The sequence below is a fragment of the Streptococcus timonensis genome, assembly GCF_047460355.1.
GTDB lineage: Bacteria > Bacillota > Bacilli > Lactobacillales > Streptococcaceae > Streptococcus > Streptococcus timonensis_A.
The window spans coordinates 115,344-230,686 of sequence record NZ_JASHGL010000001.1; the positions used below are offsets into that span (position 1 = coordinate 115,344).

The following is a 115,343-nucleotide window of genomic DNA, read 5'->3' on the forward strand; positions in this document are numbered from 1 at the left end:
TTCCCAACAAGTGCAAGTTATCCAGAACTAGAAAAAGAGTTCAAAGATAATATCGTCTATACTCAACAAGACTCTGCAACTTTCCTAGTTGGTACTAACATTGATCGCCAGTCTTATAAATATACTTCTAAGACTACTGATGAACAAAAGACATCTACTAAGAAAGCACTTCTTAACAAAGATTTCCGTCAAGCAATCGCCTTTGGTTTTGACAGAACAGCTTATGCTTCGCAAGTTAATGGTCAAAGCGGAGCTACAAAACTTCTTCGTAACTTGTTTGTGCCACCAGCTTTTGTTCAAGCAGATGGTAAAAACTTTGGTGATTTAGTTAAAGATAAATTGGTAACTTATGGAGATGAGTGGAAAGATGTTAACCTAAATGATGCTCAAGATGGCTTGTACAATCCAGAAAAGGCTAAAGCTGAGTTAGCTAAAGCGAAAGAAGCACTTCAAGCAGAAGGTGTTCAATTCCCAATCCATTTGGATATGCCTGTAGACCAAACGAATACAACCAAAGTTCAACGTGTTCAATCTTTGAAACAATCGCTTGAAGCTACTTTGGGAGCAGAAAATGTTGTCGTTGATATTCAACAACTTCAAAAAGATGAAGTTCTTAATATCACCTACTTTGCGGAAACAGCTGCGGGAGAAGACTGGGATCTTTCAGATAACGTAGGTTGGTCACCTGACTTTGCTGACCCATCGACTTACCTTGATATCATCAAACCATCTGTAGGTGAAAATACAAAAACTTACCTAGGATTTGATTCAGGAACAAACAACGCTGCAGCTAAGCAAGTTGGTTTGGAAGACTACGAGAAAATGGTAGTTGAAGCTGGAAATGAAACTTCAGATATCAGTAAACGTTACGAGACTTATGCGGCTGCTCAAGCTTGGTTAACAGATAGCGCCTTATTGATTCCAACAACATCTCAAACAGGCCGTCCAATGTTGTCTAAGATGGTTCCATTTACTCTTCCATTTGCCTACTCAGGTAATAAAGGTACGAGTGAAGCCCTCTTGTACAAATATTTAGATCTTCAAGATAAGCCAGTGACAGCTGAAGAATATCAAAAAGCTCAAGAAAAATGGACTAAAGAAAAAGAAGAATCTAATAAAAAAGCGCAAGAAGATCTTGCTAAACATGTGAAATAATAAATGGTGGAGTTGGTTATCTAACTCCACTGTTTTTCTGTAAAAGGAAAGACCTAAGAATTCATTCTTAGGTCTTTTATCATTATTGTTGTCCTTGAGGAGCAGGATTCTGTTGAGGATTTTGGTTTAGGTTAGGATTAGTAGGATTCTGACCTGTGGAAGGATTAGTAATCTCAGGGAGAGAAGTCGTATTTTCAGATGTAGTACTTGAAGTTTCTGTGGTAGTTGTCGTTTGCGTTGTTTGGGTAACCCAGTTACTACGAGCACCGTTTTTAAAGACATACTCCCCTCTTCGGTAAAGTCCCTCAGGCATCGTCCAATCTCCCGGATGGTCATCTTCAGAGAGATATTCCATCATTGAGCGGTAAATATTGGCTGCTACTCTAAATCCATCCCCTATAACTGGAGTAAGGCGATTAGAGTATCCTGTCCAAACAGCCATTGAATACTTACGGGTATATCCAACAAACAATTCATCTGGAGCGACTAATTGACTCGTTTTAATATAATTTTCAATCTCCTCATCCGTGTAGTTTGATGTACCAGTTTTCCCTGCTTGTGGTAACCAAGACATATAGGCTCCACGTCCTGTACCACTTGTAAGTACAGTTTTCATCATTTCTGTCATCATGTAGGCAGTTGTTTCCTTCATTGCACGGGTACCAGGATTGGAGAATTCTTTAGAACTTCCATCGCTGAAAATGATTTTGTTAATATACATTGGTTTGTGGTAAATACCACCATTAGCAAAGGCAGCGTAGGCAGCAGCCATTTTTTCGCTGCTTGCACCGTATTTTCTATTTGATTCAGTTGTATTACTTGAAATAGCATTAGCATAGACCAGCGTTGGATAATCGATTCCAAGACCGCTTAAGAAAGATTTTGCTTTATCTAATCCAACTTTGTCAAGAGTTTCAACTGCTGGTACGTTCCGTGATTGTTGGATAGCTGTTTGTAGGGTGATGTTCCCAAAATAGCCTCTATCCCAGTTGTAAACAGGAGTGTTAGTGCCAGGATAGTTGTAGGGAACATCTTTAAGCATATAAGCAGTTGAATCATAGATATCATACTCTAGTGCGGGAGCGTAGTCCGTGATTGGTTTCATGGTAGAACCCCAGTCGCGGTTTGTCTCAACAGCTTGGTTGATTCCAAAGGATACATTACTCGATTGATGACGAGAGCCAAGTTGGGCAATGACTTTGCCGTTAGATACATCTACGATGGTAGAAGCTGCTTGTAGGTCAGCATCTGGGTAGTCTACGTATTCATCAGTATTGTATACATCCCAAAGGCGTTTTTGAACATCTTGATCTACGTTTGTATAGACTTCCATTCCAGTTGTCAGAAGATTGTAGCCGGTTTCTTGTTCGACTTGGTCAATCACCTCTTTAAGATAGTTATCCAAGTATGGGGGGTAAGTATTACTTGCTTTAAGGCTTTGTAAACCATCAGTAATTGGAGTATTTATGGCAGTTTCATATTGCTCAGCTGTCAAATAGCCCTGTTTTTGCATCTCTGATAAGACAAGATTACGACGTGATTCAGCTTCCTCTGGATGAGAGTATGGATCGTATTGGTTTGGTGCCTGAGGCATTCCAGCAAGGAGAGCTAGTTGCGGAATAGATAAATCCTTTAAATCTTTACCATAGTAATTTTTAGCAGCTGTCTGCATACCATAGTTACCATTTGACATGTAAACTTTGTTGATGTAATAAGTTAAGATTTCTTGTTTAGTAGCAGTTCTTTCCAATTGAAGAGCCAACCATGCCTCTTGTGCCTTACGTGCAATTGTTTGGTCAGCAGTTGATGTTGAAAAGTAGGTCAATTTAATTAATTGTTGGGTTAAAGTTGAACCACCTTGCAGACCATTGCTACGAAGATTCCGTAAGAAAGCACCCAGGATTCGAATGCTATCAATTCCTCTATGATTGAAAAAACGATGGTCTTCAATAGATACGATTGCATTAACGAGTTCAATTGGAATTTCGTTACTTTGAATATTTTCGCGACGCTCTGCTCCCAAATCTGCGATTAATTCATTTTTACTATCATAAATTTTACTTGAAGTCGTTGCGACTAGTTTACTTTCGGAAAGTTCTGGAGCCTTAGATACATAGTAGAAGAAAACACTCCCACCAATCAGTATCGACACGATGAAGGCTGATAAGAAAGCGATACCTAGATATTTGGCAATACGCCAGATAAGTTGTTTATTCATATTGTTTTACCACCTAGTAAATGTTGTTTGACGATATCGAGATAGGGAATTTGTGGAAAGGCATTTTGTTCAATCACATAACCATACTCTCGGATATAATCAAGCGGCATCGATTTTTTCCCCATATCCTGTTGGTAAAAACGGATGAGATCAATGGCCGGTAATAAATACGTTTCTTGATAAGAAGAAAAATGAAGTAGTACAAAGCAAATACCCTTTTGCTCAAGGACTTGTTCCATGTGTTGGATCTGGTGAGAGTGAAAGTTCTTCATCGGAAGAGCTGTTTTTTGCCGAGTTTCCTTAGCTTCAAAGTCGATGTAAAAACCTTTATAAACTCCAGAATAGTCAGTTGTAGATGCTTGCCTAAAGTAAGCTTCAACAATCTTAGCCCGACTCCTTTGTGGGTAGTCAACTCGAACAATCTGGATTGGGGTTGGTTTTTTATGTATAACCGCCATTCCATGGGCTAAATAATAGTCGTTCGTAGCGTTAATCATCTTTTCAAAGGACATTCCCCGATTTGCGAAATTTTTAGTTTTAGGTTTCTGGGGAAGTTTTTTAGATGAAAGCTTATGTGGATAGTTGACCATAGTTCTCCTTATTGGTACAATAACATCACTCAATTATATCATAAAAGTGTAGAGAAAGGATAAAAAAATGCATACAGCCTTGGTTTTAGGCTATTCTGCCTTCGATTTAGGAATATTTAATGACAAGGATATTCGATTAAAAATAATCAAAAAAGCTATACGAAAAGATTTAGAAAAACTTGCTGAGGAAGGTCTAAAATGGCTGATTTTTACTGGAAGTCTAGGTTTTGAATATTGGGTCTTAGAAGTAACTAAGGAAATTAAGGAAGATTATGGATTTCAGCTCGCAACTATCTTTGATTTTGAAACACATGGCACAAATTGGAATGAGGCTAATCAGATCAAACTTACTGCATTTAAACAGGTAGATTTTGTTAAATATGCATATCCTAATTATGAGCATAAGGGTCAACTACGAGACTATCAATTGTTTCTACTTGAAAACACAGATGGTTCTTATATTTTTTATGATGAAGAAAATGAAACACAGCTCAAGTATTTTTACGAAATGATTAAAAAGAGAGACGGCTATGTTACAAAAAAATTAACATTTGAGGAATTGAATGAAATAGCGGAAAATTTTTCTGAAAAATGAGCCTTTGACCTTGCTTTTTACTTGCCTTTTTTTATATAATAATAGTAGTAACCAAGAATGGAGAGAGACATGGCAAGTATTATTTTTACAGCAAAGGATATTTTTGAACAGGAATTCGGAAGAGAAGTACGAGGTTATAGTAAGGCTGAAGTTGATGAGTTCTTGGATGATGTTATCAAGGATTATGAAACTTATGCTGCACTAGTTAAATCACTACGCTTGGAAGCCGCAGAATTGAAAGAAGAATTGGCGAAAAAACCTCAAGCAGCACCTGTATCTGTAACTTCTGAACCTGCCGAGCTTGGAAGTACAACTTCTATGACTAACTTTGATATTTTAAAACGTCTAAATCGTCTTGAAAAAGAGGTCTTTGGCAAACAAATTTTGGATAATTCTGAAATGTAAGAATTATCCATCGTGCAATTTTTGGATAATCGCGTGGAGAATTTATTTTCCATGAGGAAAGTCCATGCTAGCACAGGCTGTGATGCCTGTAGTGTTTGTGCTAGGCGAAACCATAAGCCTAGGGACGAGTGATCGTTACGGCGAGTGAATAGACTAAGTTTTCGGATATGTCTGAGTAGCTCTGAAAGTGCCACAGTGACGGAGTCTTTCTGGAAACGGAGAGAGTGGAACGCGGTAAACCCCTCAAGCTAGCAACCCAAATTTTGGTCGGGGCATGGAGTGCGCGGAAACGAACGTAGTACTCTGACGGCTATCTGTTCGCAGGTAGTGGTAGACAGATGATTATCGAAGGAAGTGATCCTAGTCACTTCTGGAACAAAACATGGCTTATAGAAAATTGCATATAGGTTGGGGCTGAGAATTGTTTCTCAACCTCATTTTTTAAAGCTAACAAGAGAAAGGTCTATAAAGACTCTAGTATGAAAGAAACATTTAATTTAATCGCGACTGCAGCAGCAGGTCTCGAAGCTGTGGTTGGTCGTGAAGTACGTGAACTTGGATACGACTGTCAAGTTGAAAATGGCCGAGTTCGCTTTCAAGGAGATGTTAAGGCTATCATTCAAACAAATTTGTGGTTAAGAGCTGCAGATAGAATTAAAATTGTAGTCGGTACATTTCCTGCAAAAACATTTGAAGAATTATTTCAAGGAGTTTTTGCACTAGATTGGGAAAACTATCTTCCGCTAGGAGCCCGATTCCCTATTTCTAAGGCCAAATGTGTCAAATCAAAACTTCACAATGAGCCTAGTGTACAGGCTATTTCAAAAAAAGCTGTTGTTAAGAAATTGCAAAAACATTATGCTCGTCCAGAAGGTGTTCCACTAATGGAAAATGGGCCAGAGTTCAAAATAGAGGTATCCATTCTAAAGGATGTAGCAACTGTTTTGATTGATACGACAGGTTCTAGCCTTTTTAAACGGGGTTATCGTACGGAAAAGGGTGGAGCTCCTATTAAAGAAAATATGGCGGCGGCTATTTTGCTCTTGTCAAACTGGTATCCAGACAAACCCTTGATTGATCCGACCTGTGGGTCTGGGACTTTCTGTATTGAGGCGGGAATGATAGCTCGTAAAATGGCACCTGGTTTACGCCGTTCATTTGCATTTGAAGAATGGAACTGGATCAGCGATCGTTTGATTCAAGAAGTTCGTACGGAAGCTGCCAAAAAAATTGATCGAGACCTTAAACTAGATATCATGGGTACAGATATTGATGCTCGCATGGTAGAAATTGCTAAAGCAAATGCACAAGCGGCAGGACTTGGCGGCGATATCGTCTTTAAACAGATGCAGGTTAAGGATTTACGTTCGGATAAGGTGAATGGAGTTATTATTTCTAACCCCCCATATGGTGAACGCTTATCAGATGATGTTGGAATAACCAAACTCTACAGAGAAATGGGACAGGTTTTTGAACCTCTGAAAACATGGAGCAAGTTCATTTTGACGAGCGATGAAGCTTTTGAGAGCAAATTTGGTAGTCTGGCAGATAAAAAGCGTAAACTTTATAATGGAACTTTGAAGGTTGATTTGTATCAATATTTTGGTCAGCGTGTAAAACGTCAAGAGTTAAAATAGAAAGGCAAGCAAATGAGCAAGAAAAGACATAAGCGTCATAAAAAAGGAAACCAAGAACCTCAATTTGACTTTGATGAAGTAAAAGACTTAACTGTCGGTCAAGTCATTCGTAAGAATGAAGAAGTGGAGGCTGGGGTATTACCCGAAGATAATATTTTAGACAAATACATTAAACAGCACCGCGACGAGATTGAAGCAGATAAGTTTGAAAACTTGCAAGCAAAAAAAGAAGAAGTTACTCAAAGTCTGGATGATTTGATCAGGGAACTTAGAGAAACAGAAGAGCAAGAAAATACGTTACTTGCAGAAGAAGGTACAGAATCTGCTGAACCAACTAATCGAGAACCTCTAGAAGAAGTAACAGAAGCTACTGAACCAACTAACCAAGAACTTTTTGAAGAAGTAGAAGAGTTGGAACACCCCTTTGATGATATTGAGGGAACTATTCAGATGCCTGTAGTAGAAGCCCTTCAAGATCCAGTCATTGAGGATGAGAAAGTGGAAGAAGAACTTGAAACTCTGTCTCGTTCTACTCAAGCAGATGCTGAACCACATAATAAAAAAACCTGGTTTATTTTGATCCTCCTTGCTTCTTTATTCCTATTGATTTTGGGTGGTGGTTACTATGTTTATAAGCAAATCAACCGCTCTTCACAAGAAATACAGTCTCAGTCATCTGATGCTGGGTTAATAAGCAATCAAGCACTCTTAGACCAATTTAATGCTCTCTATGATACTTTCTATACAGACGAAAATAAAACTGCTCTGAAAAATAGCCAGTTTAGTCAATTGAGTCAGCTGAAGGACCTCTTAGGGAAACTTGAAGGAGCAAGAGAGTATACTCTTGTAAAATCAAAATATGACAATCTAGAAACTCAAATCAAGGCTATTGAGGAAGTTAATGCTAAGTTCGAAACACCAGTTATTACAGATGGTGTCTTTGATCCAAATGCTAAAGCTAAGGCCGATGCTCAATTTAAAGAAGTCAAAACAGGTAATACTGAAATTGATAAATTGCTAGACAAGGCAATTAGTCTTGGTAAGAGCCAACAAGCAAGTACTGAAACAACAACTGTTACTCAAACGACTACAGCTAGTCAGACTGAGTCGAGTCCAACTACGCAGAGCAGTCCATCAACTTCTTCAAGTCAAGTTTCCTCAAGTGGCAACAGTGGTCTTTCTAGTGATGGAGTTAATCTGCAAAGAAGTGTGAGTCGTGTTCCATTTAATCAATCTGCTATCAGTGATAGTGGTAATCCAGCTTGGGAGTTTAACGATGGTGTCCTTGAACAAATTCTTGCTACTTCACGGGCTCGTGGCTATATTACTGGAAATCAATATATCTTAGAACGTGTTAATATTGTTAATGGTAATGGCTATTACAACCTCTATAGACCAGATGGAACCTATCTCTTTACTCTTAACTGTAAGACAGGATACTTTGTTGGGAATGGTTCTGGCCATGCGGATGACTTAGACTACTAATTGTGCCGTTACAAAATTCTTTCTTTTCACTAGTAAACATGATAAAATAAAAGATATTAAACAAGAGGAGTGTCACATGACAAAAGCTAATTTTGGTGTTGTTGGTATGGCCGTTATGGGTCGTAACCTTGCCCTAAATATTGAATCTCGTGGCTATACAGTTGCCATTTATAACCGTAGTAAAGAAAAAACAGAAGATGTTGTTGCTTGCCATCCAGAAAAGAACTTTGTTCCAAGCTATGATATTGAAAGCTTCGTAAACTCAATCGAAAAACCACGTCGTATCATGCTTATGGTTCAAGCAGGACCTGGTACAGACGCTACTATCCAAGCCCTTCTTCCACACTTGGATAAAGGAGATATTTTGATTGACGGAGGAAATACTTTCTACAAAGATACTATCCGTCGTAATGAAGAGTTGGCCAACTCAGGTATCAACTTTATCGGTACAGGTGTTTCTGGTGGTGAAAAAGGTGCCCTTGAAGGTCCTTCTATCATGCCTGGTGGACAAAAAGAAGCTTATGAATTGGTAGCAGATGTTCTTGAAGAAATTTCTGCAAAAGCACCAGAAGATGGTAAACCATGTGTGACTTACATCGGTCCTGATGGAGCTGGTCACTATGTGAAAATGGTCCACAATGGTATCGAGTACGGTGATATGCAGTTGATTGCAGAAAGCTATGACTTGATGCAACACTTGCTTGGCCTTTCGGCTCAAGATATGGCTGAAATCTTTACTGAGTGGAACAAAGGCGAATTAGACAGCTACTTGATCGAAATCACTGCGGATATCCTTGGACGCAAAGACGACGAAGGTCAAGATGGTCCAATCGTAGACTACATCTTGGATGCTGCAGGAAACAAGGGAACAGGTAAATGGACTAGCCAATCAGCTCTTGACCTTGGTGTGCCATTGTCACTGATTACTGAGTCAGTATTTGCGCGCTACATTTCAACTTATAAAGAAGAACGTGTACACGCTAGCAAAGTGCTTCCAAAACCAGCTGCCTTCAAATTTGAAGGAGACAAGGCTGAGTTGATTGAAAAAATCCGCCAAGCCCTTTACTTCTCAAAAATCATCTCATACGCACAAGGTTTCGCTCAATTGCGTGTCGCTTCTAAAGAAAATAACTGGAACTTACCATTTGCAGATATCGCTTCTATCTGGCGCGATGGCTGTATCATCCGTTCTCGTTTCTTGCAAAAGATCACTGATGCATACAACCGTGATGCAGACCTTGCTAACCTTCTTTTGGATGAGTACTTCTTGGATGTAACAGCTAAGTACCAACAATCTGTTCGTGATATCGTAGCTCTTGCTGTTCAAGCTGGTGTACCAGTCCCAACCTTCTCAGCAGCCATTACATACTTCGATAGCTACCGTTCAGCGGATCTTCCAGCAAACTTGATCCAAGCACAACGTGACTACTTTGGTGCCCACACTTACCAACGTAAAGACAAAGAAGGAACCTTCCACTATTCTTGGTACGATGAAAAATAAGTAGGTCAGCTATGGGGAAACGGATTTTATTGCTTGAAAAAGAAAGAAGTCTAGCTCATTTTTTAAGTTTGGAACTCCAGAAAGAGCAATACCGAGTTGACTTGATAGAGGAGGGGAAAAAGGCCCTTTCTCTGGCTCAACAAAATGATTATGATTTGATATTATTGAATGTCAATCTAGGAGATATGACAGCCCAAGATTTTGTAGATAAGTTGAGTCAGACCAAACCAGCTTCTGTGATTATGATTTTGGACCATTGGGAAGACTTACAAGCAGAGCTTGAAGTTATTCAACGTTTTGCAGTTTCTTATATCTATAAACCAATCATTATTGAAGATTTGGTAGCGAGGATTTCAGCGATTTTCCGTGGCAGAGATTTTATTGATCAACATTGTAACCAAATGAAGGTTCCAACCAGCTATCGAAATTTGAGGATAGATGTTGCCAACCACACGGTTTATCGTGGAGATGAGATGATAGCTCTCACTCGTCGTGAATATGATCTTTTAGCGACGCTGATGGGAAGCAAGAAAGTCTTGACCCGAGAGCAGTTGCTCGAAAGTGTCTGGAAGTACGAAAGTGCTACAGAGACAAATATTGTTGATGTCTATATTCGCTATCTACGTAGCAAGATAGATGTAAAAGGTCAAAAGAGTTATATTAAAACGGTGCGTGGTGTAGGATATACCATGCAGGAGTAGAAAGCAGTTACCTTGTGTAACTGCTTTTTTTTGAGTATCTTTTTAGACCAAATGAAGCAATTTGTAAATCACTATTCAATATATTGACCCAACCAAGTATCTTTGCTATAATCATTTTGGAGGATATAAAAATGAAAGTATTAAAAAAAATGATGCAAGTTGTTCTAGCAATCTTTTTCCTTGCTTTGCTAGCAACAAGTGTAGTATTTGCAGATGATACTGATTCAGAAGGCTGGCAATTTGTCCAAGAAAATGGTAGAACCTACTACAAGAAGGGGGAACTCAAAGAAACCTACTGGCGAGTGATTGATGGTAAGTACTATTATTTTGATCCTTTATCTGGAGAGATGGTTGTCGGCTGGCAATATATACCTGCTCCACACGAAGGGGTTACGATTGGTTCTTCTATAAGGCAAGATGTTGCTTTTAGACCAGATTGGTTTTACTTTGGTCAAGATGGGGTACTACAAGAATTTGTTGGTAAGCAAGTTTTAGAAGCAAAAACTGCTACAAATACCAACAAACATCATGGGGAACAATATGATAGTCCAGCAGAGAAACGAGTTTATTATTTTGAAGACAAACGAAGTTATCACACCTTAAAAACTGGTTGGGTTCATGATGAGGGGCACTGGTATTATTTACAGAAGGATGGTGGCTTTGATTCTCGCATCAACAGATTGACTGTTGGGGAGCTAGCACGTGGTTGGGTTAAGGATTTTCCTCTTACATATGATGAAGATAAGCTAAAAGCTGCTCCATGGTATTATCTAGATCCAACAACTGCTACAATGCAAACGGGTTGGCAATATCTTGGTAACAAGTGGTACTATCTCCGTTCATCAGGTGCTATGGCAACTGGCTGGTATCAAGACGGCTCAACTTGGTATTATCTTGATGCTCAAAACGGTGATATGAAGACAGGTTGGGCTTCTATCAATGGCTATTGGTATTACCTCCGTTCATCAGGAGCTATGGCTACAGGCTGGCTTCAAGACGGCTCAACTTGGTACTACCTCAATTCAAGTAATGGCGATATGAAGACTGGCTGGTTCAAAGTCAATGGTAAATGGTACTATGCCTATAGTTCAGGTGCTTTGGCAGTTAGTACAACTGTAGATGGATATTCTCTTAACTATAATGGAGAATGGGTCAAGTAATGAAAAGAGGCGATTGTGAAAGGAAACAATCGCTTTTTTTATGAAAATATAATAAAATAGAATAGAATATAACTATAATTTTTGCTAAGATATGAGACATATTTCGTCGAACAGAAGGATTAAATGATAAAAAAAATAGGTGTCGGAAAGGCACATAGTAAAATTATTTTAATAGGAGAGCATGCAGTTGTTTACGGCTATCCAGCCATATCTTTGCCTCTTTTAGAGGTGGAGGTCACTTGTCGCGTGCTTCCTGCAGAGACACCTTGGCGCCTTTTTGAAGAGGATACTCTATCAATGGCAGTCTATGCCTCCTTAGAATATCTAACGATTAAAGATGCTTGCATTCGGTGTCAAATTGAATCAGCTATCCCGGAAAAACGGGGGATGGGTTCATCAGCAGCCATCAGTATTGCGGCTATTCGTGCAGTCTTTGATTACTATGATGCGCAACTCTCCCAAGAAACTCTAGAGATTTTAGTCAATCGTGCGGAGATGATTGCCCATATGAATCCTAGTGGTTTGGATGCTAAGACCTGTCTCAGTGACCATCCTATTCGTTTTATCAAGAATCTTGGCTTTACAGAGCTTGAGATGGACTTGTCGACTTATCTAGTGATTGCAGATACGGGTGTTTATGGTCATACGAGAGAGGCTATTCAGGTAGTTCAAAGTAAAGGCAAAGATGCTCTTCCTTATTTACAGACTCTGGGAGATTTAACCCAAGAAGCGGAAGATGCCATCAATCATAAAGATGCTGAAAAACTGGGAGAAATTCTCAGCCAAGCCCATGAAAATCTAAAAGAGATCGGTGTTAGCTCTCAAGAGGCTGATAGCCTGGTAGAAACTGCTATCCATCATGGTGCACTAGGTGCCAAAATGAGTGGTGGAGGTCTAGGAGGTTGCATTATAGCCTTGGCAGCCAATCTTGAGCAAGCACAAGAACTAGCACAAAGATTAGAAGAGAAAGGAGCTGTTCAGACATGGATAGAGAGCCTGTAACAGTGCGTTCTTATGCCAATATTGCCATTATCAAGTATTGGGGAAAGAAAAAAGAGAAGGAGATGGTTCCAGCAACTAGTAGCATCTCTTTAACTTTAGAAAATATGTATACTGAAACCACCCTGTCAGCCCTACCCATTGATGCGATAGCTGATGCCTTCTACATCAATGGTCAGTTACAAAATGAAGCTGAACATGCCAAAATGAGTAAAATCATTGATCGCTACCGCCCTGAAGGAGCAGGTTTTGTTCGTATCGATACCAAGAACAATATGCCAACAGCAGCGGGTTTGTCATCGAGTTCTAGTGGTTTATCAGCCTTGGTCAAGGCCTGCAATGCTTATTTTAAACTTGGGTTAGACCGTAAACAATTGGCCCAAGAAGCTAAATTTGCTTCGGGTTCATCATCTCGTAGTTTTTATGGCCCACTTGGTGCTTGGGATAAGGATAGTGGAGATATTTACCCGGTAGAAACAGACTTAAAATTAGCCATGATTATGTTAGTCTTGGAAGACAAGAAAAAACCAATCTCTAGTCGAGATGGCATGAAACTCTGTGTGGAGACTTCAACTACCTTTGATGACTGGGTGCGTCAGTCTGAGCAAGATTACAAGGACATGCTAGTCTATCTAAAGACTAATGACTTTAAAAAGGTTGGGGAATTAACGGAGAAGAATGCCCTTGCCATGCACGCTACGACTCAGACTGCAACTCCATCCTTCTCTTATCTGACAGATGCTAGTTATGAGGCTATGGACTTTGTTCGCCAATTGCGTGAGCAAGGAGAAGCTTGTTACTTTACCATGGATGCTGGTCCCAACGTCAAGGTCCTCTGCCAAGAAAAGGATTTGGACCATTTATCGGAAATCTTGGGTCAGCGTTATCGCCTAATCGTATCGAAAACAAAGGATTTGAGCCAAGATGATTGCTGTTAAGACATTCGGGAAACTCTATTGGGCTGGTGAATATGCTATCTTAGAGCCAGGTCAATTAGCCCTGATTAAGGCAATCCCTATCTACATGACGGCTGAGATTGATGTTGCTGCCAACTATCGTCTCTATTCAGATATGTTTGATTATGCAGTGGATTTGACACCTGACCCTGCATATAGTCTGATTCAGGATACAATCACTTTGATGGAAGAATTTCTCACTGCTAAAGGCCAGCAATTGCAAGCTTTTTCCATAGACATTCGTGGGAAAATGGAGCGTGAGGGCAAGAAGTTTGGACTGGGTTCCAGTGGGAGTGTCGTAGTCTTAGTCATCAAAGCTATGTTGGCTCTCTATGGTTTCTCAGTTGACCGAAATCTCATGTTTAAGCTAGCTAGTGCTGTTCTACTCAAACGAGGGGACAATGGTTCTATGGGGGACATTGCCTGTATCGTCGCAGAGGACTTGGTTGTCTACCAGTCATTTAACCGTCAAACTGTGGCTACTTGGTTAGATGAAGAGACCTTAGAGAAAGTCTTAAAGAAAGATTGGGGCTTTTCTATTAGGAGTGTTGAACCAGCGTTGAAATTTGATTTTCTGGTTGGTTGGACCAAGGAAGTGGCTGTATCAAGTCATATGGTCAAGCAAATCAAGGATAATATGAACTCTAGCTTTTTACAGGCTTCAAAAGAAACAGTAGCTAACTTGGTAAAGGCTTTGGAGGTAGGTCAAGAAGAAAACATTATTGACTTGCTGGAACAAGCCAGCCAACTTTTAGAAGGCTTGAGTTCAGAAATTTACACACCTTCGCTCAGACAACTAAAAAATGCCAGCCGAGATTTGAAAGCTGTTGCTAAGAGCAGTGGTGCTGGTGGTGGCGACTGTGGAATTGCTCTCAGTTTTGACCAAGATTCGACCAATTTACTGAAAAAACGCTGGGCTGATTTAGGAATTGAGCTCTTGTATCAAGAAAGGATAGGACATGACGACAAATCGGAAGGATGAACACATCCGCTATGCCCTTGAACAAAAAAGTACTTATAATAGTTTTGATGAAGTTGAACTGATTCATTCTTCGCTACCCTTATATGACTTAGATGAAATTGATCTTTCGACAGAATTTGCAGGGCGCAAATGGGACTTTCCTTTTTATATCAATGCTATGACAGGTGGGAGTGAAAAGGGTAAAGAAATCAATCAAAAATTGGCTCAGGTGGCTGAAGCCTGTGGGATTTTATTTGTAACAGGTTCTTACAGTGCTGCCCTTAAGGATCCTTCAGATGTCTCTTTTTCAGTCAAAACTAGTTACCCTGACCTCCTTATTGGAACCAATATTGGCTTAGACAAACCTGTAGAACTAGGATTACAAACAGTGAAAGAGATGAATCCCCTTCTTTTGCAAGTTCATGTTAATGTCATGCAGGAATTGCTCATGCCAGAGGGTGAACGTCAATTTAGATTATGGCAGCATAATCTTTCAGATTATGCTGAGCAAATCTCTGTACCTCTTGTTTTAAAAGAAGTTGGCTTTGGCATGGATGTGAAGACTATTGCTAAGGCTTATGAGATGGGAATACGAACCGTTGATTTGTCTGGTCGTGGGGGAACGAGCTTTGCCTATATCGAAAACCGTCGTGGTGAACAGCGTGATTACCTAAATGACTGGGGTCAATCGACCATGCAGGCTCTTCTGAATACCCAAGACTGGAAAGACAAGATGGAACTTTTGGTGAGTGGAGGAGTTCGCAATCCACTAGATATCATCAAATGCTTGGTGTTTGGAGCAAAGGCAGTTGGTCTATCACGCACCATGTTAGAGCTGGTAGAGAATTACTCTGTTGATGTCGTTATTTCCATTGTTGAAGGGTGGAAGGAAGATCTACGCTTGATCATGTGTGCCCTTAATTGTGCGAGGATTGAAGATTTGCAAGAAGTCGAATATCTTCTATATGGAAAATTAAAAGAAGCAAAAGACCAAATGTAAGAAGATCGGGATTTTAGTCCCGGTCTCTTTTTCGTTCCTCAGACTGATGTGACTTTTGGGATTTGTGATACAATTAAGTAGAGAGGACGGTTACATGAGAAAATTTCAAATTTTTCTATTTATTGAAGCTTGTTTATTGACAGGAGCTCTGATTATGATGGTATCAGAGCATTTTTCCCGTTTTCTACTCATTTTACTCTTGTTTTTACTCCTGATTCGCTATTATACAGGTAGACAAGGCAATAACTTCTTTTTAGTGGCGGTGAGCATCCTATTTTTCTTCATCATTATGCTCAATCCTTTTGTTATCTTAGCTATTTTTGTAGCTTTGATATACAGTCTCTTCCTCCTTTACCCTATGATGAATGAGGAAAGGGAGCCTACCAATCTGGTATATGAAGATGTTGTGACTGTAAAGAGGGACAAAAATCGCTGGTTTGGGAATCTTCACCATTTCTCAAGCTACCAGACTTGTCGTTTTGATGATATCAATCTTTTTCGTCTCATGGGTAAGGATACTATCCATCTGGAGAAAGTTATCTTAACTAATCACGATAATGTCATTATCTTGAGAAAGATTGTTGGTACCACAAAAATCATTGTCCCAGTTGATGTGGAAATTAGTCTCAGTATCAACTCCTTGTATGGAGATTTGACTTTTCTAGACCAACCTAAACGAGCACTTCGGAATGAGCACTATCATCAAGAAACGAGAGATTATCTCAAGAGCCATAAGAGTGTTAAGCTTGTCTTGACGACCATGGTTGGAGATGTTGAGGTAGTGAGAGGATGAAAAAGCAAACCTATATTTTAATTAGCATTACTTCACTTTTATTTGTTGTCTTCCTTTTTCGAAGTCTCTTCAATGTCTTAGAAATAGACTGGCAATATTTACTCCAAGATTTAGAAAAGACACAAAAATTGGTTTTTCTAGCCTTGATTTTCAGTATTTCCTTGACCTTTTTTTTCATTCTTTTTTGGAGATTGATTGACGAAGTGTCACGTAAAACTATTCAAATCAATCTGAAACGCTTATTAGCTGGTAAGGAAGTAGCCTCTGTAGGAGATGCAGACTTGGATGCGAGTTTTAAGAGTCTGTCTGGGAAACTAAGTCTCCTGACAGAAGCCATTCAAAAAGCGGATAATCAAGCCTTGGTCAAAGAAGAAGAGATTATTGAAAAGGAGCGCAAGCGAATCGCGCGTGACTTGCATGATACGGTTAGCCAAGAAATTTTTGCTGCCCATATGATTTTATCGGGACTCAGTCAACAAGCTTCCAGATTAGAGAAAGAGAAGATGCAGACACAACTCCAGAGTGTGACAGCTATTTTGGAGACAGCCCAGAGAGATTTGCGTATTCTACTCTTACATTTGCGACCGATAGAACTGGAACAAAAGAGTCTGGTTGACGGGATTCAGTTGATTCTTAAAGAATTGGAAGAAAAAAGTGAACTCAAAGTCAGTTTTAAATATCAGGTAGACGAATTGCCTAAAAAGATTGAGGAGCATGTCTTTCGTATCGTCCAAGAATTGATTAGTAATACTCTCCGTCATGCCCAAGCTTCTTGTCTAGATGTTTATCTTTATCAGACTGAAACAGAATTACAGTTGAAAGTAGTGGACAATGGTAGAGGTTTTCAGTTAGATGATGTTGATGAACTGAGCTATGGACTACGCAATATCAAAGAACGAGTGGAAGATATGGCAGGGACCGTACAACTATTAACAGCACCCAAGCAGGGTTTGGCAGTGGATATTCGGATCCCCTTGCTTGATTGACTAACAAAAGGAAATAAAATGAAACTATTATTAGTAGATGACCACCAAATGGTACGTCTTGGATTAAGAAGTTATTTTGAACTACAAGATGATGTAGAGGTTGTTGGAGAAGCAACTAATGGAGCCGAAGGGATTTCCATGGCCTTGGCTCTTCGCCCAGATGTGATTGTGATGGATATTGTCATGCCTGAAATGAATGGAATTGACGCAACTCTAGCTATTCTCAAAGAATGGCCGGAGGCTAAAATCCTGATTGTGTCTTCTTATTTAGACAATGAAAAAATCATGCCAGTTTTGAATGCTGGGGCTAGGGGCTACATGCTCAAAACTTCCAGTGCTGATGAACTCTTACATGCAGTTCGTAAAGTAGCAGCTGGAGAACTTGCAATTGAACAAGAGGTTAGCAAGAAAGTAGAATATCACCGCAATCATGTGGAACTTCACGAAGAATTAACTGCGCGTGAACGCGATGTCCTTCAACTGATTGCTAAGGGCTATGAAAATCAGCGCATTGCTGATGAGCTCTTTATCTCCCTAAAGACAGTCAAGACCCATGTCTCTAATATACTTGCAAAACTGGAAGTTAGTGACAGAACACAAGCAGCAGTATATGCCTTTCAGCATCACTTGGTGGGACATGATGAATTTTAGGGGTCATAGGATGTACCTTTAGTATCATTGAAAAGCGCATTCATTACTTGAAAAATATGCTTGAAATGTGGTATAATGGACTGTATTAAAAATTTTAAGGAGAAATGACAGAATGTCTGTATCATTTGAAAACAAAGAAACAAACCGTGGTGTCTTGACTTTCACTATCTCTCAAGACCAAATCAAGCCAGAATTGGACCGTGTCTTTAACTCAGTAAAGAAATCTCTTAATGTTCCAGGTTTCCGTAAAGGCCACCTTCCACGTCCTATCTTTGACCAAAAATTTGGTGAAGAGTCACTTTACCAAGACGTTATGAATGCTCTCTTACCAAACGCTTATGAAGCAGCTGTAAAAGAAGCTGGTCTTGAAGTTGTTGCTCAACCAAAAATTGATGTAACTTCAATGGAAAAAGGTCAAGATTGGGTAATCACTGCTGAAGTCGTTACAAAACCCGAAGTTAAATTAGGTGACTACAAAAACCTTGAAGTATCAGTAGATGTAGAAAAAGAAGTAACAGACGCTGACGTTGATGCTCGCATCGAACGCGAACGCAACAACTTGGCTGAATTGGTTATTAAAGAAGGTGAAGCTGAAGATGGTGACACTGTCGTTATCGACTTCGTTGGTTCTATCGACGGTGTAGAATTCCCTGGCGGAAAAGGTGAAAACTTCTCACTTGGACTAGGTTCAGGTCAATTCATCCCTGGGTTTGAAGACCAATTGGTAGGTCATTCAGCTGGTGAAACTGTTGATGTAGTTGTAACATTCCCAGAAGACTACCAAGCAGAAGACCTTGCAGGTAAAGAAGCTAAATTCGTAACAACTATCCACGAAGTAAAAGCAAAAGAAGTTCCAGCTCTTGACGATGAACTTGCAAAAGACATCGATGAAGAAGTAGAAACTCTTGCTGAATTGAAAGAAAAATACCGCAATGAATTGGCAGCTGCTAAAGAAGAAGCATACAATGATGCAGTTGAAGGTGCAGCAATTGATCTTGCAGTAGCTAACGCTGAAATCGTAGAACTTCCAGAAGAAATGATTCACGAAGAAGTTCACCGTTCAGTAAATGAATTCCTTGGAAACTTGCAACGTCAAGGTATCAACCCTGATATGTACTTCCAAATCACTGGTACTACTCAAGAAGACCTTCACAAACAATACGAAGCAGAAGCTGAGTCACGTACGAAGACTAACCTTGTTATCGAAGCAGTTGCTAAAGCTGAAGGATTTGACGCTACAGAAGAAGAAATCCAAAAAGAAATCGAGCAACTGGCTGCAGACTACAATATGGAAGTTGCTCAAGTACAAAACTTGCTTTCAGCTGATATGTTGAAACATGATATCGCTGTTAAGAAAGCTGTTGAATTGATTACAAGTACAGCAACAGTAAAATAATCTTTTAAAGATATAGAAAAACCACCGGAATTGGTGGTTTTTTTGTCTTCTATTTACCAAAAAACTCTTGAAGATCATCTTCTGTAATACCAATCATGGCTGGAATGGTTGACCAATTGTCCTCGGTGAGGACATAGGATTGTCCAGAAGTAGTTTTTTCTGTATGAGGAGTATTAGTTTGTTCAATGGTTTCCATGAGCTCACTGAATCGTTCAATCAGATAAGTCTTGCGAGCAGTTCCCATATGTTTGGTTGCATAGTCAAAGGCTCTTAATTCACCTAGGAGAATTAGCTTACTTTTAGCTCGTGTGATTGCTGTGTAGATGAGGTTTCGCTCCAACATTCGCTTGCTAGAGCTGGTGATAGGGAGAATGACAACCGGAAATTCACTACCTTGCGATTTATGGATACTCATGGCGTAGGCCAGACGGATTTTATACCATTCGTTGCGTGGATAGATGGCTTCATTGCCGTCAAAATCAATGGCAATCTCATCTTGCTTGGACTCGGTGTATTTACCTGGGATTAGGTCTGTGATATAGCCCAAATCTCCATTAAAGACATTGACTTCAGCATCGTTGACTAGGTGAATGACCTTATCCCCAGTTCGGTAGAGGCACTGGGGAGCTTCAAAGCTAAGCTGGTCTTTTTGTGGAGGATTGAGGAGGGTCTGCATGAGATGGTTGATGGCGTCAATACCAGCAGTTCCTCGGTACATGGGAGCAAGGACTTGAATGTCACGAGCAGGGATTCCGCTTCTGAGGGCTGCATCCAAGATCTTTTCAATAGTAGCTGGGATGTGACTATTGACGATTTCAAAGTAGGAGCGATCTGCCTTTTTCTGGGTAAAATCTTCTGGCAAAATCCCTTGTCTGATTTGACTGGCCAGAGTTACGATGGTAGATTCTTGACTCTGACGGTAAATCCGTTCCAAGCGAGTCTGGGGAAGCATCGGAATCTGGAGGAGGTCAGCTAAGACCTGACCAGGACTAACCGAAGGCAATTGGTCACTATCTCCAACAATGAGGATTTTACTATTAGAGGAGATGTTAGAGAAGAGCTGGTTGGCTAGCCATGTGTCCACCATAGAAAACTCATCCACGATGATAAAGTCAGCATCTAAATAATCCTCTAGATGACTAGTGTCGTCATCTCCCGTCATTCCTAAATGACGATGAATGGTTGCACTTGGCAAACCTGTCAGTTCATTTATGCGACGAGCCGCACGGCCTGTTGGAGCTGCTAATAGAATAGGGATATCACTTTTTTTCCTGAGGTCTAGTCCTTCTAAAAGTGCATAAACTGCGATGATACCATTGATAACAGTAGTTTTTCCTGTTCCTGGACCACCTGTTAGGATAAAGACCTTGTTTTGGATAGCGTCACAAATGGCTTGTTTCTGGATGTCGTCGTAATGAATGCCCAATTCTTTTTCAACACTTGTGATATGTTTTTGTATGACTGTTAAATCTTGATGCTTAAGATCTGCCTCTTCAAGAATTCGCAAGAGGTGGTTATGAATGCCCTCCTCTGCGAAAAAGAGGCTATTGTCAAAGATTTTGGTATCTACCTGTTGGACCTTATCTTCTTCGATAAGATAGGCTAATTCCTGAGCTACTTGGTTAGGGTTGATTTCAACGGGTCTAGAGGATTCCAGGAGACTAATAGTTTTTTCTAGCAAGTCCCTGGCTTCAACATAAGTATCCCCACTTTCCATACAAGCATTTAAAAGGCTATGAACAAGGCCAGCTCGAAAGCGTTCAGGTGCCTGACTTTCGATGCCCAATTCATGCGCCAATTTGTCAGCGATAGTAAAACCCAAACCTTTGATATCTTCTACCAACTGGTAAGGATAATTCTCAACGATATCGATGGTTTCCTCTTTATAGGTATCCTGAATTTGAATAGCTAATTTATTAGGAATCCCGTAGTTGGCTAGTTTGGCTAAAACCATCTCAGTCCCATAATTGAGACGAAGAGCAAAAACAAAGGCTTCGCGGCTCTTAGAAGATAGTCCTGAGATAGTCTCAAGTTTTTCAGGATGTTCCAAGATTTCATCGATAGTATTTTCCCCATAGAGTTCCACAATCTTTTGGGCAGTTTTAAGACCAATCCCTTTGAAATGGCTGCTAGAGAAATATTTGACCAATCCCTTACTAGTTGGTTTTGCTCTTTCGTAACGGGAGATCTGCAGTTGTTCTCCGTATTTGGAGTGTTGGACAATCTGCCCCCAGAAAGTGTATTCTTCTCCCTCGATAACATCAGCCATGGTCCCTGTAACAATGATTTCGAAATCATCAAAGTCCTCAGCATTGGTATCCTCTATATCTAAAAGGAGAATACGGTAAAAGTTGCTGATATTTTCAAAAATAATACGTTCAATCGTACCTGTAAAATAGACTTCCATATAATTCCTTTACATTCCTGAATGAAATCTATCATTCAGAATAGAATGAGAAGAGGCTGAGATTTATATTTCTCGGCCTCTTAGTGTTCTTAAAATGTTCCAATTCGTTTCAGTGGCCAGAAACGGAACTTGGCTTCACCAATGATATCTTTTGCCTTAAAGGTACCAACATGGCGACTATCGCTAGACACCAGACGGTCATCTCCGAGTAGTAGATATTGACCTTCTGGGATTGTGTAGGTAAAGCTAGTGTTAAAGTTTACATCGAGAGTAAATGCTGATGCTTTTTGAGCAAGATTTCTAAAATATTCACCTTTAGTACCCTCCCATCCTGTTCCAGCATAAGTACTTTGTAGCTTGTCCTCATTGAAACGTTTGAGGTATTCTGCCAAATAAGGCTCATCAGTTTCTTGACCATTGATATAAAGCTTGTCGTTCTCATAACGGATGGTGTCACCTGGTAAGCCAATAACCCGCTTGACAATATCTTTATTTCCATCTTCTTCATGGGCTACCACGATGTCAAAGCGATCGATTGGTAGGTGTTTGACAACGAAGAGAATTTCTCCATCAGCTAGAGTAGGGTCCATAGAGTGTCCTTCTACACGAACATTGCTCCAGAGAAAGAGACGGCTGAGACCTACTAATGCAATAATCAGGAAGGAAATTCCCCACTCTTTTAAAAATATTTTAAAATACTTCATATTTTACCTTTCTAGAAGCTGTTTAGCTTTCTCAGTATTTTTAAAGTGTACTTTGGCACTAAAATGAAGACCATTCATTCCATAGGATTGTAAAATTTGGCTAGCTGCCTTATCAGAAGCAGTTCCAGCCCCACTTGGAAGTTGGTAACCTAGCTCTTTACCTAGGTTTTCAAGATTTTCTAGGAAGAGATCACGCGCAATGATGGAGCTAACGGCAACAGCCAAGTACTTGCCCTCAGCTTTTTCCTCTAGCGTGACTGGATTAGGAAAATGATTGGCTTCATTTTTTAGATACTTTTCATAATTTTGTGAGCTGGTAAAGGCGTCAATAACAATTTTTTCAGGCTCAACTCCCTTTTGAAGGAGGAGAAAGATTGCTTGATTGTGAAGAGCTACCTTGACAGACACAGCATTGTAGCGCTCACCAATCACCTCATTATACTTGGTAGGTGACAGGAGGAGTGCTTGATGCTGAATTTTTTCTTTGAGAATAGGCGCAATCTGACGAATTTTCTGGTCGGTCAGGGTCTTCGAATCTCCGACACCAAGTTTTCGTAAGAAGTCATGCTGGTCAGGAGTAACAAAGGATGCCACTACAGCTAGACCACCAAAGTAGGAACCATTTCCTACTTCATCAGTTCCAATCATCGGAAAGTTTTGTCCACTAACTACTGGGCTGACCTGATAACCAAAAAGGCTAGCATAGCTTTCAGCAGTTTCTCCTTGCAAGAGGACTTTTCCTGATGTGTAGATGGAAACACTTGCCTGCGGAAGTTTCAAAAAATAGCGAATATAAGGATTTTTACTAGGAGTCAGTGCTTGTTCATATTTCTGAACAAAGGCTTGGATTTCCTTTTCGCTCGGAGTTAATGTAATACTTGCCATAATTCTTATTGTACCATAAAAGCGGTAGAATTGGTAAAAACTGACAAACTTAGTGAAATTTGGTATAATATCGTGAGGTGAATTTTATGGCAAATTTAAATCGATATAAGTTTTCATTCGGAAAAAAGACATTAACCCTAACAACCGAGCATGATAACCTTTTTATGGAGGAGATTGCAAAGGTTGCAACAGAAAAATATGAAGCTCTCAAGGAGCAAATGCCTGGGACGGATGATGAGACTCTGGCTATTTTGTTAGCCATTAATTGCTTATCAACCCAGCTCAGTCGTGAAATCGAATTTGATGAGAAGGAGCAGCAGCTAGAGGCTCTTCGTTATCAAGTGGTTGCGGCAAAACAAGAGCAGAGCAAGATTGAGGATCCTTTATGATTTCCATTATTCTTTTATTGATTCTTGCTTGGAGCTTTTACATCGGTTATCGCAGAGGCTTGCTTCTACAAGTTTATTATCTTGTGGCTACAGTAATCTCAGCATATCTTGCTGGAACCTTTTACCAGTCCTTAGGTGAACAGTTTCATTTACTTTTGCCTTATGCCAATCCTCAAGAAGGACAGGGAACCTTCTTCTTTCCTTCTGACCAGCTTTTCCAACTGGACAAGGTCTTTTACGCAGGTATTGGTTATCTCTTAGCTTTTGGTATTTTCTATAGTTTCGGTCGTTTTATCGGTCTATTTTTAAACCTTGTGTCAAGTAAAAAACTAGGAGGAAAATACTTCCGAATCGGGGCGGGTGTCCTATCTATTGGAGCGACCTTATTTGTCCTCCAGATGATCTTGACCATTCTTGCAACGGTTCCACTGGGAGTTGTTCAAAATTCACTTGAAAATAGTATAGTAGCCAAACATATGATCCAGAGTATACCATTCACTACTGATTTGATTAAACAGCTCTGGGTAACAAAATTAATCGGATAAAAAGGGCGGGAATTATTCCTAGCCTTTTGTTTACAATTCTATGAGCTTATGAGAGAATGCAAATTTCTTTTGAAAAGTTCTATTAGCTCATGAATTAGGGAAAGAACATGAATACAAAAATATTAGAAACCTTAGAATTTAATAAGGTCAAGGCTTTATTTGAGCCACATTTATTGACCGAACAGGGACTAGAACAGTTGAAAGAGCTAGTTCCAACAGATAGAGAAGATAAGATTAAGCAGGCTTTTGCAGAGATGGAAGAGATGCAGCAACTCTTTGTTGAGCATCCTCACTTCAGTATCTCGGGAACAAAAGCCATCGCAGCCACATGCAAACGTCTGGAGATGGGTGCTGACCTCAACATTGAGGAATTTCTCCTTCTCAAACGTGTCATATTTGCCAGCCGTGAACTGAAAAATTTCTATGATAATCTTGAAAATGTACGCTTGGACCACTTGGCAAATTGGTTTGAGAAACTTCATGATTTTCCGCATCTGCAGGGTAATCTCCAAGCTATCAATGATGCTGGATTTATTGAGAATTTTGCTAGTGAAGACTTGGCACGAATCCGTCGTAAAATCCATGATAGCGAGAGCCAAGTTCGTGACGTCTTGCAAGAACTTCTCAAACAAAAGGCTCAGATGTTGACTGAAGGTATCATCGCTAGTAGAAATGGTCGCCAGGTTCTCCCTGTCAAAAACACCTATCGTAATAAGATTGCCGGTGTGGTTCATGATATTTCTGCCAGCGGGAACACTGTCTATATTGAACCGCGTGAAGTGGTCAAGCTGAGTGAGGAAATTGCTAGTCTTCGTGCAGATGAACGCTATGAGATGATGCGTATCCTGCAAGAACTCTCTGAACGAGTAAGACCGCATGCAGCTGAAATCGCAAATGATGCATGGATTATTGGGCATTTGGACTTGATTCGGGCTAAGGTCCGCTTTATCCAAGAGACAGGAGCAGTAGTGCCACAAGTCTCTGAGGACCAGGAGATTCAACTCCTCCATGTTCGTCATCCCTTGGTGCAAAATGCTGTTGCTAATGATGTACACTTTGGTAAAGATCTAACAGCCATCGTCATCACTGGTCCCAATACGGGTGGTAAGACCATTATGCTCAAAACCTTAGGTTTGACACAATTGATGGCTCAGTCAGGTTTGCCGATTTTGGCCGATAAGGGAAGTCGTGTGGGGATTTTCGAGGAGGTCTTTGCGGATATCGGAGACGAACAATCCATCGAACAAAGTCTTTCAACCTTCTCTAGTCACATGACCAATATCGTTGATATTCTTGGTAAGATCAATCAAAACTCGCTCTTGTTACTAGATGAGCTTGGAGCAGGAACAGATCCCCAAGAAGGTGCAGCCCTTGCCATGTCTATCCTAGAGGACTTGCGCTTGCGTCAGGTCAAGACTATGGCAACCACTCATTATCCTGAACTCAAGGCCTACGGAATTGAAACTGCCTATGTTCAGAATGCCAGCATGGAGTTTGATACAGCTAGCCTGCGCCCGACCTATCGCTTTATGCAAGGCGTACCTGGTCGAAGCAACGCCTTTGAGATTGCTAAACGTCTCGGCTTGTCAGATGTCATCGTAGGTGACGCTAGCAAGCAGATTAATCAAGACAATGATGTCAATCGCATTATTGAACAGTTGGAAGAGCAAACACTTGAAAGCCGTAAACGCCTTGAGAATATTCGTCAAGTCGAGCAAGAAAATCTCAAGATGAACCGTGCGCTAAAAAAACTTTACAATGAGCTCAACCGTGAGAAGGAAACAGAGCTCAATAAGGCGCGTGAACAAGCTGCTGAGATTGTTGGCTTGGCTCTGGCAGAAAGTGATGATATTCTTAAAAATCTTCACAGTAAATCTCAACTAAAACCACATGAGATTATCGAAGCCAAGGCCAAACTCAAGAAATTAGCACCTGAAAAAGTTGATCTTTCTAAAAATAAGGTTCTCCAAAAGGCTAAGAAAAAACGAGCTCCAAAAGTTGGGGATGATATCATCGTTTTAAGCTATGGTCAACGAGGTACCTTGACCAATCAACTCAAGGATGGTCGCTGGGAAGCTCAAGTTGGCTTGATTAAGATGACCCTTGAAGAAAAAGAGTTTGACTTGGTTCAGGCTCAGCAAGAAGTACCAGTCAAGAAAAAACAAGTCAACGTTGTCAAACGGGCAGGTGGTAAAGGACCACAGGCTCGATTAGACCTTCGTGGCAAACGCTACGAGGAAGCTATGGAAGCCTTGGATGCCTTTATCGACCAAGCCCTACTCAACAACATGGCTCAAGTGGACATTATCCACGGTATTGGTACAGGAGTCATCCGCGAAGGGGTAACCAAATACTTACAGAGAAACAAACAAGTCAAGAGTTTTGGCTATGCACCTCAAAATGCTGGTGGAAGTGGTGCAACAATCGTAACCTTTAAAGGCTAACCAAGCTATAGAATGAAATGTCAAAAGAGTACCTATCAAGTGATAGGTACTCTTTTAATGAATTTATTTCAATCATTATTGTTAGTGAGTATTTTAAAAGGGGACAATCGTTTTATAGCCAAAAAAAATTATGAAGGCTTGTCTAGCTGAGCTTTATTTATGCTATACTGTTAGTAACGTCATTTTCGGAGGTTGGTATGAAAAAACTCCCCTTAGCCTTTTCAGGTTGCTTATTGGGATTGGCTGGAGCAGGAAATCTCATCTTGGATATTTTTCCGCTTTTATCACACATCTTTAGTTTGTCAGGCTTGATTTTGTGGTTTTATTTTTTGGTAAGCCACCTCAATAACTGGCATGAAAGTAAGCAAGAATTAAAGAAATCCCCTGTTTTGTCAGGAATGGCAACCTTTCCCATGGCAGGGATGATTTTATCAACGTATTTATTACGAATCTTACCCCCGAACATGAGCATTGTCGCACAGATTCTCTGGTGGTTTGCTTTTCTTCTAGATGTTTACCTTATCTTATACTTTACAAAGAACTATGTCTTGGTTAAACAAAGGGCCAGTGCAACACCAACTTGGACGGTTCTTTATGTAGGAATAGCAGTAGCAAGTTTGACCTACCCCGTGGTGGGCATTGTTGGGATTGCCTATGGAGCTTGGATTTTTGGTTTTATCTTAACCCTTATCCTTTACCCTCTAATTTATCAAGATTTGAGGAAAAATCCATTACCGCTGGCTTTACTAGGGCAAGAAGGAATTTATTGTGCTCCATTTTCTCTCCTTTTGGCAGCATTAGTGAGAGTTGGAGGTCCTAGTCTGCCTAGTTGGATTTTACTAGTTGTGATCCTTGCATCACAGACCTTCTTTTTCTTTGTCCTTAGTCGCTTGCCAAGGATTTTAAAACAAGGTTTTCAACCAGCCTTTTCAGCCCTGACCTTTCCTACTATCATTACAGCAACTTCATTGAAAATGTCCCAAGGCATTCTGCAGTTTCCGGCCCTTAACCTCCTCGTTTGGTTAGAGATTATCATTTGTTTAACAATCCTTATCTACGTATTAGTAGAATATGTGAGATATTTAAGTAACTAAAAGAACCCCTAGCACGGAGAAGTGTTAGGGGTTTATTCTATATTTAGTTTTAGAAGTATTTTGGAACCATTCGAAACAAGGCAGTTCTAAAACTAGGAAACATTGATACTATCAACCTACACATCACATTTAGACAGCTTCCCTTATCTTTTTTTGTATTCTTCAAAACTATATCTTATACAAATTATTTAATCTTTCTAACTCTAATACATTCATACACACTTCTACTCCAGTAACTACCCCCTTACTATGAATAATTCCACAAGAAAACACAATCCTCTCCTTACTCAAAATATTTGACAATACTACTAATGCTTCTAAAGCATAATCCTCTATGGTAATAAAACTATTGTTTTCATCTTTAAAAAACTTTATAAATCCAAAATCCTCACACCTATCACCAAAATGAAACCTAAGTGATTTTAAAAAATAATCAAAAAACACATCATTTTCCATGAAAACCCTTTCATGTTTAAAATATTCTGTTATAATCATACAAAAAATAAAGGAGAAATGCTATGAAAAACTTATTTTATTTATAACTACCTCTCTAATTCTGCTTTGTCTTACTAGCACAACATATGCCGAAACTCCAAAAAAACAATGCAGTTTCTTACTTCTCCTCATGTAGTGATAGAAAGCCGTAGACCATAGTCCCAAAGATTGCTCCAATACTAAGACCAAAGACAAGTAGGGGAATCATTATCTCTGTTTGGATGATTTTTTCCAAGAAAGTTGAAAGGGGCATCTGCTGAACGAAGAGTTTATGAAAGAGCAACAGAGCAAATAAACCAATCTCAATACTTATAAATACCAACCAACTACGAACTTTTATTTGGTGTTTGCTGTAGGTTTTGTAGATGATTTCTGATTTGTCATCCTTTTCAAGATGAAGCTCTTGGACGGCTCTTTGGGCTTTTATACTCATGAACAAAATGAGTCCAAAATAGAGGTAGGGCATAACCGATCGAACAATTTCTATAAAGCGTCCGAACAAAATATAGAACAGGAAGAGAAAGAAGGAAGAGTAAAAGATTTGGACCATGGAACGGGTGCAAGCCTTATAGATAACCTCTTGTCGGCATTCATCAAAGGGGCCTTGGATATGAAAGAAATTTCGAAGTAAGCGAGTTGTTAAGTCTTCTTTTTGCATGGATTATTTCTCCTAAATGAATGATGTTACTTTGTTTCTTTTACGAATTGATAGAGATAATAAAGATAAGTGATAGAAGAAAGGGTAGCGATAGTGAACAGTAAATAGTATTTCCAACCTCTTGAGATGAGCATCAGTTGTGGAAAAGATAGAATTATAAAGTATAGTGCTAAGTTGAGTATGCGCGTTTTTTGGGAGTCGATCTTTAGATAAGTCAGTCCTTTGTTGAGGGCTGGAACAAAGACAAGAACAAGGACTATTTCGTAGATGGGCAAGTTCCCTGAAACGATGATGAAGATGAACAGAGAACTGAACAAAAGATGATAGGTAAGTAAAGTTAGTAATGATTTCATAAGGTACCTCCTAATCCTCATCCGGATCTTTCTTAGTTTTTGCAATGCGACGGGAGATGAGGAACTGTATGCTCGCTCCGAAGAAAATAGAACCGAGAATACTTGATACACCATTTCTTATAGTGAGAAGAGACTGAAAATAGTTCTGACCTTCACCTATGAGTATACCGAGAAGAGGAGTTATAAAAAACATCCATAGACCAAAGAACAAACCTGCTTTAAGACCTGGGTAGCGTAGTTGCTTACTTTCTTTCTCGCTCAGCATATCTGGTTCAATAGTTGTAATCCCTGTTTTTTGCATTTGATAGGTGAGATATCCAGCAGCGATGAGGGCAATCACTAAAATTAGAGGAGGATAGACTAGAGCCACTAGCTGAGGATATTTATAGGCCAGAAGGAGTGGAATAAGATTTCCGAAAATCATCAGATAAAAGAGGATGATAAAGACTTGGTTGCCGATACGATCAGCCTCGCGCCGTTTGTATTCGTCAAGGGGATCAGAAATGCCGTATGTGCGTTTGATCAGTTTTTCAGCGAGGGTTTCTTTTTTCATTTTTCTTCTCCTTTTTAAAAATCATCCTCCCAAAAGAGACTGTTGAGGTCAGTTTGGAGGCTTCGAGCGAGATTGAGACAGAGTTCCAGGGTGGGATTGTACTTGTCGTTTTCAATCATGTTGATGGTCTGCCTCGAGACGCCGATATCCTTGGCAAGTTCGAGTTGGGACTTGCCAAGTTCCTTGCGAAATTCTTTTACACGATTCATGCTTCCTCCTTTTTAGTTTATGTCACATATATTTGACTATAGTATATTCTTTTGGAAATGAAATGTCAACTATTTTTGACATATTTTTAAGAGAAAGTTGATCAGAATATTTCCATTATAAAATCTTCTAGCGATTTTATGCTATAATAAAGAAAAGTACAGAATTATAAGAGTGAATTGGATAGACTGAAAGCTATCCACTAAAGAAAGAGCAGAAAATGAACCATAAGATTGCAATTTTATCAGATATTCATGGCAATACGACGGCCTTAGCTGGAGTGCTTGAGGACGCTAAAAATTTGGGAGCGACTGAATATTGGCTTCTGGGAGATATTTTTCTTCCTGGGCCGGGAGCAAATGACTTGGTGGATCTTTTGAAAGACCTTCCCATTACAGCATCTGTTCGAGGAAACTGGGATGATTGTGTGTTAGAGGCTTTAGATGGGCAATATGGTTTGGAGGATCCCCAAGAAATTCAGCTTCTCAGGATGACTCAGTATCTGATGGAGCGTCTAAACCCAGAGCATATTGATTGGTTGAGAAATCTACCTATGGTAGCCAAGAAAGAAGTAGAAGGCTTGCGCTTTTCTCTTTCACATAATTTGCCTGAGAAAAATTATGGTGGTGATTTGCTGGTTGAAAATGATACCGAAAAATTTGACCAGTTACTTGATGAAACTACTGATGTAGCCGTCTATGGTCATGTTCACAAGCAGTTGCTTCGTTATGGTAGCAAAGGTCAACAAATCATCAATCCAGGTTCGATTGGTATGCCTTATTTTGACTGGGTAGGGCTGAAAAATCACCGTGCCCAGTATGCCTTACTTGAAACTGAAAATGGTGAATTGGTCAATATCCAATTTCGAAAAGTTGCTTATGATTATGAAGAAGAGCTAGAATCAGCTAAGACCAAAGGTCTTCCTTTTATCGAAATGTATGAAGAATTACGACGTGAGGACAACTATCAAGGTCATAATAGAGATTTGTTAGCTAGTTTAATTGAAAAGCATGGATATGTAGAGGATGTGAAGACCTATTTTGATTTTTTGTAAGAGTTGCTTTAATTAAAAGATACTAAATAAACGATTGGACGAGCCAATCGTTTTTAGTATTTCTTATTGCAATTCTGATGCATCTGGTAAGTAAGAACCACCGAGATAGGTTTTGCTAAGTTTTTCAAGGGTTCCGTCTTGGTAGAGTTCTTTGAGAACCTTGTCAAATTGTTCTTTAAATTCTTTTTCATCACTTGAGAAGATAATGTAGTTATTTGGATTATCATTGCTTTCCAAGTCAACTACATTCAAGTCTAAACCTCGGTCTTGGATAATTTTTTGAACAGAGATTTTGTCAAATATTAGGAAATCAAATTCACCGTTGGCGAGGTCAGTTAGACGTTTAGCCACATCTTCACCAGAGTACTGGATGGTTGCAGGATTGTCAGAGTGGCTTTGGTTCCAGTCAGTAACGACCTTGGCAGTAGATGTTCCAGTATCATCCTGGGTTGTTTTACCAGCGATGTCTTGGAGAGAGGTAAGAGCCTTGTCTTTTCTGCTCACGAGAACCAAAGGATTTTTAGCGATAGGTAGGGAGTAGAGGTATTTGTCGGCTCTCTCTTTGGTGTAGCTCAAGTTGTTGGCAGCAGCTTGGTAACGACCAGCATCAACTCCAGGGAAGATACTCTCCCAAGCAGTTTTTTGAAATTCAATCTTGTATTGGTCCAGTTTTTCATCGACCGCTTTTAAAACTTCAACATCATATCCAGTTAAATTACCATCTTGTTCAAAGTCAAAAGGTGGGATGTCTCCGGCAGTGGCTACGACAATGGTTTTAGAACTAGTAGTAGAAGTTGAAGTACTTTCCTGTTTAGATTGTCCACAGGCCACCAACAAGGGACTAATGGCTAATAATAAGAATAATTTTTTCATAAGAATCTCCTTTTACTTTCTGTTAGTAATAGATTACCAGAGTACAGATAAATTAGCTAATATATATTTTCTATCAAAGTGATAGAAAAAGATTATTTTCGAATGATTATAGAGCAAGTAATTTATAGAAATTTATTCATAATCCAGTAAAATTTTGACTGTTAAATTATTTTGCAGTAAAATAGAATATACAAAAAATCATCTAAGGAGATCATTATGAAAAAACTTCTTGCTACTAGCCTTGTACTTTTATCTGTTGCTACTTTAGTTGCTTGCTCTGGAAATAAATCTTCAGAAACTGCCAGCAAAGAAACAACTGTTGCAGAAACAACAACAGCCGCATCAAAAACTGAGACTTCAAATACTTCAACATCTGATTTTACTCTTCTGACTGATGAAGAAATTGATAATGCCAAATCAATTGGAGATATGAAAACTCTTTACGGTAAGTTGATTGATAGCTACAAGAAATATGTAGAAGAAATCGGCAATAAGCTTCCAGTAGATCAAAAAGAAACTTACACAGAGCAAGTAGAACCAGCTCTTGAAGCTATGGAAGATTCAAGAAAAGCCTTTAACGATGGTCTTTCAGCAGCTGGATCAGATGATACTGCAATGCCTGAACAAGCACGTACTATTTTCCTACAACAATTGAAGACTGCACGTGATGTAATGAAAAAAGCCCTAGAATCAGCAAACCAAGCTATTTCAGCTCAATAATAAGAATCAAGCAGGTGATTTTCGTCTGCTTTTTACTTGTAAAAACGCTTATTCTACAGGATTTGAGACTTGGAGAAGTAAAAACTATCCAAAAGGAAGAAAAGGTTATTTTTTCCTAAAGAAAATACCAGCCAGCTCTGTTAAAATGTGGTAAAATGGAAAGAGTAGAAATAGAAAAGGAATATGTATATGAAATTTCTTGAATTAAACAAAAAACGTCATGCGACAAAGCAATTTATTGATAAGCCAGTAGATCCAAAGGATGTTCGTACAGCGATTGAGATTGCTACTTTAGCACCAAGTGCTCACAATATCCAACCTTGGAAATTTGTTGTAGTCCGTGAGAAAAATAAAGAATTGGCTAAGTTGGCTTATGGTATGAACTTTGACCAAGTTTCAGAAGCACCCGTAACTATCGCTTTGTTTTCTGATACAGATTTGCCAAAACGTGCGCGTAAGATTGCCCGTATTGGTGGGGCTAAGAATTTTTCGGAAGAAAAACTTCAATACTTCTTGAAAAACCTTCCAGCAGAGTATGCTCGTTATAGTGAGCAACAAATCAGTGACTACCTAGCCCTCAATGCTGGATTAGTAGCCATGAACCTTGTTTTAGCTTTGACAGACCAAGGAATTGGTTCAAATATTATTCTTGGTTTTGACAAATCAAAAGTTAATGAAGTTTTAGAAATCGATCCACGTTTTCGCCCAGAACTTTTGATTACCGTGGGTTACACAGATAAAAAATTAGAACCAAGCTACCGCTTGCCAGTAGATGAAATCATCGAGAAAAGATAGGAAGAAAATATGACAACAATTGATTTTACAGCAGAAGTAGAGAAACGCAAAGAAGACCTTTTAGCTGACTTATTCAGCCTTTTGGAAATCAACTCAGAACGTGATGACAGTAAGGCTGATTCGCAACATCCTTTTGGACCAGGGCCAGTGAAAGCCTTGGAAAAATTCCTTGAAATTGCAGACCGTGATGGTTACCCAACAAAAAATGTCGACAACTATGCAGGACATTTTGAGTTTGGTGAAGGGGAAGAAGTTCTCGGTATCTTTGCTCACATGGATGTAGTACCAGCTGGTAGTGGTTGGGATACAGACCCTTACATACCAACCATCAAGGATGGCCGCCTCTATGCGCGTGGAGCATCAGATGACAAGGGACCTACAACAGCATGTTACTATGGTTTGAAAATCATCAAGGAGCTTGGACTTCCAACTTCTAAGAAAGTTCGTTTCATCGTGGGAACTGATGAAGAATCAGGTTGGGCTGACATGGACTACTATTTTGACCATGTAGGACTAGCAAAACCAGACTTTGGATTCTCTCCAGATGCTGAATTCCCTATTATTAATGGTGAAAAAGGAAATATCACAGAATACCTCCACTTTGCTGGTGAAAACAAGGGTGCAGCTCGTCTTCACAGCTTCACAGGTGGTTTGCGTGAAAACATGGTGCCAGAATCAGCAACAGCAGTTGTTTCAGGGGACTTAGCTGATTTGCAAGCTAAGCTAGACGACTTCGTTGCAGAACACAAGCTTAGAGGAGAAATCCAAGAAGAAAATGGTCAGTATAAGGTGACCATTATCGGTAAATCTGCCCATGGTGCTATGCCTGCATCAGGTATCAATGGTGCCACTTATCTTGCTCTCTTCCTCAGCCAGTTTGCCTTTGAAGGTCCTGCAAAAGACTTCCTTGACATTGCTGGTAAGATTCTCTTGAATGACCATGAAGGTAAAAATTTGAAGGTTGCTCATGTGGATGAAAAAATGGGTGCCCTTTCTATGAATGCTGGTGTCTTCCGCTTTGACGAAGCAAGTGCTGATAATACCATTGCCCTCAACTTCCGTTATCCAAAAGGAACAAGCCCAGAGCAAATTAAGTCAGTTCTTGAAAACTTGCCAGTTGTATCTGTTAGCTTATCAGAACATGGTCACACACCTCACTATGTTCCAATGGAAGATCCACTTGTACAAACCTTGTTGAACGTGTATGAAAAACAAACAGGTCTTCAAGGTCACGAGCAAGTTATCGGTGGTGGAACATTTGGCCGTCTCTTAGAACGTGGTGTAGCTTACGGTGCTATGTTCCCAGACTCTATCGACACTATGCACCAAGCCAATGAATTTATCGCCTTGGACGATCTCTTCCGAGCAGCAGCAATTTATGCAGAAGCTATCTATGAATTGATCAAATAATGCTATAGAAGTCTGAGATTCACTCTTAGACTTCTTTTTGAAATTGCTAGAGAAAGAGAAGAAACCATGTCAGAAATTCAAAAAATCAAACAAGCCATCATGGAAGATCCACAAAACCAAAGCTATACAGAACAGGGGATAGAGCCCCTCTTTGCTGCTCCCAAAACAGCTCGTATTAATATCATTGGGCAGGCACCTGGGCTAAAAACTCAAGAGGCTGGACTTTACTGGAAGGATAAAAGTGGGGACCGCTTGCGAGACTGGTTAGGTGTGGATGAGGATACTTTTTACAATTCAGGTTATTTTGCAGTCATGCCCATGGATTTCTATTTTCCAGGGCATGGGAAATCCGGTGATTTACCGCCTAGACCTGGTTTTGCAGAAAAGTGGCACCCTAAACTTTTGAAAGAATTACCAGATATTCAATTAACCCTCTTGATTGGGCAGTATGCTCAGGCCTACTATCTGCATGAGAAAGTCACTGGCAAGGTAACAGACCGTGTGCATCGCTTTAAGGATTATTTGCCAGATTATTACCCTTTGGTGCACCCGTCACCTCGGAACCAAATCTGGATGAAAAAGAATCCTTGGTTTGAAGCAGTTGTTTTACCTGACTTGAAAAAGAGAGTAAAGAAAATAATTGGAGAATAGAGATGAAAGAAATCGCCTTTGAGGATTTTTACCAACTATGTCAGAATGGCTGTTCGACCATTATTGATGTGAGAGAAGAAGTAGAGTTTAAGCAAGTTCATATAGAAAGTGCTCAAAACCTTCCCTTGAGTTCTTTAGCAGATACCTATGAGGTATTGGATAAAAATCAAACCTACTATGTCATTTGTAAGTCTGGTATCCGTTCAGCTCATGCCTGTCAATTTTTAGCAGAAAAGGGTTATGATGTCGTCAATGTTCCAGGCGGTATGGATGCTTTCGAATAGGTAAGGGATTCCTTGGAGAAATGAGTTATTAGAGCCATCATCTCCAGGGAATTTTTGTAGTAAAATAGTCAGAAAATTGAAAACATTTTAAAATTATTTCGAGATCGCCTTTTCAAGCCTTTAATCATGTTATACTAAGAAAGTATTTTATTTTTATAAGGAGAGTTTATGGCTAAAAAAGGTGCTTTAACAGGATTACTCCTGTTTGGAATATTTTTTGGTGCGGGTAACTTAATCTTCCCCCCTACCCTAGGTGCTCAATCTGGGGAACATTTTCTCCCTGCTATTGCAGGATTTGTATTTTCAGGTGTTGGACTTGCAGTCTTGACCTTGATTATCGGAACCCTCAATCCTAAAGGCTATATTTATGAGATTTCAAAGAAGATTGCCCCTTGGTTTGCGACGCTTTACCTAGCAGTTCTGTATTTATCAATCGGACCATTCTTTGCCATTCCACGTACTGCGACAACGGCTTATGAAGTAGGGATTAGTCCACTCTTGGCCGAAGCAGATAAGGGATTAGGTTTGATTGTTTTCACACTTATCTACTTTGTTGCAGCTTATTTGATCGCTCTTAATCCTTCTAAGATTTTGGATCGTATTGGGCGTGTCTTGACTCCAGTTTTTGCCATCTTGATTATCATTTTGGTAGTTCTTGGAGCCTTTAAATACGGTGGAAATGCACCACAAGCTGCGACAGCAGCTTATCAAGCTTCAGCATTTGGAGCAGGATTCCTTGAAGGATATAATACTCTAGATGCTCTCGCATCTGTTGCCTTTAGTGTAATCGCTGTGCAAACCATGAAACAACTTGGATTCTCAAGCAAGAAAGAATATATTTCTACAATTTGGGTAGTTGGAATTGTTGTAGCTCTTGGATTTAGTGCTCTCTATATTGGCTTGGCCTTCCTTGGAAATCATTTCCCTGTGACGGAAGAAGCGATGAAGGCTGGTACTCCAGGTGTTTACATCTTGTCACAAGCAACTCAGGAAATCTTTGGGTCAACTGCTCAATTATTCCTTGCAGCCATGGTAACTGTAACCTGCTTTACGACAACCGTTGGTTTGATTGTATCAACTGCAGAGTTCTTTAACGGACGTTTCCCGCAAATCAGCTATAAGGTCTACGCGACTGCCTTTACTTTAATTGGGTTTGCTATTGCAAATCTAGGACTAGGTAACATTATTAAATACTCAATCCCAGTCCTTCTTGTTCTTTATCCAATCACTATTGCGATTGTGATGATTGTTATTGTCAATAAATTTGTGGCTCTTTCAAAACCAGGGATGCAATTGACAATGGGATTGGTAACAGCAATTGCTATCGCAAGTGTTTTAGGTAATACATTTAAGATTGAAGTACTAACAAATCTTGTTAATGCTCTACCATTTGCCAAGGCTTCTCTGCCATGGTTGGTACCAGCTGTTATCGGTATCTTGCTTTCTCTGGTTCTTCCAAACAAACAAGAAAGTGAAGTATTTGAAATGGAATAAAAAAACTTGGCTTTATTGCCAAGTTTTTTATTATACAAATTGATTAGTTAGTTTTTTCCGTATAACCAAGTTCTGTGAGCATTTTTTTGGAAGCAACAAAACTTACAGTCTGCCCGGTTCCAGAGTATTCTTTTGGAAAAGCTTTTCTAAGCTCGTCAAGACTAGCAACTGAGAAATCAAGTTCTGCATCTTGAACAACTTTTCCATCTTGAATGTCAATGGTTTGCGTAACTCCTTTAATCTCTTGATATCCTTTATAGGTTTCTTCGATCAGAGCTTTCAACTCCTCTGGTGTTTTGTTTAGAGGTTCTGGATCATAGACATTATGGCCAGTTTGTTTCAAGACTTTATCCCCCTCAACAGTGTAGGTTAGAGTAGACGTTAAGCCCGGACGAGTGTCGTTGAAAAAAATTACTGTTTTTGTTTCTGCTTTTATCTCAGTTGTTTCTTGCACTGTGGTTTTCGCTTCAGTAGTTTCTTCTGTACTAGTTTGAGCAGAAGAAGTACTTGAACCCTTGGAACATCCTAAGAGGAAAAAGATTGATATAGCAAGGCACAGTCCAATCCTAAAAAATTTTTTCATAATACTTCCTTTCCTAATGAAGTTAATTTTATTATAACATAGGATAATTTCAAACTCAAAGTATTTGAATGTTTCTTTTTTACACATACTCAGATGGGAAAAGTGATATAATATTAAGAAGAGGTGAAGAAATGAATCAAACTGTAGAATATATTAAAGAACTAACTGCTATCGCATCGCCAACTGGTTTTACACGTGAGATTACGAATTATTTAGTTGAAACTCTTGAAAAACTAGGTTATCAACCAATCCGTACTGCTAAAGGTGGAGTTAACGTTACTTTTAAAGGTAAAAATGATGACAAACAGCGTTATGTGACAGCCCATGTGGATACATTGGGAGCTATTGTTCGCGCTGTTAAACCCGATGGCCGTCTCAAAATGGACCGTATTGGTGGTTATCCTTGGAACATGATTGAAGGAGAAAACTGTACAGTTCATGTGGCTAGTACAGGTAAGACTATTTCAGGTACGATTTTGATCCACCAAACTTCTTGTCACGTATACAAGGACGCTGGAACTGCTGAACGCACGCAGGATAATATGGAAGTACGTTTGGACGAAAAAGTGACCAATGAAAAAGAAACACACGCACTTGGTGTTGAGGTTGGTGACTTTATCAGCTTTGACCCACGAACTGTCGTAACTGAGACAGGCTTTATCAAATCGCGTCATTTGGATGATAAGGTCAGTGCAGCTATCCTTCTAAATCTCCTCAAAGTCTATAAGGAAGAAGGAGTTGAACTTCCTGTCACTACGCACTTTGCCTTTTCGGTCTTTGAAGAAGTGGGGCATGGTGCTAACTCAAGTATCCCAAGTCAAGTTGTCGAATATCTAGCAGTAGATATGGGAGCAATGGGAGATGACCAGCAGACGGATGAGTACACAGTGTCTATCTGTGTCAAAGATGCTTCAGGTCCTTATCACTATGAATTCCGTCAACATCTGGTTGCTCTAGCAAAAGACCAAGACATTCCATTTAAACTAGATATCTATCCATTTTACGGTTCGGATGCTTCTGCAGCTATGTCAGCTGGAGCAGAAGTCAAACACGCTCTTCTAGGAGCGGGTATCGAGTCTAGTCACTCTTACGAGCGAACTCATATCGATTCTGTTCTTGCTACCGAGCGTATGGTGGACGCTTACCTCAAGAGTGGATTGGTAGACTAAGATGTGCTTGATTTGCCAACGAATTGAATTGATTAAGGCAGGGGAAAATCCCTACTTTGTCAAGGAATTAGAAACAGGCTATGTTGTCATTGGAGACCACCAGTATTTTGAAGGCTATACTTTATTCCTGGCAAAAGAACATGTCACAGAATTGCATCATATGAAAGCTCTAGTCAAACTTCGTTTTTTAGAGGAAATGAGCTTGGTCCAAGAAGCTGTCTCTAAAGCTTTTTCTGCTCAAAAGATGAATGTAGAGTTATTGGGAAATGGAGATGCACATGCCCACTGGCATATTTTTCCCAGACGAGAGGGTGATATGAAGGGACACGGTCTTAATGGTCGTGGTCCAGTTTGGTGGGTTCCATGGGAAGAAATGATTGCTGAAGAATATCAAGTTAAGGGAAGTAAATTAGATGGCTTGATTGCAAGATTATCTGAGACTTTAAACCAGATGATTAAATGAAAGGATAACAGATGAAAAAAAGATACCTTATCTTATCAGGATTATTAGCCTTGACATTGGCAGCTTGTTCACAAGAAAAGTCGGCAACTTCAGAGGCCAAGTCTTCTACAGAACAAAAGACTGTAGAAGAAGGAACCGCGGGAAGTGAGTCTCAAGAAGCTAGTCAAAAGAAAGCAGAAGTGGTCAACAAAGGAGATCACTACAGCATTCAAGGAAAGTACGATGAGATTGTTGTCGCTAATAAGCATTATCCTATGTCAAAAGATTACAATCCAAGAGAAAATCCTACCGCAAAGGCAGAACTGTTGAAACTTATCGCAGCTATGCAACAAGCAGGATTCCCGATTAGCGACAACTATAGTGGTTTTAGAAGTTATGAAACTCAAACTCAGCTTTATCAAAACTATGTAGATAAAGATGGCAAGGCTGAAGCTGACCGTTATTCTGCAAGACCTGGTTACAGTGAACACCAAACTGGCCTTGCCTTTGACCTAATTGGAACAAATGGAGATTTAGTGACTGAAGAAAAGGCTGCCCAATGGCTATTGGACCATGCAGCAGACTATGGCTTCGTCGTTCGCTATCTCAAAGGTAAGGAAAAAGAAACAGGCTATATGGCTGAAGAATGGCACCTTCGCTACGTCGGAAAAGAAGCCAAGGACATCGCTGCAAGTGGTCTCAGCTTGGAAGAGTATTACGGCTTTGAAGGTGGGGACTATGTTGATTAGTCGTAAAATATCTTGCAAGAATGCTTGAAATTTGATAAAATGAATAATAATTAAATAGGAATCTGCAAGACTAGTATCTCAGGGGAAGTATATCAGGGAGGAGAGCCGTGACTGAAAGCTCTCTATATGAAAGCTGGGTGAATTCACTTGCCTATAGATTCAGAAATAAAGGTCTGACTTGTCAGATAAAAACGGATGGTACCGCGTGTCAACGCTCCGAGTATGGAGTTTTTGGCATGTGGTTTTCTTTTTATCTACGAGCGACTGATGGAGGAATTATGTCAACTATTGAAGAACAATTAAAAGCGCTTCGTGATGAAACGCTAGCTAGCTTGAAGCAGATTACTGCTGAAAATGAAAAAGAGATGCAAGATTTGCGTGTCTCTGTCCTTGGTAAAAAAGGTTCTCTTACTGAAATCCTGAAAGGGATGAAAGACGTTTCTGCAGAAATGCGTCCTGTTATCGGGAAACACGTCAATGAGGCTCGTGATGTCTTAACTGCTGCCTTTGAAGAAACAGCTAAGCTCTTGGAAGAAAAGAAAGTGGAAGCGCAACTAGCTAGTGAGAGCATCGATGTTACACTACCAGGTCGCCCAGTTGCTACAGGTCACCGTCACGTTCTCACTCAAACTAGTGAAGAAATCGAAGATATCTTCATCGGGATGGGTTACCAAGTCGTGGATGGATTTGAAGTTGAACAAGACTACTATAACTTTGAACGTATGAACCTTCCAAAAGACCACCCAGCTCGTGATATGCAGGACACTTTCTATATCACAGAAGAAATCTTGCTCCGTACTCACACATCTCCAGTTCAAGCGCGTGCCATGGATGCCCATGATTTTTCTAAAGGTCCTTTGAAGATGATCTCACCAGGACGTGTATTCCGTCGTGATACAGACGATGCAACCCACAGTCACCAGTTTCACCAAATCGAAGGTTTGGTTGTTGGAAAAAACATCTCTATGGCGGACCTTCAAGGAACCCTCCAGTTGATTGTACAAAAAATGTTTGGTGAAGAGCGTCAAATTCGTTTGCGTCCATCTTACTTCCCGTTCACTGAGCCTTCTGTTGAGGTGGATGTTTCATGCTTCAAGTGTGGAGGAGCCGGCTGTAACGTATGTAAGAAAACTGGTTGGATCGAGATTATGGGTGCCGGTATGGTTCACCCACGTGTCCTTGAGATGAGTGGTATCGATGCGACTGTTTACTCTGGATTTGCCTTTGGTCTTGGACAAGAGCGTGTAGCTATGCTCCGTTACGGAATCAACGATATCCGTGGATTCTACCAAGGTGATGTCCGCTTCTCAGAACAGTTTAAATAATGATTAGAAAAGTGGAAATAGCAGATGTTGAGGTGTTAGCAAAACTTGCCAAACAAACCTTTCGTGAAACATTTGCTCATGATAATACTGAAGAGCAGTTACAGGAATACTTTGAAGAGGCTTATAATCTGATAGTTTTGTCAACTGAGTTGGAAGATCCTGACTCCGAAAGCTATTTCATTATGCATGAAGAGGAGATAGCTGGTTTTCTCAAAGTCAACTGGGGAAATGCTCAAACCGAGAGAGAATTAGAGAACGCTTTTGAAATTCAACGCCTCTATGTGCTACAAACATATCAAGGATTTGGGCTTGGTAAGCAACTATTTGAATTTGCTCTGGAACATGCCGAAAACAATGGTTTTTCCTAGGCTTGGCTAGGTGTTTGGGAGCATAATACAAAAGCTCAAGCATTTTATAATCGATATGGTTTTGAGAAATTTAGCCAACATCGTTTTATGGTTGGGAAAAAGGTAGATACGGATTGGTTACTGAAAAAGAAATTAAGGTAAGAAGATAATTCTTCTATATGAAATGATAGGAAAGGAAAAAAACTAGAGTGGCAACTGTCATTCTGGAGAATTAAATTATGCTTGTATCTTATAAATGGTTAAAAGAATTGGTGGACATTGATGTGTCCTCACAAGAGTTGGCTGAAAAAATGTCAACTACAGGGATCGAAGTAGAAGGTGTGGAATCACCTGCTACTGGTCTCTCAAAAATTGTCGTCGGTGAAGTCTTGTCTTGTGAAGATGTGCCAGAAACACACTTGCATGTCTGCCAAGTCAATGTGGGTGAAGAAGAAGCCCGTCAAATCGTCTGTGGAGCGCCAAATGTGCGTGCTGGTATCAAGGTTATGGTGGCTCTTCCAGGAGCTCGCATCGCTGACAACTACAAAATCAAAAAAGGGAAAATCCGTGGTTTGGAATCTCTCGGAATGATCTGCTCGCTTGGTGAATTAGGGATTTCTGACTCTGTTGTACCGAAAGAATTTGCAGATGGTATCCAAATCTTGCCAGAAAATGCAGTTCCAGGTGAGGAAGTATTTTCTTATCTAGACTTGGATGATGAAATCATCGAACTTTCCATCACTCCAAACCGTGCAGACGCCCTCTCTATGCGTGGGGTAGCACATGAAGTAGCAGCTATCTATGACAAGGCAGTCAATTTTAAAGATTTTACTTTAACAGAAACAGACCAAGCCGCATCGGATGCTCTTTCTGTCAGCATTGATACAGACAAGGCTCCTTACTATGCAGCTCGTATCTTGGACAATGTGACCATCGCACCAAGTCCACAATGGTTGCAAAACCTCCTCATGAACGAGGGCATTCGTCCTATTAACAATGTCGTCGACGTAACTAACTATATCTTGCTTTACTTTGGTCAGCCTATGCATGCCTTTGACTTGGATACCTTTGAAGGGACTGACATCCGTGTACGTGAAGCACGTGCTGGCGAGAAATTAGTGACCTTGGATGGGGAAGAGCGTGAGTTGGAAACAAGTGACCTCGTGATTACTGTTGCTGACAAACCAGTAGCCCTTGCAGGTGTCATGGGTGGACAAGCTACAGAAATCTCTGAAAAGTCTACTCGTGTCGTTCTTGAAGCTGCTGTCTTCAATGGCAAATCTATCCGTAAGACAAGTGGTCGTCTCAACCTTCGCTCTGAATCATCTTCACGCTTTGAAAAAGGCATCAATGTGGCAACCGTAAATGAAGCCCTTGATGCAGCAGCAAGTATGATTGCTGAATTGGCTGGTGCGACAGTACGTAAAGGCATCGTTTCAGCAGGCCAGTTGGACACTTCTGATGTAGAAGTTCCTTCGACTCTTGCAGACGTTAACCGCGTCCTTGGTACAGAACTTTCCTATGCTGATGTGGAAGATGTTTTCCGTCGTCTTGGATTTGGCCTTTCTGGAAATGCAGAAGCCTTCACGGTTAGTGTTCCTCGTCGCCGTTGGGATATCACTATCGAAGCAGACCTCTTTGAAGAAATTGCTCGGATTTATGGTTATGATCGCCTGCCAACCAGTCTTCCAAAAGATGATGGGACAGCCGGTGAATTGACGGCGACACAAAAGCTTCGTCGCCAAGTTCGTACCATTGCAGAAGGTGCTGGATTGACAGAAATCATCACCTACGCTCTGACAACTCCTGAAAAAGCAGTGGAGTTTACGACTGCACCAAGTAACTTAACGGAGCTCATGTGGCCAATGACCGTGGATCGCTCAGTCCTCCGTCAAAATATGGTTTCAGGTATTTTGGATACCGTTGCTTACAACGTAGCGCGTAAGAATAAAGACTTGGCTCTTTATGAGATCGGAAAAGTCTTTGAGCAAACGGGTAATCCAAAAGAAGACTTGCCAAATGAAATCAACAGCTTTGCTTTTGCATTGACTGGTTTAGTCGCTGAAAAAGACTTCCAGACTCCAGCTGTTCCAGTTGATTTCTTCTATGCTAAGGGAATTTTGGAAGCCCTCTTTGCTCGCTTGGGTCTTGAAGCGACCTATACAGCAACTCAAGAGATCAAGAGTCTTCACCCAGGACGTACAGCCTTGATCTCACTAGGGGACCAAGTTCTTGGTTTCCTCGGTCAAGTGCACCCTGTGACGGCTAAGGCTTACGATATTCCAGAAACTTATGTGGCAGAGCTCAACCTTTCAGCTATTGAAGAAGCCCTTCAACCAGCAGCAGCATTTGTGGAAATTACTAAATTCCCAGCAGTCAGCCGTGATATCGCCCTTCTCCTCAAATCAGAAGTGACTCATCAAGATGTGGTAGACGCCATCAAAGCTGCTGGCGTGAAGCGTTTGACAGACATCAAACTCTTTGACGTCTTCTCAGGTGAAAAACTAGGATTTGGCATGAAGTCTATGGCCTACAGCTTGACCTTCCAAAATCCAGAAGATAGTTTGACAGATGAAGAAGTCGCACGCTACATGGAAAAAATTCAAGCTTCTCTCGAAGAAAAAGTGAATGCAGAAGTGCGTTAACGGTTTATAATCCATCCCTAGGGATGGATTTTTATTGCTTAAATGACAGTTCAGGTGTTACAAGAGACAGTTGAGAAAAAAGTAAACTTAGACGGACTTTATTTGATTATAATTTATATATCTTTTATATTCTTGAGTTACTTAAACAGTTTTAGCTTTAAACAAGCATCATTGCAATATAAATGTACATAAATGATTGCATTGCCTAAAAAAAGGAGTATAATAAGAGTGAAAATATTCGGAGGTAAACTATGCTAGAAATTACTAATCTAGAAAAAAGTTTTGGACCTAAGCAGGTCTTGTTTGGTGTAGACTTTCAAGCCCGACCAGGTCGAATTTTAGGACTAGTAGGGAAAAATGGAGCTGGGAAAACGACGATTTTCCATAGTATTTTGAGATTCTTGGAATATCAGGGAGAGATTCTCCTTGATGGGCAAGATATCCGTCAAGAAACCTATGCCCGTATCGGCTATCTGCCAGAAGAGCGGAGCCTCATGCCTAAATTGACAGTGCTAGAGCAGGTTCGTTACCTAGCCATGTTAAAAGGCATGGACGCTAAGGAAATAAAGGAAGAACTCCCTCAATGGATGGAAAAATTAGAAGTTAAGGGAAAACTGACAGATAAGATCAAAAGCCTCTCAAAAGGGAATCAACAAAAGATTCAGCTCATTATTACCCTTATCCACCAGCCAGACTTGATTATCTTGGACGAGCCTTTTAGTGGTCTAGATCCAGTCAATACTGAACTACTCAAACGTGTTATCCTAAAAGAAAAAGAGCGTGGAGCGATTATCATTTTTTCAGATCATGTTATGACCAATGTTGAAGAGCTTTGTGATGATATCCTTATGATTCGCGATGGGCGTGTGGTTCTGCATGGACCAGTTCAAGATGTCCGCAATCAATACGGAAAAACGCGACTCTTCGTTGCAAGTGAAAAGAGTCAGGAAGAATTGGAAAGTCTTCCTCATGTTCGTCAAGCAAGCTTGACCAAGCAAGGTAGCTGGAAACTCATTCTAGATGATGAGAGTGCTGGTCAGGAACTCTTTGCGATTTTGACAAACGGTCAATATATCGCAACCTTTGATCAGCAAGCGCCAACAATCGATGAAATCTTTAAACTAGAATCAGGGGTGGAAGTATGAGAAATATGTGGGTAGTTATTAAAGAAACTTATTTGCGACACGTCAAATCTTGGAGTTTCTTTTTCATGGTTATTTCGCCTTTCTTATTCCTTGGACTTTCAGGAGGTATCGGGTATCTGCAAGGATCTTCTTTGGCTCAAAATAATAAGATTGCAGTGATTAGTTCGGTTTCAGCAGTGACGGAAGGATTAAAGGGGACCAATGGAATCAATTTTGATTATCAAGATGAAGCCAGTGCTCAGGCAGCTATCAAAGATGAGAAAATCAAGGGCTATCTGATGATTGACCAAGAAGATAGTGTCCTCAAGGCAGTCTATCATGGGGAAACATCTCTTGAAAGTGGTATTAAGTTAGCCGTGACAACTAAGTTGAATGAACTCCAATCCCAACTCAACCGTTCAGAAGCAAATTTGTCTCAGGAACAGGAAAAACGCTTGGCTCAAACGGTTCAATTTACAGAACGGATTGATGAAGCAAAGGAAAATAAAAAGTTGATTCAAACCTTTGCGGCTGCAGGACTGGGTTTCTTCCTCTATATGATTTTGATTACTTATGCTAGTGTCACTGCTCAAGAAGTAGCCAGCGAGAAAGGAACTAAAATCATGGAAGTGGTCTTCTCAAGCATTCGTGCAAGCCATTACTTCTATGCTCGTATGCTTGCCTTACTTCTAGTCATTTTGACTCATATTGGTATTTATGTCGTTGGTGGTCTTGGAGCTATCTTATTCTTTAAGGATATGCCTATCTTGGCTAATTCAGGTATTCAAAATCACTTGGGAGAGGCCTTTTCGATCAATACCTTGTTATTTGTCTTAGTCAGTCTTTTTATGTATGTCGTTCTGGCAGCCTTCTTAGGTTCTATGGTTTCTCGCCCTGAAGATGCAGGAAAGGCCTTATCTCCGTTGATGATTCTGATTGTTGCAGGTTTCGCTGGAGTAACAGCACTAGGGACTGCAGGGGACAATCTGATTTTGAAAATTGGATCCTATATTCCCTTTATTTCAACCTTCTTTATGCCATTTAGAGCAATTAATGGCTACGCTAGCGACTTAGAAGCTTGGATTTCCCTAGCAATTACGGTGATTTTTGCAGTAACTGCAACTGTCTTTATCGGTCGCATGTATGCTAGTCTAGTTTTACAGACGGATGATTTAGGCATCTGGAAAACCTTTAAACGTGCCTTGACCTATAAATAAATGATAAGACCTAGCAAGTAACTTTGCTGGGTTTTTCCTTAGTCTAAATATTTCACATTTATTGTTTCTAAACCTTTGACTAATAAGGAAAATTATCGTACAATAAAGAGTACATGATAAAATGAGACCAGAGTTTGTTTGCTCTGGTAATAGTAGTAAAATTGAGGAGAAACGCTTTGGAATTAGAAGTATTTACTGGGCAAGAAAAAAGTGAACTATCAATGATTGAAGTGGCTCGTGCCATCTTGGAACTTCGTGGTCGTGATCACGAAATGCATTTTAGTGATTTGGTCAATGAAATCCAAAACTATCTTGGTACTTCAAACAGCGATATTCGTGAAGCTTTGCCTTTGTTCTATACAGAGTTGAACTTTGACGGTAGCTTTATCTCTTTGGGGGATAACAAATGGGGCCTTCGCTCATGGTATGGAGTGGATGAAATCGATGAAGAAATCATCGCCCTTGAAGAAAGTGATGATGAAGAAGTAGCACCAAAAGCGAAGAAAAAACGTGTTAATGCCTTTATGGATGGAGATGCGGATGCTATTGATTACGGTGCAGATGATCCTGAAGACGAAGATGTTTACGAAGAAGATCCAGCCCTTTCTTACGATGATGAAAACCCAGACGATGAGAAAAATGAAGTAGAAGCCTACGATGCTGAGATTAATGAAATCGCACCAGATGACCTTGGTGAAGACGTCGATCTTGTTGAAGAAGATGACGAAGATGCTGAGGAAGAAGAAGAATAAGCCAAAAAACAAGGAAAACTTTCCTTGTTTTTTCATTTTGTCTAAATTAGGAATACTAAAAACAAAGATACATTTTGGTCTGGAAAATCTAGAAAAATTTTTTGATATGATTTGATAAAAAAACAACATGGTTATATAATTAATATAGATAAAAAATAGGAGGAAATCCCATGAAAAAAATCACACTATTTAGTTTGTCTTTGGCAGGTCTAGCTTTACTAGCTTTCCCTCATTCAGGGCAGGCCTTCGAGCTGAAAGAAGAATGGGTTATTAAGGGGGGGATTCGATACGAGAATGGAAAAGTTAGTAAGATTAATAATGGATACGAAGTAAATATTAAAGTATTAGATCTGCCTAGTACTAGCGAAATCGAATGGACAGTTAGTTTAAATGGAGAAAAGCAAAATACTAACTTCTTAGCTGAGGAAAGAACAGTATCTAAAACTGAAGATAAGGGACGTTTTCTACACTTTTATATCCCTTATGGATACCGTGGAGATATTGTAGTAGAGGCTAAGAGTGGAAACGAAGTGAAGACTTGGTCTACTAAAGTAGTTGATGATGTTTATTCAGATGACACTAAGAGTGGCTACTTCGTTCTCGATGGGGACCAAATCTTAGAAAGTTCATGGGATTCTCTAAATGAGTCTTATGTTACAACGCTTCCAACTGTAACATCAGGAAAATCTGTTGTTGCTTGGCGTGAAGAAGGAACTCTTAATCTAATTAAACCAGGAAAAATTGCTCGAAAATATAATAGTAGTGGATCGTATGTAGAACTTTCTCCAATCTTTGAAACTGCTAGTTGGCTAAAATCACACCAAAACTGGTACTATCAAAAAGATGGTCAATTAGTTCAAAATGTTTGGATCAAGGATTCGGGAAGCTGGTACTTTATGGATGACAAAGGAGTCATGTTCAATAAAACTTGGCTCTATCAAGGTGGCAGCTGGTATGCCTTTAAGTCATCAGGAGCCATGATTTCAGCTGATTGGTTATATGATAATGGGTCTTGGTATTACCTAAAAGACTCAGGTTCAATGGCGACAGGCTGGCTTAAAGATGGTGGTACTTGGTATTATCTAAAAGACTCAGGTTCAATGGCAACAGGCTGGATCAAAGATAACGGCTCTTGGTATTACCTAAAAGATTCTGGTGCAATGGCAACAGGTTGGATCAAAGATAATGGTAAGTGGTACTATCTGGCTTCATCTGGTAATATGCTTAGCAATACACGCACACCAGATGGATATTATGTAGATGCCAGTGGTGCTTGGAAATAAATGTTAAACAGAGAAAGTCTACTGAGGAGGTAGATTTTCTTTTTTTCATTTTCACAATTATGAAAATCTGGAAAATCAGCTCTGAATTTGGTAAGATAAGATTATGGATTTTGAAAAAATTGAACAAGCATATACTTATTTACTAGAGAATGTCCAAATCATTCAGAATGATTTGACAACTAATTTTTACGATGCCCTCATTGAGCAAAATGGGATCTACCTAGACGGTCAGACCGAACTCGAACAGGTTAAGACCAATAACCAAGCCCTTAAGAGATTGGCTTTGAGAAAAGAAGAGTGGCTCCGTACCTATCAATTTCTCCTGCTTAAGGCAGCCCAGATCGAACCTCTCCAGGCAAATCATCAATTCACACCTGATGCTATTAGCCAGTTAATCATTTTTTTGATTGAGCAACTTTGGCCAGCTAAAGAAGTGAGCATCCTTGAGTTGGGCTCCGGTATGGGAATTTTGGGGGCTAGTTTTTTAACCTCTATATCTAAAAAGGTAGACTATTTAGGAATAGAATTAGATGATCTGCTGATTGATTTAGCAGCCAGCATATCTGAAGTTATGGGGCTTCCAGCTGTCTATGTTCAGGGAGATGCAGTGAGACCACAGATTTTAAAGGAAAGTGATGTGGTTGTTAGTGATTTGCCTCTTGGTTACTATCCAGATGATCAAATCGCCTCACGCTATCAAGTGGCTGCCAAGAATGAACATACCTATGCTCACCATTTGTTGATGGAACAATCTCTTAAATATCTCAAAAAAGGTGGTTATGCAATTTTTCTTGCACCAAGTAATCTTTTAACCAGTCCCCAGAGTGAGCTCCTTAAAGATTGGCTCAGAGAAAATGCTCAGATTGTAGCCATGATAAGTTTGCCAGAAGATCTATTCGCCCAGGCTACTCAATCTAAGGCCATCTTTGTGCTACAAAAGAAACAAGACAAAGATTTAGAGCCTTTTGTCTATCCACTTGCCAGTCTTCGAGAGCCTCATATCTTGATGGACTTCAAGGAAAAATTTCAAATTTGGAGTCAAGATTCATGAAATTTGAACTTAAATTTGATATAATGGTTGAAAACGCTTAAAAGGGGAAAACTTATGTCTAAAACAATTGCAATTAATGCCGGTAGCTCAAGTTTGAAATGGCAACTGTATCAAATGCCAGAAGAACAGGTTCTTGCTAAAGGTTTAATTGAACGCATTGGTCTAAAAGATTCTATCTCAACAGTTAAATTTGACGGTCGTGCTGAAAAAGAAATCACTGATATTGAAAATCACACTGTTGCGGTTAAAATTTTGCTTGATGATTTGATTCGTTTTGATATTATCAAATCTTACGATGAAATCACTGGAGTTGGACACCGTGTTGTTGCTGGTGGTGAAGTCTTTACAGACTCTGTAGTAGTAGAAGGTGATGTATTGGCTCAAATCGAAGAGTTGGGTTTACTTGCACCACTACATACTCCAGCTAATGTAGCCGGAATTCGTGCCTTCAAGGAATTGTTGCCAAACGTAACTAGTGTTGCTGTTTTTGATACATCTTTCCACTCAACTATGCCAGAGAAAGCGTATCGCTATCCATTACCAACTAAATATTACACAGAAAATAAAGTTCGCAAATATGGAGCTCATGGAACTAGTCACCAATTCGTAGCCCAAGAAGCAGCAAAACTTTTGGGACGTCCTCTAGAAGAATTAAAATTAATTACATGTCATATCGGTAACGGTGGTTCTATTACTGCAGTTAATGGTGGAAAATCTGTTGATACATCTATGGGATTCACACCACTTGCAGGTGTGATGATGGGAACAAGAACTGGTGATATCGATCCAGCTATCATTCCTTACCTTATGGAACACACAAATGACTTTAATACACCTCAAGATATGATCAATGTATTGAACCGTGAGTCAGGTTTACAAGGTATTTTTGGTAAATCTAGCGATATGCGTGATGTAGAAGCAGGCGTTAAAGCTGATGACAAAGATGCAATTTTAGCTTACGAAATGTATGTGGATCGTATTCAAAAATATATCGGTCAATACTTCGCAGTTCTTAATGGTGCTGATGCTATTATCTTTACTGCAGGGGTTGGTGAAAATTCTGCATTAGTACGTAAGAATGTTATCGAGGGACTCTCATGGTTTGGCTGTGATGTTGATCCAGAGAAAAATGTCTTTGGTGTGACTGGAGATATCTCTACAGCTGCAGCTAAAGTCCGAGTACTTGTTATTCCAACTGATGAAGAACTTGTCATTGCGCGTGATGTTGAACGTTTGAAATAGACAGATAAATGAAAAATCGACCTTTATTAGTAGGTCGATTTTTTGTTTATGAAAAACAATTTACCATTTTGTTAGGGAGATTTCTCCACTGTTAAGCCATATTTTTTTACCATTAGCTAGCTCTATCTGGAGTTCACCTTTATCTGAGATATTAGTTGCTTTACCAGAGAGTATTTCTTCTCCTTGCTTAAAACTCACTTCGTTTCCTAGGACCATAGAGTGTTGTTTATAGAGATGGAGTAGTTCCTCATGATCTGTTTCGTAAAAATATTTCCAGATTTCAGAGATGAGGTCGTTGCGAGTAATTGGAGCTCCATTAGGAAATAGACTTCCTGCTTTTTCCTTTAGGTCTTGTGGGAAATCTATGATAGAGAAGTTTAGTCCAACACCGATGATGATGTCAGTAACCAACCCAGTTTCAACAGAAGTGACGGCTTCGGTCAAAATACCGGCAATCTTTTTTTGATTCAAATAAATGTCATTTACCCATTTGATACTAATATCTATCATAGCTAGATTTTTAATTGCTTTGTAGATAGCTCCTGCAACTAGGAGTGTATAAGCAGGTAACTGATCATAGGGGAGATTGGGTTTGATATGGAGGGACATATAGATGCCTCCTTGAGGAGGAGAAAAGTAGGGGCGATGGAAGCGACCGCGTCCAGCTGTTTGACTAGTTGAGAGGTAGAGAGTATCACCAGCACTACCTGCTTCTACAGCTTTTTTAGCATCAGTTTGAGTGGATTTGGTACTTGCTTTAAATTGGACAACTACAGGGCTTCTCTTCTCAATTTCCTGAGGCAAGATAAGGTCCCCCTGTATTAGTTTATAGCCACGATTTTTTATACTGTCAATTATTAGCCCCTCTTGTTGGAGGCGTTGGATGGCTTTCCATACAGCTGTTCGCGAGATATTTAAACTTTCCGCGATCTTTTCCCCGCTTAAGTAATCTCTTTCGGAAACTAATATATTGTAAACTTGTTGATAGGATTTCATAAAATAACCTTTCTGAAAGTACTAATTTTATTGTACCATATTTTTAATTTCTTACTAGAAGCAGAGGGTTTAGCGTCATAAATGATAAGCTTTTACCTATTTTTTAGTGCTTCCAGTCTAAGCTAGCAGTTTTCAAATCATTTGAAAAGTGGTAGAATAGTTTAATACTTTATGTAAATCTGAATTTCTGGATTCAGAGAGAAAGGATCTGTTGTGAAATCAATAGGTATCATCGAGAAGTTAAAAGGTTTCTCAAAGCAAGAGTTAATCTTGCTCGGGGTTATTCTCAGTATTTTTCTACCTTTTTACCTTTTCTTAATTATTTTCATCGCTTATTTACTCGGTCTTGTTTTTACCGGCGAGATGAAAGGAATTTTAAAACATCTATCCAACCATTTTGTATTACTCTTATTTATAGCTTATAGTGGAGGAGTTTCACTCCTAGCCCAAAACATCATGGGGATGGTCGCAACCTTGGGGATGTTCCTCTTTGCAATTTTCTTTTACTATTATCAGGCTCACCTGACTCCTAAGTTTTTTAGAATCACGTTACAAGGCGTATTGTCGGGTAGTATGCTAGCGTCAGTGTTTGCAGCTTTGGAACATTTTCAAATTGTTAAAAAGTTTGACTATACATTCCTATCCCCTAAGATGCAAGTTTGGCATCAAAACCGTGCAGAAGTTGCCTTTTTTAATCCGAATTATTACGGTATTATCTGTTGTTTCTGCATTATGATAGGTTTTTATCTAATTAATACGACTAAACTAAGATGGTTAAAAATATTTTCTTTTGTTGCTATCTTTGCCAATTTGTTCGGTTTGAATTTTACGCAGAATCGAACAGCCTTTCCAGCCATTATCTTTGGGGCAATTATTTATCTCTTTACAACTATTAAAAACTGGCGGGCCTTTTGGCTTAGTATTGGGGTATTTGGAGTTGGACTTTCATTTCTCTTCTCCAGTGACTTAGGGGTTCGGATGGGGACTCTCGATTCGTCCATGGAAGAGCGAATTTCCATTTGGAATGCTGGTATGACCTTGTTTAAGCAAAACCCATTCTGGGGAGAAGGTCCCTTAACCTATATGCACGCCTTCCCTCGAATACGAGCCCCTTATCATGAACATGCCCATAGTATCTATATCGATACGATTCTAAGTTATGGAGTTGTAGGGACAGTTCTTCTGGGAATATCTTCTGCAGACCCTATTCGAAAACTCATTGATATGAGTCAGGATTCTGGGAAGCGTCCAATTGTTGGACTTTATCTCTCTTTCTTGACAGTAGTAGCTGTCCATGGAATTTTTGATTTAGCTCTTTTCTGGATTCAATCATCCTTTATCTTCCTCTTGGTGATGTGTAGTCTACCGCTCAAGCATAGTTCTCAGGTGGAAGAATTAGTAGATTAAGAAATAAAAAGCAATAGTAGAAGTTTATGATCTACTATTGCTTTTCTTGTTATGAGGATTAGGTTGTAAAAATATTATTGAATGGCTTGAAGCAAGTCTTCAACTTGTTTCTTAAGAGAAGCAGCCACAGGTTCTTCAAGAACTAATTTACCATCTGCCCAAGCAGAATCATTGACACGAGCTGCGGTAAAATCACCGACAACTTGTGTACGGATAAATGGTAGAAGGTCTTTGTAAATCGCAAAGAGTTGATCGTGTCCTGCATTTGCTACAGATGATACTGTAACAATCTTATCTTGAAGAGCGGATGCTCCACGAGTGTCAGACAAGTCAATGGCGCGTGAAAGCCAGTCAAGTAAATTTTTCACAGTTCCTGGAATCGAGAAGTTGTAAACAGGAGAGAAAATCCAGATAGCATCTGTAGCAAGGACAGCTTCACGAGCAGCAGCGACTGTAGGAAGCGTAGGTACTTCAAGGTCTTGGCTAAATAGTGGAATAGCTGAATAGTCAAGATAGCTAACTTCAGCTTTTCCTGCAAGAGCTTTTTCAGCTTCTAGTGCCATTTGGTAGTTAAATGAATCTTTACGAAGTGAACCAACGATAAATAATACTTTTTTAGACATAGGGTTTCTCCTTTAGAAATAATTTTTAGAGTCTTTCTTTGTTGTTGCAATCTACATTACAACAAAGAGGTAATCTTTTCAATTTATTTGCTCATAAATTAAAAAAATTTTTAAAAGATGATCAACCAAAAAACTAAAGGAGCCATAAGTAATAAAAATGAAGCAAAGAAGCTGTGGATACCTTATAAGGATAGGTAAAAGTACCTGGGAAAATCTAAAAAGTCACCTGTCCTTTACTTGTAATAAAGGTAGATAGATGGTAAAATAGACGAGTGAAAAAGAGACAAAAAAAAGAAAAAAATTCCTTATTATTTCAATACACCATTGGCATCACACTGTTAGTTCTAGTGGTGACTTCTTCCTTTCTTTATCTGATTTGGTTGAGCATGAAACCCTACCAAAATGCTAAAACAGAAGGAGAGAGATTAGCTAAGCAATATGCCAATTTAGAGACGGTCAGCCAGATTGACTTCTTTAACGGCTTAGAGAGCTACTATAGTGTTCTGGGTCAGGACAAGAACCAGAAGTCTATTGCTGTATTGATTGAAAAAAATGGTCAAAAAATTTATGTCTATCAACTAGAGAATGGCATTAGCCAAGAAAAAGCAGAAGCAGTTGTCAGAGAAAAAGGAGCAACTGAGATCGACAAGATTACCTTCGGACGGTACGCTGAAAAGCCTGTCTGGGAGGTACAATCGGGTGGAAACTACTATCTAGTTGATTTTGAAACTGGCGTCATACTTGAGAAGGAGAAACAATGAAATTATCCAAACGTGTCTTAGAGATTGAAGAAAGTGTTACTCTGGCTAGTGATGCAAGAGCAAAGAAGTTAAAAGCTGAAGGAAAAGACGTTCTTTTCTTGACTTTAGGTCAGCCCGATTTTCATACTCCTAAAAATATTCAGGATGCTGCGGTTGCAGCCATTCGAGATGGTCGCGCGTCTTTCTATACGGTAGCTTCGGGTTTGCCTGAATTGAAAGCTGCAGTCAATACCTATTTTGAACGTTATTATGGGTATTCTGTAGCAGCTAATGAAGTCACTTTTGCTACTGGTGCCAAGTTCTCCCTTTATACTTTCTTTATGGCTGTGATTAATCCTGGAGATGAGGTTATCATTCCTACTCCTTACTGGGTCAGCTATGGGGATCAGGTTAAGATGGCAGAAGGCCTTCCAGTCTTTGTCCAAGCTAAGGAAGACAATCACTTTAAAGTAACCGTGGAGCAATTAGAAGCAGCTCGCACAGGTAAGACCAAAGTCTTGGTTCTTAACTCACCATCTAATCCGACTGGGATGATCTATTCTCGTGAGGAATTGTTAGCCATTGGAAATTGGGCTGTTGAACATGATATTCTTATCCTGGCCGATGATATTTATGGACGTTTGGTCTATAACGGGAATGAGTTCGTTCCAATCTCTAGTCTGTCAGAAGCTATTCGCAAACAAACTATTGTCATCAATGGAGTGTCTAAGGCCTACGCTATGACAGGATGGCGTGTTGGTTATGCAGTAGGTGATCCAGAAATTATTGCTGCTATGAGTAAATTGACTGGTCAAACGACTTCTAACCTGACTGCGGTATCTCAATACGCAACAATCGAGGCCTTAACTGGTCCGCAAGACTCTGTAGAAACCATGCGTCAGGCTTTCGAGGAACGCTTGAATACTATCTATCCACTCTTGTGCCAAGTCCCTGGCTTTGATGTAGTCAAACCGCAAGGAGCTTTCTATCTCTTCCCAAATGTTAAAAAAGCTATGGAGATGAAAGGCTATACAGATGTAACAGAATTTACAACGGCTATTCTTGAAGAAGTTGGTCTGGCCTTGATTACAGGAGCAGGATTTGGAGCGCCAGAGAATGTCCGTCTCAGCTATGCGACAGACCTAGATACACTCAAAGAAGCTATTCGTCGCTTGCACCAATTTATGGAAAAATAAAAATAAAATCTTCGTCGTCTTGACGGAGATTTTTTTGGATAAAACCTGAGATTTTTCTCTGATAGAATCTAGCTATCAGGCATTATTTGTGGTACAATAGTGGGTAATAATGTCTTTAGACAAGTTAAACAAAAAAAGGAAGATAAAACATGACAAAACGTGTAACAATTATCGAAGTAAAAGACTACGTTGGTCAAGAAGTCACTATTGGTGCTTGGGTTGCTAACAAGTCAGGAAAAGGAAAAATTGCCTTCTTGCAATTGCGTGATGGAACTGCCTTCTTCCAAGGCGTGGCTTTCAAACCAAACTTTATCGAAAAATTCGGAGAAGAAGTGGGTCTTGAAAAGTTTGAAACCATCAAACACTTGAGCCAAGAAACTTCAGTCTTTGTAACAGGGATTGTTAAAGAAGACGAGCGCTCAAAATTTGGTTATGAGTTGGATATTACAGACATCGAAGTCATCGGTGAATCTCAAGACTACCCAATTACTCCAAAAGAACACGGAACAGACTTCTTGATGGATAACCGCCACTTGTGGTTGCGTTCACGCAAACAAGTCGCTGTTATGCAAATCCGTAACGCCATTATCTACGCAACTTATGAGTTCTTTGATAAGAACGGATTCTTGAAATTTGATAGCCCAATTCTTTCAGGAAATGCTGCAGAAGATTCTACAGAACTTTTCGAAACAGATTACTTTGGAACACCAGCATATTTGAGCCAATCAGGACAGCTTTATCTTGAAGCAGGTGCCATGGCTCTAGGTCGTGTCTTTGACTTTGGTCCAGTATTCCGTGCAGAGAAATCAAAAACTCGCCGTCACTTAACTGAGTTCTGGATGATGGATGCGGAGTACTCATACTTAACACACGATGAATCACTTGACTTGCAAGAAGCATATGTTAAAGCTTTGCTTCAAGGTGTTCTTGACCGTGTTCCTCAAGCCTTGGAAACATTGGAGCGTGATACAGAGCTCTTGAAACGTTATATTGCAGAGCCATTCAAACGTATTACTTACGATGAGGCTATTGATCTTTTGCAAGAGCATGAAAATGATGAGGACGCTGATTATGAACATCTCGAGCATGGAGATGATTTTGGTTCACCACACGAAACTTGGATTTCAAACCACTTTGGTGTACCAACCTTTGTAATCAACTATCCAGCAGCTATCAAGGCCTTCTACATGAAGCCAGTTCCTGGGAACCCAGATCGTGTGCTTTGTGCAGACTTGCTCGCACCAGAAGGTTACGGAGAAATCATCGGTGGCTCCATGCGTGAGGAAGACTACGATGCCCTTGTCGCTAAGATGGAATCACTTGGTATGGATCGTACTGAGTACGAATTCTACCTTGATCTTCGTAAATACGGTACAGTACCACACGGTGGATTTGGTATCGGTATCGAGCGTATGGTAACTTTCGCAGCAGGTACAAAACACATCCGTGAAGCTATTCCATTCCCACGTATGTTGCACCGTATCAAACCTTAATAGCCATAAAAACGCCGTCTGGCGTTTTTATACTCTTCGAAAATCAAATTCAAACTACGTCAGCTTCACCTTGCCGTACTCAAGTACAGCCTGCGGCTAGCTTCCTAGTTTGCTCTTTGATTTTCATTGAGTATTACTTTAAATGAAAGAGGTGGAGAAAATGTAGGCAAATCTAAGTAAGTCTTTTAGAAACAATCATATTACATATTGAAAGAGAGAAAACAATGTTTAAAAGAACTTACAAACGCAATATTCCACTCCTAGCAGGTCTGGAATTCACTTCTTATTTTGGGATTACCAGTTTTTGGATTTTATTTTTCATCCAAAATGGTCTATCCTTGCTTCAAATCGGTCTCTTAGAGAGTATCTTTCATGGGACAAGTCTCTTGTGTGAAATCCCATCTGGTATGTTGGCCGATCGATTTAGCTACAAGACCAATCTCTATTTGTCTCGCTTGGCCAGTATTGTATCCTCTATCCTGATTTTGTTTGGTCAGGGGAATTTTTGGATCTATGCTCTTGCCATGATGGTCAATGCTTGGTCCTACAATTTTGATTCGGGGACCAGTACCGCTTTCTTATATGATTCAGCAGTTGAGGCAGGTCAAAAGGACCGATATCTTCAGATTTCTAGTTTTTTATCTGGTGTGGCAGAAGTCACCCGAACCCTAGGTACAGTTGTGGCAGGCTTCTTCATTCACGGAGCACTTGCCTGGACCTATCTGATTGCTATTGGATTATCTTTTCTTTCTATAATCTTGATTTATTTTATGAAAGAACCAATGGCTAAGAGAGGAAAAAATGAAGTCTTAACCTTTAAAACGATTGTCCTGCAAGTTCGAAAAGAATGGCAGGAAAAACCAGTACTCTTTTACTGGATGATGACTTATCAGCTGGTCGGGACACTCATGTGCATGTTTTACTTTTATTATCAGCAGAAAATAAGTGACTTAGCAGGATGGCAGGTTTCACTGGTTATGCTTATTGGCAGTGGGTTAAATCTTATAGCGGTTTATGTAGCTAGTCAAATCGGTAAAAAATGGAATAGTAATCGAGTTTTTCCGACTCTTGTTGCACTAACGGGCTTGGCCTTGTTGTTGGTGTTTTCAGGAACTCCCTTTGCTTTTCTTCTTGTATATCTTTTAACTGATACACTTTATGCAGTTTATCAGCCTATCTATTTCAATGACTTACAAGGTTATTTACCTTCCAGTGTAAGAGCAACTATGCTTAGTATCAATTCCATGCTCTTTAGTCTTTCCATGATTGTCATATTTCCACTGACAGGTTGGTTGATTGATCGTTGGGGTCTTGTAGCTGTCTTTTTAGTTCTAGGCCTTATCTTGCTTTTAATTTATCCTATATTAATAATCAGTCTAAAAAGGATGGACAAGCTATTAAATCAGGACTTAAAAACTGAATAAAGTACGAAACCCTATTTGCTCAAAGTAGCATCCTGTGGTACAATAACAAGAAGAAAAGGAGAAGAGCATGATTGATGTAGAAGAAATTCTAAGCAAGATGAATCCCAATCAAAAGATCAACTATGACCGTGTCATGCAAAAGATGGTCCAAGTTTGGGAAAAAAATGAAGAAAGACCAACTATTCTCATGCACGTCTGTTGTGCTCCCTGCAGTACCTACACTTTAGAGTACTTGACTAAGTATGCCGATGTGACCATTTATTTTGCTAATTCAAATATCCATCCTAAAGCTGAGTATCACAAGCGTGCCTATGTGACAAAAAAGTTTGTTAGTGATTTTAATGAGAGAACTGGCAATAACGTCCAATATCTAGAAGCACCTTATGAACCCAATGAATACCGTAAACTGGTTCGAGGTTTGAAAGAAGAACCGGAAGGTGGCGATCGCTGCAAGGTTTGTTTTGACTATCGTTTGGACAAGACAGCGCAGGTGGCTATGGACTTGGGCTTTGACTACTTTGGCTCAGCCCTAACGATCAGTCCTCACAAAAATTCACAAACCATCAATAGTATTGGAATTGATGTGCAGAAAATCTATACCACCCATTATCTTCCGAGTGACTTTAAGAAAAATCAAGGCTACAAACGTTCTGTAGAGATGTGTGAAGAGTACGATATCTATCGTCAATGTTACTGTGGTTGTGTCTATGCTGCTCAAGCCCAGAATATCGACTTGGTGCAGGTCAAGAAGGATGCAACCGCCTTTATGGTAGATAAGGATATCGAAAAAGACTATTCGCATATCAAGTTCACTGTTACGAAGTTAGATATTTAGACGAAAACCTGCCCAATGTGGCAGGTTTTTTGCTAAAATGTACTGGGATAGAAATAGATGGATCAATCTTTAAATTTTTAGTCCGTGTCTTGCGAGACTTCAATAAATCAGTTGATACTTAAGATTTGTGGATAAAAATGATGTTTAGATTAAAAGTGTTTTTTGGAGTCTAGAAGACCAAAAAATAGTTCAATACTGTGGTAAAATTATTCCTTTTTGCATTTATACAACTTATTTTACACTGCCTTTATTCTTGTGATATAATGTCAAATTATAGAGTGGAGGTCATTTTAAATGATTGATAAAGTAATTGAACAATATAAAAGTCATGATAATCTTGATATTCGAGTAGAATTGCATAAGAAGTATTCAAAAAATAAATTGGGATTTAACAATTGGATATTTTCTAACTACCAAATCACTGATGAAGTAAAGGTTCTAGAATTGGGATGTGGTACAGGAGAACTATGGAAAAGTAATCTTGATTCTATAGACAAGATGAAGCAATTGGTTTTAACAGATTTTTCTAATGACATGGTAGAAACTACGAAGTCAGTGATTGGAAATAGAGATAATGTCAACTATGAAAGAATGGATATCCAAAATATTTCTTTTGAAAATGAAACTTTTGATATTGTTATTGCTAATATGCTTCTACATCATGTAAATGACATTGATAAAGCTATCTCTGAAGTGAATAGAGTATTAAAAAAAGGAGGCATTTTTTACTGTGCTACATTTGGTGAAAATGGAGTTGTAGATTATTTGGTAAGCTTATTTAAAGATGTGGTTAATCAAAATTTGGAAAATAAAACTTTTACTTTACAAAACGGGAAAACCTTTTTAAATAGGTGTTTTGACACTGTGGAAAAATTAATTTATGATGATGAGCTACAGGTGACAAGTATAGACGATTTAGTTCAATATATTCAATCCTTGAAAGGAATTTCAGAAATAGGTTCACTAGAAGAGGAAATAATACGTAAAAGATTGGAAAGTGAATTTAATAATGGTATGTTGATCATTCCTAAAGAATATGGTATGTTTATCGCTCGAAAAGAAAGATAAGGGGACGAAAGTGTGAAAAATTACGGAGAAGCTTTTCGATATTTTAGAAAATTAAACGGATATTCTTTAGAGTATGCTGCAGCTGATTCTATATCAAAATCTCAACTTTCTAGATTTGAAAGGGGAGAAAATGAAATTTCTCTTTCAACGTTTTTTGAATTATTATCAAATATCAATGTTTCGATAGAGAATTTTTGTAATTATCTAGAAGATTATAAAAGATCAGAGCTTGATAATTTTTTGGTTAATTTATCTCCAAATTTTTATAGTTTGAATACTAAAGGATTGGAGGAAATAAAAAATGAGCAACAAAAACTTTTTGAGAAGAGTGGGGAAAAAATTTATAGAATAAATACAATTATGGTTCAGGGATTATTAAATCAGATAGATTGTAATTATGTAGTTAGTAGAGACGATCTAAATTTAGTATATGACTATTTATTTCAGAAAGAACGATGGGAATCCTATGAGATAACGCTGATTGGTAATTTATATCATCTTTTTGAAATAGATTATATTTACAGACTTGGAAAAGAAATACTAGAGCGTACACATTATTATGAAAAAATCGGCAAGAATAGAAATTTAGTTGTGTCAGCTTGTTTAAATTTTTGGTTCTGTTGCCTTGAAAATTCACATCTATCATATGCAGATTACTTTGAAATAAAATTAAGAAAATTATTAAAAGATGACACGAAAGTTTTTGAAAAATCTACATTCAAATTTATAGAAGGATATAAAATATACCTGACAGAATCTAAAGAATCTGGAATTAAGCAAATGCAAAATGTCATTAAATATTTTGAGTTTATTGAATCTAAAAATATTGCTTTATATTTTCAAAGACGATTAAATCAGTTAGTAGATTAAATAACATTTTCTTCGTTAAGTGATTTTTTCCAAAGATTGTTCTAAAGGATTGATGCTATGTAGAAAGACAATACTAAATATTTTGATACGAAGGTGACCTGTATTTTTTATACCGATTATCTTCGTATTTTTTGTAATAAACGATAGAAGATTGTTCTTAACTTACAAGGAACAAAGAAATTAAAAAATATCAGTATATCTATTTATTTTGTATATCACGTGAATTCTGCATAAATCTCTTTCTAGTAATGTATTGCAACTCTACTATAGCGGTTTTATTCCTTTTTTGTGTTTACACAACATATTTTACACAACCAAAAAAACAAGGTCAGGATTTTGTTCCTGACCTTTGACAACTTTACCGATTCTTTAGTTCTACGTAGCGTTTGTACCAAATGTTGACATAGGCTTCTGAGAAAGGACCTCGCTCATTGTTAATCCAATCAACAAGAATCTTAACATGCTCTTTCAAAATATAGTCTAAGTCAGAAGAATACTTCATTTTTCGCTTGTGTCGTTCATACTCCTCAACGTCCAAGAGGCGTTTCTCACCATCTGTAAAAACTTTAACGTCCAAATCATAGTCAATGTACTTTAAAGCTTCTTCGTCCAGATAGTAAGGACTTGCCATATTGCAGTAGTAGGAGATGCCATTTTCACGAATCATAGCGATAATATTAAACCAATATTTCTTGTGAAAGTAAACAATAGCCGGTTCTCTAGTCACCCAACGACGACCGTCACTTTCGGTAACAAGTGTATGGTCGTTAACGCCGATAATAGCGTTCTCTGTTGTTTTTAGTACCATGGTGTCCCGCCAAGTACGGTGAAGACTCCCATCATGCTTATAACTTTGAATTGTAATAAAGTCGCCTTCTTTTGGAAGTTTCATAACTAACCAACTTTCTACAATTTATAAGTTTATCGTTTACTATTGTATCACATTTTTGTTTAAAGTTCTTAGTTTTTCATGAAAAAATTAAAGATATTCTCTGAGTGCGCTGGCTATATCCGAAAAATCGTAGCCTTTTCGTGCTAAAACTTGGGTCAAACGCTGCTTGAGTTCGTATCCTTCATACTTACGCGAATATTTTCGATATTGCTTATCCAACTCTTTAAAGATTAGCTCCTGAACGGTTTCCTCTTCTATCTGGTTATCCAGTTGGTCAAAGGCTGTTTTAGCTTCCGAGTAGGAAAAACCTTTGTTGGTGAGGTTTTGGATTATCTTATCTTGTAGAGCGCGAGCAGGCAATTTACCCTGATATTTTTTCAGTAGTTTTTCGGCTGTACGCTCTGCGACTTCCGTCAGATCAAATTCTTGTAAGACGTCTTGGATAAGGGCCTTAGCAACTCCTTTTTGTGAAATCTTTTGTATCAGCATGTAGCTTCCCTTGTCACCAGATAGCTGATTGGAATTGATGATAGCATAGGCATACTGACGGTCATTGATCCAGTTGTCATCCTTGAGGGCTTGGATGACTTGTGGTATGATTTTCTCATCAATCTCATGTTTAACTAAATAGTCTCTGACTTCTTTTTCAGTACGAGCCTTGAAGGATAAGTGGTAGAGCGCCAAGTTTTTTCCGTAGGAAAATTGTGCAAAGGATTTAATCTCATTTAGTTCGTCAACTGAAATATCCTTTCCTTTTGTTAGCATGAAGCGAACAATGGTATCCTCGGTAATGTAGCAAGTTTTGTCACTATCAAGCTCTAGCAGATAGAGACGTTTTTTCTTTTCTAGTTTTGTGATTTTCATAGTTTTCCTTTTATCCAAACGCTTCAAAGGCAGCAACGAGTCGAAGTTTATTTACATCGACCTGTTCTCTCCCATAATAGTCAAGAAATAGTTCAGCGTATTTAGGGTCATGTAGGTTATAGTTGAGGGACCAAACTGCCCAAAAGAGATCGATATGTCGGTCACTGAAATCAGCTAAGCCAAGGTCAATAAAGCAAGAGAAGTGGTCAGCATCTTTGAGAATAAAGTTCGGTAGACAGGCGTCCCCGTGAATAAAGGCATCTGTCTTTAAAAGGTGTCCTTGTTCTCGAATGAACTGGAAGGCCTCTTCACGGCTGCTAATCCGGAATTGGGGTAGGAGAGCCTTGGCATAGAACTCACCTTTTTCATAGTTTTTAAAGGCTCTGTCTTTATAGGCCTGTAAATGATTTTCTGATGGAAAATTTTGCGGATAAAAGCTGTGAAGTTTTTTAAGAGCCTCGGCCATGGTTCGGCAAATTTTTTCTGGCTTGTCTAAAAAAGCGAGAGTATCATGACCAATAGCCTCTTTAGTCAGGAGGTAGTCTTTATCTGTAGATAGATAGTGGATGACTGGAGTTCCTATTCCCTCTTGTTCAAACAAACTTGCAATTCTAGCTTCTCGCTCTAATCTTCCCTTTTGATCTATTTTCAAATAGTAACCTGAATCAAGATAGAGAACCCTTGCGCCTGAATGAGAAGAGCTGTCAGAAAGAGTTGCTCCCTCTATATAAGTTCGTAATTGCTCAGGAAAATCCAATGGGGAAAAATGAGATATCTTTGTATTCATGGTTTTATTGTAACATATTCTTAAACATTGAGAAACTACGTGGTATAATAGACTTATGAGTCTTAAAGTCAAACAAAAAATTCCATTAAAAATCAAGCGTATGGGGATAAACGGGGAAGGTATCGGATTTTTCCAGAAAACTCTTGTTTTTGTTCCAGGTGCCCTCAAGGGAGAAGATATCTATTGTCAGGTAACTTCTGTTAAGCGTAACTACGTTGAGGCAAAACTGCTTGAGGTCAATAAAAAATCTAAGTTTCGAGTGGTACCAGACTGTACTATTTATAATGAGTGTGGTGGCTGTCAAATCATGCACCTGCACTATGACAAGCAGTTAGAATTCAAGACAGACCTTCTCCATCAAGCTCTGAAAAAGTTTGCACCTGCAGGCTATGAAAACTTTGAGATTAGACCAACCATTGGTATGCAGGAACCCAAGTATTATCGAGCCAAACTACAATTCCAAACTCGAAAGTTTAAGGGCCAGGTCAAGGCAGGATTATATGCTCAAAATTCGCATTATTTGGTCGAGTTAAAAGACTGCCTAGTCCAAGATAAGGAGACACAAGCAATTGCCAATCGCATTGCTGAACTCTTGACCTGTCATCAAATTCCGATCACGGATGAACGGAAAATCCTTGGAGTTCGGACCATCATGGTTCGTCGCGCACGGAAAACTGGGCAAGTTCAGATTATCATTGTAACCAATCGTCAATTAAATCTGACTCAATTTGTGATAGATTTAGTCAAGGATTATCCTGAAGTAGTGACTGTCGCAGTCAATACCAATACTGCTAAAACTAGTGAGATTTATGGGGACAAGACTGAGATTATTTGGGGTCAAGATAGTATAGGCGAAGGTGTTCTTGATTATGAATTTTCTCTTTCACCTCGAGCTTTTTACCAGCTCAATCCTGAACAGACTGAAGTCCTCTACAGTGAAGCCGTTAAGGCCTTGAACGTAAATGAGAATGACCATCTGATTGATGCCTATTGTGGTGTTGGTACTATTGGCTTTGCCTTTGCTAGGAAGGTTAAGAGCCTGAGAGGGATGGATATTATTCCTGAAGCTATCGAGGATGCTAAGGCAAATGCCCAACGTATGGGGTATAGTAATACCCACTATGAGGCAGGTACAGCAGAAGAGATTATCCCTAGATGGTACAAGGAAGGCTATCGTGCGAATGCCTTGATTGTGGACCCTCCACGTACTGGTTTAGATGACAAGCTCTTGGATACCATCGTCAAATACGCTCCTGAAAAGATGGTCTATGTTTCCTGCAATGTATCTACCTTGGCACGTGATTTAGTCAGATTGATGGAGGTCTATGACCTGCATTATATCCAGTCAGTTGATATGTTTCCACACACTGCGCGGACGGAAGCAGTGGTTAAATTGACCAAGCGCAAATCATCTTCTAAATAGAAATAAGAGCACGAAAATTTTTGAAAATCAGCTTTCTGGTTACAGAGTAAAATTTGCAAGCGACCCTGAATTATGATAAAATAAAGAGAAAATATAATGAAAAACGAGGTAAGTGAAATGTCACGTAAACCATTTATCGCTGGTAACTGGAAAATGAACAAAAACCCAGAAGAAGCAAAAGCATTTGTTGAAGCAGTTGCATCAAAACTTCCTTCATCAGACCTTGTTGAAGCTGGTATCGCAGTTCCTGCGCTTGACTTGACAACCGTATTAGCCGCAGCTAAAGGAACTAACCTTAAAGTTGCAGCTCAAAACTGCTACTTTGAAAATGCAGGTGCGTTCACTGGTGAAACTAGCCCACAAGTTTTGAAAGAAATCGGTACTGACTACGTTGTTATCGGTCACTCAGAGCGTCGTGACTACTTCCATGAAACTGACGAAGATATCAACAAAAAAGCAAAAGCAATCTTTGCAAACGGTATGCTTCCAATTATCTGTTGTGGTGAGTCCCTTGAAACTTACGAAGCAGGAAAAGCTGCTGAATTCGTAGGTGCTCAAGTTTCAGCTGCTCTTGCAGGATTGACAGCTGAGCAAGTTGCTGCATCAGTTATCGCTTATGAGCCAATCTGGGCTATCGGTACTGGTAAATCTGCTTCACAAGATGACGCACAAAAAATGTGTAAAGTTGTCCGTGACGTTGTAGCAGCTGACTTTGGTCAAGAAGTAGCTGATAAAGTACGTGTTCAATACGGTGGTTCAGTTAAACCTGAAAACGTTGCAGAATACATGGCTTGTCCAGACGTTGACGGAGCTCTTGTTGGTGGTGCATCACTTGAGCCTGCAAGCTTCTTGGCATTGCTTGACTTTGTAAAATAAGCTTCAAATATCTGAGACAGACAGTTCCCTCCCTCGAGGTTAAGACTGCCTGTCTTCTTTTTAGTAAAAAGGCGTGCGTAAGCACGCTCTTTTCTGCATTTTGAATGAAAAAGAAAGGAGAATTATGCTTTATATTTGGTCTTATCTCAAACGTTATCCCAAGTGGTTGATTTTAGACTTTCTCGGAGCAGTTTTCTTTGTCATTGTCAATCTAGGTCTACCGACTGTTCTGGCTCGTATGATTGACCAGGGGATTAATCAAGGTAATGAAGGAAAGCTCTATTTTTGGGCTGTTATTATGTTGGTCATTATCGTCTTGGGGACATTTGGACGGATTGTCCTGTCCTATGCTGCTAGTAAATTGACTACCAACATGGTTAAAGATATGCGCAATGATGTCTATGCTAAGCTACAAGAGTATTCTCATCACGAATATGAACAGATTGGTGTATCTTCACTGGTGACTCGTATTACTAGTGATGCCTTTGTTCTTATGCAGTTTGCGGAACAAACCCTTAAATTAGGTGTCATCACTCCCATGATGATGCTCTCTAGTGTTCTCATGATTTTCTTGACTAGTCCTTCATTAGCTTGGATTGTAGCTTTTTCAGTACCTTTCTTAGCAGTCGTTGTTGTCTATGTAGCTGTAAAAACTCGACCTCTATCAGAAAAACAACAGAAAACACTGGATAAGATTAATCAATATGTCCGAGAGAATTTGATGGGCTTACGAGTGATTCGAGCCTTTGCGCGAGAAGAATTCCAAGAAGAACGCTTCGCAGAGCAAAATGCAATCTATGCTGATAATTCGAGCCGCTTGTTTAAATTGACAGGCTTGACCGAACCTCTTTTTGTACAAATCATTATCGCTATGATTGTGGCAATTGTTTGGTTTGCTCTAGATCCTCTCCAACAAGGAAGTTTGCAGATTGGGGATTTGGTAGCCTTTATTGAGTACAGCTTCCATGCCCTCTTGTCCTTCTTATTCTTGTCTAGCCTCTTTACCATGTATCCACGTACTGCCGTATCCAGTGAGCGCTTGAAGGAAATTATGGATATGCCCATTTCCATTGATCCAAATGAAAATGGCATCAGAGAGACAGAAACACATGGTTACCTAGAATTTGAAAATGTGACTTTTGCCTATCCTGGAGAGACAGAGAACCCGGTTCTACACAATATTTCCTTTACTGCTAAACCGGGTGAGACCATTGCCTTTATTGGTTCGACTGGTTCTGGGAAGTCTTCATTGGTTCAGTTGATTCCACGTTTTTATGATGTTACCTTAGGGAAAATCAAGGTTGATGGAGTTGATGTACGGGAATACCGACTCAAGTCCCTTCGTCAAAAGATTGGTTTTATTCCTCAAAAAGCTTTGCTCTTTACTGGAACGATTGCTGAAAACCTGCGTTACGGGAAAGAGGATGCTAGTCGTGAAGAGTTGAATCAAGCAGCCGATGTTGCCCAAGCCAAAGACTTTATCGAAAGTCGTGAAGAAGGTTTTGGAACCCATCTAGCTGAAGGTGGAAGTAACCTGTCTGGTGGACAAAAGCAACGTTTATCGATTGCCAGAGCAGTTATCAAAGAGCCGGATATTTATATCTTCGACGATTCTTTCTCAGCTTTGGACTATCGTACGGATGCTATTTTACGTCGTCGTCTTAAGGAAGTCACTCAAAATGCAACGGTCTTAATTGTTGCCCAGCGGGTTGGAACCATTATGGACGCTGACCAGATTATCGTCCTCGATAAGGGAGAAATTGTTGGACGTGGTCGCCATGAGGAATTGATGGCAACCAATGACATCTATAGAGAAATTGCAGAGTCGCAACTAAAAAATGCGTCCCTAACAGAAGAATAGGAGGTAAAGGATGAAAAAACAATCTAGTTTAGCTCGTCTATGGAGCTATTTAAAAGCCTACCGTTTCTCTATCTTTCTCGCAGTATTTCTTAAGATTCTGAGTGCGGTTATGAGTGTTATTGAGCCTTTTGTCTTAGGGCTTGCCATTACAGAATTAACCTCTAATCTCCTTGACATGGCTAAAGGAGTTGCAGGCGCTGGGCTTAATACTAGCTATATTGCAATCATTTTGGTCATCTACCTCTTACGAGGGGTCCTCTACGAATTAGGTTCATATTATTCTAATTATTTTATGACCAATGCTGTGCAGTCCATGATACAGGATTTGCGTAGAGAAATGAATAAAAAAATCAATCGTATTCCTGTATCTTACTTTGATAAGCATCAGTTTGGAGATTTACTGGGACGTTTTACCAGTGATGTAGAGACTGTGTCCAATGCTCTTCAGCAATCCTTCTTACAGATTGTCAATGCTGTATTTACGATCCTTCTAGTAATGGGAATGGTATTATACTTAAATCTTCAGTTAGCTATGATCGTTATTTTATCAATTCCAGTGACCTATTTTGGAGCTAAGACCATCATGAATCGTTCCCAGCCTTATTTTAAACAACAGGCGGCTATCTTGGGACGCATGAATGGTTTTGTGCAAGAAAACTTGACAGGTTTTAATGTTTTGAAGCTCTATGGACGTGAAGAAAATACGCAGCAGGAATTTGCAGATATTACCGATGAATTGCAACAGGTTGGCTTTAAGGCTAGCTTTATCTCAGGTTTGATGATGCCTGCTCTACATATCGTATCAGATTTGACTTATCTGATTGTTGCAGTTTTAGGAGGTATACAGGTTATTGCGGGGCGTTTGACGATTGGTAATATGCAGGCCTTTGTCCAATACGTCTGGCAAGTTAGCCAGCCTATCCAAAACATCACCCAGTTAGCAGGGCAAATGCAGAGCGCTAAGTCTTCCCTTGATCGTATTTTTGAAGTTTTGGATGAAACGGAGGAAGTTCAAAATCTTGAAGTGAAAGAACTACCACCTTTGACTGGGCAAGTTAGCTTTAAGAATGTTGATTTCCAATATGTAGAAAACAAACCATTGATTCGCAATTTCAATCTGGATGTTGAACCAGGGGAGATGGTAGCCATTGTTGGTCCTACTGGAGCAGGAAAAACAACCTTGATTAACCTTCTCATGCGTTTTTATGATGTAACTGCTGGAGCTATTTTAGTGGACGGTCAAGATATTCGAGACTTATCTCGTCAGGACTATCGTCGCCAGTTTGGTATGGTCTTACAGGATGCTTGGCTCTATGAAGGTAGCATCAAGGAAAATCTTCGCTTTGGGAATCTTGAGGCAACAGATGAAGAAATCGTTGAAGCTGCTAAGGTGGCCAATGTTGACCACTTTATCCGCACCCTTCCTGGTGGCTATAACATGGAAATGAACCAAGAGTCAAGTAATATTTCTATTGGGCAAAAACAGTTGTTAACTATCGCGCGTGCTCTCTTGGCGGATCCTAAAATCTTAATTTTGGACGAAGCAACTTCTTCAGTTGACACTCGTCTAGAACTCTTGATTCAAAAGGCCATGAAACGTTTGATGAAGGGGAGAACAAGCTTTGTCATTGCCCATCGACTTTCGACTATTCAGGAAGCTGACAAAATTTTGGTGCTGAAAGATGGGCAGATTATCGAACAAGGAAATCATGAAAGTCTCCTAGCTGCAAAAGGTTTCTATTATGATCTTTATCAAAGTCAATTTTCTAGTAAAAACAGAGAAAATAGCTAGGATAAATAGCCACTCATTTTCTTAAATTATCAGTCAATTACAACTTTTTTAATATGGGTTAATTTTCTTGCTTTTGTCTACTAGGTGTAGTATACTGAGATAGTAATCAATAAATATGGTTACAAAAATAATTTTACGAGGTGAGAAAAATGGTTGAATTAAAAAAAGATGCTTTAAAAGACGTAACAACATTATCTAAATCAGCGCCTGAAGCGCTAGCAAAAACAAAGGAAGTGCTTAACCAAGCAGTAGCAGACTTGTATGTGGCTCACATTGCCCTTCACCAAGTACACTGGTACATGCGTGGTCGTGGTTTCCAAGTATGGCATCCTAAGATGGATGAATACATGGATAGCCTTGATGGTTACCTTGATGAAATCAGCGAACGCTTGATCACTCTTGGTGGCAAACCTTATTCTACTTTGACAGAGTTTCTTCAACACAGTGAAATCGAAGAAGAAGAAGGAGAATTCCGTAACGTTGAAGAAAGCTTGGAGCGTGTTCTAGCTATTTATCGTTACCTCATCACTCTTTTCCAAAAAGCATTGGATGTAACAGATGAAGAAGGTGATGATGTTACTAATGATATCTTCGTTGGTGCTAAGGCTGACCTTGAAAAAACAGTTTGGATGCTTGCAGCTGAGTTGGGTCAAGCACCAGGTTTGTAAGAATTTTTAACCAAAGAAAGAATCCGTAGATTTTCTACGGATTTTTCTATTGATGTAGACATTCCAAACCTGTCTTTTTTGAAGTTTTTTGATAAAATAGTACTATCAATGAAAAGGATGAAAGCATGACAAAGAAAATTGTAGCGATATGGGCACAAGATCAAGAGGGTGTCATCGGAAAAGAAGATCGTCTACCATGGCATTTGCCAGCGGAATTAAAACATTTTAAAGAAACAACTCTGAACCATGCTATTTTAATGGGACGTGTAACCTTTGACGGCATGGGACGTCGATTGCTTCCTAAACGTCAGACTTTAATTTTGACTCGAAATCCAGAGGAGTATATTGAGGGAGCAATGGTGTTTCAAAATGTTGAGACAGTGTTAGATTGGTATCAAAACCAGGATAAAAATCTTTATATCATCGGTGGCAAACAGATTTTCCAACTTTTTGAACCTTACTTGGATGAGCTTATCGTCACACAAATTCATGCTAAAGTAGATGGAGATACTCATTTTCCAGAAGAATTTGACTTGACAGCATTTGAAACAGTCGCATGTAAAAGTTTTGCCAAAGATGAAAAAAATGCCCATGATTTCACCATCGAATATAGAAAGAGAAAGGAAGTCTAATGGAGCGTAGTATTTTTGGTTTTTTTACAGCTCTTTTGTGTGCTGTCTGTCTGATTGCTGGTTCACAAGCTTTTCGTAAAAAGCGCTACGGATTAGCTATCTTACTCTGGTTAAATGCTTTTACTAATCTGGTAAATAGTATTCACGCTTTTTATATGACCTTGTTTTAAATAAAAAAATAATAAGAAATTAGAGTATTTTCACTAGAAAAAGTTATAATGAAAATATAACTATCAACAATTAAATGAGTATTTTATAGGACGGAAGGAAATTATGCCTACTAACAGGAAAAAAGATATGATGGTTTACTGCTCTTTTTGTGGTAAGAGCCAAGATGAAGTACAAAAGATTATTGCGGGCAATAACGCTTTTATCTGTAATGAATGTGTGGAACTAGCTCAGGAAATTATCCGAGAAGAGCTAGCAGAGGAAGTCTTAACTGACCTTTCAGAAGTTCCAAAACCAATGGAGCTTCTCCATATTTTAAATCACTATGTCATCGGCCAAGATCGTGCTAAGCGTGCCTTAGCAGTAGCAGTATATAACCACTACAAACGTATCAATTTTCACGACAATCGTGAAGAAACCGAAGATGTGGACCTACAAAAATCAAACATTTTGATGATTGGCCCAACTGGATCAGGAAAGACTTTCCTAGCTCAGACCTTGGCTAAGAGTCTAAATGTTCCCTTTGCTATTGCGGATGCGACAGCTCTCACTGAAGCAGGATATGTAGGTGAGGACGTGGAGAATATCCTCTTAAAACTTCTTCAGGCTGCTGACTTTAACATTGAGCGTGCAGAACGTGGCATCATCTATGTTGATGAAATTGATAAGATTGCTAAGAAGAGCGAAAATGTTTCCATCACACGTGATGTTTCTGGTGAAGGTGTGCAACAAGCCCTCCTCAAGATTATCGAGGGAACTGTAGCTAGCGTACCACCTCAAGGAGGACGTAAACATCCTCAACAAGAAATGATTCAAGTGGATACCAAAAATATCCTCTTCATCGTGGGTGGAGCCTTTGACGGAATCGAAGAAATCGTTAAACAACGTCTAGGTGAAAAAGTTATCGGTTTTGGAAAGAACAATAAAGCTATTGATGAAAATAGTTCTTATATGCAAGAAATTATAGCTGAAGATATTCAAAAATTTGGTATAATTCCAGAGTTGATTGGTCGTTTGCCAGTCTTTGCAGCCTTGGAACAGTTGACAGTGGATGACTTGGTTCGTATCTTGAAGGAACCGAAAAATGCTTTGGTTAAACAATATCAAACCTTACTTTCTTATGATGATGTAGAGTTGGAATTTGATGATGAGGCTCTGCAAGAAATTGCCAATAAGGCCATTGAACGTAAAACAGGAGCTCGTGGACTTCGCTCTATTATTGAAGAAACCATGTTAGATATTATGTTTGAAGTTCCAAGTCAAGAAGATGTGAAAACAGTTCGAATCACAAAAGAAGCAGTTGATGGGACGGCTAAACCAATCCTGGAAACTGCCTAGAGGTGACCATGGAAATCAATACACACAATGCAGAGATTTTACTAAGTGCGGCAAACAAATCTCACTATCCCCAGGATGAAGTTCCAGAGATTGCTCTCGCAGGTCGCTCTAATGTAGGGAAATCTAGTTTTATCAATACTATGCTGAACCGCAAGAATCTAGCACGGACTTCTGGGAAACCAGGAAAGACCCAGTTGCTAAACTTCTTTAACATTGATGATAAGATGCGTTTTGTAGACGTGCCTGGTTATGGGTATGCTCGCGTTTCTAAAAAAGAGCGCGAAAAATGGGGTCGCATGATTGAAGAATATCTGACTAGTCGGGAAAATCTTCGCGCAGTTGTCAGTCTGGTAGATCTTCGTCACGATCCCTCTGCTGATGATGTGCAGATGTACGAGTTTCTCAAGTATTATGAGATTCCTGTTATCGTCGTTGCGACCAAAGCAGACAAGATTCCTCGCGGAAAATGGAACAAGCATGAATCAGCAATTAAAAAGAAATTAAACTTTGATCCAAGTGATGATTTTATCCTCTTTTCTTCTGTAAGCAAAGCTGGGATGGATCAAGCTTGGGATGCTATTTTAGAAAAATTGTGAGGAATACAAATGGCAAAAACAATTCATACAGATAAAGCTCCAAAGGCAATCGGACCTTACGTTCAAGGAAAAATCGTTGGCAATCTTTTGTTTGCTAGCGGTCAAGTTCCACTATCTCCTGAAACTGGAGAAATCGTAGGAGAAACGATCCAAGAACAGACTGAACAAGTTTTGAAAAATATTGGAGCTATTTTGGCAGAAGCGGGGACAGATTTTGACCATGTGGTGAAAACAACCTGTTTCTTAAGTGATATGAACGATTTTGTACCCTTCAATGAGGTATACCAAACAGCCTTTAAAGAGGAATTTCCAGCTCGTTCAGCTGTAGAAGTAGCTCGTCTACCTCGTGATGTAAAAATAGAAATTGAAGTCATCGCAGAGATTGGATGAGTTATTTGAGGTTTGGTTCTTCCAAACTTCTTTTGATATAAGGAGACAAAGATGACAAAGAAACAACTTCACCTTGTAATTGTGACAGGTATGAGTGGTGCTGGTAAAACTGTTGCTATTCAATCCTTCGAAGACCTAGGTTATTTTACGATTGATAATATGCCACCTGCCCTTCTACCAAAATTTATCCAATTAGTAGAGACTAGAGATGACGACCATAAACTAGCTTTGGTGGTAGATATGAGAAGTCGTTCCTTCTTCTCAGAAATTCAACTGGTTTTGGATGAATTGGAGAATCAAGAAGATCTAGATTTTAAAATCCTCTTTTTAGATGCAGCGGATAAGGAATTGGTTGCACGTTATAAGGAAACCAGAAGAAGTCACCCTCTGGCTGCAGACGGTCGAATTTTGGATGGGATTAAGTTGGAACGCGAGCTCTTGGCTCCCTTAAAAAATATGAGTCAAAATGTAGTAGATACAACGGAATTGACTCCTCGTGGACTTCGTAAAACCATCGCAGAGCAATTTTCAGATCAAGAACAAACTCAGTCATTTCGTATTGAAGTTATGTCCTTTGGTTTCAAATATGGAATTCCAATTGATGCTGACTTGGTGTTTGATGTCCGCTTTTTGCCAAATCCCTACTATCAACCAGAACTTCGCAATCAGACAGGTGAGGACCAAGCTGTCTATGACTTCGTAATGAGGCATGAAGAATCCGAAGACTTTTACCGTCACTTGTTGGCCTTAATTGAACCAATTTTACCGGCTTATAAAAAAGAAGGCAAATCAGTTTTAACCATTGCTATTGGCTGTACGGGTGGTCAACACCGAAGTGTGGCTTTTGCCAAACGCTTAGCCAATGACTTGGCTAAAAATTGGCCAGTAAACGAAAGTCATCGTGATAAAGACCGCAGAAAGGAAACGGTAAACCGTTCATGAGAAAACCCAAAATTACGGTGATTGGTGGGGGAACTGGAATCCCCGTTATCTTAAAAAGTTTAAGGGAAAAAGATGTCGAGATTGCAGCGATTGTAACTGTTGCTGATGATGGAGGTTCTTCAGGAGAGCTTCGAAAAAATATCCAGCAGTTAACGCCTCCAGGAGATCTCCGCAATGTTTTAGTTGCGATGTCAGATATGCCAAAGTTTTATGAAAAAGTCTTTCAGTATCGTTTTTCTGATGAGGCTGGCGCCTTTGCTGGTCATCCTCTTGGAAATCTGATTATTGCAGGTATATCGGAAATGCAGGGTTCAACCTATAATGCCATGCAACTACTCAGTAAATTTTTTCATACGACTGGAAAGATTTACCCATCAAGTGACCATCCTTTGACGCTTCATGCGGTCTTCAAAGACGGTTCAGAAGTAGTAGGAGAAAGTCATATTGCCGATCATCCTGGGATGATTGACCATGTCTATGTATCCAATACTCTGGACGATGAAAAGCCACAGGCTAGTCGTCGAGTGGTAAATACGATTCTTGAGAGTGATATGATTGTCTTAGGACCAGGTTCTCTTTTTACCTCCATTCTACCTAATATCGTCATTGAGGAGATAGGGCAAGCATTGCTAGAAACAAAGGCAGAGATTGCCTATGTCTGCAATATCATGACCCAGCGTGGTGAGACTGAACGATTTACCGACAGTGACCACGTAGAAGTCTTGCACCGTCATCTGGGCCGACCTTTCATCGATACAGTTCTTGTCAATATTGAAAAAGTTCCAAGAGAATATATGGATACTAACCGTTTTGATGAATATTTGGTTCAGGTAGAGCATGATTTTGATGGTTTGCGTAAACAGGTTCCTCGTGTCATTTCATCAAACTTTCTTCGTTTGGAAAACGGTGGTGCCTTCCATGATGGCGATTTGATTGTGGATGAACTGATGAGTATCATACAGGTGAGAAAATGAGTTTCACAGTTGCAGTAAAAGAAGAAATTCTGGGCCAACATCATCTAAGGCGATATGAGCTATCAGCCATTATCAAAATGTCGGGTAGTGTTGGTTTATCCAGTTCGGGCTTAACCTTATCGGTTGTGACAGAAAATCCCAAGCTGGCCCGTCATCTCTATGAGTCTTTTCTATATTTCTATGACATCAAATCAGAGATTCGCCACCATCAGAGGAGCAATCTTCGTAAAAATCGTGTTTATACCGTTTTTACAGATGAAAGAGTCCAGGAACTCTTGGCAGATTTGCGCTTGGCTGATTCATTCTTTGGACTAGAAACGGGAATTGATCCAGAAATTCTGGCAGATGAGGAAGCTAGTCGTGCCTATCTCTGTGGTGCTTTTTTGGCAAATGGGAGTATCCGTGATCCAGAGTCAGGCAAATATCAACTTGAAATTAGTTCAGTTTATCTAGATCACGCCCAAGGGATTGCTTCGCTCTTGCAGCATTTTCTACTGGATGCCAAGGTCATTGAGCGTAAGAAAGGGGCAGTGACCTATCTCCAGAGGGCGGAAGATATCATGGATTTCCTAATTGTCATTGGAGCTATGCAGGCCCGTGATACCTATGAAGGTGTTAAAATTCTACGAGAAACTCGTAATGATCTTAATCGAGCTAATAATGCAGAAACTGCTAATATTGCTCGTACCGTTTCAGCCAGTATGAAGACCATTAACAATATCAGTAAAATCAAAGATAGAATTGGTTTGGACAATCTTCCGGCAGATTTGCAGGAAGTCGCTCGTTTGCGTATCCAACACCCAGATTATTCTATCCAGCAATTGGCAGATAGTCTGAGTAATCCAATGACCAAGAGTGGTGTCAATCACAGACTGAGAAAAATCAACAAAATAGCAGATGAATTATAAAAACCACGAACCCTAGGATTCGTGGTTTTTTTCTTATAGACTTGTAGAGTGTTTTGGTTGTACTTTTTGTTCTGGGTAAATGTAGTTAATGGCGTTGTTGACAGCAGTTGGTGCTTCACCAAGACCTGTGGCAATCAAGTCAATCTTACCTTCATAGTAGCAGCAGTCACCGATTGCGTAAATTCCAGCTTGACTTGATTCTTGCTTGCTGTTAACGATAATCTTGTGGCGGTTAAGGTCAAGTCCCCAATTTTTAAGGTTACCGACAGAAGATTTAAATCCATAGTTAACAAAGAGATGATCGAGTTCAATACTTTCAGTATCATCGGATTTAACTTTTGTGATTTCAAGTTTGTCAAGAGTTTGGCCGTCACCAAGAAGTTGACTCGGTACAAATGGTGTTTTGATAGTCACAGAAGACTCTTGCAAGGCTTGGACGCTATGCTCAAGAGCACGGAAATTATCGCGACGGTGCACAAGTGTAGTTGGAGCAATCTTTTCAAAAGCTAGTGCCCAGTCAACTGCAGAATCACCACCACCTAAGATTGTCACTTTTTTACCAGCATATTGTTGGATATTGGAAACGTGGTAGTGGATATTCTGGTAAGTGTCAACACCATCTAATTCCAAAGGACGAGGGGTAAAGGCTCCTCCTCCCATGGCAATGATAACAGTTTTTGAAAGATGGCTTCCCTTATTAGTTTCAATGCTAAAATGGTCCCCATTGTTTATAATATCCAAAACAGTTTCATTAAGGAAGATTGGAGTATCAAAGCTATTAACCTGCTCAAGTAAGCGATTGGTCAACTCTTCGCCGGTCAAGTTTGGAAAGCCTGGTACATCGAGAATTTTCTTTTCAGGGTAGAGGATGGCAGGCTGACCACCCAATTGTGGAAGCGAGTCAATAATTTGGACTTTGGCTTGGCGTAGGTGAGCATAGAATGCAGCAAAGAGGCCTACAGGACCACCTCCAACGATGGTAATATCATATAGTTCAGACATGATTTTTCCTTTCTTATATCTATTTTCTTATTCTATCATATTTTTACATAATGTAAAATAAAGTAGGAAGAAGAAAAATTTTTTAGAAAATGATATAATAAAGAGAGCTTTTTTAATGGGGAGGAGGCCGAGGATGATTTTCCAGCAATTATCAAATCTCCAGTACTGGTCTAGTCTATTTTCCAGTCCATGGAGTATTGTGATAAATCTGATAGATATTCTGATTGTTACCTATATCTTGTATCAATTTACAAAATCAATTGCGGGAACTAAAATTATGATTTTAGTTCGAGGGGTTTTAGTTTTTATTTTAGCCCAAATTTTAGCCAATGCCCTAGGTCTTACGACCATTTCTTGGCTCATGAATCAATTGATTACATATGGGGTTATAGCAGCAGTAGTTATTTTCTCCCCTGAAATTCGGACAGTTTTGGAGCGTTTGGGTCGTGCAACGGAATTCTTTTCCAATACTCCCCTTAGTTCAGAAGAACAGATGATTCGTTCTTTCGTTAAAGCTGTTGAGTATATGAGTCCTCGTAAGATAGGGGCCTTGGTATCTGTGCAGCGTGTCAGAACATTGCAGGAATATATTGCAACGGGGATACCTTTAGATGCCAAGATTTCAGCTGAGTTGTTGATTAATATTTTTATCCCTAATACACCTTTGCATGATGGAGCTGTCATTATTAAAGGAGACAGGGTAGCAGTAACATCTGCTTATCTTCCCCTAACAAAAAATACAGGAATCTCAAAGGAATTTGGAACTCGACATAGAGCTGCTATTGGATTATCTGAAGTTTCCGATGCTCTTACCTTTGTTGTGTCTGAAGAAACAGGTGGAGTTTCCATTACTTATAACGGTGTCTTTAAACATGACTTAAGTTTGGAAGAATTTGAATCAGAGTTACGAAGAGTTTTCATACCAGAAGGAACACAAGAAGTGAGTTTGCGAGAACGTATTTTAGGGGGCTTCAAACATGAAAAGAAATAGTCTTTATATTATCTCCTCTCTACTTTTTGCATGTGTCTTATTCATTTATGCCACTTCTATTAATTATCAAAATAATAATAACGCAAGATCTACTCGGACAGAAACGTATACCAATACGGTATTAAATGTCCCAATTGATATTGAATATGATAGTGAACAATATTTTATCAGTGGTTTTAGCTCAGAAGTAACAGTTTTTTTGACTGGTTCAAATCGGGTAACCTTGGCTAGTGAAATGCAAGAAAGTACCCGCAAGTTTTCTGTTAAGGCAGATTTGACTCAGGCTACTGAGGGTACTGTTGAGGTCCCATTAACCATCGAGAATTTACCAAGTGGCTTGACAGCGGTAGCAACACCTCAAAAAATTACTGTTAAAATTGGTAAAAAAGTTACACGAGAAAAGGTTCCGGTTATTCCACAGATTGACTACAGTCAAATTGATGAAAGTGTGATTATCGAAAGTGTTACAGTTTCAGATCAAAGAGTTTCTGTGACAAGTGACTCCAATACTTTATCCAAGATTGATAAATTGGTTGCAGTCTTACCAACTAGTGAGAAAATAACTGGAAATTATTCTGGCTCGGTTCCATTACAGGCTGTAGATAAAAATGGTACAGTTCTACCGACTATTATCACGCCATTTGAAACAACCTTAAAAGTAGTTACAAAACCTGCTCGGAACACAAGTAGCACAACGACTTCAACAACTAGTTCTGAGACAACCAGCTCAACTGCTACAGTATTTGAAACAAAACCTAACACTTCGAATAATAATTAAAAAACTAGAATAGAAAAGGAATCATATAATATGGGTAAATATTTTGGAACGGACGGTGTCCGTGGGGAAGCAAACGTAGAATTAACACCAGAATTGGCCTTTAAACTAGGTCGATTTGGAGGTTATGTTCTTAGTCAACATGCAACTGAGGCACCTAAAGTTTTTGTCGGACGTGATACACGTATTTCAGGTGAAATGCTTGAATCAGCGTTGATTGCTGGTCTCCTTTCGGTTGGAATCCATGTGTATAAACTTGGAGTTCTTGCAACTCCAGCAGTTGCCTACCTAGTTAAAACTGAAGGAGCTAGTGCGGGTGTTATGATTTCAGCCAGCCACAATCCTGCTCTTGATAATGGAATCAAATTCTTTGGTGGTGATGGCTTTAAACTTGATGATGACAAGGAAGCAGAAATTGAAGCTTTGTTGGACGCTTCCGAAGACACTCTTCCACGCCCAAGTGCAGAAGGGTTAGGTTCTGTTGTTGATTATCCAGAAGGCTTGCGTAAGTATGAAGGTTACCTAGTTTCAACAGGAACTCCTCTTGAAGGAATGAAGGTCGCTCTAGACACTGCGAATGGGGCAGCTTCAACAAGCGCTCGCCAGATTTTTGCAGACTTGGGAGCTCAATTGACTATTATTGGGGAAACTCCAGATGGTCTTAATATCAACTTGAATGTTGGTTCTACACATCCTGAGACTTTACAAGAAATCGTTAAAGAGACTCAATCAGCTATTGGTTTAGCCTTTGACGGGGATAGTGACCGTTTGATTGCCGTAGATGAAAATGGTAAGATTGTAGATGGTGATAAAATCATGTATATCATCGGAAAATACTTATCAGAAAAAGGTCAACTAGCTCAAAATACTATCGTCACAACTGTCATGTCTAACCTTGGTTTCCATAAGGCTTTGGATCGTGAAGGTATCAATAAAGCAGTCACTGCAGTTGGTGACCGCTACGTTGTTGAAGAAATGAGAAAATCAGGCTATAACCTTGGTGGTGAACAATCAGGACACGTCATCCTGATGGATTACAACACAACAGGGGACGGTCAATTGTCAGCTGTACAATTAACGAAAATCATGCAGGAAACTGGCAAGAGCTTGTCTCAATTAGCTTCAGAAGTTACCATTTATCCTCAGAAATTGGTTAACATCCGTGTTGAAAATACCATGAAAGAAAAAGCTATGGAAGTACCTGCTATCAAGGCTATTATTGAGAAAATGGAAGCCGAGATGGCTGGAAATGGTCGTATTCTTGTCCGTCCGAGTGGAACAGAACCACTTTTACGCGTCATGGCAGAAGCCCCAACAACAGAAGAAGTAGACTACTATGTAGATACTATCGCAGCTGTTGTCACAGAAGAAATCGGAATTTAGGAAAATAGCAGAAAATAAGAAAATTTGCTAAAATGTCAAAATAAATTGTAATAATGGAGAAAATCATGAATTTAAAACGTGAACAAGAATTTGTCAGTCAGTATCACTTTGATGCGCGTAATTTTGAATGGGAAAATGAGAATGGATTACCTGAAACAAAAGTGGACGTGAATTTCCAACTACTTCAACATGATAAAGAAAACCAAGTTACCTCACTCGTTGTGGTTCTAAGTTTTATGATTGTTTTTGATAGATTTGTAATTAGTGGAACTATATCTCAAGTAAACCATGTGGAGGGTCGTATAGTTGAGCAACCAGGTGATTTCACTCAAGAAGAAGTCGAAAATCTAGCTAGACCTTGTTTAAATATGCTTAACCGTTTGACTTATGAAGTAACAGAAATCGCCCTAGACTTACCAGGAATCAATTTGGAGTTTTAGTCATGAAATTAGCTGTCATTACAGATTCTTCAGCTTATTTAGAAGCGAAGACTCTGCAAAGAGAGAATGTATTTATTTTAGATATTCCTGTCAATATTGATGGAGAAGAGTATGTGGAAGGTGTCAATCTAACTGCTGACCAGTTTTATCATAAAATGGCTAAAGCAGCTGAATTACCAAAAACCAGTCAGCCTAGTATTGCTAAGTTGGATGAAATTTTAGCAACATTGAAAGAAGTAGGTTACACACATGTATTAGGCCTCTTTCTTTCATCAGGGATTTCTGGCTTCTATCAGAACATCCAATATATGATAGATGAGTATGAAGGATTAACAATTTCCTTTCCAGATACTAAGATTACAAGTGCGCCTCTAGGTTTTATGGTAGAAAGTGTCTTCCAATGGCTAGAACATGGGGATGATTTTACCACTATCAATGATAAACTTTCTAAACAAATCGAGGGGACTTCAGCCTTTATCATGGTAGATGATCTTGATCACTTGGTTAAGGGTGGGCGTCTTTCAAATGGAGCCGCCATTTTGGGAAATCTCCTTAGTATCAAGCCAATTCTTTACTTCAATGATCAAGGTGTGATTGAGGTTTATGAAAAGGTTCGTACAGAGAAGAAAGCAACCAAACGCTTGGTTGAAATTATACAGGAAGCCACACATCAAGGAAACTATCGAATCACAGTGATTCATGGGAATGCCCTGCAAAAAGCTGAGGATTTGCGCCAACAATTGCTCGAAAGTGGAATTGCAGCAAATGTTGAGATTGCGACTATTGGTAGTGTCATTGGAACCCACCTTGGAGAAGGTAGTATCGCCTTGAGCTATATCCCTATAATTTAAGGGCACCCAAGGTTCTTCCTATCTTAGAAAAGAGATTTAAATGAGTATTGGCGTAATTATCGCAGGTTTTAGAGGCAAGATGGGCCAAGCTGCTTGTCAGATGGTCATGGCAGATCCTGAGTTAGAACTTCTAGCAGTTTTGGATCCTTCAGAATCATCAAAAATGTGGCAAGGAGTTCCTGTTTTCAATGATAAGGTGGACTTGATTGGATTTTCTGCTGATGTTTGGGTGGACTTTACTACCCCAGCTGTAGCTTATGAAAATACTCGTTTTGCCCTTGAAAATGGCTTTGCTCCTGTAGTAGGAACAACAGGTTTCACTAGTCAGGAAATCGAAGAATTAAAAGATGTTTCTCGTTCCAAAAACTTGGGTGGCTTGATTGCTCCAAACTTTGCCTTGGGAGCTGTCTTGCTCATGCAATTTGCGGCACAGGCAGCTAAATACTTTCCAAATGTGGAGATTATTGAGCTTCACCATGATAAGAAAAAAGATGCTCCGAGTGGTACAGCTATTAAAACAGCTGAGTTGATGGCTCAAGTTCGTGAGTCTATTCAACAAGGTGCTAGTGATGAGGAGGAACTCCTTGCTGGTGCACGTGGTGCCAACTTTGATGGCATGCGTATCCATTCGGTTCGTTTGCCAGGTCTGGTCGCCCATCAGGAAGTCATTTTTGGAAATCAAGGAGAAGGTTTGACCCTGCGTCATGACTCCTATGATCGTAGCTCCTTCATGACAGGGGTGAATTTGGGAATCAAAGAAGTTATCAAGCGTCATGAGCTTGTCTATGGATTAGAATACTTATTATGAGATTAACACAAATGCCTTCTGAATTTCAGAAGGCTTTACCAGTATTAGAAAAAATTAAAGAAGCAGGTTTTGAAGCCTATTTTGTTGGTGGCTCTGTCAGAGATGCCATTCTTCAACGTCCTATCCATGATGTGGATATCGCGACTTCATCTTATCCTGAAGAGACTAAGCAGATTTTTCCACGCACAGCTGATATCGGCATTGAGCATGGGACCGTTTTGGTTTTAGATGGAGATGAAGAGTACGAGGTCACCACTTTTCGAACAGAGGATGTCTATGTAGACTATCGCAGACCCAGTTCGGTTTCTTTTGTACGTTCGCTAGAAGAAGATCTCAAGCGTCGTGACTTTACAGTCAATGCCTTTGCTTTAGATGAGTCTGGGGAAATCATTGATTTATTTGACGGGCTAAAAGATTTAGAAAATCAAGTTTTGCGAGCAGTTGGAGTTGCCGGTGAGCGTTTCAACGAAGATGCTCTACGAATTATGCGTGGTTTTCGTTTCCAGGCCAGTCTTGGTTTTGAACTTGAAGCAGAGACCTTCAAAGCTATGAAAGATCTGACACCACTCTTAGAGAAAATTTCTATAGAGCGTACCTTTGTTGAGTTTGATAAACTCTTGCTGGCACCTTTTTGGCGAGTTGGCTTGTCTTCCATGATTGAGAGTCAAGCTTATGATTATCTCCCTGATATGGAAGCCAGTCGAGAAAAGCTTCAAAAATTGTTTGATTTAGAGGCGGACTTCACCTTCGAGTCTTCTGAACAAGCCTGGGCAGCACTTTTATGGGTTTTAGAAGTGGAAGATGCTCAAAAGTTTTTAAAACATTGGAAAACGTCACGCCAGTTTGCCAAGCAAGTACAGGATTTACTGACTATTTTAACTTTGCGTGAAAAGGGAGAATTGAGCAAGCGTGATTGTTACCGTTTTGATCTCGATTCACTCTTACAGGCTGAAAATCTTCGCAGAGCTCAAGGGAAGGAAGTCAATCCACAAGCTATCATAGATACCTATAAAAGTTTGACCATTCAAGATAAGAAAGAAATCCAAATTAATGGAGGCATTCTTATCAAGTATTATGGGTACCAGCCTGGGCCAGACTTGGGAGATGTTTTAGAAGAAATTGAATATGCCATTGTGGACGGAGATTTGGAAAATAGTTCTGAGGCGATTCATGCCTATTTAAGGGAGAAAAAATGAGTGATTTTATTGTTGAAAAACTGAGTAAATCGGTAGGAGATAAAACTGTTTTTAAAGATATTTCCTTTATTATTCATGATTTGGATCGAATCGGTCTCATTGGTGTCAATGGGACAGGGAAGACAACTCTTTTGGATGTCCTTTCGGGAATCTCTGGTTTTGATGGAGACGTCAGTCCTTTTTTAGCTAAAAATGATTACAAGATTGGCTACTTGACCCAGGATCCGCATTTTGATGATAGTAAGACGGTTCTAGATACAGTTCTCTCAAGTGACCTCAAAGAAATCCAACTAATTCGTGAGTATGAACTCCTTATGCTCAACTATAGCGAAGACAAGCAGGCTCGTTTAGAACGGGTTATGGCGGAGATGGATTCACTTCAAGCTTGGGAAATCGAAAGTCAGGTCAAGACTGTTCTCAGTAAACTAGGCATTCAAGAATTATCAACTCCTGTTGGAGCTTTGTCGGGTGGTCTTCGTAGACGGGTTCAATTGGCGCAAGTGCTTTTAGGAAATCATGATCTCTTGCTTCTTGATGAGCCAACCAACCATCTGGACATTGCGACTATTGAGTGGCTGACACTTTTCTTGAAGAATTCCAAGAAGACCGTCCTCTTCATCACCCACGATCGCTATTTTCTAGATGCACTGTCAACACGTATTTTCGAGTTGGACCGAGCAAAATTGACCGAGTATCAGGGGAATTACCAAGATTATGTCCGTCTTAAGGCTGAACAGGATGAGCGTGACGCAGCTCTTCTTCACAAAAAGGAACAACTTTACAAACAAGAATTAGCTTGGATGAGACGGCAACCTCAAGCTCGTGCGACCAAGCAACAGGCTCGTATCAATCGTTTCCATGACTTGAGAAAGGAAGTTTCAGGAACTACAGCTGAAACGGATCTAAGCATGAATTTTGAAACCAGTCGAATCGGGAAAAAAGTCATCGAATTTAGGGATGTTTCCTTTGCCTATGACGATAAACCGATTCTGAAACATTTTAATCTTTTGGTCCAAGCCAAAGACCGTATCGGAATCGTCGGGGACAATGGTGTTGGGAAGTCAACCCTTCTTAACCTTATTGCAGGAAGACTTGAAGCGACTGAAGGACAAGTTATCATCGGTGAAACAGTACGCATTGCCTATTTCTCTCAACAAATCGAAGGTTTGGATGAAAGTAAGCGGGTTATCAATTACCTGCAGGAAGTGGCAGAAGAGGTTAAGACTAGCGGTGGTACTACGACATCCATTGCAGAATTACTAGAACAATTTCTTTTCCCTCGTTCAATGCACGGTACCTTGATTGAGAAGCTGTCAGGTGGAGAGAAGAAGCGTCTTTACCTCCTCAAACTACTCCTTGAAAAACCCAATGTGCTTCTCTTGGATGAACCAACAAATGACCTAGACATTGCGACTTTAACAGTTCTAGAAAATTTCTTACAAGGTTTTGCAGGACCAGTCTTGACAGTTAGTCATGACCGCTATTTCCTTGATAAGGTAGCAACTAAGATTCTTGCTTTTGAAGATGGAACCATCCGTCCTTTCTTTGGCCATTATACAGATTATCTAGATGAAAAGGCCTTTGAAGCAGAAGCAGTAACACAAAGTCAAAAAGTTGAGAAGGAAAAAGTCGTCAAAGTCCGTGAAGAGAAAAAACGGATGACCTACCAAGAAAAGCAGGAATGGGCAAGTATTGAAGGTGACATCGAAGCCTTGGAAAACCACATCTCTTCTATAGAGGAAGAAATGCTAGCAAATGGTTCTGACTTTGGGAAACTAGCTACCCTTCAAAAAGAGTTAGACGAGAAAAATGAAGACTTACTGGAAAAATATGAACGCTATGAATATTTAAGTGAGTTAGTATAATGGAAGAAACAATTATTAAATGGAGTAGTAAGAAAATCGTTTTGAGCCTTATTCTTTATCTACTAGAATTGGCTCTTCTACTTTGGATCTTTTCGTTTTTGCTGAGCTATCCCGAAGAAGCACCTGCGGGATTGGTGGCCTTAATCCTCTTTATTGGTTTCTTGATCCTCATCGTTGGCTTCATTTTGTATCAACATTTGCGACGGCTTTTTTCTGATAAAGAGTATTTGAAATGTACGGCTCAAGGATTTTCCTATAAACCATATCCAAAGAAAGACTGGCAGTTTTATTCCTGGGGACAGGTAGAAAAGTTTGCTCTCACGAGAATTAAGGGCAGTAGAAATACAAGGGATTTTTATATGATTGAGGTTCAGTTTTATGATAAGGAAGTTTTAAAATCAAACTTTTTCTGGTATCGTCTTCGAAGTAGATTTACAAGTTCAAAACATTCGAACGTTTTGAAAATCCCAATCTATTTGCTGGATGTTGGCTTGCCAAAGAGAGTATTTGAAACCATGTCCTACTTTGAGCGAGAGTGGCGTATCCAACAAAATCGTCAACGGAATCAAACTTCTAAAAGCAAAAAGAAGTAAGTACTTCATTCAGCGAATGCTAGCAACAATTGAAGAAAGAATGAGAAGTCTTGTACCAAGTATCAAGGCTTCTTTCTATTTTGCTTTTCTAGGAATTATGGTATAATAGGGAGTAAAAACTTTAGAAGAAAGAAACGCTATGAACTTAAAAGATTACATTGCAAGTATTGAAAATTACCCACAAGAAGGAATTACTTTCCGTGATATTAGCCCATTGATGGCAGATGGAAATGCCTACAGTTACGCTGTTCGTGAAATTGTTCAATATGCTACTAATAAAAAGATTGATATGATCGTAGGACCAGAAGCTCGTGGATTTATCGTTGGATGTCCAGTCGCTTTTGAGTTGGGAATTGGTTTTGCGCCTGTTCGTAAACCTGGCAAGTTGCCACGTGAAGTCATTTCAGCGGACTACGAAAAAGAATATGGAGTTGACACTTTGACTATGCACGCAGATGCTATCAAACCAGGACAACGTGTTCTTATCGTAGATGACCTCTTGGCAACAGGTGGTACTGTTAAAGCAACCATCGAAATGATTGAAAAATTGGGTGGAGTCGTAGCAGGTTGTGCCTTCTTGATCGAACTGGATGAACTCAAAGGTCGTGAAGCTATCGGAGATTACGACTATAAAGTGCTGATGCATTATTAATGAAAAACAGTCCCTAGGGCTGTTTTCTCTTCATTTGATATAAAAATAAGCTATATCTAGTTAGAGAAAAACTATAATTGAAAACTATATCTTCATACAGTATAATAAAGGGAAAGAGAAACGTCAGCATTTTTCCCCGTTGACGATACCATGTTTACTTGAGTCCAATATGATACAGTAAGGAGATTTCTATGCCGATTCGAATTGATAAAAAATTACCAGCAGTTGAGATTTTACGAACGGAAAATATTTTCGTCATGGATGACCAGAGGGCGGCTCATCAGGATATTCGACCACTGAAAATTTTGATTTTAAACTTGATGCCACTGAAAATGGTTACAGAAACTCAGCTTTTACGCCATTTAGCCAATACTCCTTTGCAGTTAGATATTGAATTTTTATATATGGAAAGTCATCAGTCGAAAACAACTCGTTCTGAGCATATGAAGACTTTTTATAAGACCTTCTCAGAAGTTCAAGACCAGTATTTTGATGGCTTGATTATTACAGGTGCTCCAGTTGAACATCTCCCTTTTGAAGAAGTGGACTATTGGGAGGAATTTACTAAGGTTATCGATTGGTCTAAGACTCATGTCTTTTCAACCCTGTATATTTGCTGGGGAGCACAAGCGGGTCTATACTATCGCTATGGCGTAGATAAATACCAGATGGACCAGAAGCTTTCTGGGATTTATTCTCAAGATGTTTTGAAAGAAGGTCATCTTCTACTGAGAGGTTTTGATGATTTATATGTATCCCCTCATTCTCGCCATACAGAAGTCCACAAAGAAGATATTCTAAACAAAACAAATCTAGAGATTTTAGCATCAGGAGAAGAGGTAGGAGTCTCTATCCTTGCGAGTCGAGATTTGAGAGAAGTCTATAGCTTTGGGCATTTAGAGTATGATCGCGATACGCTCGCAAAGGAATATTTTAGAGATCTAGATGCTGGTTTAGAACCCCACATACCCGAAAATTATTTTAAAAATGACGACATCCATCAAGTTCCCTGTATGCTATGGAGTTCTTCTGCAGCACTCTTTTTCAATAACTGGGTAAACTATGCGGTTTATCAAGAGACACCTTTTGACTGGAAAAGTGTGGAGGATGATGTTTCTCATTTTGGATATTTATAAGAGGAATTATGACTTATTTAGACGCTTTTAAATCTGGCAATTTGGTTCTACCGAGTGCCCTATTAATGCATTACAATCAACTCTTTTCATCTAGTGATGACTTTTTAGTCTGGCAATTTTTTTATCTGCAAAATACGACTGCTTTAGGAGAATTGTCGCCAAGTCAGATTGCAGAAAAGATAGGAAAGCAAGTTCTCGACGTTAACCAAGCTATTTCAAGATTGACAGACAAGGGCTTGCTCCAGTATCGCACAATTGAACTCAATGGCGAAATTGAAGTAATCTTTGATGCAACTCTTGCCCTTGAACGATTGGACCAATTGTCTCAGCAGCAAGATGCGGGACGTATTCAACCAGCTCAGAATGATTTAAAGGGATTGGTAGAAACCTTTCAACAAGAATTAGGACGTCTCTTGAGTCCTTTTGAGATTGAAGATTTAGAGAAGAGTCTTAAAGAAGACGGTACCAGTGCTGATTTGATTAAAGAAGCTTTACGCGAAGCAGTTTTAAATGGAAAGCCAAATTGGAAGTATATCCAAGCTATCCTACGTAATTGGCGTCACGAAGGTATCAAGAGTGTAGCCCAGGTCGAGGCCAAACGATCGGAGAGAGAGGCTAGTAACCCTCAGAAGGTTCAAGTCTCGTCTGATTTTAAAAATGCTATGGATCTATGGAAAGACTAAGATAATATAAAAAACTTGCCTGGAAGCTGGATTGAGTAAAATCCTAACTGCTTACAGGCAAGTTTTTATTTTTTAGTTAGCTGAGTATGACTAGTTGGGCAAGCCCCAAACGCTAACAGAAGCTTCAGCAACTGGGAAATCACCGTATCCATTGGAATTGATGGTCACTTGTCCAGGATGATTTCCTAGTAGATCGACGAAGGTTTGGTCAGCCCACTCGTGACCGACGAACATTGATTTGCTATTTGCTTGGGCGTTAGAGATAAGGACAGCAAGGGGAGTTAGGTTTTCAGCTCCAGAACGTACCCAGCCAATACAGTTAGCATCATCAAAGTAGTCGACTTGTTCTCCATAAGCCAGATTTTTTCGGATGGCTAGAAGCTTATCAAGTACCTCTTTGAAGTCTTCCTGAGCATATTTCCCAGAAATGCCATAGTAATCACCATAGAAGACACAGGGAAGTCCTTGTTGACGTAAAAGTAAAAGAGCGTAAGCTGCAGGCTTGAACCATTCTTCAACAGTGGACTCGAGAGCTTGTCCTCTTTGGGTATCGTGATTATCGACAAAGGTTACGGCCTTATCCGGTTTCATCTGAGCAAGACTGTCATTTAAAATATTTCGCAAATCATATGCTGCACCAGCTTGACTAGCTTCAAATAGATTCATATGAAGGCGGACATCAACAAGGTCAAAGCGGTCTTCGATTTTTTCTAGATAGTCTAGATTAGCATCCTTATCAGGGTTCCAGAATTCTCCAAAAACATAAAAGTCTTGACCGTATTTTTCCTTCATGTCACGGATAAAATTGCCCATGAAGAAAGAGTCAATGTGTTTGACGGCATCAAGGCGGAGGCCGGTCACACCAGTTGTTTGGATGAACCAGTCAGCCCAATCATAAATGTTTTGAACGACTTCAGGGTGTTTGAAGTCAAGGTCAGCATACATGAGGTAGTCATAGTTACCATTTTCGTTATCGACCAACTCTTCTTGAGCCCAGCCTTTATTATCTCCTTGAATGAGATAAATACCTGACTTACGGCGTTTGGCATCGTAGTCAGTACCAGTGAAATGGTACCAGTGCCAGTGGAAATCGTTGTAAGTATTTTGGCGACCATCAAAGGTGAAGCCTGTCCAACCATTGATGGTGAAAGCTTCACCTAATTCCTTGGTCCGATCTTCGGCATCTACTTCAATAACTTGAAAGGTCTCCAAATGATCGGCAGCCGCCTTGTGGTTGAGAACGACATCAGCCATGGGTTGAATTCCATGAGACTTTAAAGTTTGTATAGCCTGGAGATAGTCTTCTTTGAAACCGTACTTGGTTCGAACGGTACCTTTTTGCTCAAATTCACCCAAGTCAAATAGGTCATAGATACCATAGCCGACATCATTTTCATTAGTGGCCTTAAAAGCAGGTGGCATCCAAATATGGCTAATTCCCAAATCAGCTAAGTGTTGAGCATCATTGGCGAGCCGTGTCCAGTGTTGTCCGTCACTTGGTAGGTACCATTCAAAGTATTGCATTAGGGTTTGATTGTTCATAGAAAGTCCTCTTACTTGTCATTAATGAGAATATTTTAGCACAAGAGATAGAATTACGCAAACGTTTGCGCTTGAGAAATAATTGCCGTAGCTTTTAACCTTTTTCTTCTCTTCTGACTTTAGATTAGAATTAGCATAAAAGAAAAAATGCAAACTAGTTTATTTTATGTATCAAATCTTACTCCTTTTATAGAAGAGTTAAATAGTTTCTATTTTGTGAATTGTCACAAAATTTGTTATAATAGTAACTATGAAAAAAGTATTTGTCAGCCGACGAGTTGAAAAAAAACTAAATAAGGGTCAGGTAGTTTTGGAGGAAATTGACTTTCCAGAACTATCTGAAACTGACCAGGAAGTCGCTCTATTCAGTCAAGGTAGACAGTTTTTGGGTAAGGCTTATTTATCTCGTCAAAATAAAGGGATTGGTTGGTTCGTAACGAATCAGAAAGTTTCTTTTGACCAAGTTTTCTTTGAAAAACTATTTACTCAAGCCAAACTAAAACGTTCTACCTACTATCAAGATGATTTGACAACAGCCTTTCGCTTGTTCAATCAAGAGGGCGATGGCTTTGGAGGGATGACCTTGGATCTTTACGGAGATTATGTCGTCTTTTCATGGTATAATACCTATGTTTATCAACTACGCCAGCTGATAGTAGCCGCCTTTGCCCAAGTATTTCCAGAAATATTGGGAGCTTACGAAAAGATTCGTTTTAAGGGCTTGGACTATGAATCGTCTCATATTCACGGTCAAGAGGCACCAGAGAATTTCACAGTTCTTGAAAATGGTGTACTTTATCAAGTCTTTTTGAATGATGGCCTGATGACGGGAATTTTTCTGGACCAACATGAGGTACGTGGCAGTTTAGTAGATGGTTTAGCCATGGGTAAATCCCTACTCAATATGTTTTCTTATACAGCGGCCTTTTCCGTTGCAGCTGCCATGGGTGGTGCTAGTGAAACGACCTCTGTTGACTTGGCTAAGCGTTCCAGAGAGTTGTCAGAAGCTCATTTTCAGGCCAATGGCCTAAGTCTTGATAAGCACCGTTTTGTGGTTATGGATGTCTTTGAGTATTTTAAGTATGCTAAGCGTAAAGGCTTGAGCTACGATGTGATTGTTTTAGATCCGCCTAGCTTTGCTCGTAATAAAAAACAAACTTTTTCTGTAGCTAAGGATTATCACAAGTTGATTTCTCAAAGTTTAGAAATTTTAAATCCAGGTGGTATTATCATTGCTAGCACTAATGCTGCTAATGTTTCCCGCCAGAAATTCACAGAACAAATTGATAAAGGTTTTGCAGGAAGAAAGTATCAAGTATTGACCCAATATGGTCTTCCAGCTGACTTTGTCTATAATAAAAAAGATGAAAGCAGTAATTACCTCAAGGTGATTAGTATGAAGGTAAGTAAATGAAGTTAGTCGTTTCAATCATGCCAAGGAATATAGAAGAAGTGCAAGCAATCGATGTCACGCGTTATGAGGACGCAGATATTATTGAGTGGCGTGCAGACTTCCTAGCCAAGGAAGCTATTTTACAAGTAGCACCAGCTATTTTTGAAAAATTTGCAGGTCGTGAACTTCTCTTCACCTTGCGCACTCGTTCAGAGGGTGGAGAGATTGACTTGTCTTCAGAGGAATATGTCCAAATTATCAAGGATGTTACTCAACTTTATCAGCCAGACTATGTGGATTTTGAGTATTACACACATAAGGATGTTTTTGATCAGATGCTGGATTTCCCAAACTTGGTCCTAAGTTATCATAATTTCCAAGAAACTCCAGACAATATGATGGAAATTTTGTCAGAACTAACTAGCCTAACTCCGAAAGTAGTTAAGGTATCTGTAATGGCACATACAGAACAAGATGTCTTAGACCTTATGAACTACACCCGAGGTTTTAAAACTCTTAATCCTGAACAAGATTACGTCACAATTTCTATGGGGAAAATAGGGAAAGTATCTCGGATTACTTCAGATGTAACGGGCTCAAGTTGGTCTTTTGCTAGTCTCGATGAAGCAAGTGCTCCGGGGCAAATTTCCCTATCGAGTATGAAGAAAATTCGGGAGATCTTAAATGAAGATTGATGGCTACACACGCCTAGCAGCTGTGGTCGCAAATCCTATCAAACATTCCATTTCTCCTTTCATTCATAATAGCGCTTTTGAAGCGACAGGGATAAATGGTGTTTATCTAGCTTTGGAAGTAGAGGTAAGTGATTTGGCTGAAACGGTTGCCAATATTCGCCGTTACCAGATGTTTGGTATCAATCTTTCCATGCCCTACAAGGAAGAGGTCATTCCCTATCTGGATGAATTGAGAGACGAAGTTCGATTGATTGGCGCTGTGAATACAGTAGTGAATCAAGAAGGAACTTTAATTGGATATAATACAGATGGCAAGGGATTCTTTAAGAGCTTGCCTTCTTTTAAAATTTCCGGAAAAAGAATGACCTTGTTGGGAGCTGGTGGAGCTGCTAAATCTATTTTAACTCAGGCAATTTTAGACGGTGCCAGTCAGGTATCTGTCTTTGTACGCTCAACTTCGATGGAAAAAACAAAAGCTTACCTTGAAACGTTGCAGAGTGAGACGGGCTTTCGAGTAGACTTGTATGCCTTAGAAGAACATTCAGTATTGCAGGAAAGGATTGCTGCCTCGGATTTATTAGTTAATGCGACCAGTGTGGGCATGGATGGAAAGTCATCTCCTGTTCCAGAAAACCTATTATTACCTGAAAACCTCTTGGTGGCTGATATCATTTATCAACCCTTTGAAACGCCATTTCTACAATGGGCTAAAAGCCAAGGGAATGTAGCTGTTAACGGACTCGGTATGCTTTTATATCAAGCAGCAGAGGCTTTTAAACTATGGACAGGTAAGGATATGCCAACAGATGAAATTTGGCAGTCCTTAACAGAAAGATATCACTAAAGAAAGGGAGCCACTAGAATGAAAATCAGAATTGACCTTCCACATCACCCTTATGAAATTCAGATTGAAAAAGGATGCTTGTCTCAAGCAGGAAAATGGTTGCGAGAACTTTGGCAACCACAAAAAATTGTTATCATAACAGATAACCGTGTGGCTTCACTCTATGCAGAAAAGGTCAAATTGAGCTTTGAGGATGCTGGTTTTCAAGTGGCAGTTTTTGATTTTTTAGAGGGTGAAGAACGAAAAAATCTGACTACAGTCCAAAAGGTCTATGAATTTTTAGTTAAGCAAGATTTAACTCGCAGTGATGGTATCGTTGCCCTCGGTGGTGGAGTGGTTGGAGATTTAGCTGGCTTTGTAGCCTCTACCTATATGCGAGGGATTCATTTCGTACAGATTCCAACCAGCTTGACTGCTCAGGTGGATTCTTCTATTGGTGGGAAAACTGGAGTGAACACGCCGTTTGCCAAGAATATGGTGGGGACTTTTGCTCAGCCGGATGGTGTTTTGATTGACCCAACTGTTCTTGAGACCTTGGGTAAGAGAGAGTTGATTGAAGGAATGGGTGAAGTCATCAAGTATGGCTTAATTGAAGATCCAGAGCTTTGGGACCTATTATCTGATATGGATGGTTCTGTGGAAAGCATTTTGGAATATGCAGAGAGATTGATTGAGCATTCTTGTCAAGTGAAGCGCAAGATGGTAGTTGAAGATGAGTTGGACAATGGCATTCGTCTTTATCTCAATTTTGGTCACACAATCGGCCATGCTATTGAGGCAACTGCTGGCTATGGACATGTTATGCACGGTGAGGCAGTAGCTATGGGAATGGTTCAGGTCTCTAAGGTAGCAGAAGAAAAAGGACTCATGCCAGCTGGAATAACCCGGTCCATCCGAGAGATGTGTCAGAAGTTTGGTCTTCCTGTTGATTATGAAAACTGGAACATTGATAAACTATATCAGGCTTTGACTCATGACAAGAAAGCGCGCGGTAATACCATGAAGTTAGTCTTGGTACCTGAGCTTGGTTCAGCGACGATTCACCCAGTTTCTCTCGAAGAAATGAAAGATTACTTAGTAAAATAAGGAGAATGTATGAGATATTTAACAGCAGGAGAATCACATGGTCCTCGTCTGACAGCAATTATTGAAGGAATTCCAGCTGGACTGCCTTTAACTGCAGAAGATATCAATGTGGATCTTAAGCGACGTCAAGGTGGCTACGGTCGTGGTGGCCGTATGAAGATTGAGACTGACCTGGTTGTCTTTACTTCTGGTGTTCGCCATGGGAAGACGACAGGGGCTCCTATTACCATGGATGTCATTAATAAAGACCACCAAAAATGGCTGGATATCATGTCTGCTGAGGATATTGAGGATAAACTTAAAAGTAAACGAAAAATCACACATCCTCGCCCAGGTCACGCTGACTTGGTAGGAGGTATCAAATACCGCTTTGATGATTTGCGCAATTCTTTGGAACGCTCATCTGCCCGTGAAACAACTATGCGAGTTGCAGTTGGAGCAGTAGCCAAGCGCCTATTGGCAGAGCTTGATATCGAAATTGCTAACCATGTTGTTGTCTTCGGTGGTAAGGAAATTGATGTTCCAGAAAATTTAACAGTCGCAGGGATTAAGAAACTAGCTGCCCAGTCAGAAATTTCTATCGTTAACCAAGAACGTGAGCAGGAGATTAAGGACTATATTGACCAGATTAAGCGAGATGGGGATACCATCGGAGGTGTTGTAGAAACAGTTGTCGGAGGTGTTCCGGTTGGTCTTGGTTCTTATGTCCAATGGGATCGTAAACTAGATGCAAGGCTAGCTCAAGCAGTTGTTTCAATCAACGCCTTTAAGGGTGTGGAGTTTGGACTTGGTTTTGAGGCTGGTTACCGTAAAGGAAGCCAAGTTATGGATGAAATTCTCTGGTCACCAGAAGATGGCTATACCCGTCGGACCAATAATCTCGGTGGTTTCGAAGGTGGTATGACCAATGGTCAGCCCATTGTCGTTCGAGGTGTCATGAAACCCATTCCAACCCTATATAAACCATTGATGAGTGTGGATATCGAAACCCACGAGCCTTATAAAGCGACGGTGGAGAGAAGTGATCCAACTGCTCTTCCTGCAGCTGGGGTAGTTATGGAAGCAGTAGTTGCAACTGTCTTAGCCCAGGAAATTCTAGAAAAATTCTCCTCTGATAATCTGGAAGAATTAAAAGAAGCTGTTGCGAAACATCGGGAGTATACAAAGAATTATTAAGGAGTTCTTATGGCAAAAACCATCTATATCGCAGGACTAGGTTTGATTGGTGCTTCCATGGCACTCGGAATCAAGCGGGATCATCCTGATTATGAAATTTTAGGATACAATCGTAGTCAAGCGTCTAGAGATATTGCCTTGGAGAGAGGAATGATTGACCGAGCGACGGATGACTTTGCCAGTTTTGCTCCACTTGCAGACGTTATCATTCTTACCCTGCCAATCAAGCAAACTATTTCCTTTATTAAGGAATTGGTCAACTTGGACTTGAAAGAAGGTGTCATTATTTCCGATGCTGGATCGACCAAGTCAGCTATCGTGGCTACAGCTGAGAAGTGTTTTGCTGATAAGTCTGTTCGCTTTGTTGGAGCTCATCCTATGGCAGGGAGTCATAAGACAGGAGCAGCTTCTGCCGATGTTAATCTCTTTGAAAATGCCTACTATATCTTCACACCATCTAGTCTGACAACTTCGGATACGCTCGAAGAAATGAAAGACTTGCTGTCGGGACTTCATGCACGTTTCATTGAAATCGATGCTGAAGAACATGACCGAGTGACATCTCAGATTAGCCATTTTCCGCATATCTTAGCATCAAGCTTGATGGAACAAACTGCAAGTTATGCTGAAGAGCATGAAATGGCGCGACGCTTTGCGGCCGGTGGATTTCGAGATATGACTAGGATTGCCGAAAGTGAGCCTGGTATGTGGACTTCTATCCTCTTATCCAATCGAGAGACCATTATTGAACGCATTGAGGATTTCAAGGGGCGTTTGGATGAGATAGTCCAGGCAATTAGTGCAGGTGATGAAACCCAAATCTGGAACTTTTTTAACCAAGCACGTGAGCAACGGCAGGCTATGGAAATCCATAAGCGCGGTGGTGTAGATAGTTCTTATGATCTTTACATAGACGTTCCCGATGAGGAAGATGTTATCTTGCGAATTTTGGAATTGCTACGAGGAACTTCCCTGGTCAATATCCATATCAACGAGGAAAACCGTGAGGATGTTCACGGGATTCTACAAATATCATTTAAGAATGCTCAGGATTTAAAACGTGCTGAGCAAGTCATTACAGAAAATACGGACTACACGGTAGTCATCAAATAAGGAGAAAATCATGTCAAATATTTATGATAGTGCAAATACACTTAGTCGCGGGCTACGTGAGTTGCCTGAATACAAGGCCGTTAAGGAAGCCAAAGATGCTATTGCAGCGGATGCTGAAGCGAGCAAGATTTTTGCAGATTATCTTGCCTTCCAACAAGAGATTCAAGTTATGGCACAAACTGGACAAGTGCCAGATGCATCCTTCCAAGAAAAAATGGAGTCTTTTGGCAATCAAATTCAAGGAAATGCTCTTTTATCAGCTTTCTTTGCTAAACAACAACAATTATCAATCTATTTATCAGATATTGAACGCATCGTTTTTGAGCCGATTTCAGAATTGTTGAAATAAGAGTTTGCCTCCGAAAATCATGAAAATTTAAGGTATCTCTGGTTTATTTGTGATAAAATAAGAAATACTCTTGCATGTATGAGGTCCAGAATGAAATTAAAAACAAACATTGGCCACTTAAATGGCTCTATTCGAGTTCCAGGGGACAAGTCCATCAGTCATCGTTCGATTATCTTTGGAAGTTTGGCTGAGGGTGTGACCAAAGTCTATGATATTTTGCGTGGTGAGGATGTGCTCTCAACGATGCAAGTTTTTCGTGACCTTGGTGTTAAGATTGAGGATAAAGACGGTGTCATTATCATTCAAGGTGTTGGAATGGACGGCTTAAAAGCTCCGAAAAATGCTTTAGACATGGGGAATTCTGGCACCTCTATTCGCCTGATTTCGGGTGTTCTTGCTGGTGCAGACTTTGAAGTGGAGATGTTTGGAGATGATAGTCTTTCTAAACGCCCCATGGATCGTGTGACCCTTCCTTTGAAAAAAATGGGAGTTAGCATTTCAGGTCAAACAGAGCGAGACTTGCCACCGTTGTACTTGAAAGGAACGAAAAACTTAAGACCTATTCGATACGAATTGCCAATCGCTTCTGCACAAGTCAAGTCAGCTTTGATTTTTGCGGCTTTGCAGGCTCAAGGACAGTCAGTCATTATCGAGAAGGAGTGCACTCGTAACCATACAGAAGATATGCTTCGTCAATTCGGAGGTGATTTGAGTGTCGATGGTAAGAAAATCACTGTTCAAGGACCACAGAAACTTAGTGGACAAACGGTTGTCGTACCAGGAGATATTTCTAGTGCAGCCTTTTGGTTGGTAGCAGGTTTGATTGTGCCAAATTCTCGAGTGGTACTTAAGAATGTCGGTATTAATGAAACACGTACTGGGATTATCGATGTCATCCGTGCTATGGGTGGAAAACTAGAAATAACAGAAATAGATTCCGTAGCTAAATCTGCAACCTTGACTGTTGAAACTTCTGACCTGAAAGGTACAGAAATTGGTGGGTCTTTGATTCCACGCCTGATAGATGAATTACCAATCATAGCCCTCCTTGCTACCCAAGCAGAAGGAGTGACGATTATCAAAGATGCTGAAGAACTTAAGGTTAAGGAAACAGACCGTATTCAGGTAGTTGCAGATACCTTAAATAGCATGGGAGCAGCTATTACTCCAACAGCAGACGGCATGATTATCAAAGGGAAATCTACCCTTCATGGAACAAGGGTTAATACATTCGGAGACCATCGTATCGGGATGATGACAGCCATTGCAGCTCTATTGGTTTCCGAGGGAGAAGTGGAGCTTGACCGTGCAGAAGCCATTAATACTAGCTACCCAAGTTTCTTTGAGGATTTGGAGACTTTGATTCATGGCTAAAGTTTTATTAGGATTTATGGGAGCAGGGAAGTCAACCATTGCTAGAAAGCTGGATCCTGATTTTGTAGACATGGATGCTTTGCTTGAAGAACGATTAGGTATGCCGATTGCTCGTTTCTTTGAAGTAGAAGGAGAAGCAGCCTTCCGTCAGCTAGAAGAAGAAGTACTGGCTGAACTGCTGAAGACAGATAAAGTTATTTCCACAGGAGGAGGAATAGTCATTTCTCCACGTAATCGGGTTTTGCTCAAGGAAAACTCAGACAACGTCTATCTAAAAGCAGATTTCGAGACTCTTTACCAGCGAATTTCAGCCGATAAGGGCAATCAACGTCCACTATTTTTAAAGAATAGCAAGGAAGATTTGGCTGAGCTTTTTAAAGAGAGACAAGCTTGGTATGAGGAAGTAGCTAGTCGAGTTGTAGATGTGTCCAAGCTAAGTCCAGAGGAAATTATAGAGGAACTGAGATGAAAATTGCCTATCTAGGTCCCAAGGGATCTTTTTCGCACCATGTGGTGCAAACGGCTTTTCCCCATGAGGAACTAGAGCCTTTTTCAAATATTACTGAAGTTATTAAGGCCTATGAACAGGGTTTGGTAGACTTCTCGGTTGTTCCAGTAGAGAATTCCATCGAAGGTAGTGTGCATGAAACCCTAGACTATCTCTATCATCAAGCAAAGATTCAGGCTGTTGCAGAGATAGTACAACCGATTCAACAACAGTTAATGGCTGTTGCTGGGCATTCAACCATCGAAAAAATATTTTCTCATCCCCAGGCACTTGCACAAGGAAAAAAGTATATTACTGAGCATTTTCCAAATGCTGAATTAGAAGTAACAGCAAGTACAGCTTATGCAGCTAGATTTGTTGCAGAACATCCAGATCAACCTTTTGCAGCTATTGCTCCGAGAAATTCTGCTGATGAATATGGTTTAGAATTGATTGCTGAAGATATCCAAGAGATGGAAGCTAATTTCACTCGTTTTTGGGTTTTGGGAGCTAGTTTACCAGACTTGCCATTAAAAATATCGACTGAAAAGATGAGTCTGGCTGTTACCTTGCCAGATAATCTTCCCGGAGCTCTCTATAAGGCACTTTCTACCTTTGCTTGGAGAGGAATAGACTTGACCAAGATTGAAAGTCGTCCCCTTAAGACCGCTTTGGGAGAATATTTTTTCATCATTGATGTCAACTATAGAGATAAAGAATTGGTCCATTTTGCTCAAGAAGAATTAAAAACAATTGGAATCCAATATAAAATTTTGGGAGCTTACCCTATTTATACTATACACGATAAAGGAAAGGAGAATCTATGACTAGAGAAAATCCTCTATCTCATCACGAAAAACTACGTTATGATTATCTCTTAAAAAATATTCATTATTTAAATGAGAGAGAAAAGCGTGAGTTTGATTTTTTACAAGCTAAATTAGACAAGCCACAACAAGAGGTTCGTCAGCTTTATCGTGAGGACATGGAAGAAATTGAGGATTTAGAAGAATTACCTCAAGAAGAATCCAATATAGGCCTTCCAACATATAGCAATAGAAGTCGTAGCTCTCGACATCAAGTTCCAAAGCAAAAAGTTAAGAAAGAAAAATTCAAACCAGAAAAAATGGAGAAACCAAAAAAGAAAAAAGGATTCTCTTTTAAACGTTTGTTTGCGTGGATTTTCACTTTCTTGCTTTGTGTACTTGTTGGAATGACCATCATGTTCTTGAAAGGTTTACAAGCAGCTAATCCAGATAAACCCCAAGACGCTAAAGCCGCTCGAGTGGAAGTCTTTAATGGTCAGGATACTCGTGATGGGGTAAATATTTTAATCTTGGGGACAGATGGGCGAATCGGACAAAATAGTGCTGAAACTCGAACAGACTCTATTATGGTTTTGAATGTTAGCGGTAAAGACAAAAAGATTAAGCTGGTTAGTTTCATGCGGGATAATTTGGTTTATATTGATGGTTATAGCCAGATTATTAATGGTCAAAAACAAGTCGACCATAAATTGAATTTAGCTTATGAACTCGGAGAACAAGAAGGACATCAAGGAGCTGAGATGGTTCGTAAGGTTCTCAAGGACAATTTTGATTTAGATATCAAGTACTACGCCCTTGTTGACTTCCAGGCCTTCGCGACAGCCATTGATACCCTCTTCCCTGATGGTGTAACCATCGATGCCCAATTTTCAACCTTAAATGGAGTTCCTGTTACAGAAGCAACCGTTGGAGACGATTTACATGCAACTGAAACTGAATCGCCAACTCAAACTATTCGAGCTGGTAAGCAACAGATGAATGGTTCAACCCTTCTTAACTATGCTCGTTTCCGAGATGATGACGAAGGTGATTATGGTCGAACTCGCAGACAACAACAAGTCATGACGGCTGTACTCCAGCAGATTAAGGATCCAACCAAACTCTTTACGGGATCTGAAGCCTTAGGGAAAGTCTTTGCCATGACGTCAACCGACCTACCTTATACCTTCTTGCTGACCAATGGACTTTCTGTCCTTGATGGTGCTCAAAATGGAATTGAAAGAATAACAGTTCCAGAACTTGGTGATTGGGTTGATGATTATGATGTTTATGGAGGTTTATCTCTCAGAATAGACCAGGAGGCTTACAAGAATAAACTTAGCCAGTTTGGACTAAGATAAAAAATAAAGAAATCAAAGTTTGAACGACCTGTAATGGGTTGATTTGGGCTTTGATTTTTCTTCTAATTGGATAGAATTTAGAGGTCTTTTTATGGTATAATAGAATGATACAATTCTACAGAAGAGGATATGAAATAGATGAGTGATTTAAAGGCAATTCAGGCTCGTAGTCTGGAAATGGCTGAATATTTTGTCGCATTTTGTAAAGAACATGATTTACTCTGCTATTTGTGTGGCGGAGGTGCTATTGGAGCCTTACGCAATAAGGGCTTCATTCCTTGGGATGATGATTTGGATTTCTTTATGCCTCGTAAGGATTATGAAAAATTAGCAGAGTTGTGGCCTATTTATGCTGATCAGCGTTATTTCCTATCAAAGAGTAGTAAAGATTACGTTGACCGCAATCTCTTTATCACCATTCGCGATAGAGAAACAACTTGCATCAAGCCTTACCAGCAAGACTTGGACCTCCCTCATGGACTTGCTTTAGATGTTCTTCCCTTGGATTATTATCCTAAAAATCCAGCTGAGCGCAAGAAACAAGTCCGTTGGGCCTTGATTTATTCTCTTTTCTGTGCCCAAACAATCCCAGAAAAACATGGGGCTTTGATGAAGTGGGGAAGTACTATTTTACTAGGTATGGCACCAAAATCTCTTCGTTACCGTATCTGGAAAAAGGCTGAGAAAGAAATGACCAAGTATGGACTTTCTGAAAGTGACGGCATTACAGAGTTATGTTCAGGCCCTGGCTATATGAAAAATAAATATCCAATTCAGGCCTTTGCAGACAGCATTTTCCTACCATTCGAAGGAACTCAAATGCCTATTCCAGTAGGTTATGATGCTTATCTTAGCATTGCTTTTGGTGACTACATGACACCACCACCAGCTGACAAGCAAGTGCCTCACCACGATGCCCTTATAGCAGATATGGATAAGAGTTACCTAGAATACATGGGAGAGTATAATGCAAGAAAAAATTAGTGTTATTGTTCCAGTCTACAATGTGGAAGCTTATTTGGAACGCTGTGTAGAATCAATCTTAAAGCAGACATATAGCAACTTAGAAATCCTCCTTGTCAATGATGGTTCGACTGACAAGAGTGGGGAACTCTGTGATCAACTAGCTCTAAGAGATACCCGAATTCGAGTTATTCATAAGGAAAACGGTGGCTTATCTCATGCTCGAAATAGAGGAATTGATGAAGCAAGTGCTGATTTGATTGGCTTTATTGATAGTGATGATTATATTGATACAGACATGTATGAAACTCTCTATCGTCAAATAAAAGAGGCAAAGGCTGACCTAGCTATGTGTGGTCATTATGATGTTTATAACCAAATTCCTGAAAAACAAGTTTCAGAGATTAAAACTTGGCAATTATCTTCAGAAGAAGCTATCAAAATGGTCATGGAAGCAAAGGTATTGTCAGTGACGGCAGTTAATAAACTCTATAAAAAAGAGTTGTTTGACCAACTGAGATTTGAAGTTGGAAAAATTGCTGAAGACGCCTTTATTATGATTCGTTTACTGAGTCAGTGTCAGAAGGTTGCCGCAACAAATGAGAAGAAGTATTACTATGTCCATCGAGAAAACAGTATTACCACTCAAAAATTCTCATTAAAATTCTTGAATGTTATTGAAGCCTATGAACAAAACGCGAATATAATAAGAGAACAGTATCCGGCAATCGCTGATGTTGCAAGCATGCGTCTCAACTGGGCTTATTTCTATGTTCTGGATCGCTTACTAGTTGATTCAGATTTTAAGGATAAGGCTTTAGAAGATAAATTGATCGCCTATCTGAAAAAGAATAGCATGAATATTTTACGTGATGGCAGATTTACCAGTGCTAGAAAAATTAGTTTTTTAGCTTTAGTCATCAGCAGAAAACTCTATACTAAGATTTTACTTAGTCAAGATCATCGTTAGGAGAAAAAATGATTTCCGTTATCGAAAAAAATTATTTTAAAATTAATCTGATATTTTTATCCGTCATATCTTTTTATTGCATGGCCGGATTAATTGTTCCTCTTCAATTTATTTCAGCTAATAAATTTGTTACCTTAGGAATGACACTTATGGGAGTTCTCCTAGGTTTGTATAATTTTTTTGTAAAAAAAGCTTATTTATTTGTGAGAAAAATTGAGTATCTAATCCTCTTTTTTGCTATGAATATAATCACGAGTTTACTGGTGATTAAGTATGGCTTTTCAACAAATATCAAGAACTTGGTAGTATTCTTTATCTATTTCTTTGCTATTTACCCAATTTTTCAGACCTTTACCAAAGAAAAGTCTCGACTTTTATTTAACCTATTCTTCTCAGTGATTACTGTAGCTAATACTGTGGGAGTTTTCATTTCTCTTGTTCAATTCTTTATGTTGATTGGTTACAGAGTTTTCGACTATAAAGGTCTCTTAATTCGTCAAGGATTCGTTGAATCACGCTTGTTTGGTATTTTAGCAAGTCCTAACTATCTTTCGATTATTTCCCTAATCGTTATTATCTATTTATGGATGAGACTTTCTGCTTTAAACAAAATTGTTAAAACTCTAGCCATTTCTTCTATTATTTTAAACTTTGCCTATATAGTTCTATCTGGTTCAAGAACGACTTACATCTGTTTGGTTGTGGCAGCTTTTCTATATTCTTTAGTGAAATTTGAATTCCGTGACAAGATAAAATCTTTTGTCGCCGTATTGTTAACAGTAGGACTAGTATTTTTATCTTATAATGGTGTCAAATATAGCAGTGATTTATACTTGAGAGCTCACTCAGCTGAAATTCAACGAAATAAAGAAAAGGGTGAAAACAATAATTTGACTTTGGAGCGAACTGATACCAGCGAAGAAAATATTTCCAATAACCGCTTTGCAATTTGGCAATCCACAGCTTCATTCATTCCAAAGAGACCTCTATTTGGTTACTCAGCAGGGAACTGGTATGAGTTAGGGAAAACTTATGATGCAAGTGCATATATCATTAAAGAACATTACTTAACTCACAATGGATACCTAGAGTTATTATTCTATAACGGATTACTTGGTTTCCTTCCTTTCGCTGCTTTTATGATTTCATTCATCTGGGCAAGCATCAAAAAATTCCTAAAAGATAAAAAGAATAAGATATTAGATGATGAGCTTGTTTCTGGTCTACTCATGACGGTTGTTATCTTAATTTCCAATTTGTTCTTAAGTTCAACACTTTATGGTATTTCATTGTTAGGATGTATTCTGTTTATAATCTCAGGCTATTATTTCTCTGTTATTTCTAAAAAGAGAGATGGATATAGACAGCTAAATGAAGAAGAGATTAAAGAAATAGAATTAGGAGTTATGGATTATATCCATAATCTCTGTGAAAAAGAGAATATTAATTATTCTTTGGCTTACGGAACCCTACTAGGAGCCGTTCGCCATAAGGGCTACATTCCTTGGGATGATGATGTTGATATCTCATTGAAACGTGATGAGTATGACAAGTTATACCAAGCAGTTCTACGGGACAATGACCCTATCTACAAAGTAGCATCTTGGGAAAATGATGCTCGCTATCCTTATCCATTTTATCGAGTATATGATGCTCGTACAGTTTATGAGAATAACTATATTGAAAATGATATCGATCTAGGAATTTGTGTGGATGTATTCCCATTTGATTATTACGCTGATGTCAACAAAGAGATGGTTAAACTAGATACCTATCGTAGATTATCTGTTTATACCCTCTATGGTATTCATAGCAAGAGTGCTGGATTAAAGAATATTGTCAGATATCTCTTGGTTCTTGTTTTTCGTTTAACAAGAGTAAAAACTTGGAATAAAAAAATGAACCTACTATCTATGCAGGCTAAAGATAGTGATTCTATCGATTATTTGATGGAAAATAAGAGAACTTCTACAAAATTTGAGAAGACGCTGCTTGATAAAGTAATGGATAGCCCATTTGAAGATAGAACCTACAAAATCCCTGAGGCTTCCCATCAAATCTTGTCAGCTATCTACGGTGATGATTTTATGGAAATTCCACCAGTTGAAAAACGAGTGAAACATGATGATTTTGTCGCTTATATAAAAGAGGTGTAAGACGTGTTACAATGGTTAAAAAGAAGCTTGGCAAGTCTTTTAGGGGACAAGAAAGACCTCATCAAGAACTTACCAATCATTAAAAGTCTCAATGACAAAGCGAACGTTGAATTGGACTCCAAAAGAAGTGAGTTGTTAAAGAATAATTTTGAAGAGATTCTAAATACGATTTATAGTTCTCCTTTGAAAAATTACGATATTTGGTTGGATTTCGGGACCCTACTAGGCTACTATCGAGAAAATGATTTTATTAGTCATGACTTGGATATGGATTTCGGGATCATCATTCCAGATTACCAGAGTTTTTTAGAGGATGAAAAATATCTTCTTACCAGAGGTTTTTCAAGAACTAAAGAATTTTACTATAATGAGCAATTGGTAGAATTATCCTATAGTTTTAAAGGGTTGAATGTCGATCTTATTGTTTATAATAAAAAAGAGGAAACAATCTCCTCAGATACTATTTTCTTTATGATTAATGCTTTGGGAACACCAACTCGTCATGAGGTCTATCATTACGAATTGCCATTCAGTCAATTGCAAGTCTCTAACTTTAAGGGTATAGATGTGAAAATTCCAGAGAACACGAGAGAATATATCAGTCATTTGTATGGAGCTGATTTTGAAACTCCGAATACCAACTATAACTGGAAAGAAAATCCAATCTATAAACAAGGTGATGCAAACTTAGCCCGAGTTGTGTTAAGGAAATAAGCTAAGTACACTTATAAACAAATCACAAAGTCTATTTGTGAATGACACTAGAAAAGTTTTAAGGAAAGAAGTGATAGATTTGAAAAAGTTAAGGAAGTCAATCTTATTTAGTATCATACTTTTGTCAGTTACTGCAAATCACCTGCAAGCAGTAAAAGCTGACACTATCTCGGCAGGTTCTGGGAATCGTATCCACTTTATCAATACCAAGGGAGCTTCAGGAAGTGATGCAATTCTTTTAGAGAGTAATGGTCACTATGCCCTAATTGATATGGGGGAAGATTATGATTTTCCAGATGGAACGGATCCGCGTTATCCAAGTCGAGTTGGTATCTCAAGACAGAATGAACTAGTTTTAGAAGATAGACTATTTCGTCATTTAAATCGGCTTGGTATTCAGAAATTTGATTTTATCTTAGGGACCCATGTCCATAGTGATCATATAGGTGGTGCAGATGAAGTTCTAAAACGTTATCCAGTCGGAAAACTATATTTAAAAAAATATACAGATGAACGAATTACAAGTCAATGGCGTTTGTGGGATAACCTTTTTAATTATGATAATGCACTCAATGTTGCTCGTGAAAAAGGAGTAACAATTGTTCAAGATATTAAGGAAGAAGATAGTCGTTTCAAATTGGGCGATATGGATATCCAACTCTATAATTATAAGAATGAGTATGGTCCAGATGGCAAATTAAAGAGAGTTTACGATGATAATTCGAATTCCTTAGTTGCAGTAGTATCCGTTTCAGGGAAGAAGATATATCTTGGTGGTGACTTAGATAATGCTGAAGGTGCTGAGGATAGATTAGGTCCAGAAATTGGCAAAGTAGACATGATGAAATGGAATCATCACTATGATGCTCAAATCTCAAATACAATCCCTTTCTTAGAGTCACTTTCACCTAGTATGGTTGTGCATACATCTTCTTATGATGCAAATCTGGCTTCAACAAGAGATTATCTAAAAAAGAAGAATATTCAGGTTGTTCATGCATCTAGTCTAACTAAGGATGCGACTGTATTTAATATCTCTGATTCCGGCTTTACTAATGTGTCGGATTCTTTCCCAGATATTCCTATAGTATCTGAAGGATGGTATCAAGAAGATGGTTACTGGAAATATCGTCTATCAGATGATGAAATGGCCATCGGATGGAGAAAGATAGATAATGTCTATTATTTCTTTAATGGAAAAGGTCAAATGCAGGCAAGCAAATGGATTCATTTAAATGATAGTAGAGAAAAGCTGGAAGGCAACTGGTATTATCTTAATAGTAATGGTAAGATGCAGTATGAGGGTTGGTTTAAGCAAGATGGTTCATGGTACTATATCAGCTCTACAGGTGCAAGACTTTATAATGAACTAGCTGAAATCGGTGGGCAGAAGTACCTCTTTGATAAAGATGGTAAAATGCTTACTGGTTCACAAGTCTTTAAAGGCAAAAAGATGTTCTTTGCAAGTAGTGGAGCTTTAGAGACAGATGAGACAGGTTCTGGTTGGAAAAAAATTGAATCAAACTGGTACTACTTTGATGAAGAAGGAAAACAAATAGTTGGTAAAAAAGAAATCAATGGAGTAACCTACTACTTTGATAATAAGGGAGTTATGCAAACAGGTTGGGCCTTGATTGAAGGACATTGGAACTATTTTGCAAGTTCTGGTGCAATGAAAACAGGCTGGATTAAGGATAAAGATACTTGGTATTACTTGGATAAAGAAGGGATCATGCTAACTGGTCTCCAAGAAATCGAAGGTACTCGCTATTATCTAAATGCAAGTGGAGCTATGCAAACAGGCTGGAAGTGGTTCGATAATCATTATAGCTACTTCACAAGCAGTGGAGCGATGAAGACAGGCTGGCTCAAAGATAATGGGCATTGGTACTATCTAGATAAAGAAGGTATCATGCAAACTGGCCTCCAAGAGATTGAAGGTAGTCGCTATTATCTAAATGCAAGTGGAGCTATGCAAACAGGCTGGAAGTGGTTCGATAATCATTATAGCTACTTCACAAGCAGTGGAGCGATGAAGACAGGCTGGCTCAAAGATAATGGGCATTGGTACTATCTAGATAAAGAAGGTATCATGCAAACTGGCCTCCAAGAGATTGAAGGTACTCGTTATTATCTAAATGCAAGTGGAGCTATGCAAACAGGCTGGAAGTGGTTCGATGACTCATACAGATACTTTACAAATAGTGGAGCGATGAAGACAGGTTGGCTCAAAGAAAATGGACTTTGGTACTACCTTGATACCGAAACTGGTCAGATGGCTACAGGAATCCATAAAGTAAATGATGAAACTTACTATTTTGACGCTAATGGGGCGATGCAGACTGGCTGGAAACAACTTGATAGTAAATGGTATTACTTCCAAGCAGATGGTTCACTTCTAAGAAATAGCACAACACCTGATGGCTACAAGGTTAATGCAGAAGGAGTTTGGACAACAAGTAAACCTGATGAAACGACTAAAGAGACGAAAGTTGAACACAAACAGGATAAAGTCACTGAAACAACTCAGGTTGTTACAAATGAGACCAATACCGAGACAAACTCATCTGTCGTAAATGAAAAAGATTAGGCTATAGAGCCATTATCAGAAACAACTGAAGAAAAAAATTAGTTGGTTCTTAGATATTATCTGATATTTAAAATAAAGAAAAACACCTTTAATGGTGTTTTTCTTTATGCTCTTTTAAGTTTGGCACGCACTAAATCAAGTGCATAATGAAGTGTTTTATCTTTGAGGACAAAGAGGGTGATGGCATAGTAGATACCGCATCCTGCGATAGTTGATAAAACCATGCTGATCATATTCATCGTAACATCATAGCTATGAACTTGGAAGAGGGTTTTAAAAACATAATAAATTGGGATGAAACCTAGTGATACGATTGTGTAGCGAGTCAGAGTTGTAAAAATTTCTCTCAAATCCAATAGTTTGTGCTTTTGAATAAAGCGAATTTCTAGCAGTACCACGATTGATTCAGCTATAATGGTTGTTCCAATGTAGTATTCAGGACTAAAGATATTATTAAAAAGTAGCAAAGAGTTAAGGACTACATTGACACCACCTCCGATAAAGTAAAAGGCAGTCAAACGATTTTCATGGTCATTAATAAAGATAATCTGTTTTCCAAGGATTAATTCGATAGCCCAGATAATGGTTCGAAAAGCAAAGATACTCGTTACGATTCCTGCTTCTAGATATTTCTCAGAAGAGTAGATAACTGTAGCATAGGTTCCTAAAACCATAATTCCGATACTAGTCGGAATCATAAGGAAGAAAAAGAGAGCTGCACCTTGATTGACCAGATATTTATAAGAATTAAAATCTTTTTTTCCTAGATAATAACCTAGTCGTGGGATGCTGACGTTGATAGCTCCGCTAAGGACACTAGCAATCAGCATAACGATACTGGAGGCAATGGTATAGTAGGAGATAAAATTCTCATCAGGTCCTTTAGTGATGAACATACGGTCCAGCAAGGTATAGAGCATATTCGCGTTTGCTAGAAGGAGCATGGTTAAGAGAGGTTTGGCTGATTTGAGGAGTTCCATGAATTCAATTTTCACAAAGGAAACTTCGCGTTTGATCCAAAGGAAGCTAAGCAGATAGTTGATGATAGTTGTCGCACTCATGATGGTAGCATAAGGGACGATATCATCAGGTGTCTTGACGAATGCAAAGATAGCCACTAACATTCCAATTCGGATAACCAGTGTTTTATAAAGGATAAAAGAATAGTTCTCATAGGCTTCATTCATCCATTCGATGTTAAGGAACTGGAAGAGGGCTTGAATACCTAGGATGTAGTAAAGGATTTTCAGATTGACAATACTGGTGTCGAAATAAATAAAGAGGAAGTAGATACCAGTTGTTAGAACTGAAGTAATTACTGAGATATAGAACAACTTAGAAAAAACATAATTGATCTTATTCCTATCATCCTTAACCTTACTGATAGCTCGAATCCCATAATTGTAAATCCCAAAGGCTGCTAGTGGAATAACAAAACTAGCCCAAGTGTTGGCAGTGTTGAAGTATCCATAGTTTGACTTACTGAGAATCCGCGTCAGATAGGGATTGGTAATCAAAGGGAAAACGATATTTAAAATATTGACCAGCAGGCTAGCCAAAGCATTTACTTTTATATTTTTCATGAAACTTTCTTTCTTAGATTCTAAAATAGATACTAGTATTATATCACATTCCAACGCCATTCTTTTGATAAAATCTTTAAAATCTAGTATAATAGATAGACTGAAAGTATGAGGTTACTAGCTATGAAAATGAAACAAATCAGTGATACAACACTAAAAATCACCATGTCATTAGAGGACTTGATGGATCGTGGAATGGAAATTGCAGATTTTCTCGTTCCCCAAGAAAAAACAGAAGAGTTCTTCTATGCAATTTTGGACGAATTGGAAATGCCAGATAGTTTCTTGGATACAGGAATGCTGAGTTTTCGTGTGACTCCTAAACCTGACAAAGTGGATGTCTTTGTGACCAAGTCTAAGATTGATCAGAATTTGGATTTTGAGGATTTGGCAGATCTTCCGGACATGGAAGAATTGTCAAAAATGTCTCCAGATGAGTTTTTGAAAACTTTGGAAAAAACTCTTGCAGAGAAAACAAAAGATGATATTGAAGCAATCCAATCTTTAGAGCAGGTTGAAAAAGAAGAGGAAGAAGCAGAGCTTGATGCAGACTCTGACAGTGAAGAAGAGAGTAAAAGAGAACCTTATATATACTATATCTTACGTTTTGACAAATTAGCGAGTTTGGTGGCTTTCGTGAAGACGGTCAATTACCAAATGGAGACTTCAGAACTCTATAAGATGAACGACCAATACTATCTAACAGTCTTGGTTGATGTTGAAAATCGTCCAAATCTTTATCCTGCTTGGTTATTAGCCCGTATGCGAGAATTTGCAGATGATACTGATCTCAGTCGTTCGGTCCTACAAGAATACGGTCAAATCTTAATCAATCACGATGCAGTTGAAGGATTACAAAAAATTTAAAAAATCTAGAAATCAGCAGAGAATTCTAATCTCTGCTTTTTTATTTGTAAAAACCGAGGGATTGGTTGATCTTTTTTCTGAAATATCTATTAAATTTTCAGAAAAGAGACTGATATATTTATGGATGAAAATATATAAATTACAGGCAAATGAAAGTTGTATTATCAGCATCACTTAGCTTGCTAAAATAGTGAAAAAAAGATATGATAGAGAGACGTAAGCGAGGTGAAAAATGGACCGAGAACTAATAGAAATTCAAGTTGAAAAAATAATGACTGATTTACTTGATAAAATGACTCTTCATAAGGGGGCAATCTTTGTTTTAGGCCTATCTTCCAGTGAAGTGATAGGTGGGTATATCGGCAAGGATTCTAGCCAAGAAATTGGGGAAGTCATTGTCAAAAGACTTTTAGAAATCTTGTCAGCAAGGGGAGTTCACCTTGCAGTACAGGGTTGTGAACATATAAATCGTGCTCTAGTAGTGGAAAGAGAAGTTGCTTTAACCCATCAATTAGAAATTGTTAGCGTACTTCCGACTCTACATGCCGGAGGTTCGGGACAATTAGCTGCCTTTCGATATATGAAAGATCCAGTTGAGGTTGAGTTTATCCAGGCTGATGCAGGTATAGACATCGGAGATACAGCTATTGGTATGCATGTTAAACATGTTCAAGTACCTATTCGCCCAGTTTTGAGAGAGATTGGTCAGGCCCATGTAACCGCCCTTGCTAGTCGTCCAAAACTTATTGGAGGAGCGCGTGCTCACTACCCACAAGATCTTATTAGGAAAGTATAAAATGAAAAAGAAACAAGTTGAAAAGATTATTAAATATTCGATTAGAAAATTCTCAGTTGGAGTAGGCTCTGTAGTTATCGGAGCCTTCCTTTTTGGTAGCAACAACCTCATGGTTAGTAAGGTAGATGCTGATGAACTAGGTCAAAATAATCAGGTTCATTTTCGCTACTTGGCAGAGCAAGAATTAACTGAAGCAGAAAAGGCCTTAATTCATAGAGAGCTCCCTTCTGAATTAAAACAAGATGACCTTGTTTATCTTGTTTACCGAAAGAAAGCCACTATTTCTCAGGAATTACCAAAAACTGGAAGTAAAGAATTAGCACTTGCTGGCCTTGGTCTTACGACAGCATCGCTAGCTGTTTTGGTAATTTCAAAGAAAAATCATAATAAGGTTGCGGGTCTTCTCGTGATTGGTGCTTTAGGTGGAAGCTACTTTATTCCTCAAACGGCCTCAGCCTTTGAGAATCAAATCTTGAAGTCCTATAATCAGACAATCGCTGCATGTAGCCAGGAAGAATTAGCTAAAGGTGTCATTCAAATTGAGGGATATGAATATGTTGGCTACTTCAAGGAAGCTGATTTAAACCCATCACTACGTGAAAAACTACAAACTGAAAACCTTTCAAAACCTGTGACTGAGAAGCTGGAGATAGCCAAAGGTACTCAGGAAGAAGGTCATGTAGGTGAAGCACTAGTTCAAGCGGAGAATCCAGTATTTACAGGCGAAGTAAGTGCCAAGGGCACCCAGGAAGAAGGTCATGTAGGTGAAGCCCCAGTTCAGCCTGAGAACCCTGTATTTACAGGTGAAGTAAGTGCCAAGGGCACCCAAGAAGAAGGTCATGTAGGTGAGGCTCCAATCCAACCTGAGAACCCAGCCTATACAGGAGAGGTAAGTGCCAAGGGCACTCAAGAAGAAGGTCATGTAGGTGAGGCCCCAGTCCAACCGGAATTACCAGCCTACACAGGAGAAGTAACAGCCAAGGGCACTCAAGAAGAAGGTCATGTAGGGGAATCTCCAATCCAACCGGAACTCCCAGCTTATAAAGATGAAGTAACAGCCAAGGGCACTCAGGAAGAAGGTCATGTAGGGGAGGCCCTAATCCAACCTGAACTCCCAGCCTATACAGGAGAAGTAAGTGCCAAGGGTACCCAGGAAGAAGGTCATGTAGGCGAATCTCCAATCCAACCGGAATTACCAGCCTATACAGGAGAAGTAAGTGCCAAGGGTACTCAAGAAGAAGGTCATGTAGGCGAATCTCCAATCCAACCTGAACTCCCAGCCTATACAGATGAAGTAACGGCTAAAGGGACTCAGGAAGAAGGACACGAAGGTGAACCTCTCATTCAACCTAGCTTGCCAGAATACAATGTGACAGAGTCAACTGTGATAGAAACAGAAACTGTTACAATTCCATATTCTACAGAATACCTATCGGATTCTAATCGCTATACAGACGAAGAAAGTGTTGTTCAAAAGGGTGAAGCTGGTAGTCAACTCATACATCGTGTATACAAAACTGTAGATGGGGAGAAAGTTGGCGAAGCTATCACCACTAGTACGGAAATTGTTAAAGCTCCTGTAGCTGAAAAAATCAGTCGCGGAACCAAACCAATTGAAGGCCAAACCGAAGAAGTTTCTGTTGAAGAAGTTCCTTTTAAAACGATAATGGAACAAGATTCGAGTTTACTCAAGGGAACTGAAACAGTTGCTCAGGTAGGTAAGAATGGTAAGAAGAAAATTACCAAAGTTTACAAGACTATCAAGGGTGTGAAAACTGCAGATGCACCTACTGTTTCAGAAGAAGTTCTTGAACAGTCACAAGACCACATTATCAAAAAAGGTACTAAGGAATTAGAAAAACCTACTCTAACATTAACTAAAGTTGATACAGAAGAATTGAATCGAAGTGCAAAAGCAACTTATAGCCTTAAAAAACCAGATGGAGTGACTATCAAGTCTATTCAAGCAGTGTTGAAAAAAGGCAATCAAGTTATTAAGACATTTGCTATTTCAGAGTCTAATCTTGCGACAGCTTTAGCTGATTTAGATTATTACAAGGATTATACACTTGCGACGACTATGGTGTATGATCGTGGTAATGGTGACGAGGAAGAAGTTCTTAAGGAAGAACCATTGAGAATCGACCTTAAAAAAGTTGAAGTCAAAAATATTAAGGAAACAAGCTTAATCAGTGTGGATGACCAAGGTAATGAGACCGATAGTAGTCTCTTGTCCGAGAAACCATCGAATGTTAAGCCTTACTACTTAAAAGTTACGACTTACGATAACAAGGTTACGAAACTAGCTGTTGATAAAATCGAAGAAGTTACTGTAGATGGAAATAAACTTTACAAGGTAACTGCAAAAGCACCAGATTTGATTCAACGTACTGCAGAAAATCGTTTCACTGAAGAGTATGTACACTATTTGCCTAAGCCAAAAGCTCATGAAGGTGATGTGTACTACGACTTTAATGAACTTGTAAAAGCTATGCAAGCAAATCCTACGGGTACCTTTAAGCTTGGTAGCAATATGAATGCTAATAATGTACCACCGGCTGGCAAATCTTATGTAACCAATGCCTTTAAAGGTTCATTGGGAAGCACTGATGGTAACAAATTTGCTATTCATAATATCACTAGACCATTATTTGGAAACATTGAAGGTGGTTCTGTTAAGGATCTCTTACTGGAAAATGTCAATATTGATATGCCTGGAGTTGATCGAGTAGCTCCAATCGCAGGTGTTATCAAAAACAATGCAACTATTGAAAATGTCAAAGTAACCGGAAGTGTTGTCGGTAATAATGATGTAGCTGGTATTATCAATAAAATTGATGGTAGTGGAAAAGTAAGTAATGTCGCCTTTATCGGTAAACTTCACGCTGCTGGCAATAGAGGAGGCTATTTAGCTGGTATTCTTGGTGAAAACTGGAAGGGTGTTGTTGAGAAAGCATACGTTGATGCTGAAATTACTGGTAATAAAGCAAAAGCTGCAGGACTAGTCTATTCATCTCAAAATGGTGCTAATAACTACACGGTCGGTACAGAAGGGGTTCTAAGAAATTCTGTTGCTAAAGGTTCTATCGAACTGAAAGAAGCTGTTCAGTCTGGTGGATTGCTGGGTACTAACTGGGCCTTAGGTGCTATTGAAGACAATATCACCATGATGAAAGTCAAAACAGGTGAGATGGTGTTTGGTCACTC

110 protein-coding genes, 1 other RNA gene and 1 pseudogene (2 of these 112 cut by a window edge) are annotated in these 115,343 nt (G+C 39.4%); 92 read left to right on the top strand and 20 right to left on the bottom strand.

The window, feature by feature from the left end:
* A protein-coding gene (locus tag QM941_RS00585) for a peptide ABC transporter substrate-binding protein (RefSeq protein ID WP_414337665.1) crosses the window boundary here: on the top strand, positions 1-1,155 show its 3' portion. 828 nt of this gene lie to the left of the window's left edge; 1,155 of the gene's 1,983 nt are visible here — the last part of the coding sequence; its start codon lies beyond the left edge, outside the window; it ends in the stop codon at positions 1,153-1,155.
* A gap of 82 nt (positions 1,156-1,237) precedes the next feature.
* On the opposite strand, the gene pbp1a is transcribed toward QM941_RS00585, so the two are convergent.
* Positions 1,238-3,373, bottom strand: a complete 2,136-nt coding sequence (pbp1a, locus tag QM941_RS00590) for a penicillin-binding protein PBP1A (protein ID WP_414337667.1) — start codon at positions 3,371-3,373, stop codon at positions 1,238-1,240.
* Complete coding sequence (gene recU, locus QM941_RS00595) at positions 3,370-3,963, bottom strand: Holliday junction resolvase RecU (RefSeq protein WP_414337670.1); 594 nt, start codon at positions 3,961-3,963, stop codon at positions 3,370-3,372. The genes pbp1a and recU overlap by 4 nt, the downstream gene beginning before the upstream one ends.
* 67 nt (positions 3,964-4,030) lie before the next feature.
* Here recU and QM941_RS00600 point away from each other — a divergent pair, with 67 nt between their 5' ends.
* The 16 genes from QM941_RS00600 (at position 4,031) to tig (ending at position 19,189) form a co-directional block, all read left to right on the top strand.
* Positions 4,031-4,558 carry a DUF1273 domain-containing protein gene (locus QM941_RS00600; protein WP_414337673.1) on the top strand — a complete coding sequence of 176 codons (528 nt, stop codon included), beginning with the start codon at positions 4,031-4,033 and terminating at the stop codon, positions 4,556-4,558.
* Positions 4,559-4,627: 69 nt separating this feature from the next.
* Positions 4,628-4,963: a cell division regulator GpsB gene (gene gpsB, locus QM941_RS00605; protein ID WP_414337676.1), complete on the top strand. Its 336-nt coding sequence runs from the start codon at positions 4,628-4,630 to the stop codon at positions 4,961-4,963.
* Between the two features lie 17 nt (positions 4,964-4,980).
* An RNA gene (gene rnpB / locus QM941_RS00610) (RNase P RNA component class B) lies at positions 4,981-5,358 on the top strand.
* Positions 5,359-5,442: 84 nt separating this feature from the next.
* Positions 5,443-6,600, top strand: coding sequence for a THUMP domain-containing class I SAM-dependent RNA methyltransferase (locus tag QM941_RS00615; RefSeq protein WP_414337679.1), 1,158 nt, complete (start codon positions 5,443-5,445; stop codon positions 6,598-6,600).
* A gap of 12 nt (positions 6,601-6,612) precedes the next feature.
* Positions 6,613-8,085 (top strand): cell division site-positioning protein MapZ, encoded by a 1,473-nt coding sequence (gene mapZ / locus QM941_RS00620; RefSeq protein ID WP_414337682.1) that lies wholly within the window; start codon positions 6,613-6,615, stop codon positions 8,083-8,085.
* 76 nt (positions 8,086-8,161) lie between these two features.
* Entirely contained in the window at positions 8,162-9,586 is a 1,425-nt protein-coding gene (gndA, locus tag QM941_RS00625) for an NADP-dependent phosphogluconate dehydrogenase (RefSeq protein WP_006151777.1), read from the top strand.
* Positions 9,587-9,597: 11 nt separating this feature from the next.
* A complete protein-coding gene (locus QM941_RS00630; protein WP_414337686.1) occupies positions 9,598-10,287 on the top strand; it encodes a response regulator transcription factor in 690 nt (229 codons plus the stop codon).
* A gap of 131 nt (positions 10,288-10,418) precedes the next feature.
* Positions 10,419-11,447 (top strand): choline-binding protein CbpF, encoded by a 1,029-nt coding sequence (cbpF, locus tag QM941_RS00635; protein ID WP_414337688.1) that lies wholly within the window; start codon positions 10,419-10,421, stop codon positions 11,445-11,447.
* A 123-nt stretch (positions 11,448-11,570) separates the two neighbouring features.
* Positions 11,571-12,449, top strand: coding sequence for a mevalonate kinase (gene mvk, locus QM941_RS00640; RefSeq protein WP_414337690.1), 879 nt, complete (start codon positions 11,571-11,573; stop codon positions 12,447-12,449).
* Entirely contained in the window at positions 12,431-13,384 is a 954-nt protein-coding gene (gene mvaD, locus QM941_RS00645; RefSeq protein WP_414337692.1) for a diphosphomevalonate decarboxylase, read from the top strand. The genes mvk and mvaD overlap by 19 nt, the downstream gene beginning before the upstream one ends.
* Positions 13,371-14,384 carry a phosphomevalonate kinase gene (locus QM941_RS00650; protein ID WP_414337695.1) on the top strand — a complete coding sequence of 338 codons (1,014 nt, stop codon included), beginning with the start codon at positions 13,371-13,373 and terminating at the stop codon, positions 14,382-14,384. The genes mvaD and QM941_RS00650 overlap by 14 nt, the downstream gene beginning before the upstream one ends.
* Positions 14,362-15,363, top strand: a complete 1,002-nt coding sequence (gene fni, locus QM941_RS00655; RefSeq protein ID WP_414337697.1) for a type 2 isopentenyl-diphosphate Delta-isomerase — start codon at positions 14,362-14,364, stop codon at positions 15,361-15,363. Before QM941_RS00650 ends, fni begins: the two co-directional genes overlap by 23 nt.
* A gap of 94 nt (positions 15,364-15,457) precedes the next feature.
* A complete protein-coding gene (gene liaF / locus QM941_RS00660; RefSeq protein ID WP_414337700.1) occupies positions 15,458-16,156 on the top strand; it encodes a cell wall-active antibiotics response protein LiaF in 699 nt (232 codons plus the stop codon).
* On the top strand, positions 16,153-17,142 hold the full coding sequence (locus tag QM941_RS00665) for a sensor histidine kinase (protein WP_414337702.1): 990 nt from the start codon (positions 16,153-16,155) through the stop codon (positions 17,140-17,142). Before liaF ends, QM941_RS00665 begins: the two co-directional genes overlap by 4 nt.
* A gap of 18 nt (positions 17,143-17,160) precedes the next feature.
* Positions 17,161-17,793, top strand: coding sequence for a response regulator (locus QM941_RS00670; RefSeq protein WP_414337704.1), 633 nt, complete (start codon positions 17,161-17,163; stop codon positions 17,791-17,793).
* 112 nt (positions 17,794-17,905) lie between these two features.
* Positions 17,906-19,189, top strand: coding sequence for a trigger factor (gene tig, locus QM941_RS00675; protein WP_414337706.1), 1,284 nt, complete (start codon positions 17,906-17,908; stop codon positions 19,187-19,189).
* 49 nt (positions 19,190-19,238) lie between these two features.
* On the opposite strand, the gene QM941_RS00680 is transcribed toward tig, so the two are convergent.
* The 3 genes from QM941_RS00680 to rnhC form a co-directional block, all read right to left on the bottom strand.
* Complete coding sequence (locus QM941_RS00680; RefSeq protein WP_414337708.1) at positions 19,239-21,596, bottom strand: ATP-dependent RecD-like DNA helicase; 2,358 nt, start codon at positions 21,594-21,596, stop codon at positions 19,239-19,241.
* A gap of 89 nt (positions 21,597-21,685) precedes the next feature.
* Positions 21,686-22,300, bottom strand: coding sequence for a signal peptidase I (gene lepB / locus QM941_RS00685; RefSeq protein ID WP_414337711.1), 615 nt, complete (start codon positions 22,298-22,300; stop codon positions 21,686-21,688).
* A 3-nt stretch (positions 22,301-22,303) separates the two neighbouring features.
* Positions 22,304-23,185 (bottom strand): ribonuclease HIII, encoded by an 882-nt coding sequence (rnhC, locus tag QM941_RS00690; protein WP_414337714.1) that lies wholly within the window; start codon positions 23,183-23,185, stop codon positions 22,304-22,306.
* An 86-nt stretch (positions 23,186-23,271) separates the two neighbouring features.
* Here rnhC and zapA point away from each other — a divergent pair, with 86 nt between their 5' ends.
* From zapA to QM941_RS00710, 4 genes are all read left to right on the top strand, one after another.
* Complete coding sequence (gene zapA / locus QM941_RS00695; RefSeq protein WP_414337717.1) at positions 23,272-23,574, top strand: cell division protein ZapA; 303 nt, start codon at positions 23,272-23,274, stop codon at positions 23,572-23,574.
* Positions 23,571-24,119, top strand: a complete 549-nt coding sequence (locus QM941_RS00700) for a CvpA family protein (protein ID WP_414337718.1) — start codon at positions 23,571-23,573, stop codon at positions 24,117-24,119. Before zapA ends, QM941_RS00700 begins: the two co-directional genes overlap by 4 nt.
* 107 nt (positions 24,120-24,226) lie before the next feature.
* Positions 24,227-26,563: an endonuclease MutS2 gene (locus QM941_RS00705; RefSeq protein WP_414337721.1), complete on the top strand. Its 2,337-nt coding sequence runs from the start codon at positions 24,227-24,229 to the stop codon at positions 26,561-26,563.
* A gap of 197 nt (positions 26,564-26,760) precedes the next feature.
* On the top strand, positions 26,761-27,657 hold the full coding sequence (locus QM941_RS00710) for a TDT family transporter (RefSeq protein WP_414337724.1): 897 nt from the start codon (positions 26,761-26,763) through the stop codon (positions 27,655-27,657).
* Positions 27,658-27,825: 168 nt separating this feature from the next.
* Here QM941_RS00710 and QM941_RS00715 read toward each other — a convergent pair whose 3' ends face one another.
* The 5 genes from QM941_RS00715 to QM941_RS00735 all read right to left on the bottom strand — a co-directional run bounded on the left by QM941_RS00715 (position 27,826) and on the right by QM941_RS00735 (position 29,925).
* On the bottom strand, positions 27,826-28,152 hold the full coding sequence (locus tag QM941_RS00715; protein WP_414337726.1) for a hypothetical protein: 327 nt from the start codon (positions 28,150-28,152) through the stop codon (positions 27,826-27,828).
* A gap of 118 nt (positions 28,153-28,270) precedes the next feature.
* A complete protein-coding gene (locus QM941_RS00720) occupies positions 28,271-28,810 on the bottom strand; it encodes a DUF3278 domain-containing protein (protein WP_414337729.1) in 540 nt (179 codons plus the stop codon).
* A gap of 26 nt (positions 28,811-28,836) precedes the next feature.
* Positions 28,837-29,163 carry a hypothetical protein gene (locus tag QM941_RS00725; protein WP_414337731.1) on the bottom strand — a complete coding sequence of 109 codons (327 nt, stop codon included), beginning with the start codon at positions 29,161-29,163 and terminating at the stop codon, positions 28,837-28,839.
* Between the two features lie 10 nt (positions 29,164-29,173).
* Positions 29,174-29,716, bottom strand: coding sequence for a DUF3278 domain-containing protein (locus tag QM941_RS00730; RefSeq protein WP_414337734.1), 543 nt, complete (start codon positions 29,714-29,716; stop codon positions 29,174-29,176).
* A gap of 14 nt (positions 29,717-29,730) precedes the next feature.
* Positions 29,731-29,925, bottom strand: coding sequence for a helix-turn-helix transcriptional regulator (locus tag QM941_RS00735; protein WP_006152985.1), 195 nt, complete (start codon positions 29,923-29,925; stop codon positions 29,731-29,733).
* A 218-nt stretch (positions 29,926-30,143) separates the two neighbouring features.
* Here QM941_RS00735 and QM941_RS00740 point away from each other — a divergent pair, with 218 nt between their 5' ends.
* Positions 30,144-30,977 (top strand): metallophosphoesterase family protein, encoded by an 834-nt coding sequence (locus tag QM941_RS00740; protein ID WP_414337737.1) that lies wholly within the window; start codon positions 30,144-30,146, stop codon positions 30,975-30,977.
* A 63-nt stretch (positions 30,978-31,040) separates the two neighbouring features.
* Here QM941_RS00740 and QM941_RS00745 read toward each other — a convergent pair whose 3' ends face one another.
* The gene (locus QM941_RS00745) at positions 31,041-31,850 is read right to left on the bottom strand and encodes an amino acid ABC transporter substrate-binding protein (RefSeq protein ID WP_414337740.1); all 810 of its coding nucleotides are present in this window, start codon (positions 31,848-31,850) and stop codon (positions 31,041-31,043) included.
* Positions 31,851-32,066: 216 nt separating this feature from the next.
* On the opposite strand from QM941_RS00745, the gene QM941_RS00750 reads away from it, so the two are divergent.
* The 6 genes from QM941_RS00750 to brnQ all read left to right on the top strand — a co-directional run bounded on the left by QM941_RS00750 (position 32,067) and on the right by brnQ (position 37,204).
* Complete coding sequence (locus tag QM941_RS00750) at positions 32,067-32,570, top strand: hypothetical protein (RefSeq protein WP_414337743.1); 504 nt, start codon at positions 32,067-32,069, stop codon at positions 32,568-32,570.
* Between the two features lie 189 nt (positions 32,571-32,759).
* Positions 32,760-33,365: a nitroreductase family protein gene (locus QM941_RS00755; protein WP_414337746.1), complete on the top strand. Its 606-nt coding sequence runs from the start codon at positions 32,760-32,762 to the stop codon at positions 33,363-33,365.
* Between the two features lie 9 nt (positions 33,366-33,374).
* Entirely contained in the window at positions 33,375-34,775 is a 1,401-nt protein-coding gene (gene pepV / locus QM941_RS00760) for a dipeptidase PepV (protein ID WP_414337749.1), read from the top strand.
* A 66-nt stretch (positions 34,776-34,841) separates the two neighbouring features.
* Complete coding sequence (locus QM941_RS00765) at positions 34,842-35,426, top strand: uracil-DNA glycosylase family protein (protein ID WP_414337752.1); 585 nt, start codon at positions 34,842-34,844, stop codon at positions 35,424-35,426.
* 2 nt (positions 35,427-35,428) lie between these two features.
* Positions 35,429-35,710, top strand: a complete 282-nt coding sequence (locus QM941_RS00770; protein WP_414337755.1) for a rhodanese-like domain-containing protein — start codon at positions 35,429-35,431, stop codon at positions 35,708-35,710.
* A 168-nt stretch (positions 35,711-35,878) separates the two neighbouring features.
* Complete coding sequence (gene brnQ, locus QM941_RS00775; RefSeq protein WP_414337758.1) at positions 35,879-37,204, top strand: branched-chain amino acid transport system II carrier protein; 1,326 nt, start codon at positions 35,879-35,881, stop codon at positions 37,202-37,204.
* Positions 37,205-37,247: 43 nt separating this feature from the next.
* Here brnQ and QM941_RS00780 read toward each other — a convergent pair whose 3' ends face one another.
* The gene (locus QM941_RS00780) at positions 37,248-37,787 is read right to left on the bottom strand and encodes a DUF1307 domain-containing protein (protein ID WP_414337761.1); all 540 of its coding nucleotides are present in this window, start codon (positions 37,785-37,787) and stop codon (positions 37,248-37,250) included.
* Between the two features lie 131 nt (positions 37,788-37,918).
* Here QM941_RS00780 and QM941_RS00785 point away from each other — a divergent pair, with 131 nt between their 5' ends.
* The 12 genes and pseudogenes from QM941_RS00785 (at position 37,919) to QM941_RS00840 (ending at position 51,133) form a co-directional block, all read left to right on the top strand.
* On the top strand, positions 37,919-38,956 hold the full coding sequence (locus QM941_RS00785) for a M42 family metallopeptidase (RefSeq protein WP_414337764.1): 1,038 nt from the start codon (positions 37,919-37,921) through the stop codon (positions 38,954-38,956).
* A 1-nt stretch (position 38,957) separates the two neighbouring features.
* Entirely contained in the window at positions 38,958-39,419 is a 462-nt protein-coding gene (locus QM941_RS00790; protein ID WP_414337766.1) for an HIT family protein, read from the top strand.
* A gap of 11 nt (positions 39,420-39,430) precedes the next feature.
* Complete coding sequence (gene ldcB / locus QM941_RS00795; protein WP_414337769.1) at positions 39,431-40,147, top strand: LD-carboxypeptidase LdcB/DacB; 717 nt, start codon at positions 39,431-39,433, stop codon at positions 40,145-40,147.
* 278 nt (positions 40,148-40,425) lie between these two features.
* On the top strand, positions 40,426-41,472 hold the full coding sequence (gene pheS, locus QM941_RS00800) for a phenylalanine--tRNA ligase subunit alpha (protein ID WP_414338861.1): 1,047 nt from the start codon (positions 40,426-40,428) through the stop codon (positions 41,470-41,472).
* A pseudogene (locus QM941_RS00805) lies at positions 41,472-41,981 on the top strand (N-acetyltransferase family protein). Before pheS ends, QM941_RS00805 begins: the two are co-directional and overlap by 1 nt.
* 77 nt (positions 41,982-42,058) lie before the next feature.
* On the top strand, positions 42,059-44,464 hold the full coding sequence (gene pheT, locus QM941_RS00810) for a phenylalanine--tRNA ligase subunit beta (protein ID WP_414337771.1): 2,406 nt from the start codon (positions 42,059-42,061) through the stop codon (positions 44,462-44,464).
* A gap of 251 nt (positions 44,465-44,715) precedes the next feature.
* Positions 44,716-45,609, top strand: a complete 894-nt coding sequence (locus QM941_RS00815; RefSeq protein WP_414337774.1) for an ABC transporter ATP-binding protein — start codon at positions 44,716-44,718, stop codon at positions 45,607-45,609.
* Entirely contained in the window at positions 45,606-46,805 is a 1,200-nt protein-coding gene (locus QM941_RS00820) for an ABC transporter permease (protein WP_414337777.1), read from the top strand. The genes QM941_RS00815 and QM941_RS00820 overlap by 4 nt, the downstream gene beginning before the upstream one ends.
* A gap of 176 nt (positions 46,806-46,981) precedes the next feature.
* On the top strand, positions 46,982-47,557 hold the full coding sequence (rpoE, locus tag QM941_RS00825) for a DNA-directed RNA polymerase subunit delta (RefSeq protein ID WP_414337779.1): 576 nt from the start codon (positions 46,982-46,984) through the stop codon (positions 47,555-47,557).
* Positions 47,558-47,727: 170 nt separating this feature from the next.
* Positions 47,728-48,840 (top strand): N-acetylmuramoyl-L-alanine amidase family protein, encoded by a 1,113-nt coding sequence (locus tag QM941_RS00830; protein WP_414337781.1) that lies wholly within the window; start codon positions 47,728-47,730, stop codon positions 48,838-48,840.
* A 103-nt stretch (positions 48,841-48,943) separates the two neighbouring features.
* On the top strand, positions 48,944-49,891 hold the full coding sequence (locus QM941_RS00835) for a class I SAM-dependent methyltransferase (RefSeq protein ID WP_414337784.1): 948 nt from the start codon (positions 48,944-48,946) through the stop codon (positions 49,889-49,891).
* 54 nt (positions 49,892-49,945) lie between these two features.
* Positions 49,946-51,133 carry an acetate kinase gene (locus QM941_RS00840; RefSeq protein WP_414337786.1) on the top strand — a complete coding sequence of 396 codons (1,188 nt, stop codon included), beginning with the start codon at positions 49,946-49,948 and terminating at the stop codon, positions 51,131-51,133.
* Between the two features lie 60 nt (positions 51,134-51,193).
* Here the strand turns inward: QM941_RS00840 and birA are convergent, their stop codons facing one another.
* Positions 51,194-52,129 carry a bifunctional biotin--[acetyl-CoA-carboxylase] ligase/biotin operon repressor BirA gene (gene birA / locus QM941_RS00845; RefSeq protein ID WP_414337789.1) on the bottom strand — a complete coding sequence of 312 codons (936 nt, stop codon included), beginning with the start codon at positions 52,127-52,129 and terminating at the stop codon, positions 51,194-51,196.
* A 213-nt stretch (positions 52,130-52,342) separates the two neighbouring features.
* Here birA and QM941_RS00850 point away from each other — a divergent pair, with 213 nt between their 5' ends.
* A complete protein-coding gene (locus tag QM941_RS00850) occupies positions 52,343-53,536 on the top strand; it encodes an O-antigen ligase family protein (RefSeq protein ID WP_414337791.1) in 1,194 nt (397 codons plus the stop codon).
* Positions 53,537-53,610: 74 nt separating this feature from the next.
* Here QM941_RS00850 and QM941_RS00855 read toward each other — a convergent pair whose 3' ends face one another.
* On the bottom strand, positions 53,611-54,159 hold the full coding sequence (locus tag QM941_RS00855) for an NADPH-dependent FMN reductase (RefSeq protein WP_414337794.1): 549 nt from the start codon (positions 54,157-54,159) through the stop codon (positions 53,611-53,613).
* Positions 54,160-54,431: 272 nt separating this feature from the next.
* Here QM941_RS00855 and QM941_RS00860 point away from each other — a divergent pair, with 272 nt between their 5' ends.
* The 7 genes from QM941_RS00860 (at position 54,432) to QM941_RS00890 (ending at position 61,785) form a co-directional block, all read left to right on the top strand.
* The gene (locus QM941_RS00860) at positions 54,432-54,920 is read left to right on the top strand and encodes a DUF5590 domain-containing protein (protein ID WP_414337796.1); all 489 of its coding nucleotides are present in this window, start codon (positions 54,432-54,434) and stop codon (positions 54,918-54,920) included.
* The gene (locus QM941_RS00865) at positions 54,917-56,095 is read left to right on the top strand and encodes a pyridoxal phosphate-dependent aminotransferase (RefSeq protein ID WP_414337799.1); all 1,179 of its coding nucleotides are present in this window, start codon (positions 54,917-54,919) and stop codon (positions 56,093-56,095) included. The genes QM941_RS00860 and QM941_RS00865 overlap by 4 nt, the downstream gene beginning before the upstream one ends.
* A gap of 149 nt (positions 56,096-56,244) precedes the next feature.
* The gene (gene asnS, locus QM941_RS00870; RefSeq protein WP_414337800.1) at positions 56,245-57,588 is read left to right on the top strand and encodes an asparagine--tRNA ligase; all 1,344 of its coding nucleotides are present in this window, start codon (positions 56,245-56,247) and stop codon (positions 57,586-57,588) included.
* Positions 57,589-57,812: 224 nt separating this feature from the next.
* Entirely contained in the window at positions 57,813-59,012 is a 1,200-nt protein-coding gene (locus tag QM941_RS00875) for an MFS transporter (protein WP_414337801.1), read from the top strand.
* A 67-nt stretch (positions 59,013-59,079) separates the two neighbouring features.
* Positions 59,080-59,847, top strand: coding sequence for an epoxyqueuosine reductase QueH (locus QM941_RS00880; protein WP_414337803.1), 768 nt, complete (start codon positions 59,080-59,082; stop codon positions 59,845-59,847).
* Between the two features lie 294 nt (positions 59,848-60,141).
* Complete coding sequence (locus QM941_RS00885) at positions 60,142-60,915, top strand: class I SAM-dependent methyltransferase (protein ID WP_414337806.1); 774 nt, start codon at positions 60,142-60,144, stop codon at positions 60,913-60,915.
* A gap of 12 nt (positions 60,916-60,927) precedes the next feature.
* Positions 60,928-61,785 (top strand): helix-turn-helix domain-containing protein, encoded by an 858-nt coding sequence (locus tag QM941_RS00890; protein WP_414337809.1) that lies wholly within the window; start codon positions 60,928-60,930, stop codon positions 61,783-61,785.
* Positions 61,786-62,143: 358 nt separating this feature from the next.
* Here the strand turns inward: QM941_RS00890 and QM941_RS00895 are convergent, their stop codons facing one another.
* The 3 genes from QM941_RS00895 to QM941_RS00905 all read right to left on the bottom strand — a co-directional run bounded on the left by QM941_RS00895 (position 62,144) and on the right by QM941_RS00905 (position 64,328).
* Positions 62,144-62,677: a DUF402 domain-containing protein gene (locus QM941_RS00895; RefSeq protein ID WP_000775325.1), complete on the bottom strand. Its 534-nt coding sequence runs from the start codon at positions 62,675-62,677 to the stop codon at positions 62,144-62,146.
* A gap of 87 nt (positions 62,678-62,764) precedes the next feature.
* The gene (recX, locus tag QM941_RS00900; RefSeq protein ID WP_414337812.1) at positions 62,765-63,541 is read right to left on the bottom strand and encodes a recombination regulator RecX; all 777 of its coding nucleotides are present in this window, start codon (positions 63,539-63,541) and stop codon (positions 62,765-62,767) included.
* A 10-nt stretch (positions 63,542-63,551) separates the two neighbouring features.
* Positions 63,552-64,328 carry a phosphotransferase gene (locus tag QM941_RS00905; RefSeq protein WP_414337815.1) on the bottom strand — a complete coding sequence of 259 codons (777 nt, stop codon included), beginning with the start codon at positions 64,326-64,328 and terminating at the stop codon, positions 63,552-63,554.
* Positions 64,329-64,383: 55 nt separating this feature from the next.
* Here QM941_RS00905 and rlmD point away from each other — a divergent pair, with 55 nt between their 5' ends.
* From rlmD to whiA, 13 genes are all read left to right on the top strand, one after another.
* Positions 64,384-65,751, top strand: a complete 1,368-nt coding sequence (gene rlmD, locus QM941_RS00910; RefSeq protein ID WP_414337818.1) for a 23S rRNA (uracil(1939)-C(5))-methyltransferase RlmD — start codon at positions 64,384-64,386, stop codon at positions 65,749-65,751.
* 117 nt (positions 65,752-65,868) lie between these two features.
* A complete protein-coding gene (gene tpiA / locus QM941_RS00915; protein ID WP_250306896.1) occupies positions 65,869-66,627 on the top strand; it encodes a triose-phosphate isomerase in 759 nt (252 codons plus the stop codon).
* A 124-nt stretch (positions 66,628-66,751) separates the two neighbouring features.
* Positions 66,752-68,488 carry an ABC transporter ATP-binding protein gene (locus QM941_RS00920; RefSeq protein ID WP_414337820.1) on the top strand — a complete coding sequence of 579 codons (1,737 nt, stop codon included), beginning with the start codon at positions 66,752-66,754 and terminating at the stop codon, positions 68,486-68,488.
* A gap of 10 nt (positions 68,489-68,498) precedes the next feature.
* A complete protein-coding gene (locus QM941_RS00925; protein ID WP_414337823.1) occupies positions 68,499-70,280 on the top strand; it encodes an ABC transporter ATP-binding protein in 1,782 nt (593 codons plus the stop codon).
* A gap of 149 nt (positions 70,281-70,429) precedes the next feature.
* On the top strand, positions 70,430-70,948 hold the full coding sequence (locus QM941_RS00930; RefSeq protein ID WP_414316502.1) for a Dps family protein: 519 nt from the start codon (positions 70,430-70,432) through the stop codon (positions 70,946-70,948).
* 125 nt (positions 70,949-71,073) lie between these two features.
* The gene (locus QM941_RS00935) at positions 71,074-71,580 is read left to right on the top strand and encodes a dihydrofolate reductase (protein ID WP_414337826.1); all 507 of its coding nucleotides are present in this window, start codon (positions 71,074-71,076) and stop codon (positions 71,578-71,580) included.
* Positions 71,580-71,750 carry a hypothetical protein gene (locus QM941_RS00940; protein ID WP_414337828.1) on the top strand — a complete coding sequence of 57 codons (171 nt, stop codon included), beginning with the start codon at positions 71,580-71,582 and terminating at the stop codon, positions 71,748-71,750. Before QM941_RS00935 ends, QM941_RS00940 begins: the two co-directional genes overlap by 1 nt.
* Before the next feature lie 103 nt (positions 71,751-71,853).
* Positions 71,854-73,086, top strand: a complete 1,233-nt coding sequence (gene clpX, locus QM941_RS00945; protein ID WP_414337831.1) for an ATP-dependent Clp protease ATP-binding subunit ClpX — start codon at positions 71,854-71,856, stop codon at positions 73,084-73,086.
* 8 nt (positions 73,087-73,094) lie between these two features.
* Entirely contained in the window at positions 73,095-73,682 is a 588-nt protein-coding gene (gene yihA / locus QM941_RS00950) for a ribosome biogenesis GTP-binding protein YihA/YsxC (protein ID WP_414337834.1), read from the top strand.
* 9 nt (positions 73,683-73,691) lie between these two features.
* On the top strand, positions 73,692-74,072 hold the full coding sequence (locus QM941_RS00955) for a RidA family protein (RefSeq protein ID WP_061419704.1): 381 nt from the start codon (positions 73,692-73,694) through the stop codon (positions 74,070-74,072).
* Between the two features lie 51 nt (positions 74,073-74,123).
* Positions 74,124-75,014 carry an RNase adapter RapZ gene (rapZ, locus tag QM941_RS00960; RefSeq protein ID WP_414337838.1) on the top strand — a complete coding sequence of 297 codons (891 nt, stop codon included), beginning with the start codon at positions 74,124-74,126 and terminating at the stop codon, positions 75,012-75,014.
* Positions 75,011-75,988: a YvcK family protein gene (locus QM941_RS00965; protein ID WP_414337840.1), complete on the top strand. Its 978-nt coding sequence runs from the start codon at positions 75,011-75,013 to the stop codon at positions 75,986-75,988. Before rapZ ends, QM941_RS00965 begins: the two co-directional genes overlap by 4 nt.
* Positions 75,985-76,896: a DNA-binding protein WhiA gene (whiA, locus tag QM941_RS00970; protein ID WP_414337842.1), complete on the top strand. Its 912-nt coding sequence runs from the start codon at positions 75,985-75,987 to the stop codon at positions 76,894-76,896. Before QM941_RS00965 ends, whiA begins: the two co-directional genes overlap by 4 nt.
* 33 nt (positions 76,897-76,929) lie before the next feature.
* On the opposite strand, the gene QM941_RS00975 is transcribed toward whiA, so the two are convergent.
* Positions 76,930-77,898, bottom strand: coding sequence for an NAD(P)/FAD-dependent oxidoreductase (locus QM941_RS00975; RefSeq protein ID WP_414337844.1), 969 nt, complete (start codon positions 77,896-77,898; stop codon positions 76,930-76,932).
* Positions 77,899-78,031: 133 nt separating this feature from the next.
* Between QM941_RS00975 and cdaA the strand changes: the two genes are divergently transcribed.
* From cdaA to QM941_RS01035, 12 genes are all read left to right on the top strand, one after another.
* Positions 78,032-78,889, top strand: a complete 858-nt coding sequence (gene cdaA, locus QM941_RS00980; protein WP_414337846.1) for a diadenylate cyclase CdaA — start codon at positions 78,032-78,034, stop codon at positions 78,887-78,889.
* Positions 78,876-79,667, top strand: a complete 792-nt coding sequence (locus QM941_RS00985) for a YbbR-like domain-containing protein (RefSeq protein ID WP_414337848.1) — start codon at positions 78,876-78,878, stop codon at positions 79,665-79,667. The genes cdaA and QM941_RS00985 overlap by 14 nt, the downstream gene beginning before the upstream one ends.
* Positions 79,668-79,697: 30 nt before the next feature.
* A complete protein-coding gene (glmM, locus tag QM941_RS00990) occupies positions 79,698-81,047 on the top strand; it encodes a phosphoglucosamine mutase (protein ID WP_414337851.1) in 1,350 nt (449 codons plus the stop codon).
* Positions 81,048-81,112: 65 nt separating this feature from the next.
* Complete coding sequence (locus QM941_RS00995; RefSeq protein ID WP_414337853.1) at positions 81,113-81,487, top strand: DUF1149 family protein; 375 nt, start codon at positions 81,113-81,115, stop codon at positions 81,485-81,487.
* A 2-nt stretch (positions 81,488-81,489) separates the two neighbouring features.
* Positions 81,490-82,338, top strand: coding sequence for a DegV family protein (locus QM941_RS01000; RefSeq protein ID WP_414337872.1), 849 nt, complete (start codon positions 81,490-81,492; stop codon positions 82,336-82,338).
* A gap of 40 nt (positions 82,339-82,378) precedes the next feature.
* A complete protein-coding gene (gene dapB, locus QM941_RS01005; protein WP_414337881.1) occupies positions 82,379-83,146 on the top strand; it encodes a 4-hydroxy-tetrahydrodipicolinate reductase in 768 nt (255 codons plus the stop codon).
* Positions 83,143-84,342: a CCA tRNA nucleotidyltransferase gene (locus tag QM941_RS01010; RefSeq protein WP_414337884.1), complete on the top strand. Its 1,200-nt coding sequence runs from the start codon at positions 83,143-83,145 to the stop codon at positions 84,340-84,342. Before dapB ends, QM941_RS01010 begins: the two co-directional genes overlap by 4 nt.
* Positions 84,339-86,207 carry an ABC-F family ATP-binding cassette domain-containing protein gene (locus tag QM941_RS01015; protein ID WP_414337887.1) on the top strand — a complete coding sequence of 623 codons (1,869 nt, stop codon included), beginning with the start codon at positions 84,339-84,341 and terminating at the stop codon, positions 86,205-86,207. The genes QM941_RS01010 and QM941_RS01015 overlap by 4 nt, the downstream gene beginning before the upstream one ends.
* Positions 86,207-86,800 carry a hypothetical protein gene (locus QM941_RS01020; protein ID WP_414337889.1) on the top strand — a complete coding sequence of 198 codons (594 nt, stop codon included), beginning with the start codon at positions 86,207-86,209 and terminating at the stop codon, positions 86,798-86,800. The genes QM941_RS01015 and QM941_RS01020 overlap by 1 nt, the downstream gene beginning before the upstream one ends.
* Before the next feature lie 139 nt (positions 86,801-86,939).
* Positions 86,940-87,452 carry an adenine phosphoribosyltransferase gene (locus QM941_RS01025; protein ID WP_006148048.1) on the top strand — a complete coding sequence of 171 codons (513 nt, stop codon included), beginning with the start codon at positions 86,940-86,942 and terminating at the stop codon, positions 87,450-87,452.
* Positions 87,453-87,643: 191 nt separating this feature from the next.
* A complete protein-coding gene (metA, locus tag QM941_RS01030) occupies positions 87,644-88,588 on the top strand; it encodes a homoserine O-acetyltransferase MetA (protein WP_414337892.1) in 945 nt (314 codons plus the stop codon).
* Positions 88,589-88,596: 8 nt separating this feature from the next.
* A complete protein-coding gene (locus QM941_RS01035) occupies positions 88,597-89,271 on the top strand; it encodes a DnaD domain-containing protein (protein WP_414337893.1) in 675 nt (224 codons plus the stop codon).
* Positions 89,272-89,361: 90 nt separating this feature from the next.
* Here QM941_RS01035 and QM941_RS01040 read toward each other — a convergent pair whose 3' ends face one another.
* Positions 89,362-90,813 (bottom strand): alpha-amylase, encoded by a 1,452-nt coding sequence (locus QM941_RS01040; protein WP_414337895.1) that lies wholly within the window; start codon positions 90,811-90,813, stop codon positions 89,362-89,364.
* Between the two features lie 250 nt (positions 90,814-91,063).
* Between QM941_RS01040 and QM941_RS01045 the strand changes: the two genes are divergently transcribed.
* From QM941_RS01045 to QM941_RS01120, 16 genes are all read left to right on the top strand, one after another.
* Positions 91,064-92,227 carry a class I SAM-dependent rRNA methyltransferase gene (locus tag QM941_RS01045; protein ID WP_414337898.1) on the top strand — a complete coding sequence of 388 codons (1,164 nt, stop codon included), beginning with the start codon at positions 91,064-91,066 and terminating at the stop codon, positions 92,225-92,227.
* A complete protein-coding gene (gene aroD / locus QM941_RS01050; protein ID WP_414337900.1) occupies positions 92,224-92,901 on the top strand; it encodes a type I 3-dehydroquinate dehydratase in 678 nt (225 codons plus the stop codon). The genes QM941_RS01045 and aroD overlap by 4 nt, the downstream gene beginning before the upstream one ends.
* Positions 92,891-93,745 carry a shikimate dehydrogenase gene (locus QM941_RS01055; protein WP_414337902.1) on the top strand — a complete coding sequence of 285 codons (855 nt, stop codon included), beginning with the start codon at positions 92,891-92,893 and terminating at the stop codon, positions 93,743-93,745. The genes aroD and QM941_RS01055 overlap by 11 nt, the downstream gene beginning before the upstream one ends.
* A gap of 18 nt (positions 93,746-93,763) precedes the next feature.
* On the top strand, positions 93,764-94,831 hold the full coding sequence (aroB, locus tag QM941_RS01060; RefSeq protein WP_414337905.1) for a 3-dehydroquinate synthase: 1,068 nt from the start codon (positions 93,764-93,766) through the stop codon (positions 94,829-94,831).
* A 9-nt stretch (positions 94,832-94,840) separates the two neighbouring features.
* Positions 94,841-96,007, top strand: coding sequence for a chorismate synthase (gene aroC, locus QM941_RS01065; protein WP_414337908.1), 1,167 nt, complete (start codon positions 94,841-94,843; stop codon positions 96,005-96,007).
* Between the two features lie 9 nt (positions 96,008-96,016).
* Positions 96,017-97,120: a prephenate dehydrogenase gene (locus tag QM941_RS01070; RefSeq protein ID WP_414337910.1), complete on the top strand. Its 1,104-nt coding sequence runs from the start codon at positions 96,017-96,019 to the stop codon at positions 97,118-97,120.
* 10 nt (positions 97,121-97,130) lie between these two features.
* Positions 97,131-97,469 carry a YlbF/YmcA family competence regulator gene (locus QM941_RS01075; protein ID WP_414337913.1) on the top strand — a complete coding sequence of 113 codons (339 nt, stop codon included), beginning with the start codon at positions 97,131-97,133 and terminating at the stop codon, positions 97,467-97,469.
* 90 nt (positions 97,470-97,559) lie between these two features.
* Positions 97,560-98,843 carry a 3-phosphoshikimate 1-carboxyvinyltransferase gene (aroA, locus tag QM941_RS01080; RefSeq protein WP_414337915.1) on the top strand — a complete coding sequence of 428 codons (1,284 nt, stop codon included), beginning with the start codon at positions 97,560-97,562 and terminating at the stop codon, positions 98,841-98,843.
* Entirely contained in the window at positions 98,836-99,312 is a 477-nt protein-coding gene (locus QM941_RS01085) for a shikimate kinase (protein ID WP_414337916.1), read from the top strand. The genes aroA and QM941_RS01085 overlap by 8 nt, the downstream gene beginning before the upstream one ends.
* On the top strand, positions 99,309-100,157 hold the full coding sequence (gene pheA / locus QM941_RS01090) for a prephenate dehydratase (RefSeq protein WP_414337919.1): 849 nt from the start codon (positions 99,309-99,311) through the stop codon (positions 100,155-100,157). Before QM941_RS01085 ends, pheA begins: the two co-directional genes overlap by 4 nt.
* A complete protein-coding gene (locus QM941_RS01095; RefSeq protein ID WP_414337921.1) occupies positions 100,154-101,497 on the top strand; it encodes an LCP family protein in 1,344 nt (447 codons plus the stop codon). Before pheA ends, QM941_RS01095 begins: the two co-directional genes overlap by 4 nt.
* Positions 101,498-101,635: 138 nt before the next feature.
* On the top strand, positions 101,636-102,481 hold the full coding sequence (locus QM941_RS01100; RefSeq protein WP_414337923.1) for a LicD family protein: 846 nt from the start codon (positions 101,636-101,638) through the stop codon (positions 102,479-102,481).
* Entirely contained in the window at positions 102,465-103,430 is a 966-nt protein-coding gene (locus QM941_RS01105; protein WP_414337925.1) for a glycosyltransferase family 2 protein, read from the top strand. Before QM941_RS01100 ends, QM941_RS01105 begins: the two co-directional genes overlap by 17 nt.
* A gap of 239 nt (positions 103,431-103,669) precedes the next feature.
* The gene (locus tag QM941_RS01110; RefSeq protein WP_414337927.1) at positions 103,670-105,586 is read left to right on the top strand and encodes a LicD family protein; all 1,917 of its coding nucleotides are present in this window, start codon (positions 103,670-103,672) and stop codon (positions 105,584-105,586) included.
* 3 nt (positions 105,587-105,589) lie between these two features.
* Positions 105,590-106,300 (top strand): LicD family protein, encoded by a 711-nt coding sequence (locus QM941_RS01115; protein ID WP_414337929.1) that lies wholly within the window; start codon positions 105,590-105,592, stop codon positions 106,298-106,300.
* A gap of 73 nt (positions 106,301-106,373) precedes the next feature.
* Complete coding sequence (locus tag QM941_RS01120; protein WP_414338864.1) at positions 106,374-108,890, top strand: MBL fold metallo-hydrolase; 2,517 nt, start codon at positions 106,374-106,376, stop codon at positions 108,888-108,890.
* Between the two features lie 104 nt (positions 108,891-108,994).
* On the opposite strand, the gene QM941_RS01125 is transcribed toward QM941_RS01120, so the two are convergent.
* A complete protein-coding gene (locus QM941_RS01125) occupies positions 108,995-110,473 on the bottom strand; it encodes an oligosaccharide flippase family protein (RefSeq protein ID WP_414337931.1) in 1,479 nt (492 codons plus the stop codon).
* A gap of 123 nt (positions 110,474-110,596) precedes the next feature.
* On the opposite strand from QM941_RS01125, the gene mecA reads away from it, so the two are divergent.
* The 3 genes from mecA to QM941_RS01140 all read left to right on the top strand — a co-directional run.
* Positions 110,597-111,340, top strand: coding sequence for an adaptor protein MecA (mecA, locus tag QM941_RS01130; protein WP_414337934.1), 744 nt, complete (start codon positions 110,597-110,599; stop codon positions 111,338-111,340).
* Between the two features lie 232 nt (positions 111,341-111,572).
* A complete protein-coding gene (locus tag QM941_RS01135; protein WP_414337937.1) occupies positions 111,573-112,136 on the top strand; it encodes a TIGR01440 family protein in 564 nt (187 codons plus the stop codon).
* 1 nt (position 112,137) lies between these two features.
* Positions 112,138-115,343, top strand: the 5' portion of a protein-coding gene (locus tag QM941_RS01140) for a ZmpA/ZmpB/ZmpC family metallo-endopeptidase (protein ID WP_414337939.1). 2,716 nt of this gene lie beyond the right edge of the window; the window shows 3,206 of its 5,922 coding nt (coding positions 1-3,206); its start codon is at positions 112,138-112,140; its stop codon lies off the right edge, out of view.

Excerpts from the sequence above, each read along its gene's own strand:
- pbp1a (WP_414337667.1), bottom strand. The coding sequence starts at position 3,373 with ATGAATAAACAACTTATCTGGCGTATTGCCAAATATCTAGGTATCGCT.
- recU (WP_414337670.1), bottom strand. The coding sequence starts at position 3,963 with ATGGTCAACTATCCACATAAGCTTTCATCTAAAAAACTTCCCCAGAAA.
- QM941_RS00600 (WP_414337673.1), top strand. The coding sequence starts at position 4,031 with ATGCATACAGCCTTGGTTTTAGGCTATTCTGCCTTCGATTTAGGAATA.
- gpsB (WP_414337676.1), top strand. The coding sequence starts at position 4,628 with ATGGCAAGTATTATTTTTACAGCAAAGGATATTTTTGAACAGGAATTC.
- QM941_RS00615 (WP_414337679.1), top strand. The coding sequence starts at position 5,443 with ATGAAAGAAACATTTAATTTAATCGCGACTGCAGCAGCAGGTCTCGAA.
- mapZ (WP_414337682.1), top strand. The coding sequence starts at position 6,613 with ATGAGCAAGAAAAGACATAAGCGTCATAAAAAAGGAAACCAAGAACCT.
- gndA (WP_006151777.1), top strand. The coding sequence starts at position 8,162 with ATGACAAAAGCTAATTTTGGTGTTGTTGGTATGGCCGTTATGGGTCGT.
- QM941_RS00630 (WP_414337686.1), top strand. The coding sequence starts at position 9,598 with ATGGGGAAACGGATTTTATTGCTTGAAAAAGAAAGAAGTCTAGCTCAT.
- cbpF (WP_414337688.1), top strand. The coding sequence starts at position 10,419 with ATGAAAGTATTAAAAAAAATGATGCAAGTTGTTCTAGCAATCTTTTTC.
- mvk (WP_414337690.1), top strand. The coding sequence starts at position 11,571 with ATGATAAAAAAAATAGGTGTCGGAAAGGCACATAGTAAAATTATTTTA.
- mvaD (WP_414337692.1), top strand. The coding sequence starts at position 12,431 with ATGGATAGAGAGCCTGTAACAGTGCGTTCTTATGCCAATATTGCCATT.
- QM941_RS00650 (WP_414337695.1), top strand. The coding sequence starts at position 13,371 with ATGATTGCTGTTAAGACATTCGGGAAACTCTATTGGGCTGGTGAATAT.
- fni (WP_414337697.1), top strand. The coding sequence starts at position 14,362 with ATGACGACAAATCGGAAGGATGAACACATCCGCTATGCCCTTGAACAA.
- liaF (WP_414337700.1), top strand. The coding sequence starts at position 15,458 with ATGAGAAAATTTCAAATTTTTCTATTTATTGAAGCTTGTTTATTGACA.
- QM941_RS00665 (WP_414337702.1), top strand. The coding sequence starts at position 16,153 with ATGAAAAAGCAAACCTATATTTTAATTAGCATTACTTCACTTTTATTT.
- QM941_RS00670 (WP_414337704.1), top strand. The coding sequence starts at position 17,161 with ATGAAACTATTATTAGTAGATGACCACCAAATGGTACGTCTTGGATTA.
- tig (WP_414337706.1), top strand. The coding sequence starts at position 17,906 with ATGTCTGTATCATTTGAAAACAAAGAAACAAACCGTGGTGTCTTGACT.
- QM941_RS00680 (WP_414337708.1), bottom strand. The coding sequence starts at position 21,596 with ATGGAAGTCTATTTTACAGGTACGATTGAACGTATTATTTTTGAAAAT.
- lepB (WP_414337711.1), bottom strand. The coding sequence starts at position 22,300 with ATGAAGTATTTTAAAATATTTTTAAAAGAGTGGGGAATTTCCTTCCTG.
- rnhC (WP_414337714.1), bottom strand. The coding sequence starts at position 23,185 with ATGGCAAGTATTACATTAACTCCGAGCGAAAAGGAAATCCAAGCCTTT.
- zapA (WP_414337717.1), top strand. The coding sequence starts at position 23,272 with ATGGCAAATTTAAATCGATATAAGTTTTCATTCGGAAAAAAGACATTA.
- QM941_RS00700 (WP_414337718.1), top strand. The coding sequence starts at position 23,571 with ATGATTTCCATTATTCTTTTATTGATTCTTGCTTGGAGCTTTTACATC.
- QM941_RS00705 (WP_414337721.1), top strand. The coding sequence starts at position 24,227 with ATGAATACAAAAATATTAGAAACCTTAGAATTTAATAAGGTCAAGGCT.
- QM941_RS00710 (WP_414337724.1), top strand. The coding sequence starts at position 26,761 with ATGAAAAAACTCCCCTTAGCCTTTTCAGGTTGCTTATTGGGATTGGCT.
- QM941_RS00715 (WP_414337726.1), bottom strand. The coding sequence starts at position 28,152 with ATGATTATAACAGAATATTTTAAACATGAAAGGGTTTTCATGGAAAAT.
- QM941_RS00720 (WP_414337729.1), bottom strand. The coding sequence starts at position 28,810 with ATGCAAAAAGAAGACTTAACAACTCGCTTACTTCGAAATTTCTTTCAT.
- QM941_RS00725 (WP_414337731.1), bottom strand. The coding sequence starts at position 29,163 with ATGAAATCATTACTAACTTTACTTACCTATCATCTTTTGTTCAGTTCT.
- QM941_RS00730 (WP_414337734.1), bottom strand. The coding sequence starts at position 29,716 with ATGAAAAAAGAAACCCTCGCTGAAAAACTGATCAAACGCACATACGGC.
- QM941_RS00735 (WP_006152985.1), bottom strand. The coding sequence starts at position 29,925 with ATGAATCGTGTAAAAGAATTTCGCAAGGAACTTGGCAAGTCCCAACTC.
- QM941_RS00740 (WP_414337737.1), top strand. The coding sequence starts at position 30,144 with ATGAACCATAAGATTGCAATTTTATCAGATATTCATGGCAATACGACG.
- QM941_RS00745 (WP_414337740.1), bottom strand. The coding sequence starts at position 31,850 with ATGAAAAAATTATTCTTATTATTAGCCATTAGTCCCTTGTTGGTGGCC.
- QM941_RS00750 (WP_414337743.1), top strand. The coding sequence starts at position 32,067 with ATGAAAAAACTTCTTGCTACTAGCCTTGTACTTTTATCTGTTGCTACT.
- QM941_RS00755 (WP_414337746.1), top strand. The coding sequence starts at position 32,760 with ATGAAATTTCTTGAATTAAACAAAAAACGTCATGCGACAAAGCAATTT.
- pepV (WP_414337749.1), top strand. The coding sequence starts at position 33,375 with ATGACAACAATTGATTTTACAGCAGAAGTAGAGAAACGCAAAGAAGAC.
- QM941_RS00765 (WP_414337752.1), top strand. The coding sequence starts at position 34,842 with ATGTCAGAAATTCAAAAAATCAAACAAGCCATCATGGAAGATCCACAA.
- QM941_RS00770 (WP_414337755.1), top strand. The coding sequence starts at position 35,429 with ATGAAAGAAATCGCCTTTGAGGATTTTTACCAACTATGTCAGAATGGC.
- brnQ (WP_414337758.1), top strand. The coding sequence starts at position 35,879 with ATGGCTAAAAAAGGTGCTTTAACAGGATTACTCCTGTTTGGAATATTT.
- QM941_RS00780 (WP_414337761.1), bottom strand. The coding sequence starts at position 37,787 with ATGAAAAAATTTTTTAGGATTGGACTGTGCCTTGCTATATCAATCTTT.
- QM941_RS00785 (WP_414337764.1), top strand. The coding sequence starts at position 37,919 with ATGAATCAAACTGTAGAATATATTAAAGAACTAACTGCTATCGCATCG.
- QM941_RS00790 (WP_414337766.1), top strand. The coding sequence starts at position 38,958 with ATGTGCTTGATTTGCCAACGAATTGAATTGATTAAGGCAGGGGAAAAT.
- ldcB (WP_414337769.1), top strand. The coding sequence starts at position 39,431 with ATGAAAAAAAGATACCTTATCTTATCAGGATTATTAGCCTTGACATTG.
- pheS (WP_414338861.1), top strand. The coding sequence starts at position 40,426 with ATGTCAACTATTGAAGAACAATTAAAAGCGCTTCGTGATGAAACGCTA.
- pheT (WP_414337771.1), top strand. The coding sequence starts at position 42,059 with ATGCTTGTATCTTATAAATGGTTAAAAGAATTGGTGGACATTGATGTG.
- QM941_RS00815 (WP_414337774.1), top strand. The coding sequence starts at position 44,716 with ATGCTAGAAATTACTAATCTAGAAAAAAGTTTTGGACCTAAGCAGGTC.
- QM941_RS00820 (WP_414337777.1), top strand. The coding sequence starts at position 45,606 with ATGAGAAATATGTGGGTAGTTATTAAAGAAACTTATTTGCGACACGTC.
- QM941_RS00830 (WP_414337781.1), top strand. The coding sequence starts at position 47,728 with ATGAAAAAAATCACACTATTTAGTTTGTCTTTGGCAGGTCTAGCTTTA.
- QM941_RS00835 (WP_414337784.1), top strand. The coding sequence starts at position 48,944 with ATGGATTTTGAAAAAATTGAACAAGCATATACTTATTTACTAGAGAAT.
- QM941_RS00840 (WP_414337786.1), top strand. The coding sequence starts at position 49,946 with ATGTCTAAAACAATTGCAATTAATGCCGGTAGCTCAAGTTTGAAATGG.
- birA (WP_414337789.1), bottom strand. The coding sequence starts at position 52,129 with ATGAAATCCTATCAACAAGTTTACAATATATTAGTTTCCGAAAGAGAT.
- QM941_RS00855 (WP_414337794.1), bottom strand. The coding sequence starts at position 54,159 with ATGTCTAAAAAAGTATTATTTATCGTTGGTTCACTTCGTAAAGATTCA.
- QM941_RS00865 (WP_414337799.1), top strand. The coding sequence starts at position 54,917 with ATGAAATTATCCAAACGTGTCTTAGAGATTGAAGAAAGTGTTACTCTG.
- asnS (WP_414337800.1), top strand. The coding sequence starts at position 56,245 with ATGACAAAACGTGTAACAATTATCGAAGTAAAAGACTACGTTGGTCAA.
- QM941_RS00875 (WP_414337801.1), top strand. The coding sequence starts at position 57,813 with ATGTTTAAAAGAACTTACAAACGCAATATTCCACTCCTAGCAGGTCTG.
- QM941_RS00880 (WP_414337803.1), top strand. The coding sequence starts at position 59,080 with ATGATTGATGTAGAAGAAATTCTAAGCAAGATGAATCCCAATCAAAAG.
- QM941_RS00885 (WP_414337806.1), top strand. The coding sequence starts at position 60,142 with ATGATTGATAAAGTAATTGAACAATATAAAAGTCATGATAATCTTGAT.
- QM941_RS00895 (WP_000775325.1), bottom strand. The coding sequence starts at position 62,677 with ATGAAACTTCCAAAAGAAGGCGACTTTATTACAATTCAAAGTTATAAG.
- recX (WP_414337812.1), bottom strand. The coding sequence starts at position 63,541 with ATGAAAATCACAAAACTAGAAAAGAAAAAACGTCTCTATCTGCTAGAG.
- QM941_RS00905 (WP_414337815.1), bottom strand. The coding sequence starts at position 64,328 with ATGAATACAAAGATATCTCATTTTTCCCCATTGGATTTTCCTGAGCAA.
- rlmD (WP_414337818.1), top strand. The coding sequence starts at position 64,384 with ATGAGTCTTAAAGTCAAACAAAAAATTCCATTAAAAATCAAGCGTATG.
- tpiA (WP_250306896.1), top strand. The coding sequence starts at position 65,869 with ATGTCACGTAAACCATTTATCGCTGGTAACTGGAAAATGAACAAAAAC.
- QM941_RS00920 (WP_414337820.1), top strand. The coding sequence starts at position 66,752 with ATGCTTTATATTTGGTCTTATCTCAAACGTTATCCCAAGTGGTTGATT.
- QM941_RS00925 (WP_414337823.1), top strand. The coding sequence starts at position 68,499 with ATGAAAAAACAATCTAGTTTAGCTCGTCTATGGAGCTATTTAAAAGCC.
- QM941_RS00930 (WP_414316502.1), top strand. The coding sequence starts at position 70,430 with ATGGTTGAATTAAAAAAAGATGCTTTAAAAGACGTAACAACATTATCT.
- QM941_RS00935 (WP_414337826.1), top strand. The coding sequence starts at position 71,074 with ATGACAAAGAAAATTGTAGCGATATGGGCACAAGATCAAGAGGGTGTC.
- QM941_RS00940 (WP_414337828.1), top strand. The coding sequence starts at position 71,580 with ATGGAGCGTAGTATTTTTGGTTTTTTTACAGCTCTTTTGTGTGCTGTC.
- clpX (WP_414337831.1), top strand. The coding sequence starts at position 71,854 with ATGCCTACTAACAGGAAAAAAGATATGATGGTTTACTGCTCTTTTTGT.
- yihA (WP_414337834.1), top strand. The coding sequence starts at position 73,095 with ATGGAAATCAATACACACAATGCAGAGATTTTACTAAGTGCGGCAAAC.
- QM941_RS00955 (WP_061419704.1), top strand. The coding sequence starts at position 73,692 with ATGGCAAAAACAATTCATACAGATAAAGCTCCAAAGGCAATCGGACCT.
- rapZ (WP_414337838.1), top strand. The coding sequence starts at position 74,124 with ATGACAAAGAAACAACTTCACCTTGTAATTGTGACAGGTATGAGTGGT.
- QM941_RS00965 (WP_414337840.1), top strand. The coding sequence starts at position 75,011 with ATGAGAAAACCCAAAATTACGGTGATTGGTGGGGGAACTGGAATCCCC.
- whiA (WP_414337842.1), top strand. The coding sequence starts at position 75,985 with ATGAGTTTCACAGTTGCAGTAAAAGAAGAAATTCTGGGCCAACATCAT.
- QM941_RS00975 (WP_414337844.1), bottom strand. The coding sequence starts at position 77,898 with ATGTCTGAACTATATGATATTACCATCGTTGGAGGTGGTCCTGTAGGC.
- cdaA (WP_414337846.1), top strand. The coding sequence starts at position 78,032 with ATGATTTTCCAGCAATTATCAAATCTCCAGTACTGGTCTAGTCTATTT.
- QM941_RS00985 (WP_414337848.1), top strand. The coding sequence starts at position 78,876 with ATGAAAAGAAATAGTCTTTATATTATCTCCTCTCTACTTTTTGCATGT.
- glmM (WP_414337851.1), top strand. The coding sequence starts at position 79,698 with ATGGGTAAATATTTTGGAACGGACGGTGTCCGTGGGGAAGCAAACGTA.
- QM941_RS00995 (WP_414337853.1), top strand. The coding sequence starts at position 81,113 with ATGAATTTAAAACGTGAACAAGAATTTGTCAGTCAGTATCACTTTGAT.
- QM941_RS01000 (WP_414337872.1), top strand. The coding sequence starts at position 81,490 with ATGAAATTAGCTGTCATTACAGATTCTTCAGCTTATTTAGAAGCGAAG.
- dapB (WP_414337881.1), top strand. The coding sequence starts at position 82,379 with ATGAGTATTGGCGTAATTATCGCAGGTTTTAGAGGCAAGATGGGCCAA.
- QM941_RS01010 (WP_414337884.1), top strand. The coding sequence starts at position 83,143 with ATGAGATTAACACAAATGCCTTCTGAATTTCAGAAGGCTTTACCAGTA.
- QM941_RS01015 (WP_414337887.1), top strand. The coding sequence starts at position 84,339 with ATGAGTGATTTTATTGTTGAAAAACTGAGTAAATCGGTAGGAGATAAA.
- QM941_RS01020 (WP_414337889.1), top strand. The coding sequence starts at position 86,207 with ATGGAAGAAACAATTATTAAATGGAGTAGTAAGAAAATCGTTTTGAGC.
- QM941_RS01025 (WP_006148048.1), top strand. The coding sequence starts at position 86,940 with ATGAACTTAAAAGATTACATTGCAAGTATTGAAAATTACCCACAAGAA.
- metA (WP_414337892.1), top strand. The coding sequence starts at position 87,644 with ATGCCGATTCGAATTGATAAAAAATTACCAGCAGTTGAGATTTTACGA.
- QM941_RS01035 (WP_414337893.1), top strand. The coding sequence starts at position 88,597 with ATGACTTATTTAGACGCTTTTAAATCTGGCAATTTGGTTCTACCGAGT.
- QM941_RS01040 (WP_414337895.1), bottom strand. The coding sequence starts at position 90,813 with ATGAACAATCAAACCCTAATGCAATACTTTGAATGGTACCTACCAAGT.
- QM941_RS01045 (WP_414337898.1), top strand. The coding sequence starts at position 91,064 with ATGAAAAAAGTATTTGTCAGCCGACGAGTTGAAAAAAAACTAAATAAG.
- aroD (WP_414337900.1), top strand. The coding sequence starts at position 92,224 with ATGAAGTTAGTCGTTTCAATCATGCCAAGGAATATAGAAGAAGTGCAA.
- QM941_RS01055 (WP_414337902.1), top strand. The coding sequence starts at position 92,891 with ATGAAGATTGATGGCTACACACGCCTAGCAGCTGTGGTCGCAAATCCT.
- aroB (WP_414337905.1), top strand. The coding sequence starts at position 93,764 with ATGAAAATCAGAATTGACCTTCCACATCACCCTTATGAAATTCAGATT.
- aroC (WP_414337908.1), top strand. The coding sequence starts at position 94,841 with ATGAGATATTTAACAGCAGGAGAATCACATGGTCCTCGTCTGACAGCA.
- QM941_RS01070 (WP_414337910.1), top strand. The coding sequence starts at position 96,017 with ATGGCAAAAACCATCTATATCGCAGGACTAGGTTTGATTGGTGCTTCC.
- QM941_RS01075 (WP_414337913.1), top strand. The coding sequence starts at position 97,131 with ATGTCAAATATTTATGATAGTGCAAATACACTTAGTCGCGGGCTACGT.
- aroA (WP_414337915.1), top strand. The coding sequence starts at position 97,560 with ATGAAATTAAAAACAAACATTGGCCACTTAAATGGCTCTATTCGAGTT.
- QM941_RS01085 (WP_414337916.1), top strand. The coding sequence starts at position 98,836 with ATGGCTAAAGTTTTATTAGGATTTATGGGAGCAGGGAAGTCAACCATT.
- pheA (WP_414337919.1), top strand. The coding sequence starts at position 99,309 with ATGAAAATTGCCTATCTAGGTCCCAAGGGATCTTTTTCGCACCATGTG.
- QM941_RS01095 (WP_414337921.1), top strand. The coding sequence starts at position 100,154 with ATGACTAGAGAAAATCCTCTATCTCATCACGAAAAACTACGTTATGAT.
- QM941_RS01100 (WP_414337923.1), top strand. The coding sequence starts at position 101,636 with ATGAGTGATTTAAAGGCAATTCAGGCTCGTAGTCTGGAAATGGCTGAA.
- QM941_RS01105 (WP_414337925.1), top strand. The coding sequence starts at position 102,465 with ATGCAAGAAAAAATTAGTGTTATTGTTCCAGTCTACAATGTGGAAGCT.
- QM941_RS01110 (WP_414337927.1), top strand. The coding sequence starts at position 103,670 with ATGAATATAATCACGAGTTTACTGGTGATTAAGTATGGCTTTTCAACA.
- QM941_RS01125 (WP_414337931.1), bottom strand. The coding sequence starts at position 110,473 with ATGAAAAATATAAAAGTAAATGCTTTGGCTAGCCTGCTGGTCAATATT.
- mecA (WP_414337934.1), top strand. The coding sequence starts at position 110,597 with ATGAAAATGAAACAAATCAGTGATACAACACTAAAAATCACCATGTCA.
- QM941_RS01135 (WP_414337937.1), top strand. The coding sequence starts at position 111,573 with ATGGACCGAGAACTAATAGAAATTCAAGTTGAAAAAATAATGACTGAT.